The organism is Ktedonobacteraceae bacterium (genome assembly GCA_035653615.1).
In the GTDB taxonomy this organism is placed as follows: domain Bacteria; phylum Chloroflexota; class Ktedonobacteria; order Ktedonobacterales; family Ktedonobacteraceae; genus DASRBN01.
The window spans coordinates 1-115,343 of the sequence record DASRBN010000039.1 but is presented as its reverse complement, the minus strand read 5'-3'; the positions used below and the strand labels follow the sequence as shown (position 1 = coordinate 115,343).

General features: G+C 52.4%; 100 protein-coding genes (1 of these 100 running past the window's edge). 41 read left to right on the top strand and 59 right to left on the bottom strand.

Features of this window, described 5'->3' with window-relative positions; genetic code table 11:
• Window positions 1–2,339, bottom strand: partial view of a hypothetical protein gene (locus VFA09_24180; GenBank protein HZU70391.1) — the 5' portion only. 1,132 nt of this gene lie to the left of the window's left edge; the window shows 2,339 of its 3,471 coding nt (coding positions 1–2,339); it begins with the start codon at window positions 2,337–2,339; its stop codon lies off the left edge, out of view.
• A 329-nt stretch (window positions 2,340–2,668) separates the two neighbouring features.
• Between VFA09_24180 and VFA09_24175 the strand changes: the two genes are divergently transcribed.
• Window positions 2,669–3,220, top strand: coding sequence for an acyl-CoA thioesterase (locus VFA09_24175; GenBank protein ID HZU70390.1), 552 nt, complete (start codon window positions 2,669–2,671; stop codon window positions 3,218–3,220).
• A gap of 81 nt (window positions 3,221–3,301) precedes the next feature.
• Here the strand turns inward: VFA09_24175 and VFA09_24170 are convergent, their stop codons facing one another.
• The 6 genes from VFA09_24170 to VFA09_24145 form a co-directional block, all read right to left on the bottom strand.
• The gene (locus VFA09_24170) at window positions 3,302–3,514 is read right to left on the bottom strand and encodes a hypothetical protein (protein HZU70389.1); all 213 of its coding nucleotides are present in this window, start codon (window positions 3,512–3,514) and stop codon (window positions 3,302–3,304) included.
• Window positions 3,515–3,625: 111 nt separating this feature from the next.
• Window positions 3,626–4,258: a hypothetical protein gene (locus VFA09_24165; protein HZU70388.1), complete on the bottom strand. Its 633-nt coding sequence runs from the start codon at window positions 4,256–4,258 to the stop codon at window positions 3,626–3,628.
• A gap of 122 nt (window positions 4,259–4,380) precedes the next feature.
• Entirely contained in the window at window positions 4,381–4,878 is a 498-nt protein-coding gene (gene bcp / locus VFA09_24160) for a thioredoxin-dependent thiol peroxidase (protein ID HZU70387.1), read from the bottom strand.
• Between the two features lie 19 nt (window positions 4,879–4,897).
• Entirely contained in the window at window positions 4,898–5,137 is a 240-nt protein-coding gene (locus VFA09_24155; protein ID HZU70386.1) for a hypothetical protein, read from the bottom strand.
• A 13-nt stretch (window positions 5,138–5,150) separates the two neighbouring features.
• Window positions 5,151–5,822, bottom strand: coding sequence for an adenylate kinase (locus tag VFA09_24150; GenBank protein ID HZU70385.1), 672 nt, complete (start codon window positions 5,820–5,822; stop codon window positions 5,151–5,153).
• A 139-nt stretch (window positions 5,823–5,961) separates the two neighbouring features.
• Window positions 5,962–6,414, bottom strand: coding sequence for an RpiB/LacA/LacB family sugar-phosphate isomerase (locus VFA09_24145; protein HZU70384.1), 453 nt, complete (start codon window positions 6,412–6,414; stop codon window positions 5,962–5,964).
• Window positions 6,415–6,625: 211 nt separating this feature from the next.
• Here VFA09_24145 and VFA09_24140 point away from each other — a divergent pair, with 211 nt between their 5' ends.
• Window positions 6,626–6,985: a hypothetical protein gene (locus VFA09_24140; GenBank protein ID HZU70383.1), complete on the top strand. Its 360-nt coding sequence runs from the start codon at window positions 6,626–6,628 to the stop codon at window positions 6,983–6,985.
• Window positions 6,986–7,038: 53 nt separating this feature from the next.
• Window positions 7,039–7,434 carry an Hsp20/alpha crystallin family protein gene (locus VFA09_24135; GenBank protein HZU70382.1) on the top strand — a complete coding sequence of 132 codons (396 nt, stop codon included), beginning with the start codon at window positions 7,039–7,041 and terminating at the stop codon, window positions 7,432–7,434.
• Window positions 7,435–7,553: 119 nt separating this feature from the next.
• Here VFA09_24135 and VFA09_24130 read toward each other — a convergent pair whose 3' ends face one another.
• From VFA09_24130 to VFA09_24110, 5 genes are all read right to left on the bottom strand, one after another.
• Complete coding sequence (locus tag VFA09_24130; protein ID HZU70381.1) at window positions 7,554–8,426, bottom strand: bifunctional 5,10-methylenetetrahydrofolate dehydrogenase/5,10-methenyltetrahydrofolate cyclohydrolase; 873 nt, start codon at window positions 8,424–8,426, stop codon at window positions 7,554–7,556.
• Window positions 8,423–9,046: a cyclodeaminase/cyclohydrolase family protein gene (locus VFA09_24125; GenBank protein HZU70380.1), complete on the bottom strand. Its 624-nt coding sequence runs from the start codon at window positions 9,044–9,046 to the stop codon at window positions 8,423–8,425. Before VFA09_24125 ends, VFA09_24130 begins: the two co-directional genes overlap by 4 nt.
• Window positions 9,047–9,289: 243 nt before the next feature.
• The gene (locus VFA09_24120) at window positions 9,290–10,666 is read right to left on the bottom strand and encodes a hypothetical protein (protein ID HZU70379.1); all 1,377 of its coding nucleotides are present in this window, start codon (window positions 10,664–10,666) and stop codon (window positions 9,290–9,292) included.
• A gap of 259 nt (window positions 10,667–10,925) precedes the next feature.
• Entirely contained in the window at window positions 10,926–12,467 is a 1,542-nt protein-coding gene (locus VFA09_24115; GenBank protein ID HZU70378.1) for a MauE/DoxX family redox-associated membrane protein, read from the bottom strand.
• Window positions 12,468–12,592: 125 nt separating this feature from the next.
• Window positions 12,593–13,012: a twin-arginine translocation signal domain-containing protein gene (locus VFA09_24110; protein HZU70377.1), complete on the bottom strand. Its 420-nt coding sequence runs from the start codon at window positions 13,010–13,012 to the stop codon at window positions 12,593–12,595.
• Window positions 13,013–13,718: 706 nt separating this feature from the next.
• On the opposite strand from VFA09_24110, the gene nth reads away from it, so the two are divergent.
• From nth to VFA09_24085, 5 genes are all read left to right on the top strand, one after another.
• Window positions 13,719–14,438, top strand: coding sequence for an endonuclease III (nth, locus tag VFA09_24105; protein ID HZU70376.1), 720 nt, complete (start codon window positions 13,719–13,721; stop codon window positions 14,436–14,438).
• Window positions 14,439–14,461: 23 nt separating this feature from the next.
• Window positions 14,462–15,526: a GntG family PLP-dependent aldolase gene (locus tag VFA09_24100; protein HZU70375.1), complete on the top strand. Its 1,065-nt coding sequence runs from the start codon at window positions 14,462–14,464 to the stop codon at window positions 15,524–15,526.
• A 373-nt stretch (window positions 15,527–15,899) separates the two neighbouring features.
• Entirely contained in the window at window positions 15,900–16,481 is a 582-nt protein-coding gene (locus VFA09_24095; GenBank protein HZU70374.1) for a hypothetical protein, read from the top strand.
• A 376-nt stretch (window positions 16,482–16,857) separates the two neighbouring features.
• On the top strand, window positions 16,858–17,697 hold the full coding sequence (locus VFA09_24090; protein ID HZU70373.1) for an SDR family oxidoreductase: 840 nt from the start codon (window positions 16,858–16,860) through the stop codon (window positions 17,695–17,697).
• An 8-nt stretch (window positions 17,698–17,705) separates the two neighbouring features.
• Window positions 17,706–18,551, top strand: a complete 846-nt coding sequence (locus VFA09_24085; GenBank protein ID HZU70372.1) for an oxygenase MpaB family protein — start codon at window positions 17,706–17,708, stop codon at window positions 18,549–18,551.
• An 8-nt stretch (window positions 18,552–18,559) separates the two neighbouring features.
• On the opposite strand, the gene VFA09_24080 is transcribed toward VFA09_24085, so the two are convergent.
• The gene (locus VFA09_24080; protein ID HZU70371.1) at window positions 18,560–19,156 is read right to left on the bottom strand and encodes an NAD(P)H-dependent oxidoreductase; all 597 of its coding nucleotides are present in this window, start codon (window positions 19,154–19,156) and stop codon (window positions 18,560–18,562) included.
• A 157-nt stretch (window positions 19,157–19,313) separates the two neighbouring features.
• Between VFA09_24080 and VFA09_24075 the strand changes: the two genes are divergently transcribed.
• A complete protein-coding gene (locus VFA09_24075; GenBank protein HZU70370.1) occupies window positions 19,314–20,159 on the top strand; it encodes a VOC family protein in 846 nt (281 codons plus the stop codon).
• Here the strand turns inward: VFA09_24075 and VFA09_24070 are convergent.
• The 3 genes from VFA09_24070 to VFA09_24060 form a co-directional block, all read right to left on the bottom strand.
• Window positions 20,156–20,296, bottom strand: a complete 141-nt coding sequence (locus tag VFA09_24070; protein HZU70369.1) for a hypothetical protein — start codon at window positions 20,294–20,296, stop codon at window positions 20,156–20,158. The genes VFA09_24075 and VFA09_24070 overlap by 4 nt on opposite strands.
• A 196-nt stretch (window positions 20,297–20,492) precedes the next feature.
• Complete coding sequence (locus tag VFA09_24065; protein ID HZU70368.1) at window positions 20,493–20,843, bottom strand: DUF971 domain-containing protein; 351 nt, start codon at window positions 20,841–20,843, stop codon at window positions 20,493–20,495.
• 136 nt (window positions 20,844–20,979) lie between these two features.
• Window positions 20,980–22,092 carry a Gfo/Idh/MocA family oxidoreductase gene (locus tag VFA09_24060; protein HZU70367.1) on the bottom strand — a complete coding sequence of 371 codons (1,113 nt, stop codon included), beginning with the start codon at window positions 22,090–22,092 and terminating at the stop codon, window positions 20,980–20,982.
• Window positions 22,093–22,252: 160 nt separating this feature from the next.
• Here VFA09_24060 and VFA09_24055 point away from each other — a divergent pair, with 160 nt between their 5' ends.
• Window positions 22,253–22,987, top strand: a complete 735-nt coding sequence (locus tag VFA09_24055; GenBank protein ID HZU70366.1) for a sugar phosphate isomerase/epimerase — start codon at window positions 22,253–22,255, stop codon at window positions 22,985–22,987.
• Window positions 22,988–23,046: 59 nt separating this feature from the next.
• On the opposite strand, the gene VFA09_24050 is transcribed toward VFA09_24055, so the two are convergent.
• Both VFA09_24050 and VFA09_24045 read right to left on the bottom strand, forming a co-directional pair.
• The gene (locus VFA09_24050; protein HZU70365.1) at window positions 23,047–24,783 is read right to left on the bottom strand and encodes a serine hydrolase; all 1,737 of its coding nucleotides are present in this window, start codon (window positions 24,781–24,783) and stop codon (window positions 23,047–23,049) included.
• Window positions 24,784–24,938: 155 nt separating this feature from the next.
• Window positions 24,939–26,408, bottom strand: coding sequence for an MDR family MFS transporter (locus tag VFA09_24045; GenBank protein HZU70364.1), 1,470 nt, complete (start codon window positions 26,406–26,408; stop codon window positions 24,939–24,941).
• A 291-nt stretch (window positions 26,409–26,699) separates the two neighbouring features.
• Between VFA09_24045 and VFA09_24040 the strand changes: the two genes are divergently transcribed.
• The 3 genes from VFA09_24040 to VFA09_24030 all read left to right on the top strand — a co-directional run bounded on the left by VFA09_24040 (window position 26,700) and on the right by VFA09_24030 (window position 29,856).
• On the top strand, window positions 26,700–27,974 hold the full coding sequence (locus VFA09_24040) for a glycoside hydrolase family 3 N-terminal domain-containing protein (protein HZU70363.1): 1,275 nt from the start codon (window positions 26,700–26,702) through the stop codon (window positions 27,972–27,974).
• A gap of 411 nt (window positions 27,975–28,385) precedes the next feature.
• A complete protein-coding gene (locus VFA09_24035; protein HZU70362.1) occupies window positions 28,386–28,916 on the top strand; it encodes a DUF5666 domain-containing protein in 531 nt (176 codons plus the stop codon).
• A gap of 232 nt (window positions 28,917–29,148) precedes the next feature.
• Window positions 29,149–29,856 carry a YceI family protein gene (locus VFA09_24030; GenBank protein HZU70361.1) on the top strand — a complete coding sequence of 236 codons (708 nt, stop codon included), beginning with the start codon at window positions 29,149–29,151 and terminating at the stop codon, window positions 29,854–29,856.
• A gap of 34 nt (window positions 29,857–29,890) precedes the next feature.
• On the opposite strand, the gene VFA09_24025 is transcribed toward VFA09_24030, so the two are convergent.
• The gene (locus VFA09_24025; GenBank protein HZU70360.1) at window positions 29,891–30,700 is read right to left on the bottom strand and encodes an SDR family NAD(P)-dependent oxidoreductase; all 810 of its coding nucleotides are present in this window, start codon (window positions 30,698–30,700) and stop codon (window positions 29,891–29,893) included.
• 296 nt (window positions 30,701–30,996) lie between these two features.
• On the opposite strand from VFA09_24025, the gene pgsA reads away from it, so the two are divergent.
• Window positions 30,997–31,635 (top strand): CDP-diacylglycerol--glycerol-3-phosphate 3-phosphatidyltransferase, encoded by a 639-nt coding sequence (pgsA, locus tag VFA09_24020; protein HZU70359.1) that lies wholly within the window; start codon window positions 30,997–30,999, stop codon window positions 31,633–31,635.
• A gap of 4 nt (window positions 31,636–31,639) precedes the next feature.
• On the opposite strand, the gene plsY is transcribed toward pgsA, so the two are convergent.
• From plsY to VFA09_23980, 8 genes are all read right to left on the bottom strand, one after another.
• Window positions 31,640–32,329 carry a glycerol-3-phosphate 1-O-acyltransferase PlsY gene (gene plsY, locus VFA09_24015; GenBank protein HZU70358.1) on the bottom strand — a complete coding sequence of 230 codons (690 nt, stop codon included), beginning with the start codon at window positions 32,327–32,329 and terminating at the stop codon, window positions 31,640–31,642.
• Between the two features lie 136 nt (window positions 32,330–32,465).
• Complete coding sequence (gene ptsP, locus VFA09_24010) at window positions 32,466–35,099, bottom strand: phosphoenolpyruvate--protein phosphotransferase (GenBank protein ID HZU70357.1); 2,634 nt, start codon at window positions 35,097–35,099, stop codon at window positions 32,466–32,468.
• Between the two features lie 46 nt (window positions 35,100–35,145).
• Window positions 35,146–35,778, bottom strand: coding sequence for a dihydroxyacetone kinase subunit DhaL (dhaL, locus tag VFA09_24005; GenBank protein HZU70356.1), 633 nt, complete (start codon window positions 35,776–35,778; stop codon window positions 35,146–35,148).
• A gap of 40 nt (window positions 35,779–35,818) precedes the next feature.
• On the bottom strand, window positions 35,819–36,820 hold the full coding sequence (gene dhaK, locus VFA09_24000; protein ID HZU70355.1) for a dihydroxyacetone kinase subunit DhaK: 1,002 nt from the start codon (window positions 36,818–36,820) through the stop codon (window positions 35,819–35,821).
• Between the two features lie 22 nt (window positions 36,821–36,842).
• Entirely contained in the window at window positions 36,843–38,612 is a 1,770-nt protein-coding gene (locus VFA09_23995; GenBank protein ID HZU70354.1) for a glycerol-3-phosphate dehydrogenase/oxidase, read from the bottom strand.
• 83 nt (window positions 38,613–38,695) lie between these two features.
• Entirely contained in the window at window positions 38,696–39,601 is a 906-nt protein-coding gene (locus VFA09_23990; GenBank protein HZU70353.1) for an MIP family channel protein, read from the bottom strand.
• Between the two features lie 144 nt (window positions 39,602–39,745).
• A complete protein-coding gene (glpK, locus tag VFA09_23985; GenBank protein HZU70352.1) occupies window positions 39,746–41,242 on the bottom strand; it encodes a glycerol kinase GlpK in 1,497 nt (498 codons plus the stop codon).
• A 146-nt stretch (window positions 41,243–41,388) separates the two neighbouring features.
• Complete coding sequence (locus VFA09_23980; protein HZU70351.1) at window positions 41,389–41,994, bottom strand: glycerol-3-phosphate responsive antiterminator; 606 nt, start codon at window positions 41,992–41,994, stop codon at window positions 41,389–41,391.
• A gap of 340 nt (window positions 41,995–42,334) precedes the next feature.
• Between VFA09_23980 and VFA09_23975 the strand changes: the two genes are divergently transcribed.
• Window positions 42,335–42,916 carry a glycerol-3-phosphate responsive antiterminator gene (locus VFA09_23975; protein ID HZU70350.1) on the top strand — a complete coding sequence of 194 codons (582 nt, stop codon included), beginning with the start codon at window positions 42,335–42,337 and terminating at the stop codon, window positions 42,914–42,916.
• A gap of 12 nt (window positions 42,917–42,928) precedes the next feature.
• Here VFA09_23975 and VFA09_23970 read toward each other — a convergent pair whose 3' ends face one another.
• The 3 genes from VFA09_23970 to lexA all read right to left on the bottom strand — a co-directional run bounded on the left by VFA09_23970 (window position 42,929) and on the right by lexA (window position 46,074).
• A complete protein-coding gene (locus VFA09_23970) occupies window positions 42,929–43,906 on the bottom strand; it encodes a DedA family protein (GenBank protein ID HZU70349.1) in 978 nt (325 codons plus the stop codon).
• A gap of 106 nt (window positions 43,907–44,012) precedes the next feature.
• Window positions 44,013–45,152: a hypothetical protein gene (locus tag VFA09_23965; protein HZU70348.1), complete on the bottom strand. Its 1,140-nt coding sequence runs from the start codon at window positions 45,150–45,152 to the stop codon at window positions 44,013–44,015.
• Between the two features lie 298 nt (window positions 45,153–45,450).
• Window positions 45,451–46,074 (bottom strand): transcriptional repressor LexA, encoded by a 624-nt coding sequence (gene lexA, locus VFA09_23960; protein ID HZU70347.1) that lies wholly within the window; start codon window positions 46,072–46,074, stop codon window positions 45,451–45,453.
• Between the two features lie 380 nt (window positions 46,075–46,454).
• Here lexA and VFA09_23955 point away from each other — a divergent pair, with 380 nt between their 5' ends.
• Entirely contained in the window at window positions 46,455–46,982 is a 528-nt protein-coding gene (locus VFA09_23955) for a bifunctional nuclease family protein (protein ID HZU70346.1), read from the top strand.
• Window positions 46,983–47,052: 70 nt separating this feature from the next.
• Here the strand turns inward: VFA09_23955 and VFA09_23950 are convergent, their stop codons facing one another.
• Together VFA09_23950 and lysA are read right to left on the bottom strand one after the other, a co-directional pair.
• Window positions 47,053–47,697, bottom strand: coding sequence for a hypothetical protein (locus tag VFA09_23950; GenBank protein HZU70345.1), 645 nt, complete (start codon window positions 47,695–47,697; stop codon window positions 47,053–47,055).
• Between the two features lie 66 nt (window positions 47,698–47,763).
• Window positions 47,764–49,119: a diaminopimelate decarboxylase gene (lysA, locus tag VFA09_23945; protein HZU70344.1), complete on the bottom strand. Its 1,356-nt coding sequence runs from the start codon at window positions 49,117–49,119 to the stop codon at window positions 47,764–47,766.
• Between the two features lie 159 nt (window positions 49,120–49,278).
• Between lysA and gltX the strand changes: the two genes are divergently transcribed.
• The 3 genes from gltX to VFA09_23930 all read left to right on the top strand — a co-directional run bounded on the left by gltX (window position 49,279) and on the right by VFA09_23930 (window position 52,195).
• Window positions 49,279–50,802 (top strand): glutamate--tRNA ligase, encoded by a 1,524-nt coding sequence (gene gltX / locus VFA09_23940; protein HZU70343.1) that lies wholly within the window; start codon window positions 49,279–49,281, stop codon window positions 50,800–50,802.
• Window positions 50,803–50,827: 25 nt separating this feature from the next.
• Window positions 50,828–51,499, top strand: coding sequence for a DUF6483 family protein (locus tag VFA09_23935; GenBank protein ID HZU70342.1), 672 nt, complete (start codon window positions 50,828–50,830; stop codon window positions 51,497–51,499).
• A 69-nt stretch (window positions 51,500–51,568) separates the two neighbouring features.
• Window positions 51,569–52,195: a CPBP family intramembrane glutamic endopeptidase gene (locus VFA09_23930; protein ID HZU70341.1), complete on the top strand. Its 627-nt coding sequence runs from the start codon at window positions 51,569–51,571 to the stop codon at window positions 52,193–52,195.
• A 120-nt stretch (window positions 52,196–52,315) separates the two neighbouring features.
• Here the strand turns inward: VFA09_23930 and VFA09_23925 are convergent, their stop codons facing one another.
• Window positions 52,316–53,038 (bottom strand): response regulator transcription factor, encoded by a 723-nt coding sequence (locus VFA09_23925; protein HZU70340.1) that lies wholly within the window; start codon window positions 53,036–53,038, stop codon window positions 52,316–52,318.
• A 6-nt stretch (window positions 53,039–53,044) separates the two neighbouring features.
• A complete protein-coding gene (locus tag VFA09_23920; protein ID HZU70339.1) occupies window positions 53,045–54,505 on the bottom strand; it encodes an ATP-binding protein in 1,461 nt (486 codons plus the stop codon).
• Window positions 54,506–54,820: 315 nt separating this feature from the next.
• Between VFA09_23920 and VFA09_23915 the strand changes: the two genes are divergently transcribed.
• Window positions 54,821–55,528 (top strand): dienelactone hydrolase family protein, encoded by a 708-nt coding sequence (locus VFA09_23915; protein ID HZU70338.1) that lies wholly within the window; start codon window positions 54,821–54,823, stop codon window positions 55,526–55,528.
• A gap of 55 nt (window positions 55,529–55,583) precedes the next feature.
• A complete protein-coding gene (locus tag VFA09_23910; GenBank protein ID HZU70337.1) occupies window positions 55,584–55,739 on the top strand; it encodes a hypothetical protein in 156 nt (51 codons plus the stop codon).
• Window positions 55,740–55,753: 14 nt separating this feature from the next.
• On the opposite strand, the gene VFA09_23905 is transcribed toward VFA09_23910, so the two are convergent.
• The 4 genes from VFA09_23905 to VFA09_23890 all read right to left on the bottom strand — a co-directional run bounded on the left by VFA09_23905 (window position 55,754) and on the right by VFA09_23890 (window position 61,527).
• Window positions 55,754–56,533 carry a class I SAM-dependent methyltransferase gene (locus tag VFA09_23905; protein HZU70336.1) on the bottom strand — a complete coding sequence of 260 codons (780 nt, stop codon included), beginning with the start codon at window positions 56,531–56,533 and terminating at the stop codon, window positions 55,754–55,756.
• A gap of 36 nt (window positions 56,534–56,569) precedes the next feature.
• On the bottom strand, window positions 56,570–57,913 hold the full coding sequence (locus tag VFA09_23900) for an MFS transporter (protein ID HZU70335.1): 1,344 nt from the start codon (window positions 57,911–57,913) through the stop codon (window positions 56,570–56,572).
• 408 nt (window positions 57,914–58,321) lie between these two features.
• A complete protein-coding gene (locus VFA09_23895; GenBank protein HZU70334.1) occupies window positions 58,322–58,789 on the bottom strand; it encodes a hypothetical protein in 468 nt (155 codons plus the stop codon).
• Between the two features lie 170 nt (window positions 58,790–58,959).
• Entirely contained in the window at window positions 58,960–61,527 is a 2,568-nt protein-coding gene (locus VFA09_23890; protein HZU70333.1) for an NB-ARC domain-containing protein, read from the bottom strand.
• Window positions 61,528–61,893: 366 nt separating this feature from the next.
• Between VFA09_23890 and VFA09_23885 the strand changes: the two genes are divergently transcribed.
• Entirely contained in the window at window positions 61,894–62,274 is a 381-nt protein-coding gene (locus VFA09_23885) for a response regulator (GenBank protein HZU70332.1), read from the top strand.
• Window positions 62,275–62,281: 7 nt separating this feature from the next.
• On the opposite strand, the gene VFA09_23880 is transcribed toward VFA09_23885, so the two are convergent.
• A complete protein-coding gene (locus tag VFA09_23880) occupies window positions 62,282–62,887 on the bottom strand; it encodes a CDP-alcohol phosphatidyltransferase family protein (GenBank protein HZU70331.1) in 606 nt (201 codons plus the stop codon).
• Window positions 62,888–63,235: 348 nt separating this feature from the next.
• Here VFA09_23880 and VFA09_23875 point away from each other — a divergent pair, with 348 nt between their 5' ends.
• The 3 genes from VFA09_23875 to VFA09_23865 all read left to right on the top strand — a co-directional run bounded on the left by VFA09_23875 (window position 63,236) and on the right by VFA09_23865 (window position 66,912).
• Window positions 63,236–64,132 (top strand): alpha/beta hydrolase, encoded by an 897-nt coding sequence (locus tag VFA09_23875; protein HZU70330.1) that lies wholly within the window; start codon window positions 63,236–63,238, stop codon window positions 64,130–64,132.
• A 156-nt stretch (window positions 64,133–64,288) separates the two neighbouring features.
• The gene (locus VFA09_23870) at window positions 64,289–66,172 is read left to right on the top strand and encodes an ABC transporter ATP-binding protein (protein HZU70329.1); all 1,884 of its coding nucleotides are present in this window, start codon (window positions 64,289–64,291) and stop codon (window positions 66,170–66,172) included.
• Window positions 66,173–66,228: 56 nt separating this feature from the next.
• Window positions 66,229–66,912 carry a histidine phosphatase family protein gene (locus VFA09_23865; GenBank protein HZU70328.1) on the top strand — a complete coding sequence of 228 codons (684 nt, stop codon included), beginning with the start codon at window positions 66,229–66,231 and terminating at the stop codon, window positions 66,910–66,912.
• A gap of 10 nt (window positions 66,913–66,922) precedes the next feature.
• On the opposite strand, the gene VFA09_23860 is transcribed toward VFA09_23865, so the two are convergent.
• Both VFA09_23860 and VFA09_23855 read right to left on the bottom strand, forming a co-directional pair.
• Window positions 66,923–67,765 (bottom strand): SDR family NAD(P)-dependent oxidoreductase, encoded by an 843-nt coding sequence (locus VFA09_23860; protein ID HZU70327.1) that lies wholly within the window; start codon window positions 67,763–67,765, stop codon window positions 66,923–66,925.
• A gap of 11 nt (window positions 67,766–67,776) precedes the next feature.
• On the bottom strand, window positions 67,777–68,277 hold the full coding sequence (locus VFA09_23855; GenBank protein ID HZU70326.1) for an OsmC family protein: 501 nt from the start codon (window positions 68,275–68,277) through the stop codon (window positions 67,777–67,779).
• Between the two features lie 246 nt (window positions 68,278–68,523).
• Here VFA09_23855 and VFA09_23850 point away from each other — a divergent pair, with 246 nt between their 5' ends.
• Window positions 68,524–69,300, top strand: coding sequence for a hypothetical protein (locus VFA09_23850; GenBank protein ID HZU70325.1), 777 nt, complete (start codon window positions 68,524–68,526; stop codon window positions 69,298–69,300).
• A 7-nt stretch (window positions 69,301–69,307) separates the two neighbouring features.
• Here VFA09_23850 and VFA09_23845 read toward each other — a convergent pair whose 3' ends face one another.
• Window positions 69,308–70,420 (bottom strand): DSD1 family PLP-dependent enzyme, encoded by a 1,113-nt coding sequence (locus tag VFA09_23845; GenBank protein ID HZU70324.1) that lies wholly within the window; start codon window positions 70,418–70,420, stop codon window positions 69,308–69,310.
• A gap of 140 nt (window positions 70,421–70,560) precedes the next feature.
• Between VFA09_23845 and VFA09_23840 the strand changes: the two genes are divergently transcribed.
• Window positions 70,561–71,625: a maleylacetate reductase gene (locus VFA09_23840; GenBank protein HZU70323.1), complete on the top strand. Its 1,065-nt coding sequence runs from the start codon at window positions 70,561–70,563 to the stop codon at window positions 71,623–71,625.
• A 97-nt stretch (window positions 71,626–71,722) separates the two neighbouring features.
• On the opposite strand, the gene acnA is transcribed toward VFA09_23840, so the two are convergent.
• The 4 genes from acnA to VFA09_23820 form a co-directional block, all read right to left on the bottom strand.
• The gene (acnA, locus tag VFA09_23835; GenBank protein ID HZU70322.1) at window positions 71,723–76,126 is read right to left on the bottom strand and encodes an aconitate hydratase AcnA; all 4,404 of its coding nucleotides are present in this window, start codon (window positions 76,124–76,126) and stop codon (window positions 71,723–71,725) included.
• A gap of 490 nt (window positions 76,127–76,616) precedes the next feature.
• Complete coding sequence (locus tag VFA09_23830; protein ID HZU70321.1) at window positions 76,617–78,233, bottom strand: sensor histidine kinase; 1,617 nt, start codon at window positions 78,231–78,233, stop codon at window positions 76,617–76,619.
• Window positions 78,220–78,996 carry a response regulator transcription factor gene (locus VFA09_23825; GenBank protein ID HZU70320.1) on the bottom strand — a complete coding sequence of 259 codons (777 nt, stop codon included), beginning with the start codon at window positions 78,994–78,996 and terminating at the stop codon, window positions 78,220–78,222. The genes VFA09_23830 and VFA09_23825 overlap by 14 nt, the downstream gene beginning before the upstream one ends.
• Window positions 78,997–79,125: 129 nt before the next feature.
• Window positions 79,126–79,347 (bottom strand): hypothetical protein, encoded by a 222-nt coding sequence (locus VFA09_23820; GenBank protein ID HZU70319.1) that lies wholly within the window; start codon window positions 79,345–79,347, stop codon window positions 79,126–79,128.
• Between the two features lie 193 nt (window positions 79,348–79,540).
• Here VFA09_23820 and VFA09_23815 point away from each other — a divergent pair, with 193 nt between their 5' ends.
• Window positions 79,541–81,217, top strand: a complete 1,677-nt coding sequence (locus tag VFA09_23815; GenBank protein ID HZU70318.1) for a tetratricopeptide repeat protein — start codon at window positions 79,541–79,543, stop codon at window positions 81,215–81,217.
• 168 nt (window positions 81,218–81,385) lie between these two features.
• Window positions 81,386–83,062 (top strand): serine/threonine-protein kinase, encoded by a 1,677-nt coding sequence (locus VFA09_23810; GenBank protein ID HZU70317.1) that lies wholly within the window; start codon window positions 81,386–81,388, stop codon window positions 83,060–83,062.
• On the opposite strand, the gene VFA09_23805 is transcribed toward VFA09_23810, so the two are convergent.
• The 6 genes from VFA09_23805 to VFA09_23780 all read right to left on the bottom strand — a co-directional run bounded on the left by VFA09_23805 (window position 83,059) and on the right by VFA09_23780 (window position 90,281).
• Entirely contained in the window at window positions 83,059–84,165 is a 1,107-nt protein-coding gene (locus VFA09_23805; GenBank protein HZU70316.1) for an ABC transporter permease, read from the bottom strand. The two genes, VFA09_23810 and VFA09_23805, sit on opposite strands and share 4 nt — an antisense overlap.
• A gap of 16 nt (window positions 84,166–84,181) precedes the next feature.
• Window positions 84,182–85,297 carry an ABC transporter permease gene (locus VFA09_23800; GenBank protein ID HZU70315.1) on the bottom strand — a complete coding sequence of 372 codons (1,116 nt, stop codon included), beginning with the start codon at window positions 85,295–85,297 and terminating at the stop codon, window positions 84,182–84,184.
• 14 nt (window positions 85,298–85,311) lie between these two features.
• Window positions 85,312–86,316: an ATP-binding cassette domain-containing protein gene (locus tag VFA09_23795; protein HZU70314.1), complete on the bottom strand. Its 1,005-nt coding sequence runs from the start codon at window positions 86,314–86,316 to the stop codon at window positions 85,312–85,314.
• A gap of 36 nt (window positions 86,317–86,352) precedes the next feature.
• Complete coding sequence (locus VFA09_23790) at window positions 86,353–88,167, bottom strand: MDR family MFS transporter (GenBank protein HZU70313.1); 1,815 nt, start codon at window positions 88,165–88,167, stop codon at window positions 86,353–86,355.
• Window positions 88,168–88,246: 79 nt separating this feature from the next.
• On the bottom strand, window positions 88,247–88,825 hold the full coding sequence (locus tag VFA09_23785) for a PadR family transcriptional regulator (protein HZU70312.1): 579 nt from the start codon (window positions 88,823–88,825) through the stop codon (window positions 88,247–88,249).
• Window positions 88,826–89,087: 262 nt separating this feature from the next.
• Window positions 89,088–90,281, bottom strand: a complete 1,194-nt coding sequence (locus VFA09_23780; GenBank protein ID HZU70311.1) for an XdhC family protein — start codon at window positions 90,279–90,281, stop codon at window positions 89,088–89,090.
• Between the two features lie 141 nt (window positions 90,282–90,422).
• On the opposite strand from VFA09_23780, the gene VFA09_23775 reads away from it, so the two are divergent.
• The gene (locus VFA09_23775) at window positions 90,423–92,423 is read left to right on the top strand and encodes a S9 family peptidase (protein ID HZU70310.1); all 2,001 of its coding nucleotides are present in this window, start codon (window positions 90,423–90,425) and stop codon (window positions 92,421–92,423) included.
• Between the two features lie 85 nt (window positions 92,424–92,508).
• Window positions 92,509–93,099, top strand: coding sequence for a Uma2 family endonuclease (locus VFA09_23770; GenBank protein ID HZU70309.1), 591 nt, complete (start codon window positions 92,509–92,511; stop codon window positions 93,097–93,099).
• A gap of 48 nt (window positions 93,100–93,147) precedes the next feature.
• Here the strand turns inward: VFA09_23770 and VFA09_23765 are convergent, their stop codons facing one another.
• From VFA09_23765 to VFA09_23740, 6 genes are all read right to left on the bottom strand, one after another.
• Complete coding sequence (locus VFA09_23765) at window positions 93,148–93,954, bottom strand: ABC-2 family transporter protein (protein ID HZU70308.1); 807 nt, start codon at window positions 93,952–93,954, stop codon at window positions 93,148–93,150.
• A 3-nt stretch (window positions 93,955–93,957) separates the two neighbouring features.
• Window positions 93,958–94,803, bottom strand: a complete 846-nt coding sequence (locus tag VFA09_23760) for an ABC-2 family transporter protein (GenBank protein HZU70307.1) — start codon at window positions 94,801–94,803, stop codon at window positions 93,958–93,960.
• Window positions 94,804–94,807: 4 nt separating this feature from the next.
• Window positions 94,808–96,025, bottom strand: coding sequence for an ATP-binding cassette domain-containing protein (locus VFA09_23755; GenBank protein HZU70306.1), 1,218 nt, complete (start codon window positions 96,023–96,025; stop codon window positions 94,808–94,810).
• A gap of 34 nt (window positions 96,026–96,059) precedes the next feature.
• Window positions 96,060–97,640, bottom strand: coding sequence for a methionine--tRNA ligase (gene metG / locus VFA09_23750; GenBank protein HZU70305.1), 1,581 nt, complete (start codon window positions 97,638–97,640; stop codon window positions 96,060–96,062).
• Window positions 97,641–98,095: 455 nt separating this feature from the next.
• Window positions 98,096–98,986, bottom strand: a complete 891-nt coding sequence (locus tag VFA09_23745) for a glycosyltransferase family 9 protein (protein HZU70304.1) — start codon at window positions 98,984–98,986, stop codon at window positions 98,096–98,098.
• A gap of 143 nt (window positions 98,987–99,129) precedes the next feature.
• Entirely contained in the window at window positions 99,130–100,578 is a 1,449-nt protein-coding gene (locus VFA09_23740; protein HZU70303.1) for an amino acid permease, read from the bottom strand.
• A 262-nt stretch (window positions 100,579–100,840) separates the two neighbouring features.
• Between VFA09_23740 and VFA09_23735 the strand changes: the two genes are divergently transcribed.
• The 7 genes from VFA09_23735 (at window position 100,841) to VFA09_23705 (ending at window position 110,785) form a co-directional block, all read left to right on the top strand.
• Window positions 100,841–101,656 carry a class I SAM-dependent methyltransferase gene (locus VFA09_23735; protein HZU70302.1) on the top strand — a complete coding sequence of 272 codons (816 nt, stop codon included), beginning with the start codon at window positions 100,841–100,843 and terminating at the stop codon, window positions 101,654–101,656.
• Window positions 101,657–102,535: 879 nt separating this feature from the next.
• Entirely contained in the window at window positions 102,536–102,973 is a 438-nt protein-coding gene (locus VFA09_23730; protein HZU70301.1) for a hypothetical protein, read from the top strand.
• 125 nt (window positions 102,974–103,098) lie between these two features.
• On the top strand, window positions 103,099–104,619 hold the full coding sequence (locus VFA09_23725; protein HZU70300.1) for a redoxin domain-containing protein: 1,521 nt from the start codon (window positions 103,099–103,101) through the stop codon (window positions 104,617–104,619).
• A gap of 255 nt (window positions 104,620–104,874) precedes the next feature.
• Window positions 104,875–106,224, top strand: coding sequence for an alkaline phosphatase family protein (locus tag VFA09_23720; protein ID HZU70299.1), 1,350 nt, complete (start codon window positions 104,875–104,877; stop codon window positions 106,222–106,224).
• Between the two features lie 75 nt (window positions 106,225–106,299).
• Window positions 106,300–107,655, top strand: a complete 1,356-nt coding sequence (locus VFA09_23715) for an alkaline phosphatase family protein (GenBank protein HZU70298.1) — start codon at window positions 106,300–106,302, stop codon at window positions 107,653–107,655.
• A gap of 946 nt (window positions 107,656–108,601) precedes the next feature.
• Window positions 108,602–109,048, top strand: coding sequence for a hypothetical protein (locus tag VFA09_23710; protein ID HZU70297.1), 447 nt, complete (start codon window positions 108,602–108,604; stop codon window positions 109,046–109,048).
• Between the two features lie 216 nt (window positions 109,049–109,264).
• A complete protein-coding gene (locus VFA09_23705) occupies window positions 109,265–110,785 on the top strand; it encodes a redoxin domain-containing protein (GenBank protein ID HZU70296.1) in 1,521 nt (506 codons plus the stop codon).
• 64 nt (window positions 110,786–110,849) lie between these two features.
• Here VFA09_23705 and VFA09_23700 read toward each other — a convergent pair whose 3' ends face one another.
• Window positions 110,850–111,014: a hypothetical protein gene (locus VFA09_23700; protein ID HZU70295.1), complete on the bottom strand. Its 165-nt coding sequence runs from the start codon at window positions 111,012–111,014 to the stop codon at window positions 110,850–110,852.
• A 351-nt stretch (window positions 111,015–111,365) separates the two neighbouring features.
• Here VFA09_23700 and VFA09_23695 point away from each other — a divergent pair, with 351 nt between their 5' ends.
• From VFA09_23695 to VFA09_23685, 3 genes are all read left to right on the top strand, one after another.
• Window positions 111,366–112,739: an alkaline phosphatase family protein gene (locus tag VFA09_23695; GenBank protein HZU70294.1), complete on the top strand. Its 1,374-nt coding sequence runs from the start codon at window positions 111,366–111,368 to the stop codon at window positions 112,737–112,739.
• 42 nt (window positions 112,740–112,781) lie between these two features.
• Complete coding sequence (locus tag VFA09_23690) at window positions 112,782–114,131, top strand: alkaline phosphatase family protein (protein ID HZU70293.1); 1,350 nt, start codon at window positions 112,782–112,784, stop codon at window positions 114,129–114,131.
• 48 nt (window positions 114,132–114,179) lie between these two features.
• On the top strand, window positions 114,180–115,343 hold a 1,164-nt coding region (locus VFA09_23685; protein ID HZU70292.1), incomplete at its 3' end, for an alkaline phosphatase family protein.

Sequence of the window (115,343 nt, the reverse complement as noted above, 5' to 3'; positions counted from 1 at the left end):
ATTCCCATAGCGAGTAAAGCAGTCAGCGGCGTCAGCACGACCAGTGCCCAGAAAGAATTGCTGGGGATAAGTACAGCGCCGAGGGCAAAAACTATAGATGGGATGAGCCATACTTTTACCCGTGCGGCAGCGGCAGATCCATACCAGCTGAGCGCCAGGAGGGCAATCTCCACCCCGACAGGAAATGCCAGGCCCGCTACCTCCTGCACAGTACTTGTAGCAGCATATATGTCATGTATCGAGAAGACGATGCTATAGAGCAATGCTATACCCAGCAGTGGCCATTCCCACAAACCTGTCAGCCGCATATTCGAGGTTTGACCGGGCTGAGAAACATTCCTTCTTTCAGAGATGAAGCGACGAACAGCGACAGATGCGGGTGGCAGCACTACGCCCATGACCAGCATCACAATTGGACGGCTTTCAAGAGGTGGTAATGCCAGGATCGCAAAAACGAGCGGCAAGAATAGCCATTCTGAACGGCGCTGGTAGATCAGAACAGCGTATGTCAGCGCGGCAAAGAGGAGCAATAGTGTGATGATAGCGTTTTCATTCAAAGTCAGGCTAAGGATCAGGGTAAAAACCATTTCGATCAATGCGGCGACATCCAGGGGATTAGCCCATGCTGCCCCTATACGCCGGCGAACAAAGACAGTGGAAGCGACCAGAACAAGTGCCAGGCCAAAGAAAGGCCACGCTGGAGTGATATTCAGCGCGAGCACTACAATACTGTACTCACAAGTGAGCAAGAAGCCGGTCAGGAGGAGCAACCAGCACCAGGCAGCTTTGACCGGCGTTTTACGCAAGCCAGCTCGCCTGAAGGTGATGCTTACTGTAAGGAGAAGTCCACATCCTACTGCAAGCAGTTCCGCTACCGTCTGCCAGCTTGCCTTGAAAACAAAAGGCGCGTCGGTAGAGACGCCATACGCTCTAAACAGGAGTTGGAAGAGTAACCATGGTGAGGCGATAAAAGGTAGGATAAATGCCAGCACCAGCGCGAGCTGATCCAAACCAATACTCAGGAGGCCAAATGGCTGGAGTCTGCGATTCGCGAAACGACTAATGCCATGATAGAAAAGGGCAAGGCCGGTAAGAGCCAGTGTGTATCCTATTGGCTGCAAACCGAGGGCATAGCAAAAGGCTAGCACGCTTGCCAGGAACAGGTATGCAATGAGCAATGTCCATTTCGTCTGCCCGCTTAGCCAGAGCGCGAGGGAGGTCCACAACAAGAGGAGCAGCGACATGACCAGGATTGAATAGCGCACTTCGGCTGCCTGCCCTGTAGGAAAGAGATTTGCGTTGGAAAGCAGCAGAATAGAGAAAATGAAGCATACCGCGACGATAACTATCGTATACATCAAAACGCGCACTGGAATAAGCAGCACAGCGGTCCTGTCACTAAAAAGCCGGTTGTAAGAGGTAGGATGGATAGAGATGATCGTTAGAAAAGCCAGTACCATCAGGGCGCTGGGCCACCACCAGACGCCAGCATGAAAGGCATCGGCAATGGCAAGGTCTGCCAGGAGTAGAGATGCCATGCCTGGGTAAGCAAATGTCGTTGCCCGTTGATAGATTGCCAGCAGGATATAGACAACGGCGGCATAGATGGCTGCAATAGCCACTAACGTAGGCACACTGAGCGGGATCAGATTTCCCGCGGCTAATCTGTAAGCAGAGAAGCTGACCAGTGGAACCAGGAGCGCGAAGATGACGGTGTAAATGATCGCAACGACGCGGAAGGTGGGGTAACGATATGTGATAATACCGGTGCTGCCGAAAACTGCCTGGACAATAAACAGGATAAGGAAGGAACTCCAGGGGTTATTGGTAGTAACGACGAAACTGAGTGAGCCTACAAGTATCAGAAATGCGCCGAGCGAGGCAACAATATTGATGGCCTGATCCGCAAAGAACGCCCGCCAGGAAAAGACGCCGCGAGGTCTTTCGCCGGCCGGCTCTGGAACCGGTGAAGTTGAAGTTGGAGGCGAAACCGGTCCGATTGCAACCTCCTGCACGGGAGTTGCAAATGGGTTCGTCAATGGCATATTGGCCGGCCCACCTTCTACTGAAAGGATTGGAGCAGTAGTGGCTATAGCGGCTTTTGTCCCGAAAACTTGCAAGTAGTTGAGGCGGGATTGATAACGTTGTATCAGTCCGGCGACGGTGAGATTAGCTCCTCCGTACCTGGCAACACGTTGAAGATCATGTATTGCTGCCTCTAGAAATTGCTCTTCTTTTGAAGGATCGACCGGATAGCCACAGCGAGGACAATTCTCCCCCGCCTGCGGATTGATTGTCAAACCGCAACTATCACAGTGCGATACAGACATCTGGGTCATATGACACTTCCTTTGAATGAATCTGCCCCTCAAGAGAGGCAAACTCATCTTGAATAATACAAATGAATAATACACGCGTATTCTAATAGAGCTGAGAGAGTACCTCGCATAGAGCTTACGTCATGTTCAATGCAATAGATGAGTGTCATATGACCCATTTCACCACTCGCTATTAGTTTCTTGCCGCTTCCTCGTTATTGAGTTTGACGGCTTCATTGCCAGGATGCTATGCACCTAAAAATGGAGAGCTTCATTGGAAAGGTTGCTACCAGGGTGGCATAATAGAGAAAAGTTAGAGAAGCATATGTTCTTGAGGTGAAGAAAGCGGTATGAATCCATTCGAGAAACTGGCAAACAGGCAGCAGGCTTTTCCTGAAGTCGATGTGACGCAGGGGAGGAGTATCGCGTACTCGCGAAGTACCACGCGCCGGCTTATGGAGCTGATCGACGCGAATGCGCATGGTAATGTGCATGGAGGTGTGATTATGCGCATGGTTGACGAGGCGGCAGCTATTGTAGCGATCAAACACAGTCAGAATCCCACTGTGGTCACAGCACGAGTAGAGGCGTTCGATTTTCTGGCTCCCGCCTACATCGGCAACGTTGTTTCTATCAACTGCGAAATGAACTATGTCGGACGCACCAGCATGGAAGTGGGCGTAGAAGTGATGGCCGAAGACTTAATCACGGGGGATGTTCGCCATATTGCCAGCAGCTACGTCATTTATGTAGCTCTGGACGCCAATCGCAAACCAACGCCTGTACCTCCGCTTGTGCCTGCCAATGATACAGAAAAGGCGATCATAGAACGAGCCCGCAAGCGTCGTATGCAAAGGCAGAAGATCACGGAGGAATTAAAGCAGATAGATGAACAGAGTTGAACGACTCCCATTACCGGCAAGCCAGGGTGACCGCAAGGGTGCGCCCTGTCAGGAGTCGGAGTTGAAATCATTTTCGTTTTCCTAGAGTGTATCCCCTTGCAGCTTGCCCTCTTGCACCAGCCAGCGCAAGAATCTGAGCCTGCGCTCTTCTGGCCCGCACACAAACTCAGAGTATATGCTCAGGCGTTCGCGCCGCTCGCTCAATCTTCGCTTTTCCTGTGGAGTCAGGTACTCGCGTATGTAGGATGGAACTGGAGTCAACTGGTATTCTTTTTCTTTTTTCCAGAGCCACATGAAAACATACCTCCTTAAAAAATCATTCCTTCGCCACTTCCTGCTTTTATCACGATACGTTGGTTAAATCTCAGTAAATAGAGATGCCGTGACAGGGAAAGCAACTGAAACTTAGCTAAACCTGAATGATTGCAACATGGGCTGGAAGTAGGTCGTATTTGCGGCCTGGAAAATGGCCTGGCCGGTGCCATACGCAATCAGATATGATTTAGTCGAAGGGGAATTCGCCGGATGGTTATCAGCAAGAGCTACTAATTGGACGGTGGTATTTTGACCATTGACAGTCGTATTTCCAGTTTCAGCTTTCTGGCTCCATGTATCGCCCCCAACTGTTGTGGTGGCAGGGACATTCACCGGTTGAGGATTTTTCAAATTTGAGTTGCCCGCGCTCAGAGCAGCTGCAAGTTGTTGCTCTGGAGTGAGCACCCCTTCTGGATTCGGCGTAACGGCCACAGCAAATTTATAAATGCCAGAAGGGTCAGCAAATTGAATGGCATTGTTTCCCTGCGGTGTCACCTTCCATCCCTGGGGATAACCGATGGTAAAACCATTTCCGCTATAAGTTACCAGTGGAGGAGCCGTTGGGGTTGGTGAGGGGGTGGGTCTGGGAGTAGGTGTTGGGGTTGGTTTCGCTGAATTTCCGCTACTGCCGCCAAAAGTACAGGCCGCCAGCAACATTATGAGCACAAGACCGGTTGACGCGCAGAGCAACAAGCGCTGCTCGCCAGATTTCAGCTTGATCATTAGAGAGGCTCCTTTCAAATTCGTCTTTCATTTTATAGTCAATCACTATTGCTCATGAGAGCTTGCGAAAACCGTATGCAATCACTATTTACTTCACGAATTGAAGGAGCCTCTCAGCTACATCATAGTTTCAGCGCATCGACGGCTTCGAGTACTTCACCAGCATGCCCATCCGGGTTGACCTTTGGCCAGATTTTGCGCACAATGCCATCTTTATCGATCAAGAAAGTGGCACGGTTAACGCCCATGTACTTTCTACCGTACATGTTCTTTTCGCCATAAACGCCGTAGAGCTTCGAGACAGCAGTATCCGTATCGGAGAGCAATGGAAAAGGCAAATCGTATTTACCGGCAAATTTCTGATGCGAACGCACGTCATCGGTACTGACACCCAGAACAATGACGCCGCGTTTTTGCATCTCACGATTGGCATCGCGAAACGAACACGCTTCCTTTGTACAACCCGGGGTGTCATCTTTTGGATAAAAGTAAAGAACAACCGGATGTCCTCTCAGTTCCTGCAGGTGTACCTGGCCATTTTTTACAACATCCGAATTCCCAACTGCGGGAAGTATAAAATCAGGAGCAGCCTGCTGCTCCTGAACCTCTGAATTACTCATAAAATTCTCCTTGGGTGAATCAGTCCATAATCCCTTCGCCGCTTAAGACGGCGTGTACATAATCAGCGACATAGTGTCGCTCATTGACGCCATCGATAATCATGCACTCGGCGACCGAGACCATCTGGGGGATGACCTCGTGCAGAACGCTGATAATGGCACGTTCGTTTCGATGATCCGCATTATCATCGGTAATGAATGCGAATAGTTCATCGGTCAATTTTTCTTCATTGGCAAGCGCCTGAAAGATGTTGGTCATGGATGCAATCTCCTTACGCCTTCGCGTTCTCCTCCATATAGTTATTGATGATGTCTTTGAGCGACTGATTCACAAGATCGATGGACTGATCACCGTCCACCTCTCGCAGCTTATTCTTCCGACTATAGTAGTCAAGCAACTGGACGGTTTCGTTGAAGTAGATGACGAGGCGCCTGCGCATGGCTTCTCCGGCATCGTCAGCGCGCTGATAGAGCTTGCTTCCATCCAGATCACACCTGTCTGCCACTGCCGGGGGGCGAAATTTAGTGTGGTACACGTGCTGATTTGCCTTGCAGAAGAGCCTGCCGGCAAGTCGTTGGAGTAGCTCCTCGCGAGAAACCTTGAGATGGATGGCCAGGTCGATCTGCCGGTTGAGACGCGCCAGTTCTTCATCCAACTTCTGCGCCTGGGCCAGTGTGCGCGGGAAGCCATCCAACACCACACCTTGCGAACTCTCCGGTTCCTCGATGTGACGCATCACCATGGGAATAGTGATTTCATCGGGGACGAGTTCGCCCAGATCAACATAGCTACGCGCTTTTAACCCCAGTTCCGTTTGCTCTTCAAAAGCTTTCTGGAACAGGTCTCCGCTGGCGATATGGCGAAGCGAGAAGAGTTGAGAAAGCTTCTCCGCCTGTGTCCCTTTGCCGGCTCCTGGTGCTCCAATCAGCAGGATATCCATCATTTTTCCTCTTTCTCTTTGGCGAGAGATTCTTCCCTTTCGTTGCTCAGGGCTTCGGCTTCTTGCGCTCAGCATGACATGCCTCCGCGGGGGCATGTCATGCTGAGCGAAGCGAAGAATCTCTCGCTAGAAGCTAAAAACATTACTCATGACGCGCCTCTAGCTGGCTGATTCGCTCAATCTGCTGCCTGTTCCACTCATCCTCGGAATAGGGAGTGGCGAACCAGGCATCCAGTATCTCTTTAGCCATGGGTTCCGATGTAGCCCGAAGGCTAAGCGCAAGTACATTGGCATGATTCCAGATGCGCGCGCCGCGAGCGGTTTCGGCGTCGTGGCAGAGAGCGGCACGAATGCCTGGCACTTTGTTGGCAGCAATCGAAGCTCCGGTGCCCGTCCAACAGCAAACGATACCCTCGTCTGCCACCCCCTGGGCTACTGCCTTCGCCGCTTTACTGCTTGTCTGGGGCCAGTCTGCGTCGGGATCATCCGCTGCGAGCGGGCCAAAGAGGATCAGGTCATGCCCGCGTTTCTGTAGCTCTTCGATCAGCATGTCGGTCAGATGGGTGCGTTCATCGCTGCCAATCGCAATTTTCATGTTTCCTCCTGTGACCACATGAACAAAGCCTGTACTACGCGCCGCTCTTTCTATAGAAGCATAGCATATTTCTTTGCTCGGACTCAAGCCGTGATGTGATGCGAATAGATGGGAAGAAGCCAGTGGTCATGAAACTTAAAAGCAAGAAAAAACGTGAGACTTTTGTGAAACCACATCTGACTTTCTTTTAGACATACAGGAGGATAGCGTTATGTGTCTCACTTGTGGCTGTGGCAAGCCGAACGATGATCATGGGGATAGCCGCAATATTACGATGGACGACCTAAACCAGGCGGCTGAAGCTGCCGGTACCACGCGTGATAGGGTTATAGCGAATTTTTTGCAGGCGACAGGTTACCAACCAGGTGCTGCTCAGAGTTCATCGGCCTCGTCTCCTCCTGACAGGAATCAGCAACAATCGGGACAATTTATTCCCGCCGACCAACCGCAAGAACGCCCAGGGGAATATGCTCCCTCTCCGGGTCAAGAATCGGGCACTGCCTGGCAAGAGAGCATGGAAATGGGATATACAGGCCATGGTGGAGTACAAAAACCAAATGAGGGAGAGTAACTACTACCCACTCAGCTTTCACTCAATTTTTGAGCGTACAGGAGCAGAAGAACATGCAAGAAGAGGGGAAAATCCAACAGATTCCGATAAAAATGTACCGCACTCCCGATCGTTTAATGGTTGCCGCGCCGATGCCCGGTATGGAACCGGAGGATATTCTGGTCGAAATCACGCAGAACGGCGTGTTGGTTTTGCATGGAGCGCTGCGAGGGCTACTTAAGGATGTGAAAGAATTGCTCATCGATGAATGGAGCGTTGGCGACTATCACCGCGAGATCAAGCTGCCCAATACCGTCGATGGAGAACATGCCAACGTGACTTACGGCAATGGCGTACTGGTTGTGGCAATGCCACTCAGTGACACAATATACCCCGGGCGCCTGACCTTGCAGACTGTCGGTCCGGCCCACGGAGAACATATAGGCAATATAGGGCATGGCTTAGACTGATTTACGAGAAGATGAGCGAAAGTGGGTGACCTCAAGGGACTGTTTCCTGCCTGGGTATGATCCCAAACCCATTTCAAGGGGGTTTTAAACGAATCGCGGGCGACCTCAAGGGTACGCCCCTACATGTCACCTGGCTCTTGACGGGCTTGCTGCCAGGCGGCCTTTACGCATTGCTTGAGCAAGAGTATATTGGTCAATGGGCCGACGCCGCCGGGAGTTGGGGTCAGCGCCCCGGCTACTTCACGGACAGAGGTAAAATCGACATCGCCCACAATGCCACCTTGAGGCAGTTCATTAATCCCGACATCGATAACGACGGCCCCAGGACGAACCATGTCACCGGTAATCATATTGGCGTGACCGGCGGCTGCGACCAGCACATCAGCCTGCCGGGTGTACCATGAGAGATTGGTAGTGCGCGAGTGACAGACGGTCACCGTAGCATTTTTTTGTAAGAGCATCATCGCCAGCGGTTTGCCGACCACGTTGCTGCGAGAAATGATGACGGCGCGTTTGCCATTGAGCGGAGTCCTGGTGCGTTCAAGAATCTCCATAACGGATGCGGCAGTGGCAGGGAGAAAACTGGGCAGACCAAGAAACAGGTTTCCCGCGCTACGCGGGCTGATGCCGTCAATATCCTTAGTGGAAATCACCGTATCGGCGACCATATGCTGCGAAAGATGTTCAGGTAAGGGCATTTGAACAATAATGCCCTGTGTGCTTTCATCCTTATCGAGTTCAAGCAGCGTTGACCGCAACTCTTCAGACGATATGGATTCAGGTAGTTGTTCGAGCGTCGCGTGCAATCCAACCTGGTCGGCGAGGCGAAGGATGGCCCTGCTATAGACTCCTGATGCCGCATCACCTCCTACCCGCACAATGACCAATCCTGGTGGCCGTCCTCGTACCTCAACATAGCGGTGAATATCCGCCCTTAGCTCGTCTTTGATCTCCGCCCCCATCGCTCGCCCATCTATAATTTGCGCCGTCACGTTCTGCTCCCTACTATCGTCGTAACCTGCTGGCTGGCATCTGTAATCTGATCAAGAGCGGCGCTGAGGCGTTCTCCCAGGAGCGTCACCTTTTCAAGGTCTTTCATTGATTGCAAGTTGATGCGTACCATCCAGGCTGCCCCAGCTCCCGCGCTGGAGGCCAACATGGCGCCGGTAGCGATGTCACTGAGTACCCTTGTGTTGCCAATCTCGGAGATACGCAGGCAAGCCTGCATCAATTCGGCTGCGGCCTCAGTTACCTCAAGCGGTACCAGCGCGGCCTGGGCAAGTTGCTCCTGAATGGCGCGGCTGCGTGCCGCACGTTCTTCTTTTGTTTCGCGCGGCAGCTTGAAGATTTCTGAGAGCTTGCCGTAAGCCTCGATATCCTCCTGCATAAGCTGCTGAAAGCGCTGCCGTAGATTCTCGGTCCGCTCCAGTAATGTCGCGATTTCCTCGCGCACACCGGCGTATTCATCCTTATCGAGTGTGAGGCGGCACACCATACTGGCCAGCGCAGCGCCCATAGCTCCGCTTACCGCAGATGCGGAGCCACCTCCAGGTGTTGGTTTCGAGGAGCTAAGATCATCTAAAAATTGTAACAACGTTTGATCGATGTACATGTTGTCTCCCCTTTAATCAAAAAGGTATGTTCCCCTATGCCAATTACTTTATCATCTGCTGGCATTCTAACATCTTTTATGGGGAAGCGTCGAGCAGGACATAAGGGGGCTGATCAATCGTAATGCATCAGGAAAGCACCCACCCCTGTCATTCTGAGCGGAGCGAAGAATCTGATTCCTGGACGGAGAGATTCTTCGCTCCGTTCAGAATGACAGAGTGCCGGAGTGCCTTTTCACCGCATATTATTTTGTCATGTTTAACAGCTGAATTAGAATTGCCGCGGTCCAACTGAATGAGCTAAAACCCATTCCCTTCGCACCTGGTTTTGTTCCGTCATCGATTGGATCAAAATATTCCCAGAACCCGTTGTCCTCGATCATCTCGATAGTTCTGGCGGTGATGATATCCGCGCACTGTCCCAGATTCGTGTGTTTCGCTTTGTACTTTTTTAAGCCCTCGATAATAAAATAGTTAGTGATTGGCCAGGTCGGGCCTCGCCAATAGCGCTCTTTTTCGAAATACTGGCTGTTAACTGCCGTTGAGGCTACGGGATAGGCGGTAAAGAATTCTTCGGGCTGCGTGAGGCGATGAAATAAAACGTCCAGGTGATGATCTGTCACTGCTCCCGCATAGAATGGCATGAACATAGCAATAGTTGGAGCTACAATTGCGCGACGGTTGCCTTGCGTCACATCGATATCACAATACTGCTGATTTGCCGCATCCCAGGTGCCTGCGAGAGCCTGACGTGTTTCTTGAGCCCATTGCCGGTATGTGTTAGCCGCTTCCGCATTCCCATATGTGTCAAGTAAGGCGGCAAGAGCCTCGTTAGCTCTTTGCCAGATCGAATTAAAGAAAATATCCTTTACCGCAAATGGGGATTGCCGCACAATTTTTGTATAGTCCCAGTCAAGACTTTTGAAGAGTTCTATCAGGTAGATATACCTGTAATAATCTGCGTGAGTAGGTCGTTCTTGAGAATCCTGGTATCGTATATCTTTTCTATTCTGGTCAACATCCGCCTTGACCTGCGACGGAATAGCGTTCAGATCAATGTGTTTCAGTACGCTGTCCCAGCGGGGAGAGTCATCGGTTCCCGATTCCCATGGATGCACAATGGTCAGCAATCCACACACCTCTGGATCGCGGTAGCGTTTCAGGTGATCGTGGTACGCCACGAGGGATGGCAGTATCGACTTGATAAAAGCCGATTTCTTCTGCTCATTGGAACTATGATTATAAACATATTCAGCAGCTATTGCCAATAGTGGAGGATCGGTAATACCCGACGTTTTTACGCCGTTTCTAGTAAAGCTGCCGGTTTGCCATTGGGAGGCAGGAGGATAATATCTCGATTCGCCTGGATTATAAATGATGTGCGGGATTAACCCGTTGTTCCACTGCCCGGCAACTAATGAGAGCAATTCATTAAAAGCGGCCTGCTCATCTACATGCACAAGCCCCATAGCGACGCCAGCGGTATCCCAGAGCCATTGATGCACATAGTAATCTCTTGATGGAATGACTCGTTCATAGAGTTTTCCATCAACGGTAACCGTTATGGTATTCCTTTGTAAAACCGCTTTCGCCTCATCCAACAACACATGATGATTCTGCATATTATACTGTCACAGTTTCTCTCAGATAGTTTCCCTGTCTTACTAAAGACGCGAGAAGCCTATCTTTAGTAACAGGAGCCTTCGCGGGCAAACGCGCCTGCAAGGGGAACGTCGGTAATTTCACCTCATTATAATTGATGATGTTATCGTTATCTACGATTTCGCCAAAAAAGCAAAAGTGGCAACCTGCCGCTATAATGCAAGTTACCACTTCAACCGTATCCTTGTAGCAGTGATACTAATGGAAAGGCCGCAGCTCCTATACAGTTGCCAGTTTGCCCTTTCTTTTAACGGGCTTGAACAACTCCATTACCTCAATAGCGCCTTCCGCTTTGGCGAGTACGACGCCATTCTCATCGAGAAGAATGCCGCCAGGGGTCATAGGCACTTTGAACCAGCGCAGGATGCTGAAAGGACTGGGAGTATCATCCTGGATCATGAGCGAGCGGAAGCCTACATCGTTGTCCTTAGCGGTGCCACCTGTAGAGACAATGACCAGTTGCGGCGCGCCTTTGGGTGTTTTTTTCTCCCAGGCGAGCACATCCTGCTTAATCATGCCACAGAATTCACAGCCTGGATTCCAGAAGAGCAACAGGGTTGGAGAGCCACGGAAATCAGAGAGCCTGTGAAGGTTGCCTTGAAAATCCAGCATGAGCAGGTCGGGAGCAGGTTCACCGATTTCTGGCGGTGTTGGAAATGCCCTACCATCTGTCGGACGATTAGGCTCCAGAAGAGGATTGGTTTGAGGCATCGAATAATCGGTTGTCAATTCTGTCAGGAGAATTTTAATGTCACCCTCCCCCTGAGCCATTTCACCATGAATTGAACCATCGAAGCGGATTGCGACTGCCGAAGGTGTGCCACGCACTCCATATGCCTGGGCGACTTCCATATCTTGCTGTAAAAGCACGAGGGGTTTCTCATCGAATTCGGCAAATTTAGCAACATTCTCCTCAACAGTACCCTGGGTGATCATGGCCATCGTAACCTTATGGCCATATCTTTTAGTCCATTCTACGTAATCAGGGATCATGGCCTTGCAGGGACCGCAGTTGGGAGAAGAGAAAGTGAGTGCCACCGGTTTTTTACTGTTATCGCTCGGCAGCAGATCCTTGAGTGTGATTATCCGCCCGGTGAAGATATCGGGTAGAGCAAAGTCAGGCGCATCTTCACCTTCTGGTAGTCCAATAACTGGCTTCTGACCGGTCTCTCCAATACCGGCTTGCCCTTCGAGCGTTTCAATGCGGGTCAGCATAGTTCCTTGCTGCGTCATTACCTGCACCAGGAGCCAGCCTTCCAGAGCAACGACTGCCGCCAGGACAATCAAGATAATCAACACGAACACCTCGAAAGCCGAAAGCGTGGAGATCAAGGCGACCGTATCCGCACCTACATTGCCATATGCGGCTCCTTGCCAGACGACCAGTCCGGCAATCACAGCAAGGATCACGTTGCGGATCAGCGTAGACGCGCCGATTGGCTCCGAATGCAGTTGCCCGAAACAATTACAGTCCGGTGTACGGCCAAGTGAGAGATTCGCGCTGATAACTATGATGAAAAGGGCGAGCAATGCGAGGGCACCGATTGCTCCATAGAATGTAATTGGTGTCACTATCAACGCAATGGTTATAGCAAGTTCGGCGAAAGGAAGCAGTATCCCAAGTGGCGCAGCAAGAGGAGCCGGGATCCCAAAGTCACGCATAGCCTTTTGTGATCTTCTAAGGTCGGCAAGTTTTGCCAGAGCTGCCACGACAAAAACCACTGCGAGTAACCATCGAGCTACCAGGAGCAAAATGCTCATAGATGAAACCTCCTGACGGTGGCAAAAATAGCTACGCTGTTTTTGAGCAGGAGTGCGGGGTGCGTTATTGCACCCCGCACTATTACGCATTGAAGTTCAATACGTAATTGCGCAACGCCGAAAAACTAGTGGCCGGAAGCCGTCTTGCCCACATGACTCGAACTCAGTGTACAGGTCTTGTTACACTTCTGGACGCAGTCCATGGTGCCACAGCAGGTGATCGAGCAGTAATAGCCCTTAGGACACTGGGTGCCATTAATACACTGCGGGGCAGAGCCGCAAGCATAGTCGCATCCGCAGCCTGCGCTACCGTTGAGCTGAGCAAAGCAGTAGCAGTTGGTGTTCTTGTCCTTGGGGCAGTTCGTGTAGGTACCACACGCTTGCACCGAACACCCGTGTTTCTTCACCTTCGCCAGCGCGGTTTCAGGCAGATACGATGCGAGTGCCACGCCTGCTACGGTGCCCGCGATGGTCTTCATCGCTTGACGGCGGTCCAGCTTCCTGTCGGCCAGGGTTTTGGTTACTTGATCGAACCAGTTTGCCATAGTCATCTCCTTGTGTTTGTGCAACGCCAATCTTAATTGAGTGCCGAGAAACACAGACGCTGTGATCTCAATGCTACTCAAACACGCACTACGGGGACAATATCACACCTGGCTTCCCTGTCCGGCGGATGAGGAAAATGGAGAAGGGCTCCCCCCGTTGAATACGGCGCAAGCGCGGTAATTCCGTTTACCATGACGTACCCCCTGTTCCGTCAAGAGAAGCGAGGCTACACTATGAAAACAACTCTCCTCTACAGAGATGCAGGCCACAGCCATAGTAGGGCTGCCGGTAAGATCATAAAACCACGAGCCTGGAGTCCATCCAGGTTTTCAATTATGCCCGGTGAAATACATGAAAAGACAGGAATTTGAATATATACAGAGATAGCGGCTAGATAGATGCCTCAGATGGCAATGAATTACTACGTATTTGCCTGACAATGATTTTTTGAATTTGTTTACTCATCCCCTAATGGTAAACCACCAATAAGAATATAGCGTATACAAATTCCTATTGTCAAGGAAGCAACAATGCAAAACAGCCCGCTATTGCCCCTCTACAGGCTAGAGAAGCTTATTCTACCGAGCAATATCGAACTACAACTCAGTAAAATTACCTACATAATTTCAGAGGACGCCTCTTGCATCTGGAAGAGGGCAACAATAGAATAGTAGCATATCATCAACCACGTGATAAGGAAAAGGAATGCCAGCATCAATTACTCCGACGATTCACTTAGCTCGCGTCTATGAATTGCTAATCGCTACCTATGGCGAACCGAAAAACGAACCGGATTATGATCCGCTCGGCGGCCTGATCGGTACTATTCTTTCGCAGCACACCTCCGATATCAATTCAGAACGAGCCTATCAACAGCTCGTCACTACGTTTCCTACCTGGGAGGAGGTACGCGATGCCCCAACAGAGGCAGTAGCGGAGGCCATTCGCTCAGGAGGATTAGCTAACATTAAAGCGCCGCGTATTCAAGATGCTCTATTAACGTTAACTGAAAGACAGCAGGCTCAGGGCGGCGCAAAATCGCTTGCCGAATTCCTCTTCGATGAATTGACGAAGCGGACTTCAGAAGAAGCATGGTCATATTTGCGCAGCATTCCTGGTGTCGGACCCAAAACCGCAGCGTGCGTACTCATGTTTAACCTCAACCGCCCGGTTATACCAATTGACACGCACGTATTCAGGGTTTCACGCAGGCTCGGACTCATCGGGCCAAAAGTGAATGCGGAGCAGGCACATATCATCATTGGAAAAATGACCCCTCCTGAGTGGGTTTATCCTTTGCATGTCAACCTGATCCGGCATGGGCGGCAAATCTGCCATGCACAACGACCCGCGTGCAATGTGTGCCCGCTTTATAGTGAGTGCGCCTATGTGGGAAGCGTGAACGTTCAAGAAACGGCTTTATGATAAAAGAAAGTAAGGAGGCCTTTATGATGATTGATCTACGTAGCGATACAGTGACTTTGCCGACCCCGGCCATGCGTGAGGCGATGTACCGCGCCGAGTTGGGAGATGACGTATATGGAGAAGACCCTACAGTGAATCGCCTGCAAGAAATGGCGGCGGAGCGCCTGGGTAAAGAAGCCGCATTGCTCGTGCCGAGCGGTACGATGGGCAATACGGCGGCGGTAATGGCCCATACAGCTAGAGGCGAAGCGTTTATCGTTGGCGATCAATCGCATATTTATCACCATGAATTGGGCGGCGCGTCAACAATTGGCGGCTCACCCCGGCATGTTGTGGCGACCGACAAAAACGGCATGCTAGATTTGCATCAAATTCGTATTGGCATATCTGACGGCAGCGATGAGCATACAGCGGCTACCGCCCTTCTGTGTATCGAAAATACCCATAATCGTTGCGGTGGAACTGTGCTAGATGTCGCCGAGGTTGAGGCGCTGACCGGCCTGGCGCACGCGCGAGGTGTCGCGGTTCATATGGACGGCGCGCGTGTTTTCAATGCCGCCATCGCACTTGGAATACCCGTTAGCACACTTGTGCGCACGGTCGATTCGGTCATGTTTTGCCTCTCGAAAGGACTGAGCGCGCCCGTGGGTTCTATGGTAGTTGGCAGTCGAGACTTCATACGCCGCGCACACCGTATGCGCAAGCTGATGGGTGGTGGCATGAGGCAGGCTGGTATCATCGCGGCAACGGGTATTGTGGCGCTGGAGCAGATGGTAGACCGGCTGGCCGAGGATCATGCACATTGCAAGCAGCTGGCATACGGCCTGGCCGAATATCCCCAGATTGCCGTCGATGCGGAACGCGTGGTGACAAATATGGTAATCTTCTCGGTTCGTCGTAATGAGCAGGAGCCTCTGACTGAGGAGGAGACAGAACAATTTGTGGCAAAAGCGAAGGAACACGGCGTGCTGATGGGCCACATCGGCGAGGGTAGGATACGGGCCGTGACTCATTACGGTCTGGAAGCCGAGCACATCAGTGAGGCTTTAACCGGCATCCGAAAGGCGCTGATCGATTTACGATTGTAAGGGTTCTACTGCCGGACGGACGTCTGGCTCGAGATAATGCCCAACTCGCTTCCCTGGCTGCCGTCAAAGCGAGGCAATTCGGCGCGCTGTAACCCATCTCTACATCAACCATCCTCCGGCTGCCGCGTATACAAAAAGAGAAACATTGTTACGCTTCGTGCTGGATAGCGAGGCCAGCTAATTGGAACATGAGAATAACTTGCAAGAGGCGTGACTTTGGAGCTAGCAGGTCATATTCGATTACATGACAGGAATATGTCTTTAGATACATGCTTTTATGTGAGACAATCGTTTACAATAGAATTAGAAACGATTGTCTCATCCATGCTTATTGCATGAAGTCCATCTCTTTATAATCAGGAGGGATAGCGTTATGTATTACAGGCGTTACCGTGGGCCCCTAAGCGGGGCGGCAGGCGGCATTTTTCTCATTTTTCTTGCGCTTGGTTTCTTCTTTCAGAACACGTTTGGTGGCAACGGATTTCTGGCTTTCCTGTTCATTGGCCTGGCATTCAGTATTCTGATTGGTTCGATTGGTTCGCTTAACCCAAGAGCTGTTTATGGTAGCTTATATGGCTTTTTGTGGATGATTATTCTAGCATTATTCTTCATTACCGGTTCGTGGATCTGGTTTGTCGTGGGGGCAGGAATTTCCGCCATCCTGGGTTCGCTGGCCGCACCGATTCTAGCAGGATTGCTTGGAATGGGGCTTTTTGCCGCGACCCGGCCTGGCCAGCAGCCTTATCAACAACCCTACCAGCAACCTTACCAGCAGGAGCAGGCACCCTATCAATCCTACCAGCAGGGATACCAGCCGATGCAGCCACCTCCGGCTCAAGGAACATACCTGGAAGGAGGCCAGCAACATCAATACCCACAACACGGACAGCCAAAGGAGCAATATGATCTGCCCGAAGCGCAGTATCCACAACAGATGCCGCCTCAACAGCAGTAGTTACTCTCCGGCATAAGGAAAGGGACGACGGCCTGGCCAGGTCATCGTCCTTTCAGATTCTTCGCTGCGCTCAGAATGACATTGCCAGGGCGCATAAGAAAAGGGACGACGTATCCAGGTACTCGTCCCTTTTCTTATGCCAGGGAGTATCGCTCTCTTGTTCTAGAGTGCCAATTCCGCGGGTCCAGGGCTATTTAAAAGTCGAGTCAAGTGCGGTCAACTTTACAAGGGACTCCGACAAAATCAAGCTCGGTCTCTCGACTTTTAAATAGCTCTGCCGCGGGTCTCGCTCATTTGACACCATTCTTAGAGCGGGGTAAGATTCTTTTCGAGAAGATTTTATGACCCCAGACTTAACCGAGAGGAGTATATCGTAATGGCATTGACGAACTTCGAGGGCGCAGTGGCAGTAATCACGGGTGGGGCCAGCGGCATTGGGTTCGCGACGGCAAAAGCATTGCGAAGCAAGGGCGCGCATGTCGTGCTGGCGGATATAAATAGCCAGGGCCTGCAACAGGCGGAAGAGCAGTTACGTCAACAGCAACCGGCCACTACCAGGGCAGGTGGAATACTGACAATGGTGACCGATGTAACAAACGAGGAGCAGGTGGAGGAGCTGATGCGACAGACCTCCACGAATTTTGGACGCATTGACCTGGTCGTGACTTCAGCCGGTATCGGCGCGGGTGGTCCGATTGACTCGTTTTCAGTGAGTCAAATGCAGACCCTGATGAATATCAATTTCATGGGAACCTATATTTGCACGCATGCAGCGCTGCCTTATATGCGCCAGCAAGGAGCCGGGCATTTTGTCTTCCTCAGCTCGGTCGCGGGTAAACTTGGCGTGCCTTTCCTCTCGGGCTATTGCGCAAGTAAATGGGCGGTACGTGGTTTCGCCTCAGCGCTGCGGGCCGAATGGTACAATAGCGGCCTGGGTATCACGACGGTCTACCCCGATTGGGTAGATACACCGATGGTACAAAAAGAAGGAGAGGTGGCGCAGATTATGGGCGTTCAAGTCCTGCTGACCCCGGACCAGGTGGCCTCCGAGATTCTTCAGGCGGTCGCGGATGGCCGTCCAGACCTGACACTGGCTCCCACACAAGCAACCTCGCTCGGCTTGCAGCTCTATAAAGAAGACCCCGATAAGGCAGAACAACTTATGGGCGCATCATTCTACGAGCGCATAGCACGGTTATCATCAAACCAGGACTGAGCAGAAACATGGAATATCCGGCGAACAAGAAGGATTATGGCTACTACGGTCCAGGCAGTGCGACCTGGAGAATCGGCAGCGAAACGGTCGTATTACTGGGTGGCGCGCGCGCGGTCTTGATGCAGATAGCTCATCCGATGATTGCGATGGGAGTCTACGCGCATAGCAGCTACATGTCTGATCCTTTTGGCCGCACCGAGCGCACATTCACGCTGGGCCAATATCTTACCTTCGGTTCAACGGTAAGGACGCGCCGGGCCGCGCAAACCATCAATCGCTTGCATCGTCATGTGCATGGTACCCTGCCGCTCGACGTCGGAGCATATAGCAGCGGCAGTCGCTATGATGCGCGCAATCCAGAACTGCTGCTCTGGGTACATGCTACGCTGGTCGATACGGTATTGCTGACCTACAGGCTCTTCATCGGCCCACTTTCTTACGAAGAGCAGGACCGGTATTACCAGGAATCGAAAAGGGTAGCGCACCTGCTGGGCCTTCAACCCCGCGATATGCCCAGGACAGTTAACGATCTGAAACAATACGTTGACGACATGGTGCATAGCAACCGCCTGGCCGCCACACCTCAGGCCCGGCGGATCGCTCAACAGGTACTCTTTCCACCTCTGCCCCCGGTCTTTCGCCCGTTGATACACCTGAACTTTCAATTGACCTGCGCTCTGCTACCCCAACCATTACGCGATATCTATGACATGGAGTGGAGCGATATACGGCAGAGAGCCTTTGATGTATCCACGTGGGGAATGCGCACTGTTATCCCACACCTGCCTATGTCTATGCGTGTACTACCGGTCACCCGGCGAATCATCGAACGAACCATGAGTCAATCGGCTTAACCTTCGTATCACGAGGTTCGCCAGTGAGCAGCAAACATCTCGCTGGCACGTGCCACCTCTGCCCCCAATGTATGCAGGCGCACCGCCAGTGTTGGATCGTAGGGCTGGCCTTCTTCGTTAAACATCTGCCGGCTGTCCGGTACTGCCACCATTGTCGGCGCTACCCATGCCCGCATGGCACGTGCCGCCAGCAGCATGGTGGTTATGGTGTGATTTCCGGTGCCGGAAACACCAAGCTGCACGGACATCAAACCTACAACTTTTCCCTCCAGCCGCGGGGGAGTATCATCCTTCAATAGTTCCAGGTAATCGAGCGCATTTTTCAGAGAACCGCTGATTGTGTTATGGTAAGTCGGCGAGGCGAATATAAAACCCTGCGCCCTGCGTACAGCATTCAGCAAGGTCAGGATGGCATCGCGGCCCTCAGAGGTATATGCTTCGAGTGAATATGTACCATTGAACAGAGGAAGAGGCAAGGTTGCCAGGTCGAGCAACTCTGTAGATGCTCCTGCCGCTTCCGCTCCTGCTAAAGCGATGCGCAGCGCAAGGGTCGTGACCGAACCTGGCCGCAAGCTACCTCCCAGTCCAAGAATGAGTGTCGTCATATCTACTCCAATATGTAGTAAGGGCGCACCACGTGCTGGATGAATCCGCACTCTACGGTCGCCCGCCTTGCTTACCACGTACCAGCCTGGCAATGATGAAGCACCTACATCATATAATAGAAGGTGTTGACACTACAATGAAAGGATAGAGTTACACATGACCAACCAGACACAATCAACCCATGAAACCTCTCCAAAGCAACAGAAGATACACCTGACGCTGGTGGTGAACGACCAGCCGTATCCGGTAGAGGTCAATCCGCAGGAGATCTATCACGAGGCGCTTGAACATGCATTGCCGCCGGGCCTGCTGGTCGGACATCGCATTCGCATCAGCACGCCGGATGGAGATGAGGTCTTTCCAGATATGTTCATTGGCGAGAGCGTTGCCCATTTCAAGACGAACACGTTCCACATCGAGGCTATCCCATTGAGCAAGGCGACCGCAGAGGCCGGCCAGAGAACGTGGACGAACTTTGGGTTCGACCACCTCGCGATGACAATGGCGGATCGAGAAGACGCGAAGGCTTTTTTCAGCGAGGTGCTGGGGATGACGATTGTGCGCGATGACCGGCACCAGACCGTGCTGACAACCGGCAATACGGCGTTATTCCTGTTTGGAACGGAGAAAGCGCCACTTTCGGATGGACTGCCGAGTCGCTGGCACCATATCGGTTTTGTGGTGGACAACCTGGATGCGGCCTATCATCACCTGGCACATCACGCGCAATTGCGCCGCGAACGGGTGGGCAATGGTTCCGGCTCCATCTCTTCCGATTTCACCCTGCTGGAGCGCAACGAGCGCTGGTCACTGTATTGCCACTATCGCAATGGAGAGACGAACCTGATGATTCAACTCTCCGAAATCAAGCCGGAATATCGCGGGTTCATTAACCCCAATCATTTCACCGACCACATGTATGATTACCTGAGCGGTAGATATGGCGTCCGCTTTGAAGAAGAGCAGGCGCTGGAGCAAGAAGAACTCAAGCAGGAAGATTAACGCGAAACGGCCCCGGAGATAAAGAATGCCAGCACGATAATCCAGCTAATGATAAAGGCGATCAGAATGCGCAGCGCCAGGCCAGATATGACGATGCCGCGGCGGCGAGATTGAACCGGTGAACTGATTCCATTCATTCTTTCAATCCCCTATACGGGCTAAAAGTGATCCGGCCCCCGCCGCCTCTGGTTGGTGTAGTATAGCTGCCAAAACCAAAAACGTCAAGGGCAAATACACTATGCGATGAAATCCTGGACACCTGCTCCGGTATCCAGAAAATTTGTCTATTGTTGACCTACATCTCATATAACGAGAAATGTAACGTTTGTTAACTTATTGCCTGAATCTCCTACCCGCGCGGCACTCATCACATTCGCAACTGGCACGTAGCTTTTCATAGGTATAGATGCCCGTCTTATGCCCATCTTCCCATACAGGCGTCAGGCCATAACGTCCTACCGGCTCGATGTTTACCAAAGTCGTTTCTTCGCTCGTGAGGCTCTGCTTGTTCTGCAACATGCCGGGCTGTCCGCCTTCGCCCGCGCACCAGGCGCAAGGACAGGCCCAGCGCAGCGCTTCCCAGCCATGAATGCTTTCGTGTTCATCGCTCCAGGTAAGAATAAGTCGCCGGTTTTCCTCATCAAGCAAAAATGATACAGGTACGGGATGGTTATACTGGTTCATGATGTCCCTCTATATTCAATTCATATTCTATTGGTTGCATAAGTTCGCACAAAGAGCCTGGACAGAAGCCCCTATTCATGCTGACAACCTCATTATATGTTGTTCTAGTTGCCATGTCTATATGAATAGCACCCATTCAATCAGCCTGTTCCTCTTCCCATGGTAACGGCCCCGGCTTCAAAGGTTCAGGCTGCGAACAAGTACTGCTGAGCGTAATATGCCTTCCCTCGTTCGCGGATTCCATAAAGGACTCGATGATATCCAGAACATGGTAGGCCATTTCTCCGTCGGCGCGATGAGGACGACCGGTGCGCATAGCGTGTGCCATATCGGCGATACCCAGGCCGCGCGCATTGCCCGTATAGTTATGCGTGAGAGGGACTTCTCGCCATTGCTCGTCTTTTGCCAGGCGAATAAAGACCGGGCCATCGAAGCGGTTGGGATCGGGCGTGCTGAGCGTACCCTCGGTTCCATAAATTTCGATAAAGGGCAGTTTTGAATACCAGACATCGAAAGTGGTGAGTATCGTGCCAATAGCGCCGCCGGCAAACTCCATGATGCCCGCAATATGCGTAGGGGTAGTAACGGGAATTTTTGTCCCATACTTCGGCTCGCTGGTAACAGTGCGCTCAGCAAAGGTTGTCTGCATAGCGGCAGTTACGCGCTGCACGGGTCCCATCATGGCAATCAGAGCTGTGAGATAATAAGGGCCAATATCGAACATAGGTCCGGCGCCAGGTTGATAGAAGAAATGCGGGTCGGGATGCCAGTGTTCCATGCCGTGATTCAGCTTGAAAGCAGTTGCGGCTACCGGCGTTCCGATTATACCATCGTTGATCAGCTTGATGCAGGTCTGGAAGCCGGCGCCGAGAAATGTATCGGGAGCATTGCCGACACGCAAATTTCTCGCATGTGCCGACTCTAAAATGGCCCTTCCATCCGCGCGCCGAGTCGCCAGTGGTTTTTCGCCGTAGACTGGTTTTCCTGCCGCAATTGCTTGCAGGGCGACTTCAGCATGCGCGTTTGGAACAGTCAGATTGATAACGATTTCGACGTCCGGGTCTGCCAGTAACTCGGCAACGGTACAGGCCCTGGGAACGCCATATTTCTCTGCCTGACTGCGTGCCCGTTGCATATCAATATCCGCGCAGGCGACAACCCGCAAATTATCAAACAGGCGCGGCGCTGCAAGGTACACCGAACTGATATTGCCACATCCGATAATGCCGATGGAGATTTTTCTATTCATACGCGGGATGAGTCGTTCCTTCCAGATATATTGAGAGTAAAAACGATTGCCTTAGCACCCTTGCCTATTATTATGGCACAGCATGTTACCAAAAGCATGTATATGTTATAGTGATGAGGAAAGGCAAATCCCATGGAGAGCAACCACAAGGAGCTGTAAAATGAACAATCTGAAAGTTGCTTTAGAACTCTATACCGTGCGCGACGAGACAGCACGTGATTTCACCGGGACGTTGCGGCGCGTGGCACAGATTGGATATCCAGGCGTCGAATTTGCCGGGTATGGGAATCTGACGGCGCAAGAAATGTCGGCGTTATTGAAAGAGACCGCATTGTACCCGGTCGCGACGCATCTTGGGTTAGATGCATTGCAAGAATCGCGGCTTGAGGCCTCGATTCGCTATTGCCTGGACATTGGGTGCCCCATCATTGTGCTGCCCTGGCTGCCGAACGAGCAGCGCACACCGGAGGGCATGCGGGCGCTGGCTCCCCGCCTGAACGCCATCGGGCAGCGCTGCCAGGCATATGGAATTATCTTCGGCTATCATAACCATGACTTTGAATTTAGTCCTGTGAATGGCGGCTATCTCTTTGATTATCTACTTCAGGCTACAGACCCCGCGCTGGTCAAGATCGAACTGGATGTGTACTGGGTTGCCTATGCTGGAGTCGATCCCGTTGCATTTCTGCAAGCCCATGCCGACCGTATCGCCCTCATCCACTTCAAGGATATGGCAGCTGACCGTTCTATGACCGAGGTTGGCAAGGGCATTCTTGATATGCGAAGCATGTGGGAGTTTGCGCAGGCTCGCGGCCTATGGGGCATTGTCGAAAACGACCATCCCCAAATTCCTTCACTGGAGAGCGCGAGGATATCGCTGCAATATTTCAAATAGCCTGGGACAGGCGCGACTTTTCGACGACATGCCACCGGAAAGTCGCGCCTGGTCCTATGCTATTCCGCTTTCCTGGTAGCAGTTGCTACACCAAACGGTTGCTCTACAATTGCCCCGGTCACCTTACCTGTTTCATCGAGCTTGAATTCGATGCTGTAGCCGGAGAGTCCCTTGACGTGGAAGGTGTTGCCCTTGTAGGCAACCAGTTCGAACTCGGGCTGCATGGGAAGAGATACCATCAGCGAATGCTCTCCCTTGAGGGCAATCGTCATCGTCAAACCCATTACCTCGTATTCACCAACAAAGCGTTCGAGGAAGTGTTTGCCGGTCATATCTTTGGGCGGCAGGCGGTGGAAGACGATATCTTTCACGGTTTCTTCGAGCGGCGCGCTCAGAGTGTCGATATCGCCCCTGACATTAGTAAAGAAAGAGACTTTCATATGCACATCGAACTTTTCGAGAAACAGCTCGAAGGTGTCATAGTGGTAGTGCTTGAGTGGGAAGGTCATCGAATTGAATGTCCCTAGCAACCGGTCGCCTTCCAATTCGACCGCGAAGATGCCGTAGCCAGGATGCTCGTACTCGCCGGTGTAGGCATCGAGCGAATGGGATGGACGTGTGTTGGGAACCCGGTCGGCCTCGGTTTTCTCTTTCCCCTTTTCCTGGGCCTCTTTGATGTCCGTCCAGAATTTCTTCAAGCGATCGCTCCATGGCACTTCATCCAATCCCAACAGGCGATCACAGATGTTGTAGGTGAGAATGAGGGGTACAGGATTTTGATTCAGGTTGGTGAGCACGACCACCCCGATGTTCTGATCAGGCAGCAGGGTAACAAGCGAACTGAAGCCGTCGATATTGCCACCATGTTCGGCCATCATGTGTCCCCTGTACGGTTCGACAAACCAGCCAAGGCCATAGCTGGATATTGGTACTTCGGCAAATGGGAAAGTCACGGGCGCCACCATTTGCGGCATGTGCATCTGGACGACCTGATTTTCAGAAACAACCTGTGCGCCTTCGTGCTTGCCCTTGTTCAGCTGGAGCAGTATCCATTTGCTCAAATCTGCCACGTTGGATATGATCCCACCGGCAGGAGCAATCGACCATTGGCCCTCGTAAAACGGAATTTTCTTGACCTCATCCTTCTCCTCTTTATAGGGGAAAGAGAAATCGGACGTCTCCTGCGCCGCATCTGTCGAGAACAGGCTGCTGTTCATCTTCAGGCGGTCAAAGATGCGCTGCTGTACGAATTCTTCCCAGCTTTGCCCGGAAAGCTGCCCGACCAGGTAGCCCGCCACCATATACATCAGGTTCTGGTACTGTAAGACAGCTCGCAAATCCTTACTCGGCTCAAGGTATTGCAGGCGCTCGAACAGCTCTTGCCGGGTGGCAGAGGAGTTATACCACATCAGATCGTGACGCGGCAGGCCGGAGCGATGCGTCACGAGGTCACGAGGCGTCATGTGTTCGGTGGCAAACAAATCGTAGAGTTTGAACGACGGCAGATAATGCTTTACCGGCGTATCCCAATCCAGCTTTCCTTCATCCGCCAGCATTGCCATCGCGGTCGTTGTAAAGGCCTTGCTACAGGATGCGATAGGAAAGAGCGTTTGCGGCGTTACTTCGAGTCCGCCATCCACATCTCGTTTGCCGAAGCCATTTGAGAAAATAATTTCACCATCTTTGATGATAGAAATAGCCAACCCTGGCACCTTCCAATCCTGCATGATAGTGCCTACAAATTCCTCAAATCCCTGTAATCGCGTCATACCTTCTGAAGATTCTTGTGCCTGCATGAGTCATTTTTCCTTCTGCATGTATATATTTCCATTTTATTTTTCTTGCCAGCTTTCTCTGCTAAGCCGCGCTTCCTGATGGTATCATAGTCCGCCTTTTGCTATTGTTGTCAACAAATACCATCCAGGGAAGTTAGAAATCAGCGCAACTGAAATCAATCGGCCTGCACTGTACTTGATACCGGTTCAGCAATACGCTCTTTCTCGGAACGCCGAACCCTGCGTCGCATGGTGGCCGCGGCATCGCTATCATGCACAGTCAGCCCTATACAGGCACCGATGAATGCAAGCATGGCCGCGGCAATGAACGCCGCATGATACGATGTAAGGTTGGGTACAATTGTACCACTCGCACTGAGCTGCGTTATGCCCACGACGCTAATTACAGTGCTGAGGAGGGCAACACCGAGTGAGGCGCCAATCTGTCGCTGTGCATTGAAGAGCGCCGAGGCCTGGCCGGTTTCTGATGTTGAGATGGTCGCGAAAGCGGCAGCCTGCACAGATGTGAATGAGAAAGCCATGCCCGCTCCCGTCAGGAATATTAACGCGCGCATCAGCCAGAGAGTCGTATCCTGTCCGATCAGACTCATAAGCCCCATAACAATGGCCACACCGGTGAGGCCGATTGCGATAAGCCGGCGCGGTCCAACGTCAGGATAGAGGCGCGTCACGATCTGGGTAGAGATGAGGACACCTACCGCTTCTGGAAATGTCGTCAGCCCGGAGGTAAGCGCGGAAACGCCACGACCTTGTTGGAGGAACAGAGGGGCCGCAAAGAGCAGGCCAAGAAAACCTGCCGTAGAGAAGAGCGAAACCAGGTTGCAGGTACGGAATGCTCGATTGCGAAACAGGCGTAGGTCCAGTATCGGATGTGTTGAGCGCAGTTCAAGCGGGATAAAGATTATCAAACAGATCAGCCCTATGATCCCGGTTCCCATAATGGCCGGCGATGTCCAGCTATAATTCGGCCCTTCACTTAAGGCATACATGAACAGAGCGAGACCTATGCCCGCCAGCAGGAAGCCGTACAGGTCGAAAGATTTGGTATCTTGCCCTCGATACTCCTGCAAGAAGAGGATGCCGAAGAGAAACGCCAGAATACCGATAGGGACATTGACATAGAAAACCCAGCGCCACGAGAAGTTCACGATCAGCAGGCCACCAAGAACCGGGCCAGTGGCCGGCGCAAATACCGTCGGAATATTGAGGATGCGCGATACTTGAACGCGTTCCTCCGGCGGGAATGTGCGGTACAGGATTGCGGTTCCCACCGGCGTCATCGCGCCTCCTCCCATACCTTGTAAGAGGCGAAACCCGACGAGCATCGGCAGGCTCGTTGCCAACCCGCAGAGCGCTGACGACACGGTAAAGAGTGCCAGCGCAGTCAAGAAAATACGCTTCGTGCCCAGGCGATCACCTAACCAGCCCGAAGCGGGGATAATAATGGCGAGACTGACAAGATACCCCACAACGACGGCATCGATTGAAGTGCCCGGCGCGTGAAAATCACGGCTTAATGAGGGAAGAGCGACATTGACGATGGTCGAGTCCATGATGCTCATGAACATGGCGGCGACAAAAATAATACTGACACTGACTTTCTGACTGATGTTAAAACGCTGCATGTACCAGGCTCCGATGTTGCGAAAGGGATTTTTTAACGAGTCATCACATTTTACCCGCCTGGTCGATATATATCAATGAGAGCAGTTCGAACGTTCTCAGCAGCATGCACATATGCTTTTGCCGCTCTGAATTGTTGATGACTTTCTGATCATATGCAACGTTTTCTATAGTATATGCGGCACTGCAATGTTGCTCACACTGGCGACAAGCTTTATGCGCTCAATCAGACTTTGTGTGGAGAGAAGCGCAGGCAGGTGACTCGCGGCCTTATATAGAACTGAGTAAAAACTATGGAATATATACGCAATTTTTATGGGCGGCTTTTGCCCGTTCTCGCCCTGTTAGCCATTCTGGTACTTTCGGCTTCCTGTGGTCAAACCAGCGCAGGCACGCCAGGCACGGTTACAATCACCCCTCATACGGCCACACCCACCCCTACTGCTACACCCGGCTCCACTCCTACCATGATGGCCAGCCCTACTGCTACAGCATCACTAAGCCAGCGCATCGACATGTATATCAATCACCTGACTCAGACGCAGCAGATTGGCCAGTTGCTCATGCTGGCAGTTTATACGAATGGCTATACGAGCGCTCTGAACCAACCCTTGCAACAATGGGATATCGCTAACGCCATCATCTTCAACGCCTACAATGGTGGCCCACTTATGCCGACAACCTTGAGCGGGTTCACTCAACTGGTACACGACGTTCAATCGCACGCCAACCAGCCGCTGATCATCGCCACAGATGAGGAAGGGGGAATTGTTGATCGCCTCTCCCCCTATTACGGTCCAACGCCTTCACCACAGGTGCTGGCAGCCAGCGGCAATTCTCAGCAGGCATATGCGCAGGCGCAGCTTGACGCCGCCCGCCTGCTCGCCGCCGGCATCAACACCGATTTCGCGCCTTTGGCAGACATTTATCAAGGTGGCGCCATCAGCGAGAGCCGCATGTTCGGCACGACGGTCGGCCAGGTAACGACCTATGCCGGGGCATTTCTCGATGGCTTGCAGCAGCATGGCGTCGAGGGGACGTTGAAGCACTGGCCCGGGATCGGCTCCGCGCCGGCCAATCCGGATTATGGATTGCCGACGATTACCCATTCCCAGTCTGAACTCAACAACATCGACTTCGCCTCGTTCCGCAACCTGCTGTCGCACCATCCTGGAATGATTATGGTGACCCACGTCATCGTTCCGGCCTATGATGCACAGGAACCAGCCTCGCTCTCGCCCATACTGGTGAACCAGGTGTTGCGTGGTCAACTGGGATATCAAGGAGTCGTCGTCACCGATGCAATGGACGCCCAGGGCCTGATCCAGTTCATGCAGCAGCAGGGATATAGCGACCCGGCCCAGGGGATTGCCGAGGCAAGCGTGCGGGCTATTCTGGCGGGGAACGACATCGTAGAATGCCCTATTGAGCCTGATCGCCTGGCCGCGGTTGTCGCCGCCGTTACCGCTGCTGTTCAATCGGGGCGCATCTCGCACGAACGCTTACTGCAATCACTGCATCGCATTATCGCCCTCAAAGTGCAGATGGGACTGATCAAATTGCCATGATGTATTATGCCTGGGCTGCCAGGACAGCATTTTGCACCTGCCAGAGTTGCCAATACAATCCCTTCGGCCTGTTGATGCTGTTGTGTATTCTTTTCTTCGCGTTGTACAGTCGCTATCATATTCGGCAACATGAATACGCTGCCCTATAGCGCTTCACAAATCACGATCAACTACACGAATCCCTCCAGTCTACCTACATCCACCCTTTCATGAAGATTCTTACAGCGCGTTCAGAAACCTGGAGCTATGAAGAGAGAAGGATGAATGTTCTTCAAAGAACTCTACCTGGCCCGAAATGATGAGAAAAATCACATAATTATCCAATATATTTCACATGCTAGCAGCCTACACTCAGAGTGCGGCGAAATCTCTCGCTGCACCAGTCCATTTCTAGGGAAAGGAGGAAAATTTATGGAAGACCATGAGCAGTGGAGCTCGCCACACCTGAGCCAACCGGACGTACAGCATCGCGGTCGTAACTGGCTCCTGATTGGCGGGCTGGCGTTTGCTTTCATGCTTGCCCTGGCAGCCGGTACGATACTGGGCACGCTTCATGGCACGAGTACTGCCAATGCGCTCTCCCAGGGAAGCTCTAACAGCACTCAGACGCTGTCCGCATCCCAGGGTAACTTCGCCAATTCCCAGGCGCAGATTACCATACCAGGGGCTAACAATGGCCCTCAGTCGTTGTTTGCCGGACCGGGAGCAGGCGGGCAGGGTCAGTGCGAGCAACTGACTGTATCGAGCGTGAACGGCAATACGATCGTGGCTAAAACGGCAAGTGGCAGTTCCGTCACGATCCACACGACAGCCAGTACCCAGTACACACAGGCTGGCAAAACTGTCAGCGCGAGCGCTATCAAAGCTGGCTCCCAGATTAGCGTCATGGGAACGCACAACAGCGATGGAAGCATCACTGCCACAAGCATCGACATCCATTAATAGGCTGGTGCCACATACCGGTAATCCGATCAACGTGAACTACGATTGCCGGTTGTGACACCTGATCTCTAGCCGGTCCTGGACGATCCTGCTCATAGCAAGAACCAGTTCCGAGTACCATCTCTTCTCCTCCTGGGAAGAGATGGGATATTTAGGGTCAGCTTATCTGTATACAGTTCAAGAAATCTCTGTTACTATTCCGGCATGCTTACTGCACTTCAAGGAGGAACCCATGAAAAAACGCTACATCTGGTGGGCCGGAGGTGGCCTTGTCCTGGTTATTATCTTAATTATTGCAGGCTTAATTTACACATCACGTTTCGCGAGTGCCGTCAGCCAATCACAGTCCCATGTCGCACCTGGGGCCATAACGGTTACTCCTACTCCTATTCCATCAACCGGCCTGGAAACATTTCAGATCGTGCCCGGTCAGACCACGGCATCTTACAGCGTATACGAAAATCTGATCATCCAGAATAAGCCCAATAATGATGCCGTCGGTACGACCCATTCGGTACAGGGCAGTTTCAAAATACGAACCGGCAATAATCCCCTCGTTGCAGGCATGACTATTCAGGTCGACTTGAGAACGTTGCAATCAGATTCGAGTATGCGCGATAACTATATACAACGCAATACGCTGCAAACCGATATGTATCCTTATGCCACATTCGTTTCTGTCAGCACGCAGGGCCTACCGGCAAGTTATAGCGATGGGCAGGCGGTTCACTTTCAATTGATTGGGAACCTGACGATGCACGGCAAAACGAACAAAGAGACGTTCGATGTGCAGGGCAAGGTTGTGGGCAATACGATAACGGGAACGGCCACCAGCACCATCTACATGACCGATTTCGGCATGCAGCCGCCCAATCTGGCAAATATCGCTATTGCGCAAAACAAGGTCGTTATCACCATCGATTTCACGGCACAAAGTTAGCCGGTTAGACGAATAGGCAAGACCGCCCAGGTACTCACCTCAATTGTGAAGAATATCCGGGCAGGTCTGGATGATCTGCTGGCAGAGGACTCTGCAACGTCCACCCGCCATCAACTACCAGAGTTTGCCCGGTCACATGGCGTGCTTCTGGTGAGGCAAGATAGAGGGCAGCTGCCACGACATCTTCCACGTATCCGACACGCCCTGTTGGAGTCACACTGGCCCAATTCCTTTCATAATTTGGGTCATCTTTTAGCGTGCGTTCGGTGAGGATCGCTCCCGGACTGATGGCGTTAGCGGTAATGCCATATTTGCCCACTTCCTGCGCAATGATTTTCGCCATCATCCGAATGCCTGCCTTGGTGATTCCATACGCTCCCAGATTTGCATGCGCCTGGATGCCGGTTACAGAGGACATTAAAATGATGCGTCCAGGAATATGTGCCTCAATCATACTATTGGCCGCGTATTGCGCCGTAAAGAAGCTCCCGCGCAGATTCACACCCAACAATCTATCAAATGCTTCCGGACTATAAGTGAGAAATTGGCCGTAATTCGTGATACCGGCGTTGGCAATCACGATATCCAGCCGTCCGGCTACGTCAACAAAGCGTTGAAACATCTTGCCGACCGCATCTACGTCCGCAACATCACAGGCATAGGGATAGACCCGTTCGACATTGAGGTCGCTATTGATCTGCTGCGCTGCTTTCTGGCAGAGCGCGGAGTCGATATCATTCAGTCCGACAATGGCTCCCGCACCGGCAAAGGCATGGCATAGCGCATAGCCAATTCCGGCTCCAGACCCGGTGACAAGCACGGCTTTTCCAGAAAAGGTATTCATGTGTTCCCTCCATCGGCTCATAACATCTCCTCAAACATTGGCTTAAACTTCATAAGGCAGATATAATGTGGGGTAGTTGAATGTATTTGATTTCCAGGTTTTGCGAGCGGGCGACTACAAAGGTACGCCCCTAGGAAATAAAGATCAAGAAGTGTCTTTATCGCCTGTTTATATAAACAAAGATACAATGGGCGCCCGTAGCGTGCGGATTCGTGTAGAGTGCAGGTGTATCTGGCACGTTGTCGATTTCTCGCACTCGTCACCTGGTACGCCCTTATGCGAAAGAGAGGCTTGCAATGCGCAACATGCCTAATATACTCAGTTCCAGCCGGATTCTGGCTACCGTTTTCGTGTACATTCTTATCATTGCCAATCAGCAATGGGCATATATTGTCGCAACGATCATATTCGCTCTCGCCTCGGCAACCGACTACTTCGATGGTAAACTCGCCCGGCGTTATAAAACCGTTTCCCCACTGGGCATCTTTCTGGACCTGACGGCAGATAAGGTGTTCGTCTCGGCCATCCTGATTGCGCTCGTACAGATCGGACTTGTTCCGGGCTGGATCACCGTCATCATTGTGGCTCGCGAATTCCTCGTGACCGGCCTGCGTTCTATGGCAGCCGCCAGGGGAACGGTGATTCCAGCTGGTCCCTGGGGCAAACAGAAAACGTTCATCACACTGGTCGCCCTCGGCGGGATACTGTTAGCGATGGCCCTGGGAGCCGGAATGGGACCCGGCCATCTGTCGTTGTTCCCGCCATACCTTGTCTTTAACAGCCATACCTTGCAGGTCGGCCCGATCATGTTATTGGTAGCAGACGCTTTATTGCTGCTCGGAACGCTCTGGACCATCATTTCCGGCGCTGAATATATGATCGGCGCGCGTCCTCTTTTCCAGAATAAGCCAGAGACAAACCCTACGAAGGCCTGAACAGTCAGGCCTTCACGTTTGGTGTGGCATTAGTAGATGGCGAAGCCCCGGATTCTTCCACCTTCACCTTCTGCCCTATCTTGCGCTCGGTTCCTGCTAGCAAACGGCCGATGTTATCGTGATGCAGCAGGATGATCAGCAAAGGACCGGCAAGCATGAACAACAATGCAGGTATGGAAATCAAACCCAGGCTCGCAAAAACGATACCACAAACCATTGAAACCAGGCATCCTACAATAGAGCCGAGGGAAACATAGCGCGAGATAGCAATGGTGACAATAGTAAGAAAGAAGCCAATCAAAAAAGCAGGCCAATAAATTACTGCCAGAGCGCCCGCGCCAGTAGAAACCCCACGCCCCCCTTTAAAGCCTATAAAGACGGGGAAACAGTGACCGACCAGCGCCAGAAAAGCTGCCAGAGCAGGTCCCCAACCATCTGCATAAAAGAAAGGGACAAGCGTTGCCAGAAGTGTAGGCAGTATCCCTTTTGAAAGATCGAAGATGAAAACGATAATGGCCGGAACGCGTCCCAATGTCCTCAATACATTGGTCGCCCCAATCTTGTGACTGCCATAGTCGCGGATATCAAAATTCCTGCCTTTGAGTAACTTCCCCATCCAATAACCGGCGGGAATCGATCCCCACAAATAGCCGATGAGACCTATAAGCAAGAGCTGACCAACAAGTGCTGGCATAATGGCCTCCTTTTTTCACGAGTACAGTCTACCTGGAAGACCAAAATTCTGAATGTTCAGGTGAGACCTTTGCATATAACATTACCATATTCTCGTGAAAAAGAAAGCCTTCTCTCACAGGAGTTTACCTTTTGTATCATCCCCGCTCATGCTTCGCCTGAATCTCAAGGTACGCCTGCTCAACTTCAGCCACCGTTTTCGCCTGCCTGACCTTTTCGGCGATTGCGATCAGTTCGTCATCTATCCAGCTCGAAAGAGCCGACCGAACTTGCGGAATAGAGGTGGGTGACATGCTCAATTCATCCACGCCCAATCCTACCAGGATGGGAGCAAGCCGGGGATCGCCCGCCATTTCGCCGCAGACGGCTACAGGTTTGCCCGCGCGTCTGCCTGCCTCCGCGACCTGCCCAATGAGTCGCAAAACTGCCGGCTGCAGCGGATTGTACAGGCCTGAGAGCGTCGCATTCGTGCGATCACAGGCCAGGACATATTGCAACAGGTCGTTGGAGCCGATACTGAAGAAATCGGCTCGCTCGGCCAGTTCTGAGGCCATCACTGCTGCAGCCGGCACCTCGACCATAATTCCGACTGCGACGTGTTCAGGCAGCGCGGCCTGCTGCTCTTTGAGCCTGTCATAGACACGATCATAGATAGAGCGGGCGGCATTCAGTTCCTCCAAAGTCGTAATCATGGGAAACATGATTCGTAGATTCGCCCTTGTATCGGCAGCGGCCAGCAGTATTGCGGCAATCTGCTGCTCGAGCAGGAATTCATGCGCCAGGGAAATGCGAATGCCGCGCAAACCGAGAGCTGGATTCTCTTCATCCATTGTTTCAAGCACCGGCTTCAGCGCAGGCATGGGCTTATCCGCACCCGCGTCCAGGGTGCGCACGACGATAGGCCAGCGTGGGCCTTCGCCATCTCCATAGAAGGCGCGGAATACCTTCGCGTAGATTTGACGCTGTTCCTGCTCATTGGGAAGAGTTGAGGCGGTGGCAAAAAGAAATTCCGTGCGCAGTAGTCCTACTCCTTGAGCGCCCCATTGGCGGGCGGCCTCGGCTTCGGCCTCTGTGCCAATATTCGCTTCGATATGAATAGCGCGGCCTTTCAAAACAAGGGGCGTTTGAGCCTGCTGGGCGGCAGCTTTGAGGGCTGTCTGCTGGCGTTGACGCTCGGCTATGCGTTGCGTTAATTGGGCACGAACTTTCTCATCCGGCAAGTGATAAAGCAGGCCATGATCGGCATCCAATCCCAATTCATCACCCGCGTGAATAACCTCCAGTACGGCTTCGTCGAGTCCGGCGATGGCGGGTATGCCAAGGGCGCGCGCTAAAATAGCGGCATGCGCGGTTGGCCCGCCCTGGGTGGTGCAGATACCAAGAATCATGGAAGGTCGTAATTGCGCTGTGTCCGAAGGGGTCAGGTCGCGAGCGACAAGAATACTGGGCCGGGCAAGGGCATTCAAATCCAGCTTTGCCGCGGCGAAAGGTCGCAGGTGCTGCACCGCCCTGCTGACGGCATCGCGCACATCAACGGCCCGCGCCGCTAATAGGGAATTGTCCAGTCCCTCGAGAGCTGCCGCCTGCTGCTCGCCCGCTATAGCTAGCGCGCTGGCGGCATCGATATGCTGATTCTCAATCACATTGAGCGCGGATGCCTGCAATGCTGGATCATCCAGCATGAGGGCCTGGGCGTCAAAGATCGCCGCCTGAGACTCTCCAACGCTGCTTTGCAGGTCTTTCGCCAATGTTTTCAGTTCTCGAGCGGCAGCTGCCATCGCTTCACGCAGTTGTCGCTGCTCCGATTCGACCTCGCGTTCGGTAATAGTGCGCCTTTCGACGGCGCTCAACTTAAGTGCGCCTGAAGTATAAAGGAACGCGGAGCCTAAAGCCGCGCCTGCTGAGGTCATTACGCCTTTCCAGGAACCGCGAGGCGCGGCTGGTATTTCAGCATCTATACCGCCAGACTTTTGGGGAACTGGAGCCTGGGTAACAGCTTTGGACGCGCTCTCCTCCACAGGTGACTCATAGAAGTTCGCCTGTACGAGTTCGCGCAATGCTTCTATGGCATCATGGGCATCGGCGCCTTGCGCGCGAATGGTGATAGTATCGCCATTCCTGGCGCCAAGCGAGAGAACGCCAAAAATACTACTTGCGCTAACCTGCTTGCTACCTTTCCGCACTTCTACGACAGATTGAAATTTTCCCGCCGTCTGCACAAAGAGGCTTGCCGGTCGGGCATGCAAACCGGTAGGATTGGTCAAAAGCAGGCTCGCTTCTGCCATGTTCGCATCTGATTTAGCTTCCACCGGCGGCGCTGGAGTCACATTTTCAGGGGCTATGATCTCCTCTGCCTGACTCACGGGTTTTAGTTGCTGAAGCTGCGCTGGATTGGCAGCGTTTTCCGCCGCCTGCTGTACCTGAGCAAGCGAATGGCCGAGCGCGGCTTCGAGGGCAGCGGCTACGGCGCCTTCGACGAGCGGCGCGAAACTGAGACGTGTGCGATTCCTCTGTTCGTCATCCAGCATTTCCAGCGCCATCTCAGTCGAAAGAATGGCGCTGCCCAGGTCTAGCAGCACCAGTACGCCATCAGGATTACCCAGCGATTGGATGGCAGCGAGGATTTTATCCGTGGACGTTCCCAGTATGTCATCGGGACCTCCACCCGCGGCTGCGATGGGAACGTTGCCCTGAACCATCTGTCCGGCAAGTTCAGCAACTCCCGCGGCAAGTTGGGCGCTGTGGGAAACGATAACCAGGCCGACCGTCATGGGTTCATCTTCCTTGGATCAGAAATAACCAGGCACATATGCCTGGTTATTTCATGTTTTGGCAGGTCTCTGCCAGGCTACGAAGGATAAGCCAGCTCGATGTCGCTCCAGGGTCCTGGTGGCCAATACTGCGCTCGCCAAGGTAGCTGGCACGGCCTTTTGTAGCCTGAAGCGGAATGGTCGCTTTCATACCTTCTTCAGCCGCCGAAGCAGCTCGCTGTGTTATTTCCGCGAGCGATGCGCCTTCATCCAGAGCCTGCTTAGCCGCGGCTACGGCGGGCGACAAAGCATCGACCATGGTTTTCTCTCCCGGCTGCGCCTTGCCACGCGCAACGATGCCTCCGGTGAAAGCATCCAGCATGGCAACAACATCAGCCGCGGTCAGCTCCTGTTTATTCGCCGCTGCCCCGGCTGCCCTTAAGAAGGCAGTGCCATAAAGCGGGCCACTGGCACCACCTACCGTTGAGACAAGCGTCGAACCGACTGTCCGCAACTGGCCCGCCATATCCATAGATTGCATGTCGGGGAATTTGCCCCGCACGGCGGTAAATCCACGATCCATGTTGATACCATGGTCTGCATCTCCAATTGCGGAGTCAAGCTCAGTTAAATAGGTGCGATTCTCGTGCAGCACATCGGCAATACGAGTTAACCAGCGCAAAGTATCTTCGTTGGTCATTGCAATAGCTTCCTAACATTCATCAGGGATGCATTGTTACCTATTCGCCCCAGCGTAATCCTGGAGTGTGGACAGGGGCATCCCAATACTTGATCAATTCATCATCCATGCGCAGCAGTGTGATTGAGCAACCGGCCATTTCGAGCGAAGTGATGTAGCTGCCGATCAAGTTGCGCACGATTGAAATATTCTTGCCCTTCAAAATTTTGTTCAAGGCATTGTAAACAACGTACAACTCAATCAGCGGCGTTCCACCCATGCCATTGACGAAGGCCAGCACCTGATCACCGGATTTGAGGCCAAGGTCATCGATAATAGGGGTAGCGAGCATCTCGGTAATCTCATCTGCCGGGGCCAGCTTGACACGACGGCGGCCCGGTTCGCCATGAATGCCGATACCAATTTCCATCTCATCTTCGCCCAGCTCAAATGTTGGTTTGCCCGCCGAGGGCACAGTGCAAGAGGTGAGCGCCATACCCATACTTCGACCCTGGCTATTGACTTTGCGCGCTAATTCCGCCACCTGGGCTAGAGGAGCGCCCGTTTCCGCCAGCCCGCCCACGATCTTCTCGAGCAAGACGGTAACACCCACACCACGGCGGCCCGCCGTATAGAGACTATCTTGTACGGCTACGTCGTCATTGGTAACAACGCTCTCCACTTCAATGCCATCAGCCTGGGCTAACTCAGCTGCCATCTCAAAGTTGAGTACGTCGCCGGTGTAGTTCTTCACGATATGCAGCACGCCGGCACCACCGTTGACGGCCCGCGTAGCTTCAAGCATCTGATCGGGAACAGGAGAAGTAAAAACCGCGCCGGGGCAGGCTGCATCGAGCATACCGCGTCCGACAAATCCTCCGTGCATTGGCTCGTGACCGCTGCCACCACCGGAAATAACACCGACCTTTCCCTGCACAGGAGCATCTTTACGGATGATAATCTGCTGCTCGACATTCACGCGAATCAGGTCTGCGTGGGCAGCAGCCATACCCTCCAGTTCCTCTTTGACGACATCTTCAGGTTTGTTGATGAGTTTTTTCATGGTATCCTTTCTCCTCCGAATATTATTGAGAGGCCGCCTGCAAAAATGTTTCGGCAGCTAGCTGCTCTTCTATGGCAGCCCGAAAAGATTCTACCATAGATTGTTGCTGTTCGGGTGACCAGCCAAGCTCAGCCGCCATGAGAGCGGCCACGTCGTCGACCACGCCCAACCCGCGCTGCCGGTCTTCAAGGATGATCGCGGTACGACGAGCCAGCACATCGTAAGGAGTCATCGCCATTTCATTACGGCAGGCATGTACCACTTCGGCACGAATATACGGAAGGTCTCCGATGAGCAATTGTCCTAGTGAGGCATTACTCTCCACCAGGTTCACTACACTCATCGCCGCCGCTCCGTAGCTCCTGCCAAGATGTTCGAGCGTTTGCGGATTCAATCCAAGCGCTGAGCCTTTCACCTTCAGTTCATGCTGGACGGCAGGCCAGCCCGCGCTTCCATAGAGAGGCAGGTCTTGCGTGGGGTGAACCGGTATTGAGCCATCATGCTTACTTAAGACATCGACGGTATCCTGCGCCATTCGCCTGTAGGTGGTCATTTTGCCGCCCACAATTGTAACTATGCCGGTTGATCCCTCTAAAACGGCATGCGTGCGAGAGAGTTTCGCAGGAGAATGTCCAGAACCCTTGCCAGGACGTACCAGCGGGCGATAGCCTGCATACGTACTGATAATGTCCTTCTCAGTAAGATGGACGGAAAGATAACGATTGAGATGGGCAAGCAAATACGAAATATCCTGCTGTGACGCCAACGGATGATTCAGATCACCGGTTCCGGTATCGGTCGTACCAAAAATCGCCCGTGATTGCCAGGGGACAATAAAGAGAATGCGCTTGTCATCCGTTTCAGGCAAAACAATGGCGTAGTCGCCGAGCTTCACATCCTCGCGAGCAAACACCAGGTGTACGCCTTTACTCGGTTCGATGTTTACCTGTGGCTCCTCGCCTGTAAGATGCTCAACTTCCTCAGAAAAGACACCTGTTGCGTTCACAACATAGCGAGCACGCACGGTCACCTCTTTATTCTCAAGTCTATCGCACACGTGCGCGCCCCGCACTTTGCCTCCTTCGAGAACAAAGGAAGTAACTTCTGTATAATTGGTAATCACGGCGCCGTATTGCGCGGCGGTGAGAATGATTGCCATAGTCAAACGCGCATCGTTGGTTTGCCCATCGTAGTAGATGTAGCCGTCTTTCAACCCTTTCTGAAGCAGGGCTGGAGCCATTTGCAAGACTTTTGCCCGGCTTAAATGTCGATGCCTTTTGATATTGCGCCGCCCGGCCAGTATGTCGTAGAGCCAGAGGCCGATATCGAGAATGAAGCCAAGCCCAACGCCTCCCGGCGTAGTAAACGGCAGGCCGACGGGATGCCGATCACCCTCGTAAATAGGAAGAACAAAGCCAAGGGGCCGGGCCAGATATGGCGCGATTCGCATCAGAATACCACGTTCCGTCAAGGCTTCATGCACTAAGGGAAAATCGAAATTAGGCAGGTAGCGAATACCTCCATGTAATAGCTTCGTTGATTTGCTGCTGGTACCACTGGCAAAATCAGTCTTTTCAACGAGCGCTACCTTGTATCCACGCGCGACGGCATCCAGGGCAACACCGGCACCGGTGATGCCCCCCCCGACGACCAGCACATCAAAATATTCGCTACCCAGGAGAGCGAGGTTGTTTTTGCGCACAGTTGACGATAGTGGTTGCATGGTGATCTGTGATTGCGAAAATACGAAGGTATTTCTGCCTGGGATAGTAGGATCAGAAAAGACTGCCATCCAGGGTTTTCCCCTGACCCAGCTACCCGGTAGCGATTTACACCCTCGTATTTTCGCCCTTTCATTTGTTCAAGGTGTGACGGTTACTCGACTGAGGGTTCGCGTACAGCTTCACCCTTTGTTTCCGCGGTACCGGATTTCATGAGATCCCTTGCAGCAAGCACTTTGCCGACGGTGAATTCATAGATCAGACCGCCGACTGCACCTCCTGCCAGGGGTGCGATGATAGGTATCCAGAAGTAGTAATTGTCTACGGAGAAGCTGGAGAAACCACTGACGAAGCCAATCCAGAGGCGAGGGCCAAAATCACGAGCAGGATTGATGGCATACCCGGTATTGGCGCCGAAAGAGGCACCTATTGCTACGATCAGGAAGCCGATAATGAGTGGATTCAGGTTTGCCTGGACGGGCTGGTTGCGGGCATCAACAATCACCAGTATCAGGCCAACAAGCAGAGCAGTGCCTACAAACTCGTCGCAGAAGGCGCCGAACGTTCCAACGAACGCCCTATGGCCGGTGTAAAAAATCCACCCGAAACCCTTACCGCCAAAAGTCGGCCCCTGGGCAATGTCGCCAATTGACAGATGATTCGCTGCCAAAGCATTGACGAGCGCCCCCTGGTAGACGAAGTAGAGAATAAGGGCGGCCACAAACGCGCCAAGTATCTGCGCTACCCAGTAAGGAAGAACCTTATTCCAGGAGAATTTCCCGGTGACAGCGAGTCCCAATGTTACAGCCGGATTGAGGTGAGCACCGCTGATAGCTCCCGCGACATATATGCCTAACATAACGGCAAGACCCCATCCGAAGATAATGACCGGCCAGGTATTCGCACCTATACCCACATTTTGTGATGGTCCAAAGAGTCCATAGACTGCCACACAGCCATCGCCAAAGAGAATCAGCACCATCGTGCCGAAGAATTCCGCGAGCATCTCACCGGGAGTCCCAGCGAGTGCAGATGGCGTAGCTACAGATCGAGATGCCATAAATGCTCACTCCTTCTATGATACTTGAGGGAATGACGGCTAACACAACTGGCGTGTCGCCGCGCTAAAATAACGATTACAACAAGGTACGCACTACGAGTTCCTGCGGGGCGCAATCAATTCCTCGCGCCCCTGTTCCATGTGTCAGGCCTGTTCCCAACCCTGAGAGCGTTCGACCGCTCGCTTCCAACCGGCATAGAGCTTTTCGCGTTGATCGGCGCTCATTTGAGGCTCAAAGGTGCGATCGATAGCCCATTGCTCGGCTACTTCCGCCTGGCTGCTCCAGAAACCAACTGCGAGGCCCGCGAGATAGGCCGCGCCGAGGGCCGTCGTCTCAGCTACCTTTGGCCGCTGCACCGGCACGCCAAGGATATCGGCCTGGAATTGCATCAGCAGATTGTTGACGACTGCGCCGCCATCGACGCGCAGCGTCTTCAAATCGACCTTGCTATCGGCAGTCATGGCTTCCAGCACGTCGCGAGTCTGATAGCACATCGATTCAAGTGTCGCCCTGGCGATATGACCAACCGTCGAGCCGCGAGTCAGACCGATAATGGTGCCGCGAGCATAGGGGTCCCAGTATGGAGCGCCCAGGCCCACAAAAGCCGGCACCAGGTAGACACCGCCGTTATCAGGAACGGTATTCGCCAATGCCTCCACATCGACGCTCTGCTTGATGACACCGAGGCCATCACGCAGCCACTGGACAGCTGCACCGGTGATAAAGATGCTCCCTTCCAGGCAATAAATGGTTGGATTGTCATCTACCCGCCAGCCGACTGTAGTGAGCAAGCCATTCTGCGACGGCACACCCTGCGTTCCGGTGTTCATGAGCATAAAACAGCCGGTGCCGTAAGTGTTCTTCGCCATGCCTACCTCGTAACAGGCCTGTCCAAAGGTAGCCGCCTGCTGATCGCCGGCATCTCCAGCCATGGGGATAGGCGCACCGAAGAACTCAGCGTCGGTCTCGCCAAATACTCCACTGGATGGCATGACCGTGGGCAACATCGAGCGTGGAACACCCAGTTCATTGAGGATGACATCATCCCAATCGCCCTGATAGATGTTGTACAGGAGCGTGCGTGATGCGTTTGAGGGATCGGTGGCATGCACACGCCCTTTTGAGAGTCGCCACATGAGGAACGTATCGACGTTGCCGAAGAGTAATTCTCCGCGCTCTGCCTTTTCACGCGCGCCGGGAACATTGTCGAGAATCCATTTTACTTTTGTGCCGGAGAAATACGCGTCAGTCACCAACCCGGTACGATCCCGGATTTCCTTGTCGAAGCCTTTCGCTTTCAGCGCATCACAAATAGGAACCGTGAGCCGGCTCTGCCACACAATGGCATTGAAAACGGGTTTACCGGTGGATTTCTCCCAGACAATCGCCGTCTCGCGCTGGTTCGTGATGCCAATGGCTGCTATATCGGAGGCCGAGGCCCCCGCCTTTTTCAGCGCTTCCTGAGCAACCGCGAGCTGGCTTGACCAGATCGCCTCTGGATCATGTTCAACCAATCCCGGTGCCGGGTAAATCTGGGGAAACTCCTGCTGCGCTACACTGACAATCGCGCCATCATGATTGAAGACAATCGCGCGCGAACTCGTTGTACCCTGATCCAGGGCAAGCACATACTTTGCCATAAATAACCCTCTTTCTGCTAGAGTGTACCTGCGGTTCCCGCAAGTCTTTCACCGTGGAAGCCGAAGTACCCTTGACACTATATGATCTGGCACGGCAGCTACCAGTGCCATGCCGGGACCGCTTTACGGAGCCACAAGAAGATAGTTTAGCGCGCTATTCCTACGACCGGTTCTCGCCAGAGTTCTTTGCGCATGACTGCCACACCTGCTGCATTCGCACGAAGGATTCTTTGTATCTGTTGCGATGTCTGAATCAAGCCAGAGCCTATAAAGCTCAATGGTAAAGGCTCAGCTAACCGCGAAATCACATAAGGAATAACTAGCGCGGGAGAAATATCGAGCAGATCAGTATAAGACCTATCGACCGTCCCCAACGCCACTTCTAATCCGGTTGAGTCGACGGCAAAAATTCGTTGTATGGTCTCCATCCCAAAATCTTTCGCTAATGCCAACAGTTTGGGATGATTTGAAACAACACCTGCCACACGGAATTGATCGGCCAGGTAACGCAAACCGGCCGCATCGGAATGAATTCCATCGATATGATCGATATTGACATAGAGGGAGAGATCGCGCCTATATGCCTGGTCTACCAAACTCGAAAGCTCGAACAGATTACAATGACGCAGCAGAATGGCACGAATATGCGGGGAATCGAAAACTTGCATAAATTGTGCGCGGTTCTCGATGACTGGGATAGTTTTACAGTTATCTAACCGGTTAAGGAGCGACGCGCTGGACTGTCTTAGCATGCTGTACCTCACCGTACCAGTAAAAAACAACAAAGCCCTAAGCCTTATCGAAGGTTGGCTCAGGACTTTTCATCTCACTGTCCCCGGGCACATATACAATTGTCCAAACGGTCCACACCGGCACATTATGCCGATGTGTAAATATTTGTTTGTTCGATAAGCTCGTAAGATGCTGAAAGAAAACGAAACCCCAGCAGCTATACAACGGTGTAGAGTTAGCTTATAATTAATAGTACTCAGTACGCATCCTTTTGTCAAGGGTTAAGGCGTTCGTTCCATAACTATCTCAAATCGTAAGCGTAAACCTGATCATATTGTGATACACAAGTCAGATACTGATATGATGACAAAGCAAGAGTTTCTACGCCTGTCCCGCCTCTTTCCGGTGGCGGCAGCGATAAAATCGAATGAGGATATTCAGGTTGCTCTCGATTCTGATGTCCACATGCTGTTCATCCTGAAAGGAGATGCGTTTCAACTAGCGCCTTTTGTCACGCAGGCACGCGATTATGGGAAGCGGTTAGTTGTACACGTTGATCTCGTGAGCGGTGTAGGGAAAGACCGCGCGGGCATTCAGTATTTACATGATATCGGTGTCGACGCAATCATCACCAGTCGCTCGCAGCTGGTCGCGGCAGGCAAAGCAGAGGGTTTGATTACCATCCAGCGCCTGCTTTTATTGGACGATTCCGCACTAGAAACAGGCGTGCGTACCATAGCGCGGGCGGCTCCCGACATAGTAGAGGTCCTACCGGGCATTATTTTTCCTGAAATGGCCCCAACTCTGCGCCAATTACTTGCGGGTCCCTTTATTGCCGGTGGATTCATTCGCACCGCCGCCGATGTAGCGCGCATTCAGGCTGCCGGTGCATTATTAAGCAGCAGCAGCACCTACCAACTCTGGTTCAAAACTCCACGCTGAAGCCTCTCCATTTCAGCGCGAAAAGTTACTATCATCGCCGTTGCGCTGGGGCCAGGGCTGTTGAGGTGGCGGCTGCATCTGTCCCCATTGCGGAGGCTGTGATGGTGATGGAGGGGGAGATTGCCTCCATGGTGAGGGCTGCGCCGGCTGTGGCTGACCCCATGGCGAAGTCTGGGCTGGCGGTTGCCCCCAGACTTGCTGGGGCGCCTGTTGTTGAACCCATGGCGATTGTTGTGAAGCCGGCTGCTGCCATGGTTGTGACTGAAATTGCTGCATCCGAGGGGGCTGTTGAGCGATTAGCTGGGCCTGCGCAGCTTCTTTGGCCGCGTGTTCTTCACGAGCCTTGCGGTCGTTACGAATATGTCTCCATATGTAAAGAGCAACCAGAACCACGATGGCTATAAGAACAACCACGTCCAGGCCATGGAAGATTGTGCCGAGCGAGGATAAGCCGTTCGTCGCTTTTCCCAACTCATAGCCTGCGAATGCGAGAATCAGACACCACGGCAATGAACCCAGCACGGTATAGATGCAGAATTTTACAAATGGAGTCTTTGCGATACCGGCAGGCAGCGAAATGTAGGTGCGAACCACGGGTAGCAAGCGCGAGAAGAAGACGGTGGCGCTGCCCCAGCGCTGGAAGAAACGGTCTGCTGTATCCGCGTCATGCTGCGAAATGAGTACATAGCGACCATATTTGAGCATGAGGGGGCGACCACCTTTGTAACCAATCCAGTAGGCAACTATCGAGCCAAGCAGACAGCCAATAGCGCCTGCAACAGCTACCAGCAGGATACTCGCGACAGGATTCAGACCAGAGAGGATTTTATGATTGTAAATCATGATACCTGCCAGCGGCATCACAATTTCACTTGGCAATGGTATACAGCAGCTTTCGATGGCCATAGCCAATATAATACCGATCAGGCCAGTTGTAGCATACAGATTTGTTATATTTGTAGTAAGCCAGTTAGTAAGATGTGTCAACAAAGAATTAGCCTCCTTCACACACAAGCATAAGCCAAATTGCTTTTGACCTATACTAACATACTTTACGCGATGAGGCTAGCTCTTTAGTACATAGAGATTAATCTTCTTATTCTTCGTCTATGGGTTCTTGAAGTGAAGAGCGGCGCGTGATGGGGCGTTCGATATATTGCGCCAGTTGTTCCCGCAGCGGATCGTCCTCATACATGTAGGGTGCGCGACGTAGAAGAGGATTTTTCAGGCTCCCTGTGACCACATCTGGATTGCGTGGTTGTTCTTCTAACTGCGGATTACGAGCAAACTTACCGGTTTCGGGATTTCTGCGCAGAGGCTCTGTTTGCTCGAAACGGCCATGTAGCTTATCTGTGTTCGTCTCTTGCATTTCTAAAGACCCGGTCTGAGGATTGCTGTCCAGAGAACGAGCGCTATCCACCTGCCGGTAACGTCGCGCGCCGGTCTGCCGGGTAGTATTGGTATCCATAGAATGCCGCGGCCTTCTGGATAAGTTGTCTTGTTGTGGAAGCCGACGGGTAGGGCGAGGTAATCCTTCGGCATCAGATTGGACTTTCAGAGATTGAGAAGGATATCCTGGAAGACGCCTGGACATCGAAGTGGTGGTTGGAAGATCATCGCTTTCATTATATAGGTCCCGGGCCGCCTCAATCCGCGCCGCGCGTAATGCCGCCGTCCGATGCTTTGCCAGCGAACTCGCCTGGTTCCCTAAATATGGTAAACTGCCAGTAAGAGCGGGGCGCTGGGCAGGCATTCTTGCGCTATTTTGTTGAGCCGGCAAGGCTTGCGAAGGATGCTGTGTACCTTGAGGGGATCTCAATGCACGCTGATTATACATGCCATTAGCGGCGGCCCGCGCATGACTCTGTCCTGCTGCCGGCAGTCGAGGGTAATCTTGTGCGGAGACATTACGAGCTTCGGGTAATCGCCGCCGTGGTTCTACATATTGATCTTCTTCGGACGGCAGGACATAGGCATCAGCTTCATATACTTCAGCATATTCGCCGTCGTCGTCATAAACCATCTCCTCTTCTTCCTGCTGCATAAAAAAATGTTCATCATGACGGCGAGCCATGATGGTGAATAATGCCAGGGAGATGGGAATGCTAATGAGTAATGCTGCAAGCCCTCCGATTAAACCTCCAAGCACCCAGGAGCTGAGCGTATTGGCAAAAGCCAGAATCACTGCCGCACCAACAAGAAGCAAGAATGCCAGGGCCAGGGCCGCAGCTTTCATAAATTTCGTTTCCTTTCTGCTCTACCTATCGCATTCACAACACGGCTGCTGAGGCTCAGTTAGCATATTGAAGTAAAAAATCTCAGGCTGAGTAGAGTATATCAGATATTAAGCAAAACTACAAGCTATTTTGGGCGCAAAGCGGCTTTACAAGTGGCAAATCACAAAAATGGAACTGTGGTTATCATTTCGGGAGAACAATGACCATGCATGAGGTTGAGGAAAGCTGGAACAACGTGTAACCTCATCGATGTATTGACAAATATACTCGTGAAGCTACACGTTGTTGAGATAAAAACTATGCAGCGCGATACTGGCGGAAAATTGCGACGACCTTGCCCTGTACTACCCATTCGCGATCCCATTCGGAACGCGATACGAAGATGGGTTCCATTTCAGAGTTAGCAGGTTGCAAACGCACTTTATCATGTTCCTGGAAGAAGCGTTTCAGGGTAGCACGACCATTATCCTGCTTACGAGTGGCAACCACGATATCACCATTTTCACAGGTGGTCTGTGGCTTGATAACGACATAATCGCCGTCACAAATATGATCTTCGATCATCGAACGGCCCTTGACAACGAGCGCATACGTACCCTGCTGCTCGAGCTCCTGGCCAACATCAAGCCGCTGGTCCTGTTCAGAGAAAACCTCAATCGGCTCACCTGCGGCAATGCTGCCCATGACAGGAATACCGCCGGGTTGCTGGGAAAGCTTGATGCCGCGGCTCTTTTTGGACTCACGAACGATGTAGCCTTTCTTTTCGAGCATAGAAAGATGGTAATCGACATGACCGGTACTTGCTATGCTCATCGCACTGCCAATCTCGCGATTGGTCGGTGGCATGCCCTCTTTCTTCATATAACTGACGATGAAATCGTAGATGCGCTTCTGAATATCACTTGTTTGCTCAGTTGCCATTGTGCTATCTTCCTGCCTTTCTGCATAGGTTGCATACCTGTTTTAGCCATGCCACGTCAAAGTAGAACGGCTATTCAAATCATAACAAACCTGGCCCCACAAGTCAAGCGTTTATTGAACGAATTTTCCGAAAATATTTTCGTATTCGCGAACTGCGTCCTTTTTGGCAAGTTGGTGACCTTTTCAGCGCAAAGACTTGGAATAAGACACAGGTTTTGCTATACTTCATTAATAGAGAGATAGACATAAACGGGGTTGAATGTTGTGTGGCAAGTGACCGGTGATGGATAACATCCATTTGCGCACCACACTCAAAAGGGTGTACAATAGAGGCGTCGGAGACTCAACGAACCCCAGTGATGAAAGAGGGAGTCAGATAGATGATTGAGATGACAGTTGAAAGCGTGCGAATAAACTTGCAGACATCGCAGCGAGTGGTCATCTTGAAAGCTACGAAGCAAGAGCGCTACTTGTTTATCTGGATAGCGCATGCCGAAGCATATGCCATTGCTATCGAACTTCAGGGGACGAGTTCGCCTCGCCCGCTCACGCATGATTTGCTCAAGAATGTGATTGGTGATCTCGGTGCTAAAATTGAGAGTATCGTCATCTCGGACCTGATCGAAGATATATTCTATGCGCGAATCGTTCTTGATGTCGATGGCCGGCATGTTGAAATCGACTCACGCCCCAGCGATGCTATCGCTCTCGCTGTACGTGCAAAAACGCCGATCTTCGTAGAGGAGAGTGTACTGGAGCGCGCGGGAGTAGCACTGGAAACGAACGAGGAGCCACTTTCTCCAAAATCCGAGCCAAAGAAAGAAAAAGAATCCGAGCAGGATAACCTGGATGCGTACCGGGACTTTATCAATAGCCTGGACGTATTGGACGAGTTCGGCAAAGATTAAGAGCGGCAAGTAACGAGTCTAATAGAGGCAAGTAATTCTTCGGTTTTGTGCCACGTTCAGATCCACGCGCTCAGCGCGAATGCAAAAGTGCTTTCAAGAAGCGTACCAGTATGCGCGAAATGAGCCCGTACAGGAGAATGGCAACAAGGGCAAGCAAGTAGTTATACAGATCCGTACCGGCGATCAATGGGATGCTCACGTTTTGCAGGAGCAGGCGCAACGGTAACACGAACACACTACTGACGTTATAGATTAGTCCAACCCACCACACGTTGCCTGGTTGTCCTAAAAGTTGCAGTACAACACGCACGAGCAGCAATAATTGGATAAGTACGAAGAGCAATCCTACTAAAGCAGGGAAGATGCTACGTCGCGGTTGAGTACGCCTTCTTTTTCCAGGCTGCACAATGTCTGCCGGCCGCACCGGATAGGCTCCCCCAGGTGGACGACCATTACCGTTAAAGGCCGGTGCCGCGGGCAGGAATGGATACGCGGGTGATACTTTTGATCTATTGGATGAGCCTGGAACCAGGAACGCATTGGAACCCGGCAGAAAAAGCTGCTCGTCAGGCTCAGGTAGAGGATTGGTCGGCGCGCCGTATATATTCGACGAGGATGAATATGGCGTGAGAATTACCTGGGACATCGGTTCTGTCGGTTGATTATGTTCGTCGTATTCCTCAAAACGACTATCTTTGGGTTGGTTTCTTCGCATCTTCCTCATACTCCATCAACAGGAACAATTCCCATGTCTTTTTACGAGGGAACACCACCATAAGTCTCAAACTTGCTGGTAACGCGATAGAATATCATCGTATGTTTCTTGTCGCTCCATTACCTGTACCGTATGCTCATCAACGAGTAGTACGATTGGACGGGGAACAAGGTTGTAGTTACTGCTCATCGGCAGGCAATACGCACCAACGCCTGGCAATGCCAATAATTCGTTCTCGCGCATATACGGCAACATGACCTGATCAATGAGCATATCGCCCGATTCACAGTAGCGGCCAGAGATACAGACGGCTTCTCCGGCGGGCGCAAAGGCTCGTTCGACCGGAAACGCTGTATAGCGCGCTCCATAGAGAGCGGGACGAATGTTATCTGCCATGCCGCCATCTACGAACAGGTAGGTAACGCCGCCCGGTGTGGGCTTTCTGGCACCGATTCGATAAACCGCGACCCCCGCGCGACCGATGATCGAGCGGCCAGGTTCGATTATCAGCGTCGGCGCAGGAAGCGCATCCTGTCGCAAGGCGAGTTCTTGCTCCATCGTCGCCTGTAGAGCCTGCGCCAGCACTTCGATGCCGGGAACAGGCGGCTGGCCAGGTTCGTCGATTGCCCATCCACCGCCGGGACTGATTTCACGCGGCCACCATTGCGTCTCTACATAGACATCGCGCGCGAGCGCCATTAGCCTGCGCAGGCACTCGACATAAGGACGCGTCTCGCGTAACATTGTTCCGCTATGCGCGTGCAGCCCGGCTAATCGCAACTGTCCCTCTTGCAGGATACGCAGCATGGCGGCCCTGGCCTCGCCATTTGCGAGCGGGAAACCAAACTTGGAGGCGGCGTGACCTGTTTGCAAGTAGCGATGCGTATCAGTATCTACATCCGGCGCGACACGCACTAAGACCTGTGGATGATATCCACCTTCGCCTGCAAGCAAAGTGAGGCGCTCCAATTCGCTCCAGTTGTCCAGCACAATGCGTCCCACGCCTGACTTTAATGCCATACGTAACTCGTCAATGGATTTATTATTGCCATGAAACGAGATTCGCTCCATCGGGACATGGGCGCGAAGAGCAAGTGTCAATTCGCCGCCTGAGACAACGTCCAGTCCTAATCCCTGCCCGGTCACCAATCCGGCAACCAATGGCGAAAGATATGCCTTGGATGCATACAGGATTTGTACTGGAGAGGGATGGTAATACTTCCGAAAAGCCTGCTGGTAACGCTGACAGGCATTGATAATGGTTGTGCGATCAAAGATATACAGAGGTGTATTGTAGCCATAGTGCTGGATAAGTTCAGGTACAGACTTGCCGGCTATATGAAAGACACCGTCTGATGAAAATGTGGCAGTATCGGGCAGGAGATGAGATAGATTAGTGAGCGCATCAGATTGTACGGGCATATTTCATCGTGTTTCCTTCTGTTTACCTTTGCCTTAATGTACCATTTCGATGGGAAAGATTCAAGTTTTTCAGCAGCGCAACAGGGCTACACGAATGCCGGCATACTATGCTAGAATAGAACAAATTTATAGCCATGAAGAGGAGAAATTTCTAAGAGCATGACACAAACAGATCATCGTTCGCAGGAGCAGGAAACACCTACCACAGCTCGCCCGCCGCGCCTGCGTTTCGCGCCAAGTCCAACGGGCATTCAGCATATCGGCGGATTTCGTACCGCACTGTTTAGCTGGCTTTATGCGCGCCATACCGGCGGCACTTTCATTTTGCGTATCGAAGATACCGACCTTGCGCGCACGGTAGAGGGTTCGGTCGATTTCCTTTTAGGTGGTTTTGCGTGGCTCGGCATGGATATCGACGAGGGGCCTGTTGAGGGAGGTCCTTATGGCCCGTATTATCAGACGCAGCGCAAGGCCCTTTACCAGCAGTATGCTCACCAGCTGATTGCTTCGGGGCATGCCTATCGCTGTTATTGCACTCCTGAGCGGCTGGCCGAGATGCGCAAACAGCAGGAGGCACAGAAATTGCCACCCCGCTATGACCGGCGCTGTCGTTACCTGAGCGCAGAGGAGCGAGCCGCAAATGAGGCCGCCGGATTGTCATGGGTGGTGCGTTTCGCGATGCCCATCGAGGGCGAGACGATTGTACATGACGAACTGCACGGCGATATCGTTTTCAAAAATTCCGACCTTGATGATATGGTCATCCTTAAATCGGATGGTCTGCCGACCTATCACCTGGGGCACATTGTCGACGATCATTTGATGGGTATCACACATGTATTGCGTGGCGATGACTGGATTCCCAGCGCCCCACGCCACGTACAGATTTACAAGGCGCTGGGATGGGAAATGCCGCTTTTATATCATGTGCCAAATGTGCTGGGCAAAGATAAAAGGAAGCTCAGCAAGCGTCACAATGCGCCGGCCTGGACAGAGTTGAAGCAGCAGGGATACCTTCCGGAGGCCGTGTTTAACTTTCTGGCGCTACTCGGCTGGTCATATGACGATAAGACCGAGCTTTTCACACGCGAGGAACTGATCCGGGTATTCACGCTGGACCGCATTGGCATCGCCGGTGGTATCTATGATCCTGACAAGTTGACCTGGATGAACGGCGTCTATATCCGGCGGTTGCCACTGGATGAGTTGACGCGCCGCACACTGCCATACCTGGAGCGTCCAGAAATCGAGGGCGGATTACCGGATAACATTGAGCGGCCGCTCGATTTCGCCTATACAGCTCGCGTCCTGAGCCTGGAGCAGGAGCGTTTGAAAACCCTGGGTGAAGCCGCGCACGCAGTTTCATTCTTCTACACTGAAGACCTGAATTATGATACGCAGTTGCTGATTCAGAAAGGCATGGATGCGCCCAGAACGCACGATGCCTTACTACAGGCATATAATGTGCTGAGCAGAGTTGAGGAGTGGGAACATGAGATCATCGAGGCTCCCATGCGCGAGCTTGCAACCGAGCTTGAACTGAAGCCGGGGCAGCTTTTTGGCTCGATCCGCGTTGCCATCAGTGGGCGTACCGCTACCCCGCCGCTCTTCCAGATGATGGAGGTACTGGGCCGCGAGCGCACTTTGAGCCGTATCGACCAGGCAATTGCTCGCCTTGCCTGATACATTAATCCCAGGAGCGTTCTCGATGACACAGAGAGATTACATCCTTCGACTGGCGGAAGAGATTGGCCGCGCCCTGGCCCAGGTTCTTTATCACAAACAAATAAAGGATTATGCAGGGGCGTTGAACTTTATTGACGAGCAATACAGGCAGACGCTCGGCATGGGCGCCGGCTTCATTCACTCTGTTCCTGAGGAAACGCTGCTGGCGATGCTCACCTCACTAGGAACGTTGAACACCGAGAAGTGCTGGTTGCTGGCTACATTGCTGAAAGCGGAGGGGGAAATCTACGAGGAACAGAACAACCAGGATGAAAGCTATTACTGCTACCTGAAATCCTTGAATCTGTTCCTTGAAGTTCTCCTGCTCGATGGCAACATCAGCGATGTAGATTACGTTCCTGAACTGGAAGGCCTGCTCTATAAGTTACATGATTATGAGCTTCCGGTAAAAACTTCGCTGAAGCTACTACAATACTATGAGAACACCGGCAAGTTTGCGAAGGCCGAAGATATCCTTTTCGACATGCTGAACAGCAGTATGCCCGACAAAGCGATTCTTCAACGCGGCATCGCTTTTTATACACGACTGCGCAAGAAGAGCGATGCCACACTGAGCGCGGGTAACCTTTCCCGCGTTGAGGTAGAAGAGGGCCTGGCGAAACTGAAGGAGATGGGTTTGCATCCTTCAGGGTGATAAAGTATTGTCTAATCAATGTCTGCTACCCACTCGCGGAAAGTCTTTCTGCCTCGTAGAGGTAAAAACGTGTCATCTGTAAAGTCTCAAGAGGTCGCCCGGTCAACGGTTGTCGATACATGGCGCTGGCTCTGGCCAGATATATTCATGCGTATCCTTCCTATGGCTATCGTGCCTTTTCTTTATATTGCTATTCTTCACCTGTCACTCTCTTTTCTGGGGCTGACGCTCAATAACTGGCCTCAACAACTCTTGCTTGGTATCGCAATAGGCATCCCGATGTGCGTCTTTGCGATAACGTATCGCATCTGGATAGTTAGTCCCTGGTTCCGCCGACCCACTTTGAATGATCACACTCTCCAGGGCTTTTATTACCTCGTCATCAATGGTCCCGTCGAAGAACTATTTTTTCGCGGTTTCTTGCTGGCAGCGGTGACTCAGTGGACAGGTTGGATTGGCTGGGGATGGCTGGTAAGTACCGTTGTTTACACGCTCTATCACCGGCTGGGTAAGTGGAACTGGCGCAGTGTGGCGGGTGTTGGGCTAGCGGGTCTGGTATTTAGCCTTCTATACGTGGCGCAACCTGAGCCACGCTCGCTGCTGGCAGTCGTTATCGTGCATGGATTGACTACCTGGGGCTTCCTGAGCCTGGGCGACGAGGTGATGTACAGGAGATGGAAACGCAAGCAAGGATAATCCACAGAAACATAAGTCAACTCGCATATGAGGAACAGGTAAGGGAAGAGGGCGACCGCAAAGGTACGCCCTCTACAAGCCCATTCGTCAACATTCGGGATGGCTCAGGTCTTTTCTGGCTCACTTCGCGACAGCATCAAGTTGGGAAGCAAGATAATAGCCAACACCCACTTTAGTAAGAATATAACGGGGGTGAGCAGGATCGGCTTCGAGCTTGCGCCGTAGTCGATTGATATTCACCTGGAGCATATGGCTCTCACCCAGGTACTCACTGCCCCATACATGTTCAAGCAACAAATCCTGGGTCAGGACGCGTCCGGCATTTTTAGCAAGGTAGGCAAGGATATTGTACTCAGTTGGTGTGAGTGTGATCTCGCGGCCCGCTATCTTTACCAGGTGTTGGGAATAGTCAATTTCCAGTTCACCAATGGTTGCGGTTGTTTGTAGACCTTGTGCATGCTCCCTGGCGCTAAACTGTGTACGCCTCAACACGGCACGCACGCGGGCCAGAAGCTCATCTATACTGAATGGCTTGGTGAGATAGTCGTCCGCCCCCAGGTCAAGCCCTCGAACTTTGTCCTGATCCTGCCCGCGTGCAGTCACAATGATAATTGGAACGGTCGAGAATTCACGAACACGCTGGCAGACCGTGAAGCCATCCATTTTAGGCATCATTACATCGAGCAGCACAAGGTCAGGGGCCTGTTGCTCAATCTGAGTCAGAGCCTGCTGACCATCGCTGACCGCAATCACCTCGTACCCCTCCAACTGTAGATTGCGCATCACCAGTCGCAGCAACTGTGGATCATCATCCGCGGTAAGAATTGTTGTTTTAGCAGACATTGTTGATCATCCTTCTTTTTCCTGCAATGGAAGCAGCACATGGAAAATGCTGCCTCCAGGCCCAGAGCTTTCGGCCCAGATCACTCCGCCATGCATTTCGACAATACGTTTGCTGATCGCCAGACCCAATCCGAGACCGTTGACTTCACGTGTGAGACGCATATCGACGCGATGGAAACGATCGAAGATGCGCTCGATATGCTCGGCGGGAATGCCGATCCCAGTATCGATGACACAGATTTCTAGCATAGGAGACAGCTCATTTTTTGACCCGTGGGTGTCTTCCTTGTTGTCGATGTTCAGGCTACTCGCTACCTTATCCTGCGCTGCCGGGCGAATGAGTATGGTAATCGTACCGCCTGCGGGCGAATACTTGATAGCATTTTCCAGTAAGTTATCTAACACTTCTCGTAACCGCCGTTGATCACCCATAATTAGAGGAACGGTGGAAACGGGTATACCTTCGAACTTTTCGATACGCAAGCTGAAGTGAAATCGATTCGGGAATCGAGCTACTATGCGTTCTTCAGCGGCGCCAATGGCCTCTTGAGCAAGACGCGCCACATCAACCGTGGAATAGACAAGTCGTATCGCCTTTGTATCTAACTGCGACATCTCCAGCAGGCGCTCAATAATGATTTCCAGGCGGTCACATCCTTCATTGATAGCCAGCAAAAACTGATGCCGCTCCTCCTTCGCAAGGCGGCGTTCGTGACGCAAGAGCGTTGCCGCGTAGCCCTTGATGGAAGCAAGTGGGCTGCGTAATTCATGGCTAACTGTGCCTAGCAACTCGGCTTTGAGGAGTTCCATGCCCGCAAGCGCCTCCCGCATAGCGGTATGTTCCAACTCCTGCACACGTTCGGCCAGCAATATATTCCCGATGACGGCTCCCGCTGCATCAGCAATCTGTGGCAGCAACCGGTGTGCGCGCTCGATAGTCATACTACAGTCCATTTCCTCAGCATCGTCCCAACTCAAGAGTAACAAAGCCTCCAAAGGTTGAGGAGCAGCATTCGAGGATATGCACGGCAAAAGCTCTATTTGACTCGCTTGCAGGCGCCTGCTCTCGGATGCTGCATAGCCTACCGGGAGCCGGTAGGTGATGCTACATAATAAAGCTGATCCAGGCTGTTCTTTCTCATAATGTGAAGCAGAGGCATCCAGGAGAATAGACGAATCGTTCTCACCCATACGGTGCAGAGCTAAAACTCTTACATCATTTTCATATAATGAAGCAGGTGAGTATGAGCGACCGAACTCCAGGTTTCCCTGTGTATCGAGCAGTAAGGCGCCATGCCCGGCGCCAAAGAAGCAGGCCAGGCACTCAAGCAGAGCGCTAGCAATGGAGCCTGTACCCTGTCCATCTGCTACCATTCCGGTTCTTTGTCCTAACCGGGTCAGATCTTGCAATATCGTCGCCAACTCTGATGCCTCAGAACTCAACCGCGTTATATCTTGTATTCCCATATGCTTCCTGCCGCTCAGAGACTTTCTTGCCGGGCCTCTTTTGCTCCTGACAACGTAATATGGGCGCTTCCAGGTCTGGACGAGGGAGAACGCCCTAGAATGTAACAGCTTGCCAGCTTCATGCTTGTGATTTATTATAAGGGAAAAGCATTCACATTTGCATCACGGAAACGGCCATCATATCACAATCTCATCACAAGATAGACTGAAAAAAGGGACAGGCATCCTTCTGTATCTCAAGACGCGTGTCACATTTTTTCTATTTCACGCGTGCTACCTACAAGTTTCATCAGCGAAAAAGACAGGGAGTCAGCTATGGGCACAATACAGGAGTGGAACACAAGAACATACCAGGTGCCTCTTGAAGGACAGATTACGCTTGAAGGCAACCTCAATATACCGGACAATCCACGCGGCGTCGTAGTATTCGTGCATGGGAGTGGAAGCAGCAGATTTAGCCCGCGCAATCAGTTTGTTGCTCAGCAATTGTATCAGGCCGGACTGGCTACGTTCTTAATGGATCTGCTCACAGCCAATGAAGAACAAGAGGATCGTTATACCGGCCACTTACGTTTCGATATCCAGTTGCTCAGCAGGCGCGTTGTTGGCGCGACAAACTGGCTCTTGCTACAACCCGGCATCAAAAACCTCAAGATCGGCTACTTTGGCGCCAGCACGGGGGCGGCAGCTGCGCTGGTAGCGGCTGCGGAACACACTTTTGAAATTGGCGCTGTTGTCTCAAGAGGCGGCAGGCCAGATCTCGCCAGTTCAGCTCTATCTGAGGTGCGAGCGCCGACCTTGCTGCTCGTTGGATCAAAAGACACGCAGGTGATAGAGTTGAATCGCCTGGCATATTCGCTGTTGCAATGCGAAAAGCGCCTGGAAATTATTCCAGGCGCATCACACCTGTTTGAGGAACCAGGCACACTGGAGAGAGCGGCCGAGCTGGCCAGAGATTGGTTTACGGATCATTTTTCAGCTTCGCCGTCCGTGGCCTCGCATTCAGGACCTGGTTCGACATAGTTTCCACAGCCTTCGTTGTGACAACCACCGCAGTTCTCACAAAGCGGCTGCCCGCATGCCTCACACATCGTATTTCGCCTTTCTTGAAGAATTTTTATGGGGCTATTCCTGTTTGATTATTCTCGATCAACAGGCTCCGGTGATAGCGCTAGCTATCTCTATAGATTACGGAAGTGATGGGCATTTAGTAGATATTTACGCCGCCTTATAAATGACGAACTGGTTTCACACTTTGCGCAGTTTCCAGATATTTTCCATGGGCCAGTGTCTCGCCCACTCATTCTCTTCCTCAGAGCGATAGGCGGTAGTTGCTCCCCGCGGTGGCCGTGTTTCGATCAGATCCTCAATCACGAAACCGCAGCGACGGAAGAGGCGAATCCACTCACCGTAGGGTAATTGAAAATTCACCTCGTCTTCCCATTCCAGGCGGGTCATGCCGAAGTAGTCATTGATGAGAGCTTGCTCAGTCTTATCGGTCGTCATGTTGTGGCAAATGGACTGGATTGGGGCAGCATTAGAGAAGACGAAGAGCCCTCCCCGCCGGAGCAAACGAGTCGCCTCGGGAACTGTGCGCTGTGGATCGCAGAAAGTCATCGCGCCCCAATCACAGAAAACGATATCGAAACTGGCGTCTGGCAGCGGCACATCCTCAGCGCTGGACTCGACCAGTGGGAAGTCAACGCCCTCCTCTGCCATATGAAGGCGCGCATGGTGGAGTTGCCGCGGGGAGAGGTCGAGGCCAACCGGCCGTGCTCCGCATTTAGCGAGGGCAATCGACCAGCGCGCCCCGCCACAGCCAAACTCTAATATATCCTTACCGGCAACTTCACCCAGCACGTGTAATTCAGCTTCAGGAATCCGCCACAAGCCCCAGGACATGGCATTGCTCCCTGAAAGGGCTTCCTCGTGTGCTTGATCGTAGCTATCGCTGTTTGCCTCCCACAGCAACCTGTTCTTATGCGCATGATCCGTTAGCGGATTATCCGATTCTGTACTGTCGTCCATACTTGTGCATCCTGATGCATCTACGCGCCATAGCATTTATTTCTTCACGAAGAGAATACCAACCGCGGCAAGCACGAAGAAGAGCGTCGCCGCGCCAAAGACGAGCTGGTAGCCCAGCCCTGTGTTACCCGATCCGGCGGCTATGCTAATAATCATACTGCCGATGATAGGCGCGGCCACTCCTGGCAGCGTTCCTGAAGCGCTCCATACCCCCAGGTCCTTGCCGGCTTTCTCCATATTCGGCAACACATCGATGGACAATGCCCAGTCAACGCTTGAATAGGCCCCGTAGCCAAGGCCGAAGAAGATGCCTAATGGAAAGAGATACGCCATCAGTGTATCCGGGAAAATCACAAACGAGAGGGCTGCGATAGCCATGAGCAGTGTCGCGACACATACAACCGGGGCGCGTCGCTTGATGCGATCTGAGAGGAAGCCCGCGATCACCCCGCTCACTACCGCGCCCCCCAGAGCCAGCATCGCTACAATGCCTGTCACCTGCACGAAATTGGCGACATGCTGTACGCGGGCGAAATAGTACTCGATATAGGTCATGAACAGCGCCAACCCCAACATCAAAGAGGCTCGTGTCAGGAAGACCATGGTGAAATTGAAGTCGTGCCAGGGCTCAATCCAATCATGGACGAAATGGTGAGCGAACCTGCGCATCCACTCCTGCCGGCTCGCGCATGTAAGCTCCTGCTGGCCTGTGGTCGTTTCATGTTTATGCACAAGCAGGGGGATTTCACGCACGCCAAACACGGTTATTAACAGACCCACCAGCACCAGGACGGCAGTTACCACATAATAAATGCCAGCATTGGTACGAACCAGGCTGGCGCTATAGGCATGCTGGCTGACCCCGCCAAGCAGCCAGGCTGCCAGGCCAAGACCTACCACATTGCCCAGGATCGTCATACCGCCGACATACCCTGCCGTCTCACCGCGCTGGTTCTCTGAAACATGATCGGGCACCAGGCTTTGATAGGCAGGCTGTAGCACATTCTTCCCTATCAGCAGCAGGCTAAGACCTATCAGAAAAATGATAATGCTGCCGGAGTTCACCAGCAGGGGGGTACTCATCAGTAAAAGCAGGCCGCCCACAGCGATATAGGGACGGCGCCGTCCAAAGCCGCCGCGAGTGCGATCGGAAAGCGTTCCGATGGCGGGCGGCATAAATAACGAGATGACCGCCGCTCCTCCCATGAGCCAGCTGAGGAATAATACTTGCTGGGCACTTCCTACCTGGCTTGAGGAGATAAAGAGTACAATCTGGGTCGGAATAACTATGGGCAACAGAGCCGCCGTTTGTGCATTCAGACCAAACCATAGTATGTTTAAAGTTAATTGTTTACGAACAGAGAGTCGAATAGCTTTCACTCGCTAACACCATCCTCTAGAGGAATACTCAGTATTTTCTCCGGCAACGAACACGTCATACTCACCTTATCGACGCGAATTTTATTACACCATATACCAGGACTACCATGAGCAACATGAATCTTCCGGGAAGTGAGGCTACAAGGGATTTTATGGCCTCGCGTCTGCTACTGTCGTCGAGATAAAAGTACTACTTTTATCTCATCCCGTTTCCGATGGCTCAACCACTGCCTACCCATGATGGATGAAATTCAGAAATAGCCAGGACGTTCTCAACTATATCATGTCTCTAGAAGCGATGGAAGTGGTATGCTTCTGAAAAAATGATCCCATTCCTGATCTTGTTCTAATAATAAACAACCTGGCACCCCTTGCAGGTGCCAGGCATCTACCTTTAGGCTAAGAAACCTACCAATCTCCATGACTCGATGAATCTGAGAGGTCAGCCCGTGTCCAGGCGTCGACATATTGCAAGAGCTCCCCATGATGAAGAGCCAGAATATCACGCACCTCGGCTATCTGATCGTGCCTGGAAATTCGCACGGAGAGAATATAGTGTCCCCGGCGCGCCTCCTTCAGATACGCATCAGTAACATCATATTGCAATGATGAGATGAAGTGAAAGAGCGATTGGGAGAGATTATTCTCCTGCCGGTCACCCTGCGCAGCTGCCTGCACGAAGTCCTGGCCGGCCATGAAGTGGATATCGTCTGGAGTGTAACCAGCCGCCCTTAATGCTTGAATCGCTTGCGTAGCATCTTGCTCGTTTACGAATACACTATGCACATACTTGTGAGGATAAGAATCTCCCGGAAACTCCTGCTGTGGGGATACATCCAGCTGCTCGTCTTTACTTTGCCTATTGCTATCGTTCAAAACCAGTAACCTCCAATCTTGAGTGCTGAGAGGACAGGCGCCCGGCACTGTCCCTACCCGAGAAACACATGAACGATCAATTTCAATATTTCTTACACGTTCGAGGTTAAAAAATGGTTGTGAAATTGCGCTCAGCGAGCATATCTCGCCACCATGTCAATCCGAAAGCATTATGGCAAATTTGCATCGAGCGCAATCCTACTGATCTCTTCTTGAGAGAGCCGTTTGCCCTCGGCCCACCATGTTTCCCATGTAGTCTCATCGATCTGTGACTTGATACCGCTGATATAGGCAATATAGAGCGGGCGATATGCGGCAGGCAGCGCGGTATTCAAACTCTCCAGCACCGCTTCAGCGCCGCTGCACACTCGAGCAGCGAAGTATGGCCCCTGGATTGTCCCTAGCAAACAGCCAAATGCAATCAAATCGATACCGAGCATGTAACGATTGCCGGTCTGCTGGGCCAACAATAAGCCTTCGCGCAGGTAGTTGAGGCTCTGTTGTAAGTCACCCTGGATCAGCGCCAGCACACCCAGGTACACAAGCGTTACATTGAGCAGACCCGGCTCGCTATACTCACGCTGTAGAATCACAGCCTCGCTCAGCCATGTCCACGCCTGTTGAAAATTGCCCTGGAGGATTGCCATCGCTCCCAGTCTGCTGAGCGTAAAGGCATAGCCGCGCCAGTTTTCCTGCTGGCGTTGAGGCTCCAGGCTTTCTTGAAAGTACCGGGTGGCCAGCGCATATTCCCCTTGCATATGCCAGGTATCACCTATCTGGAAAATTGCTCCGGTTTTTCCAACAACGTCATCCACGATTTCATAGAGCGCCAGAGCTTGCCGGGCCAGTTCTCTCGAACGCTGGCATTCTATCTCCCACAAAGCGATGCGCGAAGCCGCCATCAACAATTTGGCACGTATGGCAGGCGAAGTCTCCCGCGTCATCTGCAGCGCGCTATCAATCCAGTGATGGGCCTCCTGAAATTGCGTGCGGGCCTCCCAGAACATTCCCAGCGCACCACACAAGCGCTGCGCAATTTCAGCCTCATTTCGTTCAATAGCCCATGTTAATGCTGCACGCAAGTTATCCTGCTCGCGAGCCAATATGGATACGGCGATAGCCTGCTTGTTACTGTACAGACCCGGTTCAACACGTTCCGCTAATGCCAGATAGTAGGTGGCGTGCGAGCGCTGCATTTCTTCCAGTTCGCCACTGGCGGCCAGTTGTTTCAGCGCATATTCGCGGATGGTTTCTAAAAAATAGAAGCGCGGCTCAGGATTCGCCTCCTCAAATATTTCTGCGAATTGGTCCGGCGAGGCGAGAGGAGAAGCCATTGATTCAGGCAGCGCGCGCTTCACAATGCTGTGGTCGATCAAGGCTTCCATCTGCAGGAGCGCATCATCGAGGGTAGTTTTTTCGTTATCGCTCACGGCAATAGCCAGAGCAGCATGCAATGACCAGCCGCCGAGAAAAACCGCCAGGCGACGAAATAATCGCTGTTGTCGCTCGTTCAGCAGGTCATAGCTCCAATCCAGAGTTTCCTGCAAAGTCTGATGCCGCTGGAGCGTGTTGTAAGTAGTAGCGTGCAGGAATGCCAGGCGCCCTCCCCTACTATCTACCAGGCGCTGCCAGATTGCAGGTAGCGATAGCACTTTGGTGCGCGCGGCGGCCAGCTCGATTGCTAGAGGTAGGCCATCCAGGCGCGCGCAAATATCGGCAATCATAGCCGCATTGTTTTCGGTTATCTGGAATGCGGAATTGACTGCCTGCGCGCGTTCAACAAAGAGGCGAGTTGCAGGAAGGTGGGAGAGGTAGTCAATATCTACTGCTTGCCCAGGTGTGCAGACCTCGAGAGGTGGAACGTCGAATTCATACTCTCCATACAGGTGCAGGACAGCACGGCTGGTGGCTATGATCTTCAGCCTCGCGGCGGCACCCAGCAGGTCGCCAATGAAAAGCCCAATATTCGGTATTTGCTCTACATTATCCAGCACAAGCAAGCATTCTTTTTCACGCAAGAAATTTTTGAGCATATCCGTATGCGATGCGGTACTCTGCCTGCCTGAATCACCTCCGGCAATCGGCTCTGCCAGGCGCAGCGCCTGCGCAATGGTTGAAGGAACAAGAGCAATATCGCTGATAGTCGCCAGGTACACAAAAAACGCGCCACCGGCAAACTCTTGTTGTACAGCATGCGCTACCTCCAACGCCAGGCGCGTCTTACCAACGCCCCCAGTCCCAAACAACGTCAGGAGACGCACCGAAGGCTGTCGTAACCGGTCAAGCAACAATTCCACGTCATGCATCCGTCCAATAAACGAAGTAGACGGTACGGGTAATGGAAGATTTGCCAATTGTACCGGTGAAGGCGAAGGAGCAATAGAACTGGCTCTATTGTCTTGAGGGACTGACTCCAGGCGATTCAGTGGAGCGGAGTTCCATTCCTCCTCTGAGAAACTCTCCCTTTTCAAGCCCATCAAAGAAAGAAGCTCAATAGCCTCGCTTTGGGTGGTAATAGCATCCCAGGCCGCCAGTTCCTTGACGATTTGCTTCACTTCTCTATGCGTTGGAAAGGTGTTCTGTTGACCATGTAGTTTGCGACTGAGTACCTCTGCATCAATTCCTAGCGCTCCGGCCAGCTCCTTTTGCAATCGCCCGGCCCTGCGCCGGGCAGAGTTCACCTTCTCTCGAAAGAGACTCAGATGAGTGGACCGCTGAGCGCCTTCTCTGGTAGCCATATATATCCTTCTCCTCGTTGGGGCGCCGGGACAGGCACAAGATACTGTCCCTACAGCTATATTTTAGTGGGCGTGTTTGTTTCTCTTTATCAATCTGGTTACCGGTAGCATTATAAATCATCCGTCCAGACCCTTTGGGAGAATTTGGCATGTTTTCATCATTTTTGAATCATTTTTGAATCATCTTTCGTCTTCTCCTTCTCTACTATTGCCTATATACTGCCGGCGGTGAAGAATGCCAAAGCAGGTAGGGGGAAGCACTATGTTCGATATGATAGTCAGTGTCGAAATAGCTGCCTGTTGCGGCAATCTTTACCAACAAGATGTTTTACTGATGCAGGTTACGTAGTGAGAGGGCATGGGACTATGCACATAGGTATTGTCGATGACAACCCGTCGGTTCTGGCAATGATCGAAGCGGCACTGAAGCTGCATGGGCATAGCAGCGAGACGTTTAGTAACTCATCATCTTTTCTCTATGCTCTGCACGTCGCCCGACGCGAGCCACCGTATGATGTAGTAATTGTTGATCTCTTCCTGGATCACCTTTCGGGCATCGATATTATCGAGGTCTTGCAGGCGCAACGCTCACAATTGATACCCACGATCTTGATTTCAGCTGCTGAAGAAACAACCCTTACCCCGATCAGGCAACGTTATCCTGTTGTGCCGATCATGCAGAAACCTTTCAGCATGCGGACGCTTCTTTCCCTCGTCGATAAAGTTACTTCCAGAGTAAACGTATAGCCGGTACTCATAAAGCGCGCCTTATTCTCCAGAAACTGATACCCAGTAGAGGTAATGCCAGGAGATAAAAGACCAGCAAATAGTTCAGCACGTCGATGTGAAAGAAAAAATAGAGGGCTATCGCAGCATAAAGCAAGAAGCGGCTGGGCCGCACGATACCGAAAGAAGAGATTGCCAGGAGACGATGCAAGAGTAGGAAAATGACAAGGGCAGTATAGATATAGACAAAGATGATCGCCAGCACAGGATGCACAAGCCCTTTCCAGGCCATCCCTGCGACGCTGAGCGCGACTACCAGTTGATCGCAGAACATATCAGTAACTGCGCCACGCATCGTTGTTGCGCCTTTCATCCTGGCCTCAACGCCATCCAGCCCATCACAAATGACAGAGGCAATCAACAGCCAGAAAGCGATCTCAAATTGAAATGGGGCAAGGAGAAAAAAACCGAGGCCAAAGAAAACAGACGCGAAAGAGAGCATATCCGCGCTTATTCCCAGGCGTAAGAGGACAATTGCGATAGGGGTAAGGAGTCGCTGGCGTATTTTTTGCCACGGACCCAGGAACCATTCTTCGACATCGCTATAAATACTCTCCAACGGAAGTTTCTTCATGCGCGCTTTCCTTACAAGGGATGTATCATACTCCCTCTATTGTATCCCATACGCGCGGCAGAAATCAGTATATATCACCTCAGCAAGCTCCTCTCGCAATTATTAAAAATAAGTAGAATAGGAAGCCAATCTAGATGTTTGTCGAGCAAAAAAAGGTATAATATGATATATTGAATATCATAATTATTCCTGAGCGGCTTTCACTAAGCCAAATCGTGAAGGCCTATAGGGCGAGGGATATTACCCGATTCGGTTGCCAAAGATGATCAGGGTATGTAGCCATGCTAGAGGTAAAAAGCAGAGCAAGAGATGTATTGATGTCCTTTAAAAACTAGAAAGAGATGTTCCATGGCGAGCTGGCAAAGCCATGCTATCAAATTTGTCCTCCGTTCTATACAACGCTACGGGCGCAAACCTACTTCAATCCAGAAGGAGCGGGCAGCACTTGAGGCCAGAGTAGCACATGTTCCTAAAAAGCGACTTGCCAAATATGAGCCATGCAAGATAGAAGAGATGCGTGCTGAGTGGGTCACGGTCTCCGGAGCAATACAAGAACACGTGATCCTGTACCTGCATGGCGGCGCTTTCGTCCTTGGTTCTGTCAATACACATCGCTCACTGGCCGTCGACCTGTCGCGAGTATCGCACGCGCGCGTTTTGCTGTTCGATTATCGCCTGGCCCCCGAATATCCTTTTCCGGCCGCATTAGAAGATGCCATGTGCGCATATCGCTGGCTGTTGGCGCGGGGAATCTCGCACCGTCACGTGGCTGTTGCAGGAGACTCCGCCGGCGGTGGTTTGACCGTTGCACTACTCTTAGCCGCGCGAGATACGGGCCTACCGATGCCTGCCGCGGCTATTTGCCTCTCGCCATTTGTAGACCTGGCTCTGGCAGGCGAGTCGATAAAGACGAAGGCCAGAGTGGATGTAATGGTACAGGCAAACCTGATGCCCTATGCAGTCGAGGCATATCTTGGGAAAGCTGATCCTCTGACACCTCTCGCTTCACCTCTGTACGCCGATTTACATGGTCTGCCACCATTACTGATACAGGTGGGAACTGACGAAGTTCTCTATGATGATGCGACGCGGCTTGCTGAACGCGCTCGCGCAGCAGGAGTCGATGTGACCTTAGAAGTCTGGGATGGGATGTTTCATACCTGGCAGGCCTGGGGTTGGCTGCTCCCAGAGGCCAAACGGTCAATTGACCACATTGGCAAATTTGTGCGCATGCACATACAATGATGCCCCTACTGGTAGGGAATAGAAGTTTTCTCGCCGCGGCAAGAATTTCTCCTGTCCATTTTACCTGTTTAAAAACTGGTCAAATGACTGGTGTGCTGTCCATAATAGAGCGGTACACTCAGAAGGTTCTGACAGAACAGGAAGGCAGGAGCATCTATGCGTCAAAACATACCCATACATCCAGGCGCCAGGGCGCGAGCAGAAAGCGAGCAAAAAGAGAAGTTCAGCATCAAACAAATCTCCGGGGCATTTGCCAGTCTGCCCCGGGTGATGCGCCTCGTCTGGTCTACCAGCGCGCTTTTCACGCTACTACTGGGCATCTTGAGCCTGCTGCAAGGGTTTACCCCGGCCCTGAGCGTCTGGATTACAGGATTGGTTATTGATAGCGTCGTAGCGGGTATTCGATTGCACAGCCCAAATCCGATCTGGTTCCCCATCGGCCTACAACTGGCGGTTCTGCTCTTTAGCAACCTGTTGAGTACGCTGAGCAATATCGTACAGCAACTCCTGCAGGAAAAAGTCTCAAACCGCGTCCAGTTGCTGATTCTGGAAAAGTCTAACACGCTTGACCTGGCTTTTTTTGAGAATCCAGAATTCTATGACAAAATGCGGCAGGCGGCGGATCAATCGACCTACCAGCCTGTTACGATGATCTCACAGACCTTCGGCCTCTTTCAAACAACAGTGACGATGTTCTCGATGATCTTCCTTTTGCTGCAACTTTCCTGGTGGCTGGCAATTGTGGCACTGGTGATACCCATCCCTGCTTTCTTCTCCAGTATCCATTATGGCTGGCGCGGCTTCCAGCGGAGACGCTGGCAATCACCGGAGCGCCGCGTGATGGACTATTTTAACCGCTTGATGACAACCGATACCTACAATAAGGAGGTCAAGCTCTTCACGCTTGGAGGGTATTTCATCCGGCAGTTCAAGCGCCTGGCAGACAAATTATACGAGGAGGACAAAGAGATACTGGTGCGCCGCTACCTGGTGAATTTCATCTGGACGGCCCTGACGGCAGTAGCGAACAGCGCCATCTACCTGTATGTCGCTTTACAGGTCGTATTGAGCCTGGGCCGCATTTCGTTGGGCAGTTTATCGCGATTTACTCAGGCGGCAGTACAGGCTGGACAAAGTTTCCAGGGTTTGCTTGGAGGTATATCTTCTACCTACGAGAACAATCTGTACATAAACATGCTTTTCGAGTTCCTTGCATATAAGCCCGAAATTGTCTCGCCACCTCGACCGCGGCCACTCGAGATGCCCGCTGGCAATAGAGGATTGGACATCGAATTTCGCAATGTCAGCTTTACTTACCCAGGCAAAGACCCGGAGACGCAAGCCGCCCTGAAGAATGTGAGCTTCGCAATCCATGCAGGTGAGGCTATCGCGCTTGTGGGACGCAATGGCGCGGGGAAGACGACCATCGTCAAGTTGCTGACACGCCTCTATGACCCTGACGAGGGCGAAATCCTGATCGGCGGCCGCAATATCAAAGAATACGACCTGCAAGAGCTGCGCGAGCAGGTAGGTGTTATCTTTCAGGATTACGTGACCTACTTCCTGACCGCACGCGAGAATATAGGCGTGGGACGCATCAACGACATCGAGAATCAAGACCTGGTCAGCAGCGCGGCACGTAAGAGCGGGGCCGACAATGTGATCGAGCGCCTGCCGGATGGCTATGATACAATGCTAGGCCGCTGGTTCAATAAGGGAACGCAGCTAAGTGGCGGTGAATGGCAAAAAGTTGCATTGGCGCGGGCTTTTATGCGCGATGCCGGCATTTTGATCCTGGATGAGCCAACCAGTTCTCTCGATGCGCGGGCAGAATACGAGGTATTCACGCACTTTCGCACGCTGACCGGAGGCAAGACGGCCATCTTCATCAGCCACCGTTTCAGCACAGTCCGGCTGGCGGATCGCATCTTCGTACTGGAAAATGGACACATTATCGAGAGCGGCTCGCATGAAGAGCTGATGACGCTAGACAGGCACTATGCCGAATTGTTCAACCTGCAAGCCGAGGCTTATCGGTAAATTTTCAGGGCTATTCCTCATAGGTGGTACAATAGGGGCGAGGAGTATCAATGGGCATGAGACACTGGCTATTTCTTATCCGGCATGGACAAACAACCTGGAATGTCGAACATAGGCTTCCCGGTCAACTTCCCGGCGTCGAATTGACTGATGCTGGCCGCGAACAGGCAAAATGCCTGGCAGAAGCATTAAAATCCGTCCCATTGACCGCTATTATCAGCAGCCCATTGGAACGCGCACTTGAGACGGCTCGATTCATTGCGGAGGGACGCGACCTGGTCATTCAACACGAGCCAGGGCTGATGGATATTGAGCTAGGGCGGTGGACGGGACAGAACCGCGATGAACTCACGCAACATGACCCGGTCTGGCAGGCCTTTTTACGCAATCCACTGGTGGGGCCGGAGGGTGTAGAGACATTCCCCGACGTCGAGCATCGTGCGGTGGCGGCGGTAGAACACTGGCTGCGACAAGAATCAACCGGCTCCTGCCCTGCCTTCGTCACACATTCCGATGTGATAAAATTGCTTATTGCTCACTACGAAGGGCTGGAAGTCAGGCTGGCACGTAGACTAGTGATCGAAAATGCTTCTGTGAGCATCATTGAACTCCAAACCAACCATCGCCCGCGCATACACGCAATGGGCTGGGCACCTCAACCGTTCTGGTTGCAGCCATCCACATTCCAGCCCCAACAACCGAAAAATGAAGAGCAGGTGGATGGGGAGCAGTATGGGTAGGGAAACGAAATCACAACGCCTTTCCCATAATTTTATTCCACCGCTCAGCAATATCTTCCGCCGTAATATCCGCTTCACCAAAATCAACCCCTGCGCTTCGCTGCCAGCTTGCAATGGCGAAATGCCCATTGCCGGCCTGCAAAATAACGCCTGAGAAATCGCATTGGGAAGAGGCGAGGAATGCTACTCCTGGCGCGACCTGTTCTGGCCGCAAAGTTCCAGGCGCGACAGAACGGCTAAACATGCGCGTGGCGGCTACGGGTGAGATCGCGTTCACGTGGATTCCATACGCTTCACCTGCTACCGCCAGCGAATTCATCAAGCCCAGCTGCGCCATTTTGCCAATGGCATAACCGCTGAGATCAGGCAAGGCATCCTCCATGAACATGGCTCTGCCTGATGTTGTAAAAATGATACGTCCATAATGCTGGCGCTGCATGATGGGAAAAGCGGTTTGCGATAGCAAAAATGGCGCGATCACCTGAATGTTGAGGATGCGCTGCAACAACTCGGGCGTCATCTCCTCCAACGGTGTAAAGGAGATCCACCCGGCATTATGAATCAGAATATTCAGGCGTCCAAAATGACTGAGCGCTGTATCGATCAAACGCTGGCAGCCATCCAGCGTTTCAATATTTTCATAACACGGTACGGCCTTTCCACCCGCAGCGGTAATCTCCTGTACCACGGCGTCCGCAATACCGGGATCAGAGCCTGCCCCATCCAGCGCAACTCCTGCATCATGCACCACAACACTGGCACCTCGCCCGGCAAGCAACGTGACATAGGCTTTACCCAGGCCTCGCCCGCTGCCGGTAACAATGGCCACCTGGTCATCAAAACGAATAGGCATATAATCCCCTCCTACTGAGGCCAATCCACTTCGATTTTTGGTGGTTTGGTTAGTGTCTGCATCACCACACAATATTGCTCGGTCTTCTCGCGTAACGCCTGCAGTTGCTCCGCCGTTGCCTGAGGCGCGTCAATCTCAAAGCGAACACGGATTGTCTCAAAACCAACCGGCGCCTCTTTCGAGATGCCAAGAGTACCGCGAAGGTCCAGGTCTCCTTCTACATTCACTTCAATGCGATTCGTTGCTATCCCCATCGCTGTAGCAACCATCTGGCAGGTGATCTGTGCGCAGGCGGCAAGGGCTCCCAGAAGCAGATCGCCTGAACAAGCGGCAGTGCCCGCTCCTCCCACTCCGCTATGAGCCTGGGCTTGATAGAGCGCCCGCCCGATATCGACTGAACAGGCAATGGGAGTCTCCGTCTGGCTGCCCTGTGCTCTGAGCGTTATTCGCGCGCTATCCGGCTCACTACGATATCTCTCTTTGAAGGGTTTTTGTATTGATCGAAGGTCCATAACTTCCTACCTCTCATGTGAAAACAGCGTCATTGACCCTATTGTAACAGATGAAAATGGCTGGTAGCACGGCTCAGGTCTTCCAGGAAGGCTTGAAAACGCTACTCGATGCCTTGCAAAGGGAATCCATAGAGTCTTAGAGTGACTTCAGAAAATGGCAGGAACGGCACGCGCGCTTCATATTTTTTGGTATAATAAACACCAGAACAGCATTTTGAAATCCCCCTGGAGCGGAGTAAAACGCGCATGTCAGATGAAGGTAAGTTGCAGAGCAGTGAAAAGGAGCAGTATTGGCGCACTATTCAGACCGTACAGCTTGAGGAAGATTTCTTGTTATTCGACATGACAAGGAATCGCACCCAGATTCGCTATTCGGACGGCGGCGCTTTTGGCGGATTGAAGTCCAGCATACGGTTGGAGGCTGGTCGACTGGGGAAGCTCAACATCTCGATTTCCGCAGCTCCCTATATTAAAGGGAGATATGCCATGGTCAATCCTTTTGAACGCGACCAGGGATATCCCATCGATGCAGACGATCTTGCGCTTCCCAGCCGGATTGCGAAATTTCAGAAGATCAAACGTGAGTCTGCGGAGTCAATACAGGGCCTCTATCTCTTCGTCTTCGCCTCGGAAGAAGATCTGTCCTTGAACGGCAGGATGCAGGCGCTGTTGCAGGAAAATGCAGTCTTGTCCGAAAATGATCCCATTTCTCTCTTCCGTCACCTGTTTCTGACGCTCAAGTTTCCAACCGGGTCGTCTTTTACCGCACGCGCTTTTTTCGATACACGCCAGCACATGCTGCTATTCCGAACATTTTTCCCGTCCGATACAGGCCCCCTACCTAATGTGGGTGCCATAACATCACCAGTGCCAAGAATAACAGGTGCGTATGCTACCGGCTCTCATAGTAATGCGGACCACGGAGAAAGCCGGAGCGAGGGCTTCGATCTGCTGCTACCATTCGACCTGGAAAAGTTAAAGACTATCCACGCAAAATTCCTTTTCCTCTCCAACGTGGATTAATGCAGGCTCATTGTACTTTCCCTCGCGCTGCGACCGGCCAGATAGCTTCCAATCTGCCATCCCGAAAGGCATAATAATAGTCGTGCAGATTGATGGTCGTATCAATATGGCTGGGGATGAAGGCGATGCGGTCGCCTACCTGTGGTTGCTGATTGGCCGGAGTGGTGTTACTATTCCAGGTCAGAATACCGTGTTCATCTCCTCCTGGATGATACATTACGCCTGGTAAGCCTCTGGGTTCGGGCATACCACTATCAATCGACAGCGACTTGAGGCCGGCATCCACCACTGCTCTATTAGAAGTTGGACGGCTGATCACTGTCGAGAGAATAGTGAGAGCGTTGGAGTAAACGGGACCGATGGCATTGCGGTAATCAGTATCCATGAAAACGAAAGAACCCGGCTGGACCTCGGTAACGCCATCGCGGCTGGCGCATATTTCAGCAGTTCCCGTTCCTCCGGTAGTCACAATTTCGATACGAAAACCGGCAGCCCTTAATTGTTCAGCAGTGCCGGTAAGCAATTGCATCGATTGGAGGCAGAGCCGCCTGCGCTCCTCTGGATCATGGATATGCTGCAAATGTCCCTCGTATCCCTGTACTCCAATGAGGTGTAGATTGCTCAATTGAGCGACGTAATGCGCTAATTGGAGAGCCTCTTCGCCGGGCAATACCCCACAGCGGTTTTGACCGACATTCAGGTCGATCAGCACATTGATATTCAATCGCGCCTCTTGCATCGCCTCGTTCAATTGTGAGGCGCCGGGCACGCTGTCCACCACTACTTTGATGCTAGGATGCAGGCGGGCGAGTTCTACCAGTCGCGCCAGCTTTGGCCTGCCCACAATTTCGGTGGTGATCAGCAAATCTTCAATGCCGCCGGCGGCCATCACTTCGGCCTCACTGACTTTGGCAACGCAACCACCAATGGCTCCTGCCTCCAGCAACTTGCGTGCCAGTTCAGGGCTTTTCACCGTTTTCAAATGCGGCCTGACCCTTACCTTTTTCCCCCGGAATTTTCCCATCAACCTGGCGATATTCTCCTCCATCAAGGTCAGGTCAACAATCATAGAGGGTGTATCGAGCGCATCCACCGTATCTCCCACCTGCGGATGATACATGTGCCGCCTCCTCCTTCGTCTTTAAGTTTAAGTCGTTGCAATCCAGGCATAAAGTTTTTTGGCATAAGATGCCGAACCCTGGAGTGATATAATCAGTGCTTGAGAGCATTGTATCACCTGCGAATAAGAGGACAGAGCAGATGGAATCTTTTACCTACGAGTCGCTGCCCGGAAGAGTTGTCTTCGGCAGAGGAGTTATCTCGCAAGTGGCAGAAGAAATCGACCGCCTGCATAAGCAGCGCGCTATCTTCATCGTAACCGGCTCGGCAGCTCGCCTGATACCGGCGTTGACTAAACAGTTAGGAAATCGCCTGGCAGGGGTCTTCAACGAGGTAGCTCAGCACGTCCCAACTGCTTTGATTGAGAAAGGGCTGGCTTTTGCTCGCCAAAACGATGCAGATTGTATCGTGACATTAGGCGGGGGTTCGGCAACCGGTCTCGGCAAGGGGCTTGCGCTGAAATTCGATGCGCCGATTATCGCTATTCCAACAACCTTTTCCGGCTCCGAAATGACTCCCATTTACGGCATGACTGATGCAGGACGCAAGCAAACCGGGCGCGATCTGCGCGTACTGCCCCGGACAGTTCTCTACGATCCTGAGCTTGTTTACAGCATGCCACCTTTTCTGGCCGCGATCAGCGGTATGAATGCTCTTGCTCACTGTGTCGAGGCCCTGTATGGTCGGCTCGCCAGTCCCATCACCAGTCTGCTGGCGGAAGAAGGGAGTCGCGCCCTCGCGCAGGGTCTTCCAGGCATCGTCCAGAATCCAGGTAATCATGAGAACTATGATCTCGCGCTCTATGGCGCTTACCTGGCCGGATCGGTGTTCGCGGTTGTAGGATCGGGACTGCACCATCGCATCTGTCACGTACTTGGGGGAAGTTTTGGCCTGCCACATGCCGAGACCCACGCGGTCATGCTTCCCTACGTCATCTGGTATAACTCCAAAGCAGCGCCCGAAGCGATGACTCGCCTGGCACGCGCTTTAGCCGTCGAAGATGCCGTGAAAGGCAGCTTTGACCTGGCCGCTCGTTTACATGCGCCGCGCTCTCTAGCTGAATTGGGGTTGGCAGAGAGCGATGTGGCAGAGGCTGCAGGGTTGGTGGTGCAGTCGCCTATCTGGAATCCACAGCCGGTCACACTACCTGATTTAGAGCATCTTTTGCAGGCAGCTTATCGAGGTTCAGGGCCTGAGTTGGAGTGATGATATCATGGAGTAGTCAAATGAGCGGAAGTAGAAGTTACTTCCGCTCATTACAAAACACCGACTTTTATAAAACGCTTAACTGCTAAGCCAGCCTCTATCCGCGCATCAACCTCCTCAACACTGCCAGCAAAATCCCCCCATTTTTGTAGTACGTCACGTCAATAGGGCTATCCAGGCGGGCAATGGTCGAGAAGGAGAATGTCGAGCCATCTTCGCGAGTTACCTTCACTGTCACTTCCTGGTGGGGCTTCAGGTCTTTTTCGATGCCCTCGATTTCGTAGACCTCGCGTCCTGTCAGGCCAAGCGATTCTTTATTCTCGCCGGGCTTGAATTGTAGTGGAAGAATGCCCATGCCGACAAGGTTGCTGCGATGAATGCGCTCGAAACTCTCGGCGATGACCGCGCGCACACCTAACAGCAATGGCCCCTTCGCGGCCCAGTCGCGCGAACTGCCGGAACCATACTCTTTGCCCGCGATTACCAGCAGTGGCACGCCCTCTTGCTGGTAGCGCATCGAAGCCTCGAAAATGGTCGTCTGTTCGCCGTCGGGCAGGTGAACGGTGTAATACCCCTCCTTGTCAGGTGTCAGGCGGTTGCGCAGGCGAATGTTGCCGAACGTGCCGCGCACCATCACCTCGTGGTTGCCACGTCGCGCGCCATAGGTGTTGAAATCGCGCTTGTCTACGCCGCGCTCGAGCAGGTATTTTCCGGCAGGGCTGTTGGCAGAGAAGCTACCGGCAGGCGAGATATGGTCGGTCGTGATCGAGTCATCAAGCATAGCCAACACGCGCGCGCCATGAATATCCTTCACCGGCTCAGGCTCGATGGGCATATTCTGGAAGAACGGCGGCTCCTGGATATAGGTTGAATTGGGGTCCCAATTGAAGAGCTCGCCCTCTGTATTCGGCAGGGAGCGCCAGTGCTCATCGCCCTCGAACACGTGCGAATAGTTCCGTGAGAATAACTCCGGTGTTACCGACTTCGACACCACATCGCGCACTTCATCCGGTGATGGCCAGATATCGCGCAGGTAGACCTTTTCGCCATTGATATCCTCACCGATTGGCTCTGTTGTCAGGTCGATATCCACGGTTCCGGCCAGCGCATAGGCCACAACCAGTGGTGGGGAAGCCAGGAAGCTGGCCCGCACCTGTGGATGAATACGCCCCTCGAAGTTGCGGTTGCCGCTGAGAACCGCCGCGACTACGAGGTCATTGTCCTGCACTGCCTCGGCAACCGGCTCGATGAGGGGGCCACTATTGCCGATGCAATTATGGACTGCGACGGTACCTGCGACGAAAGCATGGAGATCGTTTACTGCCAGATCAAACACGGCTCGTCTACCAATCGGGCGTCGGTCCACGACCTGAAGTGCCAGCGCCGGCATCGAGAGTGCATCCTTCTCGATACAGTAACGCTTTGAAGTCTCCATATCCGCGCGCGAACGCAATGGCGCAAACCACTCACGCGCGCCAATCTGGTTGAATAGTTCAACCGGAGACGGAAAGTTGCTGGCATCTCTATGCAACGGCTGGAACTTGCGCGTCATCATGTCTGGCAATCGAGAAAAGCGGTCGTAGCCTTCCAATAGTGCATAGTGGGGTGTGATTACCGGCTCGCGCTCCAATAGCTCCACTGCCGCTTTCTTACGAGCATGGGAGAACGAGAGCTTATAATTTTCCTGGTGCAGTTCCTCCAGGCGAGCCGACATCCAGAGGCGTTGCTGGTGAATCTGGCTTACCAAACGCCAGTACACAGCCGCGGCGCTAGCTCGTAGGGCTTTGTCTACGCAATAGCGGAATCCCACACGCTCCACAAACGAGAGACCGTCAGGAAGTTCCAGACGTACCTCTACACGTGGGAGACCATCCTGTGCCGCCGGATACGAGGAAGCAGCGCGGCGCGTAGGATATTCATAGACATTCGCACCATCGGTCTTCACACCACATCGCGCCAGCAGACTTATCAAATCGTACATGATCTGCTTGAGGGTCTCCACATGTTCTGGTATGGTGCTTTGGGAGTAAGCGGGCGGATTAAGCGACGCATCCTCTTCGCGCTTGCCCCAGCGATGCAAGGCAGGTGCATGTCCGTCTGCTCCAAACAGGCCACCCAGGAATTCGCGTACTACCGCTACAGGACACTTCTCGTCCAACACGAATGCCGGGAGTGCTGGCACTTGCTGAATGCGCCGTCCGGTGCGTACACCGGATAGTGAACTGATGGCATCCGTGAGCGGCTTAGGCAATACGATAGTCCATTTCCTCTCGTCGTAGCGCGCTGCCGCGAGACGAGAGCCGGTAAGCAGCTCGATATCGGCGAGAACGGCCTCGCGGTCCATCGCCTGCCCGACATGCATTCGGCCCTGCCCCGAAACGCTGATCGAACCATCGCTCAGTAGATGTCCCAGTAGGCGAGCGAACGCCAACGTGCGCTGGCGCTCATATGGCGTGTCCATTGTGAACACCAGATTGCCCACATGCAACAGATAACTGGCCTCGTCAATACCTGGCTCATCCAGGGGAGCTTCAAGGCCAACCACGACGCGATCCTGGCCTAGTAGAAGTTGGTCGGCACGTACCCAGCGCCCGTCTGCGCAAAGGATTTGATGATCAGGAGTGCAGACCAGAGTACGCCCATCTTGCAGAGTGAGCGAGATGCACTCCCGTTCGCCCTGAACCATCATCTCAGCCTGTGTTGCTCTACCCAGCCGACCGTTAGTTGTGGGAGCAAGAAGTTCTGTTCCACCGGTATATGGCATCTGTTCGATGCGCTGCGCAGTCCCGTTAGCAAGCAACACCGGTGTTCCTTCGGCAATACACGTTGTACAACCAAAACCGACCAGGTGGAAACGCAACGCCTCAAGGTAAGGCAGCAAATCGGCATTGTTCAGGTAGTCAATAACGGCGCGCGAACCGGGAGCGAGACTCGTTTTCACGGTTGGGCTAACGGTGAGGCCGCGTTCGACAGCATGCTTCGCCAGCAAGCCTGCCGCGACCATCACCGAGGGATTAGAGGTGTTGGTACAGCTTGTAATCGCTGCGATGGCAACGGAACCGTGCGTCATATATTCCTGGGAATTGCCCACGGTGACTGCCACTCCCTTACGATGCCCGTTGTGGCTTATACTACCCTTACCATCGCCCTGCTGCTTCATCTCGGCCAGTTGTTTCTCACCGTTTTCTGCCTGAGCGACAGGGTCAGGATTGGGACGCCCACCGCCTTCGCCAATATAGCGATTGACCGCATTCTCGGTTGTGACGTTTTCTTCAAGGTCTTTGAAGCGGTCTGCGTAGGCCTCGCGGAAGACCTTGCTGAGATTTTGCATAGCTACACGATCCTGCGGACGGCGTGGGCCTGCCAGGCTGGGTTCGATGGTGCCGAGATCGAGTTCGAGCAGATCATCGAACTGTGGCTCCGGCGCCTCGTCGGTGCGGAAGAGCCCCTGGGCTTTTGTATAGCGCTCGACCAGTTCAACCAGTTTTGGGTCGCGCCCGGTACTGCGTAGATAGCGCAGGGTCTCGTCATCGACGGGGAAGAGCGTAGCGGTCGCGCCAAATTCGGGCGACATATTAGAAATGGTGGCACGGTCTGCCAGGGACAGGTAGCTCAGGCCGGAGCCGGTAAATTCGACGAATTTGCCGACTACGCCGCGCTTGCGCAGCATCTGTGTTACTGTCAGTACCAGGTCGGTAGCAGTTGAGCCGCTGGGCAATGACCCGGTGAGGCGCACACCTATGACCTCCGGGGTGAGCAGGTACAGCGGTTGTCCCAGCAGTACTGCCTCCGCTTCGATTCCGCCCACACCCCAGCCGAGTACGCCAAGGCCATTGATCATCGTCGTGTGCGAATCGGTGCCAACCAGGGTATCGGGGAATGCTAGCGTCTCGCCGTTTTCCTCTTTCGTCATCACGACCGATGCCAGGTATTCCAGATTAACCTGGTGGACGATGCCGGTGCCGGGTGGCACAACTCGGAAGTTGCTAAATGCCTGCTGTCCCCAACGCAGCAGTCCATAGCGTTCGCTATTGCGCTCGTACTCGCGCTCGACGTTGCGAGCAAATGCCAGCGTGGTGCCGAACATATCCACCTGCACCGAGTGGTCGATTACCAGGTCGGCAGGCACCAGGGGATTGACCTTTTGTGGATCGCCTCCCATACGTGCCATAGCGGAGCGCATGGCCGCGAGATCGGCAACAGCTGGTACGCCCGTGAAGTCCTGCAAAAGCACGCGGGCAGGCATGAATGGATATTCAGCATCGGACTGAGCCGATTGGCCGGGCACCCAATTTGCCAGCGCTAAGACCTCTTTTTCGGTAACGATTTCTCCATCCACGTGCCTTAACGCATTCTCCAGCAAAATTTTGACGGTATAGGGCAACCGGTCAAGTCCCTGCACACCTCTCTTCGTAAGTGAATCTAACCGGTAGTAGATAACGGGGCCGCCTGCGACTTCAAGCGTTTGACGCGCGCCAAATACGTCGTTGGAAGTTGTCATGTTTGTATCCTCGAATGAAAGTAGTTGTATTTCCTGGCGAGGCTGCTTGTGGTTTTCTAGAGGGGAATGTGCCCCTGCGCCAGGTCCCTCAATAGAAAATAGAGTACTCATTCATTATATAACAGAACCTGGCAGAGTGATATGACGAGAGGATGTATGGTTTTTCACAACCAGATCAGGACATCGCGCAGGAAGTGGCAGGAAAGGGAAAATGTTGTGGGCAGGTCTCATCAACAGAAGGCATTTGATAGTCGCTTACGTTTCAAGAGAGTACACACCGCACGGAGAGACAAAGATGCTTTCCTCTCAGGCCGAAAGCAATGGCTCCTCGATATATGTAATTCTCACAGTCAGGTCCCGGTTCCATTCCGTGAATATACCGATTCATCATCGTTTCAGGCAAACGCCAACCAAATCCAACCTCTTTGAGCCCTGCCCACTATACTATGCGCCACCTGTGCCGAAAAGACAATCGGTAATTCTACTGTCTTCAGCTCTTTTCGTTTGCGTAATCCATCGAGAGAGAGGAAGTTCTACCGGTATCCGGCAATGGCAAATGCAACTCGACCGAGCAACCGGCGCCCGGTGAAGATGTAAATGTTAACGTTGCCCCTACCAGCATAGCCCGTTCGCGCATACCAACTAACCCGAGGCCACGCTGCGAAACGAGTTTGGCGTTGAGGTAACTACTCGGAGTAAAGCCTTTTCCATTGTCATGGACGGTAAGCTGCAAAGCATCAGGCAGATAGCGCAGTTCTACATGCGCCTGCGTCGCCTCCGAGTGTCGCCAGATATTTGATAATGCCTCCTGGACAATACGAAAAATGGCGATTTCAGCCTCAGGCGTTGTAGATTGTGATACACCCAGGCAGGCAAATGTGCAGGGTACTCCGCGAGAAGCCGAGGTATCACATAACCATTCTAAGGCGGCGCGCAATCCAAGATCATCGAGGACCGAAGGACGCAGGTCACGGCAGGCACGACGCACACCCTCCAGCGTATGATCTGCCAGATTTTGTAAGCTCGCCAGCCAATCGCGATCCTTCTTCGGCACATCCTGTCTGGACATAGCGCGATTCAAGCCATCCAATCCAAGCGAGAGGGCAATCAAGGCCTGGGCCGTATCATCGTGGAGCTCACGGGCGAGGCGACGACGTTCCTCTTCCTGCACGCGTGTGATTAACGAGGCGTAGCCACGCAATTCATCCTGCCTGCGCCGGGCGCTGCTCAAATCCTCTAAGGTCCGCTGCAACTCACTTGTGCGAACGCTCAAGCGAGTCGTGTTCAACGCAAGAGAATAGATGGCGAACAGGGGCACAAGAAAGAAGATCCAGGCTAATTCTCCAGCCTTGTCATCAAAGATATCGACAACCGGCAGCAGCGGGCCTACACTCAACACCAGCAATTGAAAACCCCAGATGGGTGATCGTAAATAGTCTTGCCAGCGGGAAATAAGATCGACTTTCTTACTTGAACCATGTATTTGCGCGAGTATTGGAAAGGAAACCACTAAGATCAATGCCATCATGACAAGAGCACCCAGAATTGAACCAAGAAATTCTCTCGATTCAGTGAGGGGCAAGAAGTGATAGATCGAGGTATAATTATGCGGCGGGCCTCCAATGGCGTTGTAGATGCTATCCGCGATCAAAACCAGCAGAGCTGTGGTACCGATACGATAGCTGGCCTCCTGCCAGGAGACAAATCCACGCCAGAGCGTAAATCCTTGTAAAAAGACCTGCGTCACGACCGCTGTTAATACGGCAGCCGGGACGCCAATCAGCACTCCGGCTGCCAGATAACACGGCGCGGTAACATCAATCAGAAAAAGAGACCTCCACGCGATTCGCATACGATTGGGTACGATCTCCCGATTTGCGGACTCCTGCCTTAAAAGGCGCAGTAGCAAGATGCGCCCCATCAAGGACAAGAATACCGAGAGGAATATCAGGCTATAGATAGCACGAGGGCCATACAGATTAGGAACCGGCCGGTAGTTGGTCAGAGCCCAGGCAGTTAGTCCAACCGTTACGCAGAGTGAGAATAAAGCTATGAGAGGTTTCAGGTACTCCAATATACCTGATCTTCGATCATTACTGTGAATCATAGGTATCCTGCAAAGAAATGATGCCCAGGCGCAGGGCCAGCAAGACAGCCTCTGTGCGCGAGCCTACCTGCATTTTGGTAAAAATATTGGCCAGGTGACTATGCACAGTACGAATGCTCAGACCCATCCGGCGCGCGATTTCCTTGTTCGGCAGTCCACGGGCCGCCAGGCGCAGCACATCAAACTCGCGTTCGCTTAATAGATCGGTCTGACGTTGGACAGGTTCAGCGTGCGAAGATAAGCGGCGCATCATTTTTTCGGCCAGGATGGGCTTTAAAACGGCTTCGCCGCGCGAGACAGATCGAATAGCATTCACCAGCTCCTGCCCATGCACATTCTTGAGTAGGAATCCTGCCGCTCCTGCCTCAAGCAGCGCTATCAGATACGGCTCGTCGTCATAAGCCGACAACACCAGCACGGCTGTTTCTGGGCAGCACTTTTTAATCGCGCGTGTGGCTTCGATGCCACCCATTCCCGGCATAGCAATATCCATAATCGCGACATCAGGATGCAGTTCCTGGGCAGCAGCGATGGCCTCCTCTCCGCTAGCCGCCTCCGCCACGACTTCAACGTCGCTTTCGGTCTCCAACAAACGGCGCGTTCCTTCACGTACAAGCGCATGATCGTCCGCAAGTAGAACGCGAATGAGCTGCCCCGGTTCGTTCTCCTGCTCAGTACCGGCCATACCCTGGGTCACATCCAGGGCGCTACCGGCTACATTGCCACCATTCTCTGTATCATTCAACTGCTGTTTATTTAACATTTTATTGCTTTCTGGATTTCTTTCAAACAAACGGCTACCCGGAACGCCTTTACCATCATGGAATAAGTCCTTCAGGATTCTACTATAATCCATTAAGGCAACTACTACTACGGTATTTCTGCCTATCTATTATGCTACAGTATTGCATCTACGTGTCCTCACGTGGTAGCTGCTCACAACTGCCTCGGTTTTTCGTTTAGCGCGTCTCTCTCCGTAGAGCCGTGCAGTGAAAGAATAGACGATAATCGTACCGGAAGGAGCTTGATAGCCCTTGATCGTTCCATTGCGAAACCAGTCCAGGGCCGTGCGATAACTGACGCCTTGTTGTTTGGCGTACTGACTTAACTTCATACAGAAAATATAGCACATCTGTACACGTTCGCCAACACTTGATATCATTTCTTACAAACGTTTAGCACACTGAAATCAGTAGAGAGAGTAAAGTTTTGTATTGACAAACTAACTATGTTTTCGTTAAAGTACAGGCAATGATGGCAGGTTAGTAGTGGTATTCCTTATGAATGCCATGGGGAGATACTTTAAGGTGCTATGTCTGAATGCGGATGAGTGTCATTTTCAAAATCGCGATAAAGCTCGCTTCTGCGCAAACTGTGGCATTCCCCTTCCTGGAACGCTCTTGCAAGGACGCTATGAAATACAAACATTAGCAGGAAAAGATCGCAATACTGTCACTTTAAGTGCCATTGATCGTCATGAGGGCAACCTTGTGACTATACGCGCCCTTATTCCGAATAAAACGACTGCCAGGGAGCGCGAAGACTTCTTGCAGGATGCGGAGATGGCGGTGGCGTTCTCCCGCAATGTTCATGAGCCAGGTAGCATCCGTGTGACTGATTTTGGGAAGGATGGGCCGCTGGTATTTCTTGTAAAGTCTGAGATACCTGGAAACAAGAGCGAAGCACCGGTATCACGGCCCCGCATGACTGTGCGCGTAAGCAACGGTGTACCTCAATCCTCTCCCAGTGTTGCTCCTGTCCAGGACTTCGATTTCGATGATAGTATGCTCACCCAGGTACGCCCGGCAATTTCGAAAGCAACCATCTCAAAACGACCCGTACCGCCTGAGCAACCACGTAACTGGCTGGCAGAAGCTGATCGAGCCTATGAACTGAGCAACTACAACGACGCGCTCGCAGCATACGAGGCAGCATTGAGCCTCGATCCAGTTTCCGTAGAGGCATGGAGCGGCAAAGGGGCGGCGTTGCTTTACCTGGGGCAGTTCGAAGAGGCACTCCTCGCCTACGATCATGCGCTTTCACTGCGTCCAAATGATCCTGATCTGTGGTGCTCGCGCGCAAACGTGCTGCACGAACTGCGTCGTTTTGATGAAGAGATGTATTGTTACGAGCAGGCCCTCGCTTATGATCAAAACTATGTTTTCGCATGGAGCGGGCGCGGTATGACCCTGGTTGAACTCAACCGGCCCGAAGAGGCATTACTGGCATTTGACCACGCGCTTGTTCTCGATCCAACTCAGAGCGTAATCTGGCAAGCCATGGGTGACACACTGTACAGCCTGCAGCGCTACGATGAAGCGCTGATTGCCATTGACCATGCCATTCAACTGGCACCGGACAATGCTGCCCTATGGGATACAAAGGGCAATATTTTACGCCGCATGAAAAATCCTGAGCAGGCTTTCATACTGCACGAACGCGCTACACACCTCAACCCCAACAATGCCACAGCATGGTTTGACAAGGCCAATGATCTACGCGATATGAAACGTTATGCCGAGGCCCTGGCAGATTACGACCGGGCGCTCGAACTTGACCCAACACTGGCCGGCGCATGGTATAATCGAGGGAACGTGCTGGCCGCCATGCGCATGTACGAGGACGCGCTGGAGTCCTACAATTCCGCTTTGCGCTATGATAACGGACTGATTTCGGCCTGGTACAATAAAGGTAGTCTGCTGCACGAATTGAGACGTGATGAAGAGGCGATCACCGCTTTTGATCGCGCGCTCGCTCTGGATGCAGGCTATACTGCTGCCTGGAATAACAAGGGACTGGCACTCTACGCGTCAGGGTATCTGAATGAGGCATACGCCGCTTTTGATAGGGCTACACAATTGGCGCCAGATGAACCTGATGCCTGGTATAATAAAGCTATCGCGCTTGAAAGGCTGGGCCGGAGAGACGAGGCTATCGCCTGCCAGGAACGAGCACGTTCCTTAGAACAACTGTCTGCCAGGTAGATAGACAGTTAGAAGCCCTACCCGCTTCCATTTGGGCACAATGGAGTCGGGAACGATAGATCTCGCCCCTGAAGAAGAGGAGAAGGAATGCGACGCTGCGCCGATAAAGCTGACTGTGGATATGAAAATCGGGACAGCGATTTGTTTTGCAGAGGATGTGCATTGCCTTTGCTCAATACCGCACTGGCGGGGCGCTATGTCGTTGAGGCACTGATTAGCAAAGGGGGATATGCGGCAGTATTTCGCGGAGTTGACCAGAATCTCTCGCGTCGCATCGCCATCAAGGTATTGCTGCCCAGCAAGACAACTCCCGCGGAACAGGAGCACTTTTTGCGCGAGGCTCGCATTGCCGCTACGCTCGATCATCCCAATATTGCCCCTATCCTGGACTATGGCAAGCATGGGCCTAGCGTTTTCCTGATCATGCCGCTCTATACAGCAGGCTCGCTGCGCACGCGCATGGCTGTCGTGAACGGGCCATTGCCCGCGTCTGAGGCTATGACCAGCTTTCACCAACTGGTCAGCGCCCTCTACTACGCGCATACGCGCCCGCGCCCGGTTATTCACCGCGACATCAAGCCGGAAAATATTCTGATTCACCAGGAAGATCACCGCCTGGTGATTACCGATTTCGGCATTGCGCGCGCCCTGGAACCAGGTGCGCGTATCGGTAAAACGATTACGGTACGCGGTACCGTTGGATATATGGCTCCCGAACAGACGAGTGGAGTGGTAGACCCGCGTAGCGACCAGTTCGGCTGCGCCGTAGTATTGTACGAGATGCTGACCGGCTACCATCCTTTCGATGCAGTGGGCAATCTGATACATCCTCCCTCGGCGCTCAACCAGGAGCTTCCCGCGGCACTGGATACAGTCGTGCTACGCGCGCTCTCGACGCGGCCGGAAGACCGCTATGACAGTATGCTGGAGTTCATGCACATGTTCGACGCGGCCTGTCGTCCGAGCGCTCCGCTTCGCGCCTATACTCCTCAAGGATCGCTCGACTCCCACAAAGCACCGGCTGTACGCGGCGCCACCAACCCATCTACTCCCGCCATTGCTTTAGATGCGGAAAAGAACGATTCATCGGCGCGCCAGCAGGCAGTGAGACCAAATACCAGTGGCAGCGTGCGCGAGAAATGCATGGAGGGTGACACGCTGCTCAAGCAGCAGCATTACTCGCAGGCCCTGCATGCCTATGAGGAAGCGTTACGGATGGAACCGCGAAATTTCCATGCCTGGAACGGCAAGGGGACGGCGCTCTATAGCCAGGGAAATTATCGCAAGGCCTACGAAGCCTACCAGCGGGCAACGGAGATACAACCGGATAACCCGGTAGTCTGGGTGAGCGCGGGGCTGGCCTTAAACCGCTTGCAGCGCTATTCGCAGGCGCTGGTACACTTCGAGCGGGCGCTGGCTATCGACCCGGCCTACGTTCCTGCCTGGAATGGCAAAGCCGACGCGCAACTCGACATGAATATGCCGGACGAAGCGATTGATTCCTATGTACAGGCGCTTACCTATGATGCAAATAGCTTTCAGGCCTGGAATGGCCTTGGCAACGCCCGCTCGTTCATGCGCGACTTCGCCGGGGCAGTAGAGGCATATAGCCGCGCACTGTTGATAAATCCGCGCAGCGCGGTGGCCTGGTGCAACAAGGCTGAAGCGCTCATTCGCCAGGGGCATAACCGCGCTGCCCTTGATGCCCTCAACGAGGCCACAGAGCTGGACCGCAGTTACGCGCGCGCCTGGACGCTCAAAGCAGATGTCTACGACGCGCTGGGCAACTACCAGGAAGCGCAGAAGGCTCGTAAACGTGCTAAGCCCTGGGGCTTGATGAATTAGCGCGCAATCCCTCTTCGTATTGCAAGAATGCCCAGAATTACTGCTGCTAGAGCCGAAAAACCGAGAATGGTAATATCGCGCCCTAGCTGGTCGGCAGAGTTATAGAACACTGCCATCTGCAGAGCATGGTCGCCGTAGGTAAGAGGGACAAAGGCGGCGATGTTCTGAAGCCAGTTCGGCTCGAAGGCAAGCACCCCCGTTCCTCCTGCCAGGAAGAAGAGGTAAAGCGCCATATTGATGGAGATAGCAATTACAGCCTGGACGCGCTGGGTCAAGGCTCCAATTGCGACTCCTAACCCTGAACTCAACAGCGCAACCAGCGCAATCACGAGCAGGGTACTGAGCCAGTAGATTCCTTCGGGCTGCGTCCACCCAAGGACATAGCCCAGGCATAGCACCAGAATCCCCAGTGTAAAGGTAGTGATAAAGCCTGCCAGGACTTTCCCTGTAATTATAGCGCTGCCCGTCGCAGGAGAGAGCAGCAATTCCTTGACGGTGCGGGTCTCCCACTCGCCTGCCGTTGAGAGACCACCGGTAACCAGGCCGCCAATCATCAGCAGCAGGACGATGGTGGGCAATACGCTGAATTGGAACAATTGCACGTCCTGGGCGCGTAAATCTTGCTCCTGCATAGTCACTTTTATCGGGCTCGCGCTTCCCTGAGCAGCGTAAAACTGCGTAATTGCGTCGGGTACAGAACGGCGAATATCGTTAGTAAAGTCGAGGTTTAGATTATTTACCGTCACATCGACATTTGCGTTTTCATGCGCGTCGACTCGCCGGGTAAAATCGGGTGGAATGGTTATGATTGCTACCACGGTCAGGTTTTTCAGTAGCACCTGGGCCTGCTGAGCACTGGCATCGGTAACGCGGAATATATCGGCCTGATGAATGATACTCGCCATCTGTACCGCCTTTGGGCCGCTATCCTGCACGACAAGCGCTACCGGGCTGCGTCCAACAGCTGCTGCTCCCAGGGCCTGAACCAGCAAAAATGCCAGCGGCGGTATCACAGTAGCCGCGATATTGGCGGGACGATGCAGCCAGATAGCAAGATCTTTTCTGAATATTGCCAGCGTGGTTCTGCAAAATATGAATAACATGGCTTCCCTCTTTCATTTAATGCGCTATAGTATTGCGCCGCAACGCCAGTGTCGTCAGTAGCAACAGGACCAGCGCATAGGCACAGAGAATCAACACATTGACGCCTGTCCCCAGCGTGTTCAGTGTGAAATTATGGAAGGCATGCTGCATCAATACAATGGCGTAGTAGACGGGGAAAATCTGGGCGATAACCTGGATAGCCTGTGTATTAAAGGTTATCGGCCCAAATGCTCCACTCAAAAAGAACAAAGGGATTGCCACGCCGAAGGAGAGTGCGACGACCGGCTGGCGGTGCTTCAGCAAAGTGCCAAGCAATGTCCCGAAAGCGATGAAGATGACGAGCGTCAGCAGCGAAAAACCTGCTACTTCAGCCCAGTTGTCGGGTCGAATGCCAATTCCGAAGATAAGCACCACGAGTAGTACAACTACCGACATGAGGCTGAGCAGCGTTGCGCCCAATAGCTTGCCGAGGATCATCGCCCAACGAGCAGCGGGAGAAAGCAATAGTTCTTTCATTGTCTCGTTCTCCCACTCACGGGCCGAGGCGGTTCCCGCTTGCAACAATCCACCGATCATCAATCCAATGACGATAATGGAGACGGTGAGATATGGGATGTAATCAGTATCCTGCGGCTGCAAGTCCTGTTCCTTCGGTGTAATCGTGACCACATCAGGAAATGCTCTAGCATAAAAAGCGGTAATGGAGAGCGGCACTGCTCGCCGGATATCGTTGGTGAAATCGGTATTGAGGTTGTTGATTTTTACGCTTACCTGCACGGGCTGATTGTGAGCAACTCGAGTGTCAAAATCAGATGGTATCGTGACAACTGCCACTATGCGGCCGGCGGCAATCAGATTATTGGCCTCACTCGCGCTGGACTTTTGTAGCTGGAACGAATGCGCGTTGTTCATGGCATTGTAAAACTGCTGCGCATACGGGCCAGTATCATTCATAACTACGGCTGTAGGCGCATGGCTGCCGGCCAGAACAAACAGGCTCAGCAAAATGAGAACATTCACAGGCACAAATACGCTGATTATGGTAAAGACGCGCTCCGTCAATGCACTCTTGACATCTTTCTTCGCACAAGCCCAGATAACGCGCAGGGTGTACCAGGGTTCTTGCAGCATAATAACCTTGCTTCCTAATCACGCAGCGCTGTACCGGTCAGGCGTAGGAATATTTCGTCGAGATTCGGTTCGCGCACCGCGATATCCTTTAACTCTCCATCACGCGAGATTACATTGATGATCTGAGGCACGATATTACTGGCTCCCCGCGTGCTTATCTTGAGATGCGTGCCATCCTGGATTACTTCCTGTACTCCTGGCAAAGCACGTAGCTCTGCAACGACGTTGCCCGGCTGCGTCGTTTCCAGCTCGATAACGCTGCCACCGTAGTTTCGTTTGAGGTCTTCAGGTGTATCTACGGCGATGAGCTTGCCGTGATCGATAATTGCCAGCCGGTCGCATAGTACCTGCGCCTCTTCCAGGTAGTTCGTCGTAATCAATACAGTCTTGCCCTGTTCACGCAAGGAGAGGATATAGTCCCAGATAGCGCGTCGTGATTGCACGTCTACGCCCAGCGTTGGCTCGTCGAGATAGATCAGCTGCGGGTCTTGTAGCAGGGCACGCGCAAGCGCAAGACGACGCTTCATTCCACCAGAGAACGTACTCACGCGGGAGTTCTTGCGATCCAGGAGTTGCACCAGTTCCAGCATCTTCGTGATGCGCTCCCGCTTTTCTTTGCGTGGAATGCCGAAGAGGTCCGCGTGAAAATCCATATTGCTCCACGCGCTCAATTCCTCGTAGAGCGCTGTCTCCTGCGGAACCGAGCCGAGGAGTTGATGAACGCGCCTTGCATCGTGGCGTACATTATAGCCCATCACTTTGACCTGCCCGCTGGTCGGCGTACTCAGCCCGCTGATCATATTGATAGTGGTTGTCTTTCCCGATCCATTCGGTCCGAGCAAGCCAAATATCTCGCCCTGCTGTACCGTGAGCGAGAGATGATCAACAGCTTTCAGCGAGCCGAAAGTCTTGCAAAGGTCTATCATTTCGATCGCTGGAACATTCTCGGAATGTTCCAGCGATCTTTCGCTCTGGCCGGACGTAATGGACTGCGTACCTCTAATGTTACGTTCGCTCATGATAGTGCTCCTCTGGCTTACCGGCTTTACCTGCTATCAATGCGTCACCGGAACGTCTTTCTTCTCTTGCGATGGAGCGCCTGCCTCCGGTGCTGCCTGGCGAAACTCTTTGGCCAGCGGCACATCTTTCAGGAAGAATGCGGCAATAACGGTGGCAAAGCAAAAGAAAAGGATGGTCACAAAACCATGCTGGACAGCCACGGCAAGCGAGAGCTTGAGGGCTTCGAAGACCTGGTTGAGCAGGTGCTGAACTTGCTGCATTGCCTGAGCCGCCACCGCTGCCACTGCCTGATTATGGCCTGGACCAGGAGGAATATGCGCCGTGGCCTGCGCTACCGCGTACTTCTGAGCCGTCTGCACCACTGTATCGCGATAGGTGGGATCGACCAGGATTTGCGGATTGGTCGCGAACTTCAATCCTTGCGGGGTAAGCTGCTTCACAGTGCTGGCAGGAATGCGCGTGAGAATATCGCTGGCAATGGTATTGTTCACGACGGTACCGACAATGGCCACACCTAACGTCGAGCCAAGCTGGCTGACATAGCGAACGGCGCCGGTGCCAACGCCGAGCTGCGTGCGCGGCAAGGCATTTTGTACCGCAAGCGTTAAGATCGAGAAAAAGATGCCGATTCCGACGCCTGTTACAACCATATAGATGGCAGCAGTCCCAATACCGGTCGTGGCCGTCATCCGCGTCATCAGGTAGACGCCAATGGTCATAATAACTGCTCCCGCGATGGTGATTGCCTGATAACGTTTGAGCATAGCCACGACAAATCCAGACAGGCCCGCGCCGACTACCAGGCTCACCGTGAGCGGGGTGATTACCACACCAGAATTGGTGGCCGATTGCCCAAGCACGCCTTGCAGGTAGAGCGGCAGGTAAATGACCAGGCCGAGCAATATCATGCCTTGCAAGAGCGAAAGGGTCGTGCCTGCCGAGAAAATCTGGTTGCGGAACAGGCTGAGCGGCAGGACGGGTTCCGCTGCGAAACGTTCGACGGCGAAGAAGGCGATATACAGGATACCGGCGCCCACGAGCATACCAACGACCTGCGCGGAACCCCAATCATAGGTCTGGTCGCCCCCCCAGGTGAGCCCCAGCAGCAAGCAGATGGTGGCAGCCGAGGCCAGAGCAGCGCCCAGGAAGTCGATGCGCCGCACAGCTGCCCAGCCGCTATAGCGACTGCTGCGCTCGGAAATGTTGTTGGGCAGATAGATGAGCAGCGCTACTAACGCAATGATTCCTATTGGAATGTTGATATAAAACACCCAGCGCCAGCGTGTGGCATCAGTGATAAGGCTACCGAGCAAGGGACCATGATCTGTCAGCCATCCACCAACGGTGGGACCAACGACGCTAGAAAAGCCGTAGACTGCCGAAAAAATGCCCTGCCACCTGGCACGCTCGGCAGGCGGGAAGATGTCGCCAACCACGGTGAAGACCAGCGCGATGCCGGTGCCCGCGCCTAACCCTTGCAAAGCGCGGAAAGCGATGAGCTGGTTCATCGTCTGCGAAGCGCCGGAGAGCGCGGAACCCAGCAAGAAGACCACCACTCCGGCGATGAAGAACCACTTGCGCCCAAACTGGTCAGAGAGCTTGCCAACAATCGGCACCATGGTAGTAGAACCAAGCAGATAAGCCGTGACGACCCAGGTATAGCGGTCGAAGCCCTGCAAAGAAGCAACGATTCTGGGCAGTGCCGTGCCAACGACAGTCTGATCCAGCGCCTCAAGCAAGAGGGTGAGCATCAGCGCAACCAGAATACTGACAAGCGCGAAGCCATGTATACGCCGCCCGCCTCCAGTTGCCGGCGCGAATTGCAGCGTCGAGGGTTTTTCTTTAGCCATGTTTTATATTCCTCCTGAACATACGTTTTTGTTTATCAATACAAATCAAGGCGATGAGGACAGGCAGCAGGTGCCGTCCCTATAGAACTTCCTGGCCTTCTGCCTGCAGGACTTCTTTCTTGCGCAGGTTTCTGGCCCATTCCAGCTCCAGCCTCCACTGCTCAATCATATGATGCATAACGTTCACAATAGCCTCAAGTTGAGAGGCCTTCATATATTCCCTGTCATTCACATCGCTCACCAGGTGCTCCGCTTCGGCTGTGAGATGCAACACATGGGCCTGGCAGTAGTTGATATAGTGATCGATCAGGTACAGGCGCTCGGCAGGATTCAGCAATTCGAGCACTGTCACCTTTTGCAAGAACAACTTCTGGTAATCACCTGGATTCGAGGTAGTATCAAGCATCAAATCGTGAAAGCGCTTGCGTCCAGCCTCTGTTATTGCATAGCTGCGATGTTGCCGGTCACCATGAGAGGCCCTTTCGCTTTCTACAAACGCCTCGATCAGTCCCTGCTCTTCCAGTTTAGCCAGTAAGGGATAAAGCCGCCCATTACTCATCTTGGCGTATGGGCCGATGATATCATTTATGACACTGGCAATGAGATAGCCATGGGCATTCCAGCGCATCAGCAGCGAAAGAATGATCAGTTCGTACATTTTCATCCTTTCATTTCACCTGGTTTTGTATCGTAAAGCCGCATAATAGGTCACAGTGACATGTCACTGTGACCTATTATGCGGCATAAATTTCTATTTGTCAAGGGGTTTTGGGACTAACTTTGATATTTTTCTCCATTCTTATGGTGATTTTTTGTATTTTTAACAGTTCTAATATCATACTTTTAAATTACTCTATCTTTATCCGCAAGGATGTGCCATCAAAATAGAAAAAAATTGTCTGGCTTCTCGTATGCTTTCCTCATTCCTCTTCGTCCAGACGTCTCAAGCGCTCCATAAAGCGGTCGCGCAAAGGTTCGGACATCGCACGGCCAGAACCACCATGACGCAGCATGATGATTTCAGCCATGATGCTGAGCGCAATTTCTTCGGGCGCGGCACCACCTAAGTCGAGGCCGATTGGCGCGCGCACGCGCGCAAGTTTCCCGGCAGGCACGCCTTCCTGGTGCAGAAGTTTGAAGACCGCCCAGACACGGCGCTGGCTGCCGATCATGCCGATATAGGCGGCGGGCGAATCGATGATGGCGCGCAGTCCCTGCACATCATGAGCATGCGCGCGCGTAACGAGGACGATATGAGTACGCGGCGTGATTGGATAGTTGCGCAGAATAGACTCGATGTCGCCCTGCAATAATTGTTTGGCCGAGGGAAAACGCTCGCGATTGACGAAAGACGCGCGATCGTCAGTCACACTGACTGAGAAGTTCACCTGGTGCGCAAGCGCAGCAAGCGGCACCGCTATGTGCCCCGCGCCGGCAATCAGCAGCACCGGACGCGGGACGAATGGTTCGATAAAAATCTCTGCCCAGGTTCCCTGACGAGTCATTTTATGCCGCCCGCCATCAAGGGTAGTCTCGATATTTTCCATGTGGGGTTTGCCTGTCGCGATAGCATTTTGAGCCGCCTGTACCAGATGGGCCGTCAATCCGGCAGGAGCCTCATCCGCTATCAAATTGCCACTTGTTTCGCCATTTTCATACACTAACATCTGCCGGCCAATATAAGCACGCCACGAACCGCCGGCAGCGATGACGGTGGCCAGCACTATGGCATGTTCACCCTCTAAGGCATCGCTTATGATACGAGCAATTTCTTGCATTGCCGGCTGGCCAGGAAGTGGGTTGTTATGCCAGGGCTGGACGAACACGTCGAAAATGCCCCCGCAGACACCCTGACTTTCCATCGCAATCTCTTCGGTCAAATCAACCTGTACCATATTTGGGCGCAATGTGTCAATGACATTGAGCGCGCTGCGCCATACTTCGGCCTCGCCACAGCCTCCGCCGACGGTACCGCTGATTTTGCCCCCAGGCCGCACAACCATTTTCGCTCCCACCTCGCGTGGCACCGAGCCTTTACGCTTGACGATAGTCGCCATGGCAGCCGTTTCGCCGGACTGTAGAATATCGAAGATTTCTTGAAAAAGCTCTCGCACGTTCGTATTTTCCCTGTTTCTTAAACCCGACTATTTGTTCCTTCGCTGTTCTCTATTGTATAATAGCAGACATCACCGTGCCGATAAATCTTTTCCCACTCAGCGGAAGAGCAATTATGATTTCGTCTGGAGCATTTTGTAATGAGTGAGACACACAACACCACGCCTGAAGCTGTATTTCCTGATAATAGCCAGTCAAACGCACGAGTTCCGATTACTCCTGGAATGTTGGAAAAGCTCCGCCTCGCCAGCGACGCAAACCTTTCTCCAGATGGCCGGCATGTCGCCTTTGTCGTTTCAGAATGGATTCCTGAACAGCCTAAAAAACGAAGACGCATCTGGTTGGCTGAGATTGCCGGTAATGAGCCCCGCCCTATAACACGCAGCCAGCACGATGATAGTTGCCCGCGCTGGTCGCCCGATGGCAAGCAACTGGCATTTATCTCCAAAGAGATGGGCGAAGGGGGTAAAGCAGATGAAAAGGGCCAGGAGAAACAAAGGTCCAAAGCCCAGCCTCATGTCATGTCATTCCCGGGAGGTGAGCCTGAGCAAATCTGCACGATGCCAAATGGGGTAAGCGACCTGGAATGGTCGCCCGACGGTCACTATATTTCCTTCCTCTCCCTGGAGGGCAAGGAACCCGGCACCGACCCGCGTGTCATCATGCCGGGGCGCCATAAGCGGCTCTGGAAGGTGCATGTGCATGGCGATGTTCCCGAACCCCTCACCCCCGATAACCTCACGATCTGGGAATACGCCTGGTCGCCCGATGGCAAGCAAATCGCTATTTACTACTCGAGCGGACCGGATGCGACAGATTGGTACCGCGGTCAGATTGGCATCGTTTCTGCCGGGGGAGGGGCTATCCGGCAGATTACACACTTAACCCGTCAGGCCAGCGCTCTTAGCTGGTCGCCCGATGGCTCGCGTCTTGCGTACATCTCAGGTGAATGGAGCGACCCTTGCAAGGGGGGCGGAGACATTTTCGTCATTGAGACTGGAAATGGAGCGCATGAACCACGTAATCTGACGCCCGGCATTCAGTGTAGCCCGGCCTGGTGCCGCTGGTTTCCCGATGGTCAGCGCCTGCTTTTTACCGCGTGGCAAGGAGTTACGCAGCAAATCGGCATGTTGGATGAAGCCACCGGCACAATAACGCTGCTCGACGAAAATTTTGTGATGGACACTGCCTGGCCCCATCTCTCGCTCACCCCTGATATGCAATCTTTCGTAACCACGCACGCAAACGAGCAACATCCACCCGATATCTATTTCGGCACTCTTAGCAAAGAGGGAACAAAAACAACCGGCATTCGTTGGAAGCGCCTTTCACAGTTAAACCCTCTTGCCGAGGAAACCTTCGCCATTGCCCCCAGCCAGGCAATCAAGTATGAAAGCATTGATGGCTGGCGCATCGACGCGCTCTTTACGCCGCCGCTTTCGCACAAAGGTAACACTCTCCCTCCGCTTGTTGTGGATGTGCATGGTGGCCCATCATTCGCCTGGACTGATGATTTTGGCTATACATACTTTAGCGCCCAGGAACTGGCCTCCGCCGGTTATGCTGTGTTGCGCGCCAATATACGCGGAAGCTGGGGACGTGGGGTAGCCTTCGCCGATGCGGTCGTGGGCGATATGGGCGGCAAGGATCTCCAGGATTTGCTCTGTGGCATCGACTACCTGGTCGAGCGCGGTATGGTCGATGGCAATCGCGTTGCTATTGCCGGTGGCAGCTACGGCGGTTTCATGGCAGCATGGGCAATAACACAGACGACGCGCTTTTCGGTGGCGGTTATGGCATCCGGTATCTCCGACTTTCACAGTTTCCATGCCCAATCAATCATATTCGATTGGGATACGCGCTTTATCGGCGTTGATCCACTTGAACATCCCGAAGCTTATCGAGCCCGTTCCGCCATCACATTTGCTGCTCGCGTGCAGACTCCAACCCTCATCGTCCATGGAGAAGAAGATTACATTGTTCCCGTCAACCAGGCCTACGCATTCTACCGCGCCTTGAAGGAACGGGGCGTTCCTACGGAGTTGGTCATCTATCCACGTGAGGGCCACGGCAACCTTGAGTATGACCACAGGTGTGATGAGGAGGAGCGGATACTAAAATGGCTGGAGAAATATTTGTAACAGGGCTATTGCCAGATCATCTACACGCTGCTATACTAGGATAAACGTAAGTGAGGCTTCTTCACAGGCAGATTGAGGTATCCTGATGGCCTATTACACGATTACAATACAGCCTGGTACGCTCATGACAGCAGAGGAGTTTATCCGCCTGCCCAGGGAAGACGGTTGGCACTACGAATTGGCAGAAGGGAGACTGGTCAGGATGCCTCTGGCTGGCTACAACCATGATGTAGTTGCAGCGCGCCTGGCTGCTCGTCTCTTACCTTATGTCGAGGAGCATAACCTCGGAGAATGCACACTTTCACAGGCAGGCTATCTCCTGAGCCAGCGAGGTGAGCCCGATACCGTTCGTAGCCCTGACCTGGCTTTTGTAGCTGCCGCCCGTATTCCTCGTCCAAACACGCCTGAGAGCCTTTCATTCCCGCGCCTGGCACCAGACCTGATAGTAGAGGTGGTATCCCCCAGCCAGTATCGACCGGAGATGATCGAGCGAGCAAGAATGTGGCTTAGCGCAGGAGTAAGACTGGTCTGGATCATCTGGCCCCAGGCAAAAGAGGCTGAGGTATGGCAGCAGGGCAGCGATACTCCTACAGCGATACTGAATATCAATGACTCCCTGGACGGATTGGATGTAGTGCCAGGCTTTACCTGTCCTCTTGCGCGCCTTTTCAAATAAAATATGAGCGGCATTTTTGTCCCGCTCATATTTTGCCTCTAATGCCTATCAATTCTGCATCCCTAACAGATTCCCGCTCTCATACCTGCGCAGCCCTAACCGGAACACGATCATCGCCACACTTACAAACAAGGCGGTAAATCCGGCCATCGCTCCCAACAGCGGCCAGGTGAACTGGTGCAGCAACTGAAGAGGCACAAACGAGATGAAGCCCGCCGGAACGATGGTGAAGAGCAGCAGGCGCACGACTCCCGTAAAGATGTTCATAGGGTAGGTGCTGAATGTGATCAGCGCCCCAAAAACTTGCTGCGTCATACCCTCTGTATTGCCGACAAAGAACGCCATCGAGCCGAGAATCACAAGAAAGGCCACGAAGATCAGGGCGCTTTGTACGGCCAGCAATACGAATAGCCCGAAATGCAATACGTCGGGATGCAGGAACAGGACAAAGGCTCCCACACTAAAAATGACATCGCCCCAGGCCGATGGATCTGTCGCCGAAATGCAGACGTGCAGCAGCACATTGCGAGGCATGCCCAGGTATGCATCCAGCCCGCCGTTCATAATCAGAGCAGCCAGTTTGGGAGCGTTGCCAAAGACGCACATCGCAATGCCGAAAGCGCAGGCAGAGACGGCCCAGAGTATGACGATATCTGTGTTCTGCCAGCCATGCACCAGTGGGAACTGGCGGAAGTAGGTCCACCAGAAAAAGAGCCACAGACTATCATTAGCTACCATCGTGAGAATCTGCGTCCAGAAAGCCGCGCGATACTCCATTGCCGCCTGCAGGTTGGCGACGAAGTACGCCTTCATAAAACTCAGCGTTCGCGTACCGATTTTGACAATGGCCATCATTTTCTAGCCTCCATTGATACTCACTCGTCGAATTGCGACCGAGTAGATGGCAAACAGAATCGCGCCGCCTACCGCCAGGGTGATCAATTGCTGTTCTAGTAATCCCAGGAACGGATAGAACTCAAAATGCACCAGCGTGCGGGCAGGGCCGTACAGGATGGCGCTGAAAGGCAGCGCCTGGGCAATGCTGCGCAGCGGCTGTGGAAAAATCTCTAATGGCGCCAGCACACCGCCCAGCACCAACGTCAGGCGACTGAACACGAAACTGAACGAATTGGTATCTTCAGTCCAGAATGCCAGCAATCCGATGCTGAAGTAGGCCACGAAGTCGATGCACATCGCCAGCAAGGTGACGAACGGCCAGACAACTACTCCCATCCAGGTGAGATGCGGCGGCCCCACGAAGATCAGCGCGACCGAGGCGGCCACGATGCCATTGATGATGAAGCGTACCACCCGCTCGCCCAGGTATTGCGCAAAGTTATAGAAAACATAACTGCATGGCCGTACCAACAGGTAAGCGAGTTGCCCCGAACGTACCTCCTGGTCGATACGGCGCGTCAATGCCGGCATGGAAGTCGCGATCATCTCGGCAGCTGCCAGGTACCAGATCATATCGCTGATGCTGAACCCGCTCAGCAGCGTTGCTCCCCGCGCCGAATACGTCGTTTTCCATAACTGTCCCAGCACGAAGATCAGCACAACGAGGAACAACCCGCGAAAGAAGACTTCCATCATATAGGCCAGGTTGCTGGCAATGCTCACGCGCATCACAGCCAGGTACTTTCTCAGCACGAGTACAAGCCTCTGGCCAGGAGTGCGCTTTTGAACACGTATCAATGCACCCATATCCTTAATCTCCTTCCGCGAATGGTATCAAGGACTCCGGCTCAATTTCGGGCTTTGTATCCGTTGATACCATGTATTCTGTACTGCCATTTTCTCGTGATTCTGATTCGTTGGTTTGAAGAAGCTCTATTTCAGCATTAGATGGCGGGGTCATGAATGGCGTCTCCCCATCTTTCTGCCCGTAAATGGTCGCGATGATCTCCTCCATCGGTGGGTCGGAGATGGTCATGTCGAGGATATGGCAATGCTGCATGATCGCGGCAATCACCGGTTCAAGCGGACTGCGCGACGTATCGATTGCCAGCTTCAGACCATGCTCCTTCGCCTTCAATACCTGGATACTCACTGTATCCTGTATCTCCTCATGGATTGATCCTGGCAGTTGTATGCTCAAGCGCTGCCTGCCACTGCGCTCGTCAATTTTTAACAATGTTGCGGCAGGCTCCTCCAGCAGCAGATCGACCGTTTTCACCTTCAGGTAGTCACGTTTCAGCCTGGCAACGGGCGCGTCGAGGATGATCTCCCCGTGATTGATGACAATCGCGCGCCGGCAGACCTGCTCGATATCCCCCGCGTCATGCGAAGTCAGAAAAATGGTGACACCCTCCTGTGTATTCAAATGACCGATCAGGTCGCGGATGCGCTGTTTGGCGATGACATCCAACCCGATAGTCGGCTCGTCTAAGAAGACGACCGAGGGCCTGTGCAGCAGAGCCGCCGCCAGCTCGCAACGCATCCGCTCTCCCAGGCTCAGCTTGCGCGCCGGAGTCTGCATGTATTCTGCGATATCGAACACATCGACCAGGAAGTCGCGGCGCTTTCGATACTCCTCCATATCCAGTTCATAAATGCGCGCAAGCAGGTTGAAAGTATCCTGCGGCGGCAGATGATACCACAATTGAGATTTCTGCCCATATACACTGGCTATATGAAATGCCAGTTTGCGCCTCTGTTGCCAGGGTATCATGCCCAGGACGTGAGCCTTGCCCGCGGAAGGATACAGGATGCCCGTCAGCATTTTAATGGTGGTAGATTTGCCTGCACCGTTCGGCCCGATAAAGGCAAGCACCTCTCCTTGCTCAAGCGAGAAACTGGTGGGCTTCACGGCCTCACGCTCGCGATATTTAGGCGCGACAAACGACCGCAAGCTGCTTGCCAAACCAGCTTCACGCTGGCGCGTTCTGAACGTTTTTGCTAATCCCTCAACCTCGATGATGGGCATCTGTTTCCTCCTTTACAGTGATGTGATAACGCCCCTATCCCTCAATCCGTGGGAATAATTGTGATCCCGGCGCTACATGCGACAAAGCACGACTTCCCCAGATTCCCTCCTGAATCCATGCTGACCCCCTCACAGGCAGCAATCCCAGCTGGCTCAGGATACGGTTAGATGCCGAGGGAATAAAGGGAGCCAGGTAGATCGCCAGCAGGCGCAACGCCTCTGTCGCCGAATACAGCACATTATCAAGTTGCTGCTGTTTATCAGGCTGGCGAGCCAGTTTCCACGGCTCGCTTTGCTCGATGTATTGATTGGCGCGCCTCACCAGGCTCCAGATGATACCCAGGGCATTTCCTATTTCCCATGCTTCCAACGCCGTTTCTGCTCCAATGCGTGTCTCCGTCGCCACACGTTGCAAGTCTTCCTCAAGGACCCCTGCCGGTCCTGGCGCGGGAATGACTCCATCCCGATAACGCTGCGTCATCGTCACGACGCGGTTCAAGAGGTTGCCCAGGTCATTAGCAAGCTCGTCATTATAATGACGTATCAACCCGGCGCGCGAGAAATCGCCATCGGACGCGAAAGACAGGTTGCGCAGCAGGTAGTAACGCACTGCATCGACCCCGAACTCATCCACAAGTTCCACCGGCTCGACTATGTTACCGGTCGTCTTTGAGATGCGCTGCCCCTCCAGGGTAATGAAACCATGCACTGCTACCTGTCGCGGCAGTGCCAGACCTGCTGACATCAACATGGCGGGCCAGTACAGGCAGTGGAAGCGCGTGATATCCTTGCCGATGACATGCGCATCGGCAGGCCAGTAATGCCTAAATCTCGTTTTATCGTCTGGAAAACCGGCCACGGTAATGTAATTGGTTAAGGCATCGAACCAGACGTAGAGGACATGGCCAGGATCGCCTGGAACCGGCACGCCCCAGGGCTGCCGAGCCGGATTCACTACGCGCGAGACAGAAAAATCGCGCAGCCCTTGCCGGATCATGCCTAGCACCTCGGCCTGCCGCACAGGCGGTACAATGAATTCTGGATGCGTCTGAATATGCTCCAGCAAGCGGTCACTGTATCTGGAGAGCGCGAAAAAGTAATTCTCCTCCTCTAACCATTCAGGCACGATTGATGGATGGTCAGGGCACCGGCCATTCACCAGTTCCTCGTCAGTATAAAAGTTGTTGCAGTTCGGGCAGTACCAGCCGGAATAGATGGACTTATAGATGTCTCCTCGTTCCTGCGCGCGGCGAAACAGTTCCTGCGAGGCCCGAAAATGCTGCTCGTCTGTTGTGCGCATCCAGGCATCGTAGGATACATCGAGCTTCGCCCATGCCAGGCGGAAAGCTTGATTCATACGCTCGATCCACGCGCGAATATCAACATGGTTAGCCTCGGATGCTTTCACCACATGCTGGCTATTCTCGTCAAGCCCCATGCTGAAAAATGTGTCGTGTCCTTGCAGGCGATGATAGCGGGCAAGGACATCAGCTGCCACCTTCTCCAGCGAATGCCCGATATGCGGCGGAGCGTTCGGATAATCAATGGCGGTCGTGATAAAGTAGCGTTTGCCGTCTCCTGCATCTTCCTGGGATGCCTCTTCAGAATTGGTCATTTGATACCTCTCTTCCTTCGATAAATGGATTTTGATACAAAAAAGAAAGGGGCGCAGGTCTGTCGCCTGCACCCCTTCGCCTGAAGAACTTTGTTACGGTCAAGTAAGCACTATGTCTATGCTCGCAGAGGACAGCGACGACCCGTGGGATACGGTAAGCATCCCATAAACCATGCACATAGGCATTGCAAAAATGAAGGTCGTCGAATGATGTTCCATCTGCTCCAATAATCCTTTTTCTATTGTTTTCGCGATGAGAAATGCGTGTGGTAATTTCACCCATCACGGCATTTCCGCAGAAGCTATTCTGTACTCACGAATATACCTGTAACTTTGTTACTTGTCAAGGCATTATCGCCTGGGGATTCTTCTGAAAATCCCCAGGCGATTTTCATCGATGAAGGTGCGACGGAGGCGCATGGCGTTTACCAGAGTATCGAAATGCACCTGCTGATTCACATGTATTTCTGTATGCTTGCAAGCACTCTATCCACAGATAAACGCTCCAGCCGCTCCTTTATCAACTCCACCCGTGGCCCTAAAGGGGGCAAAGGGTAGACCGGGCCGAAAAGCGCGACGACAGGCACCCCGGTCAATGCCGCCATATGCGTCATTCCGCAGTCGGTTCCTATATAGCATTTGCTCTTTTCCATCACTTTCGCCACCTCCAGAAGCGGCACGTTCTTCATAACCGATACCATGCCTGATGGCAGCGAAGATGGAAGGCGCTTCAGCACTTCTTTGAGTTGATCCTGATCAACTGGTCCGGCCAGCACAATCACAGACTGCCCATCGCGTACAAGTCGCGTTATCAACGTGGCATAGGAGGCGGCTTTCCAGCATCTCGCATCCTCTTTGCCCCGGCCTGGATGAATCGTGATCGGGCGCCTGGCAGGATTGAAATCATTCTCTTTCAAGCGAAAAGGGGGAACATTGCTAGCATCGAGATTGTTTATGCCAATTGATTCGGCTAGCTTCTGCAACACATGTTTGGAGGAGGAGCCCGCCTGAAATTCATCAGCAGCGATGACTTCTCTGGCACCGGCCCTGCGCAAATTCTGTACCAGTTCGTCAGTCTTATTGCGCATCAGGGAAATGGCCAGATCGGTCTGTTGAAATACACGCAACCAGTGAGGAGCGGAAAGGCCCTCATTCGAGTACAGTTCAATCGATAGGTTCCCATCCTGTGCCATGGCCTCATCAGCAAGTCCCCAGGCGTCAGCGAGCGGTAATGTAATCGGATTGCCTATATACGTGATATGATCGTTGCGATATTTCGCGCGCAACGCGCGCAGCAGAGGAAAAGCAATCATCGTGTCACCGATGTAGGCTATACGAAAAATCACAATGCGCAAGATGGTTGGATCTCCCCTTTCATCTTTCTTCCCACCACTTTACCATGCCATTTGAAAAGGTATCGGCTTCTCAACCTTCTCAAATGGCACGTTTCTCTTACGCTGATCAGTATAGCACAAAGCTTGCGTCTGCTCTAAGCCCCTTTTTCAACCATACTATCTCCTGCATAGTTCCCTGCCCCCTCTTGCAAGCGGCTGTTGCGCCTGCTATAGAGGAAGTAAATGACCAGTCCGATTACCAGCCAGACAACGAATCTCACAAGCGTTACCCACGGCAGGCTAACAATCAGCACAATCGAACCAATGACGGAGAGGATGGGAATCAAGGGTACTAGAGGCACGCGGAATCCACGCCGCAGGTTGGGCTGCGTGCGCCGCAGGATCAGGACGGCGATGGAAACCAGTACGAATGCGGCCAATGTCCCAATATTGGTCAATTCAGCCACCACGTCAATCGGTGTAAGACCAGCAACCAGCGCCACGACGATTCCAACAAGCAGGCTCGACAGGTATGGTGTGCGGAAACGCGGGTGAATGATTGAGAAGAAACGCGGCAGAAGGCCATCGCGCGCCATCGAGAAGAAGATGCGGCTCTGACCAAAAAGCAGCACGATCAAGACCGTCGTCAAGCCACAAAGGGCACCCACCGAGATGATTGATCCAGCAGCGTTCAGACCGAGCAAGATGAGCGCATGCGATACAGGCGATGCCACATTCAACTGCGTGTACCGCACTACCCCGGTCAGTACCGCTGTTACCAGGATATAGAGAACGGTACAGATCAACAGACTCATGAAGATACCGATTGGCAAATCGCGAGCAGGATTGCGCGCCTCCTCCGCCGAGGTTGAAATCTGGTCAAAGCCAATGTAGGCGAAGAAGATGATGCTGGCGCCACGGAAAATACCCCCAACGCCGAAAGGCAGGAATGGATTCCAATTTCCTGCATTGATATGGCCAAAGCCTATCACAAGAAAGAACAAAATCACCGCGAGCTTGATGACCACGATGGTATTATTGACTTTGGTGCTTTCAGACGTACCCAGAATCAGCAGACCTGTGATAACGAGAATGATGAGAAAGGCAGGCAGGTTGATGATGCCGCCCGAAAAAGGAGATGCAGTGAGCGCCCTGGGCAGGGTTACACCGAAAGCACCCTTAAGCAGGTCAACCAGGTACCCAGACCAGCCAATACTGACAGCCGCTGCACCCACTGCATATTCCAGGATCAGGTCCCAGCCAATAATCCAGGCAATCAGCTCACCGAGCGTCGCATAAGAGTAGGTGTAGGCGCTGCCTGCTATGGGTACGGTACTTGCGAATTCAGCATAGCAGATTGCCGCCAGGCCGCTCACAATGCCTGCCAGGACAAATGAAAGGATCAGTCCCGGCCCGGCATACTTCGCTGCCGCAACACCGGTTAATACGAAAATACCGGTACCGACAATAGCGCCAATACCCAGCAGCGTGATACTGAAAGAACCCAATACCCGCTTGAGTCCATGCTCATGCTCGTCACTTTGTTTCAGAATAAGATCAACCGGTTTGACTCGCCACAATGAGTTCTTTTGTGTCGTTGCCATGTATAACTCCTGTTCTTGTTCTACGCGCCAGTTACTAAGGAACGCTGCCTACAAACCCACCTTACAAAAGGATCAGCGAACAAACGAGGAGAAGACAAAAAGAATCTACCTGGTTGCATTATACAAGGATTTTTGCCATGTTGTTTACACGTGTCGCAACTGATATCAGTTCCAGTGAAATCCTCAGATGACGAGCGCTGAGTACCAGGAGCAAATTGTTATGATATTCTATATAAAGAAAAACAGAACAGGAGATTTGAACATGAACGAATATATGCAGTCCAACCTGGAATGGTGGAACGAAGCTGCTCAGATACATGTCCGGGGAGATGCATACGAACTGGCAGCATTTAAGGCAGGTAAATCGAAGCTCAAACCACTCGAGCTGACTGAAGTTGGGGACGTAGCGGGCAAATCGCTGCTGCACCTGCAATGCCACTTTGGACTCGATACGCTATCATGGGCAAGATTGGGAGCAACGGTAACAGGCGTCGATTTTTCCGACCAGGCCATTCAGCTGGCAAAGGCCATCAGCAGGGATGTCGGAATAGGCGCAAATTTTATCTGCTCCAATATTTACGATTTACGCAGCAACTTTCCTCCCGCTGCCCAATTCGATATCGTCTTTACTTCCTACGGGGCTATCGGTTGGCTCCCTGATCTGCAAGCCTGGGGACAACTTATCGCCGACTACCTCAAACCGGGAGGATTTTTCTATATAGCCGAAGGGCATCCTTTTATGTGGACTATTGACGAAAAGGGACCGGAGCTGAAAGTTGGGTACCCTTATTTTTCGTCAGAACCCATAAAAGATGAATCGCAAGGCACCTATGCCGAGAAAGAAGCAGAGATGGAGCATCATACGACCTATGGATGGAATCATTCCTTTAGCGAGATTTTCAGCTCGCTGCTCGCAGCTGGCTTGCGCATTGATTTTCTACACGAACACCCGTTTTGCGCCTGGGATCCTTTCCCAGAAATGGAAGAGGACGAGAATAAATTCTGGCGCTTCAAAGATCCACAAAAGCGGAAGCTGTTGCCGCTGATGTTCTCGCTAAAAGCCACAAAGCCGATCTAATAGCAAACTATTGAGCGTCTTACTCTTTGCCAAAAGCGATCAAAGGGAGAGGCGATGATGATCGTAAAATAAACAGCGGTTATATTTAGGTATAATTACCTAAAGGAAACAATTTGCCTGCCTGTTCGTTTGTTAGTCGAATATATCCTTATTACCATCTTCGTTTAATGGAACGGCTTCTCATCTTCCTCCATATCGAATCTGGCGAGTTTAGGGTGCAATGAATTAATAGGCTTGTAGAACAAAAATTGCCTCTATTTTATTCCCATTATTACTACTTTATGAGATTGTGGCTATGAAGAATCCTTGACAAAAAAGAAGAGTATGTGCTACACTTTTTCAATGAAGGCACGTTGAAATACGACAATGAAGCGTACGTCAGGGAGGGACGGAACGTTAATTCATCAGATGCTGGCGAATTCCCATCAAAATTTATTAATTTCACCCGTTGCTCGTACAACAGCTATGTTTATGGCTTGTTTGTATAAACAGTAGAAAACAAACGCGCTCCTGATTCCCTAATCAACTGGTTTACCAGCTTGGTTTGCACTCTCCCGTGTAACCAGAGTTACTTTGCGAGCGGTTTGTAAATTCTACTCGTTTGCGTTTGATAATCCTTGTAGTGTGGCCCATGTCCTCTAGTATACCAGGAGCTAAGGCTCGTTTGGAGGTTAGAGGTAACAGAGCTGCTACTGTCTACAAGCAGATAAGCTGCGAAGCATACCTCTATATCTACCTGGAGTAAGAGCCTGCTATCTGTTCCTGTGAATAGAGGCCACCAGTTGATCATTGTCCCATTTGTATTGTTGAGTTGATTTCCGCCATAGGCGGAACATCAGACGCGAGGCATTCTGGTCTTGCGTCAAAAAGGAGATGATGATGGCAAACTGGTTTGAAGATCTGTCAAGGACTGTGGCAGATGAGAAGATCGGGCGCCGTACTGCGATCCGCCGCATTACTGCCGGTGTAGCTGGCATAGCGGTGGCCGCGGGCATTCCCGGCATAGCCCTGGCCAAAAGCAAGGCCTGTCCCGGAGGTGGTGGTGTATGCGGCACATATGTGAACTGTGCCAACAACTCCAACACCAACTGCTTCTGCTTTACCAACGCCAGTAACAAAGCGTTCTGCGGATGCTCCCAGTTCTGTTCGCAGTTGCAGGCCTGTAGCTCCAACCATGATTGCCCAAAGGGGAGCTTCTGCGCAATCAACACCTGCTGCGCCTCACCTTCACCCAACGTATGCACCGTGAAGTGTAAGGGCAAGAACAAGAACTGCCAGCTCGGTAGCGGCCATGGCACGACCAGCGCTCATCGCTAATTCCCCACGGAATGTAGCTCACTGAGCTAAGTTCTTGGGTGTGGGGGCGTGCTATATCGCCCCTGCACCTTCTACAGTTATCACTTCAAGTTTTTTTCATTATTTCAGTTGGGAGGCTTCGTATTATGAGTGTCCTACTCCTGCTGGCACGTCTGGTGCTTGTTGTGGTGTTCATCGTGGCTGGTGTTGGCAAGCTCTTCGATCTCAAAGGTTCGCAGCAGGCCATGCGAGACTTCGGTTTGCCCAATCTTCTCGCGGCCCCACTCGGAGTCCTGCTGCCATTTGCGGAGCTTGCTGTAGCAGTAGCGCTTGTAGTTTCAGCCTCGGCCTGGTGGGGAGCTATTGGCGCGGCAATCTTGCTACTACTGTTTGTCGCAGGCATCGGCTATAATCTCACTTCCGGTCGCAGGCCAGATTGTCACTGCTTTGGCGTATTCTACTCCTCTACTATTAGCAGCGCGACACTGATCCGCAATGTGATTCTTGCTGTCGTAGCCGGTATCGTTATTGCGCTCGGACGAGTGGATGCCGGACCAGGCATGGTAGCATGGATTGGTGCTCTGTCTATTGCGCAAGACATCGAGCTGGTGGTTGCGATCATCTTCGCTATCTTGCTGCTGGCAGAGGGTTGGGTACTCGTTGAGGCAGTGCGCTCGATTGGACGCATACTGGGACGGCTAGACGCGTTAGAGACACGTCTGGAGCAGGTTCCTGAAATGTCAAGCGAGAAACCAGGATTAGAGGTGGACTCTGATGCTCCAACATTTGAACTCCCCGACCTGGATGGGAACCTTGTCTCGCTTGAAAGCCTCTGCGCTCGTGGTAAACCGGTCCTGCTCGTATTCATCTCTCCAACTTGCGGGCCCTGCTCTGCTATGCTGCCAGATCTCGCGGAGTGGCAAAGTAAACACACAGACCGGCTCACTTTTGCGGTCATCAGCCAGGGTAGTGCCGAGGACAACCGTGCCAAGATTGGAAATTACGACATTCATCCCGTGCTTTTGCAGAAGGACGCCGAGGTGGCCCAGGCTTACCTGATACGAGGCACCCCCACAGGAGTCATTGTTAAAGCGGATGGAGGGATTAGCAGTCCTCTTGCCGAGGGTGAAGACGAGATTCGTGAACTTGTTGAAGAGGCGACCGTCATCCTCCCATCCAGACCTGGACAGTTGCCCATATTGCATCCTACTATACCCAATACCTCCGCACCTGAGCCTCCGAAAGTTGGCGAACTTGCTCCCGATATCACCATGCCGGACCTTGATGGAAACCTGATCAATCTGGGTGATTTCCTGGGGAAGCCGACCCTGGTTCTCTTCTGGAGTACAAGCTGCGGCTACTGTCAGGCCATGTTGCGGGATCTGAAAGCCTGGGAAGCAAAGCCACCAAAGGATGCGCCACAGTTGCTGGTCATTTCCAGTGGCAATCCAAAAGAAAACAGGGCGCAGGGTATCCGCGCTCCAATCATGCTTGATGATAGCCATTACGCACAGCGCATGTTTGGGGTAAATGGCACTCCAATCGCAGTACTGCTTGATGAAAATGGTTATGTTATCTCCGAACCGGCCGTTGGAGCAAACGAGGTTCTGGCCCTGGCTAAAAAACCCATTCGTAGCAAGGCTAAACCTAAACCGGCAGCAGTCTAGCAGGCTAATCAATGCGAGGCTAGATTATGGACCTTTGACAAAATAACCCGGCAAAAATGCGGTCAATCAAGCCCCACAGCTGTGCCGTAGGGGCCGATTGATCGGCCCCGTTGGATGGCCGAAATATTTGGTCAAAGAGCATAATCTGGCCCCTCCGCCCCATTGGCTCCCGCTTGCTGATAGAATACCTGTCAAACGTCATTGACAGTAAAGGGCTTTAGCCTGAGCGGAGTGTCACTAGATCGAAGGTGTAGTATGAAGCAGTTCTCAGCCTGGCAACGTTTGACTATAGCCACCATCATTCGTATTGCCGGTACTCTTGGACTTCTGCTGTTGCTGGTTTGCTTTGACCGGGTACCAAAGCCTCAGGTAGTGGCAGCCGTTACTTCCCATTCGTATCCTATTCAGCATATCGTGATTATGGTCAAAGAGAACCACACCTTCGACAATCTGTTTGGCACCTTCCCTGGAGCCGATGGAGCCACAACCTATAAAGACCCAAATGGCAAGGTTCATCCCCTCAATCATGAACCTGATATGCTGTTTTTCGATGTCGCCCATGACCACGCGGCATTTCTTACCGCTTACGACCATGGCAAGATGGATGGCTTCTCCCTCCTCCCAGGTGCAATTGAGATTTACGGAGTGCTTAAACTCGACGTTGCCGATGCTCAATTCTACCAATCGGATATTCCCAATTACTGGCAATACGCGCAGACCTTTGCGCTGCCTGACCACTTCTTCTACACCATTCAGGGACCCAGCTTCCCCGGCCACCTCTTCTCAATCGCCGCAACCGACGATGACGTTGATGCCAATCCCATATTGAAAGGGAAATATGTCAATAACTGGGGATGTGATTCAAGCAAAGGTACGACAGTAGAAGAGCTTCATTCCAACGGCAAAGTATCACATGTATTTCCCTGCTTCACCTTTCCTACGCTTGGAGATCTCTTAACAGCGCGAGGCATTTCCTGGAAATCCTACGCGCCCGGCTTCAACCAGACTGGATACGAATGGGATGCCTTCGACTCGATTCAAGATATCCGCGATAGTAACCAGTGGAAACAGCATAATGCCGATTACAGCCAGTTCGTCAAGGATGCCACAGCCGGAACCTTACCTACCGTAAGCTGGCTCGTGCAGCCCACCAGTGTGAGCGACCACCCGGGGGAGAGCATGTGCGCCGGCGAGAACTGGACGGTGCAACAGATCAATGCTATTATGCAAAACAAAACGCTGTGGAATACAACCGCTATCTTCCTCACCTGGGATGATTTTGGCGGACTCTATGATCATGTAGTGCCACCCGTTGGTCCTAACCCTCAAATTGAGTTTGGATTCCGCGCTCCCCTCATTGTCATCTCTCCCTATGCCAGGCCCCACTACATTGACTCTACCCAGTACAATTTTGCGTCGATGCTCAAGTTCGTGGAAACAGTTTTGGACCTGCCTTCTCTTGGTGAGATGGATAAGCAGGCCCATAACCTGATCAATGTATTCAACTTTAGCCAGCAGGCTTTACCGCCGCTCGTCTTAAAGCAGCGCAAGTGTCCGCCTCCACCGGCAGGCAGGCCGATGAATCCAATTACCGATATATCGTGATTCTGTTCTTTTTAACACCTGTTAACATCTGGGCGGAGCTCGCCCAGATATATCTTATGCCATGGAGAGCAGAGTATGAGTGGAAAACACCGGCATTGCCGATCAACAAGTTACTTCACCCGCTATATTTGCCCCGGCTGTCTCTTCGCGCTCTTCCTGCTGCTCCTGATCTTTTATGCTCCGTTGAGTCCACAATCGACAGAGATAGCACACGCTGCTTCTTATCCAATCAAGCATATCGTGATTATGGTCAAAGAGAACCGCACCTTCGATAGTATGTTTGGCACCTTCCCCGGCGCCGATGGAGCCACGACGTACAAGGACCCGAAAGGCAAGATACACCCTTTAAATCATCAACCCGATACTCTTGCTTTCGATATTGCCCACAGCCGCCTGGCCTTTCTGATTGGATACGATCACGGCAAAATGGATGGCTTCTCAAAGATTCCGGGCGCGGTACAGCAGATTGGGGGAAAGTCTATCGATGTTTCGGACTCCCAGTTCTACCAGTCGGACATTCCCAATTACTGGCAATACGCTCAAACTTTTGCTCTTCCCGATCACTTTTTCTACACGGTTGACGCCGATAGTTTCCCGAATCATCTCTTCTCCATCGCTGCCACAAACGATGATGTGGATCTAAACCCCCAGGGTCTCGGCAAATACATAGACAGATGGGGATGCGATGATCCGAAAGGCACCACCGTTGAAGAGCGCCACCCCAACGGTAAAGTCACCTATGCCTTCCCATGTTTTACGTTTCAGACGCTTGGCGACCTCCTGAACGCTCATGGACTCTCCTGGAAGGTCTACTCCCCCGGCCAGGACCAGAATGGCTATGAATGGAACACATACGACGCGATTCAGGATATTCGCGAGACATCTCAATGGAAGTTGCATACCGCCGACTACACGCAGTTCGTCAAGGATGCCGCGGCTGGAACGCTGCCAACAGTAAGCTGGTTGGTGCAGCCGGGCAATGTAAGCGATCATCCACCTGAGAGCATTTGCGCTGGAGAAAACTGGACGGTGCAACAGATCAACGCGGTGATGCAGAATACAGCGTTATGGAATAGTACAGCCATCTTCCTGACCTGGGATGATTTTGGCGGCTTCTATGATCACATCAAGCCCTCGAAAGGACCTAACCCCAAGATCGAATATGGCCTTCGCGCTCCGCTGCTGGTCATTTCGCCATATACGAAGCCACACTATATTGACCACACCTTCTACTCCTTCCCATCGATACTGAAATTTACCGAGTCAATACTGGACCTTCCCTCATTAGGTGGGCTGGATATGAACGCCAACAACCTGATACATGTCTTCAATTTTCAACAGCAACCATTGCCGCCACTTGTGCTGCAGCAAAGAACGTGTCCGAAATCGTCTTTCAATCCGCCTACGGACGCCTTTTACGATCCAGCTTAGGCATCCTTACTTAGAAAGAAAAGCTCTTTTGGACATCAAACTCAGTATGCGTGCCCTGGTCCAGAAAAGCAATTAGGTAAGATTACGTACGCTCTCTTGCTCGTCTGCTAATGCAAACCAGGCTTATTTCCAGGCTCAAATTTGATATGGCTTCTCATGAGGATTTGTATGGCATTAAGAGAAAACTTGTATAACACGATTTGAAACAATTTGATACAGATGGTACAAGAAATCTGACTCAATTGTACTTTCATATGGCGATTCACTGATATTAAGACCCTGTAAAGGCTTGACAAAAATCACTTGTACATGCTACAATTTCTCAATAGAAGAAACTGATGACCTGAAAAATTCAGTGCGTTGCTTGTCACGCGGCTGGTAAACAGTTGGTTCGTGCTGATACGTACGTTTGGGGGGAACGGAACGTCATTCATCTGGTGCCTGGGGTTCCCAAATACGATTGTCTGGTGTTACACACGAATCTCTGTGAATCATACCATTTGTATACAACAGCCATTCTATGGGCTGTTTGTATAAAGGTGGAACGAAAATTGCCCGATACTTTTCCAGGGAATCTGGTCAATGCGATTCGTATCATTTCATACGGATGAGCTTATTTTGTGCGGGCAGTCCTGAGTTCTATTCGTTTGTGTTCTGTCGTCCCTGTAGTGCGACCCATGCCCTCTAATATTCAAGGAGCTTAAGGTTACTGAGGGAAAACTGGTAGCAGACGAAGCTATTTCTGAATGGCAGGGATGCTGCCTTATTCCTTTCATATGGAAGAGAGACAATTCTCTTCATCTGCCTGTTACAAGTTCCTGTTTCTAGGGGTCACGAGTGATCTGTTGTTTTTGTATTGATGAGGCAAGTTCCGTACATTGCGGGACAAGGTGCTGAAGGACAGCACGTATGCCTCCAACACAATCCAATCCATAAGGAGATGACGATGGCAAACTGGTTCGAAACTGTAACCAAAACCCTGGCCGATGACAAAATCAGCCGCCGTACAGCCCTCCGCCGCGTTGGCGGCACCGTCGCCGGTGTAGCAGCCGCTTCTGCGCTCCCCGGTCTGGCTCTGGCCAAGAAGAACTCCTGCGCCGGAGGCGGTGGCACCTGCAGCAACCCGTCCCGCTTCACCAACTGTCAGGGCAACCCCAACACCAACTGCTACTGCTTCACCGAGTTGGGTGGCAAAGCTGTTTGTGGATGTAATTCCTACTGCTCGCAGGTACCAACCTGCTCCAGCTCGCAGAAGTGTCCCAAGGGCAGCGTTTGTATCGTATCGACGGGCTGTAACTGCTCCAGCTCCCAGGGCGTCTGTGTACCGGCTTGTAAGAAAAAGAACAAGAACTGCCAGCTTGGCAGCGGGCATGGCTCAACTGCAGCTCGCTAGTTCTATGTTCTAGCACGAGAACCGCTAACGTTCTTGGTGCGGGGGTGCCGGATGGCACCCCCGCATAGCTTGTAAGAACCATATTTAGCTTGTCTGGTAAGTCGAATAATCTCCCCTGGTTGTATTTGACGGGTCCGTTTGTGCATCCCGTCGATTTGTTGCTATCTAGTTGGTTAGCTTCTGGGAAGTTCATCGCCATAATCTGGAGGTTTTGTTATGAGTATTGTGCTCCTTCTAGCACGCCTGGTACTCGCTGTAGTGTTCCTCGTGGCCGGAGTTGGTAAACTTCTCGACCTCAAAGGGTCGCGACAGGCTATGCGGGATTTTAGCTTGCCAGATTTCCTTGCCGCCCCGCTCGGAACTATTCTACCGTTTGCTGAAATCGCTGTGACAGTAGCCCTCATTCCTACTGCTTCAGCCTGGTGGGGAGCACTGGGAGCACTGGTTTTGCTGCTGCTCTTTGTTGCCGGGATAACCTACAATCTGACGCTTGGGCGCAAACCGGACTGCCACTGTTTTGGTGTGTTCTATTCCTCAGCTATAGGCAGGAGTACGCTTATCCGCAACCTCGTCCTGGCAGTGATCGCGGCCCTCATCGTAGGGTTTGGACTGACTACCCAGGAACTCAGCATGGTGGCCTGGATCGGAAAACTGAATCCCGCTGAAGGCATAGGATTGATTTTTGGCATCATCGTACTTGCGCTGCTTGCCGCCGAAAGCTGGCTCCTGATGGAAATGCTGCGCCAGATTGGCAAATTGACCATGCGCTTAGAGGCAGTGGAATCAGGAAAGACCGTGTCTGATACCCCTGATTGGGTAGGCCTACCTGAGGGAGAGGATGCCCCAGATTTTGCACTTCCCGACCTGAACGGCGAGATTGTTACGCTCCAATCGCTGCTTAGCCGCGGAGAAGGGGTTATGCTTGTATTTACAAGCCCCACCTGCGGTCCTTGCGAGGCGATGATGCCGGAACTTGGCCAATGGATACGCGATTACAGCGATAGAATGACGTTCGCAGTCATCAGCCAGGGCAGTCCCGAACATAATCGTGCCAAGACTGCCGAATACGGTGTCGCTCCTGTACTGCTGCAGGAAAACCGCGAGGTCGCTGACGCTTACCTGGTAAATGCTACTCCCTCCGCGGTAATAATTCGTAGTGATGGCTCGATACATAGTTCCGTAGCCATTGGAGAGGATGAGATTCGTGACCTGATCATGTCCGAGACCAGGAACATCCTCGAAGAAAGGCCAAAAAATCTACCGACCCTGAACGTCCTGGGCCAGCCGAACGAAACTATATATGCAGCAGTTGATTTACCGGCTCCCAATGTAACGCTACCGGACCTGAACGGAAATATGGTCCAGCTTTCCGACCTCCTGGGTAGTCCCACGCTCATGATCTTCTGGAGTACCAGCTGCGGCTATTGCCAGGAGATGCTGCCACGGTTGAAAGCATGGGAAGCGAGACCGCCAAAGGGTGCGCCAAAACTGCTCATCGTTTCAAACGGCACTCCTACTGAGAATAGGAAGCAAGGATTGCGATCTACCGTTGTGATCGACGACGATTTCGCAATCGCTCCTCTCTTTGGAGCATCGGGCACTCCAATGGCAGTACTCATCGACGAAAATGGCACGCTCATGACTAAACCGGCAACCGGTGCCGAAGAAATCTTCGAGCTGGCAAACAGCACCGCCCGTAAATACGCCAAAGGGAATCCCAAACCGGCAACAGTATAGAAGTAATCAGTAACGAAAACCACTACCTGTAATGGCAAATTCAGGTAGTGGCTTTCGTTCTGCTTTAGATCGATAAGGAGTTGACAATGGCTAACTGGTTCGATGAGATTACCAGGACAATGGCAGATGATAAACTTTCCCGGCGCCAGGCGTTGGGGCGTGTTGCCGGTTCGCTGGCAGGAGTGGCGCTGGCCTCCTGGATACCTGGACAGGCACTGGCAAAGTCCACTTCCGCTGCAAAATCAGGCGCCTGTCACAATCCTGCAACCTGCGGCGGCACTTTCTCCCCTTGTGGACACAATAAAAACTGTTTCTGCTTTCTGAACAGCAAAGGTTCGGGTACCTGCGGCTGCATCGTCAATATCTGCAACAACAAAGAGAAGACGTGTAAATCGGACTCCGATTGTCCCAGTGGCTCTTTTTGCGCAATGAAAACCTGTTGCCCGCATAAGAACGTATGCCTCCCGAAATGCGGAAAAACATGCAAGTAATTTATGTGTAGGTCGCGCCTGGCATTTTGCAAAATGCCAGGTCACCTTGTTTTTGCCTCAGAAACTTCTATTTGGGGAAAGGTTGCAGTATGAACCGGCAACTGAAGTATCATTATGATTTCCTTTGGGACAGGCTGAGAACCTCAAAAATTGTGCGGGTCGGATTCGCTATCACAATTCTGTCGTTTGTACTTAGCTTTAGTCCAATCTTGATCCCGCGAACTATAGCTGATGCTGCTCCCAAAACAACTTATCCCATCAAACACATTGTCTTTATGGTCAAAGAGAACCGTACCTTCGATAGTATGTTCGGCACCTTTCCTGGCGCTGACGGCGCTACTACTTACAAGGATCCTCACGGCAAAATCCATCCCCTGAACCATCAACCTGATCAACTTATTTTGGATATAGGTCACGACCATTACTCCTTCCTCCTTGGCTATGACCATGGCAAAATGGATGGCTTCTCGAAAATCCCTGGGGCTATTCAAAATGTCCACGGGAAACAAACTGATGAAGCCGATTCGCAGTTCTACCAAACAGATATTCCCAACTATTGGCAATATGCGCAAACATTTGCTTTGCCGGATGAATTTTTTTATACCATCCAATCGGATAGCTTCCCCAACCATCTTTTCTCTATTGCCGGAACCGATGATGATGTTTCAGGAATTCCTAACTTCCATGGTCAGGGAATCAGTCCCTATACATGGGGATGTGATGCTCCAAAGAAGACAACGGCATTAGAGATTCACTCAAATGGCAAAAAATCAAATGTCTTTCCATGTTTTACTTTTAAATCACTGGGTGATCTCCTGACGGCCCAAAATATTTCCTGGAAGACTTACTCACCTCCACAAAAGCAAAATGGCTATCAATGGAATGCATATGACGCAATTAAGGATATTCGTGAGACATCACAATGGAATATTCATTTTGCTAATTACGATCAATTTGTAAAGGATGCCGCATCAGGCTCCTTGCCTACAGTCAGCTGGTTAGTTCAACCTGAGAATGTAAGCGATCATCCAGGGACAAGCGTCTGTGCTGGTGAGAACTGGACGGTACAGCAGATCAACGCCATCATGAGTAACAAGTCGTTGTGGAACAGTACTGCAATCTTCCTGACCTGGGATGACTTTGGTGGCTTCTATGATCATGTTGTGCCACCGGTTGGTCCAAACAAATATCTTGAGTACGGCTTTCGCGCGCCCTTGATCGTAATCTCTCCTTATGCGAAGCCGCACTACATCGATAACACCCAGTATACTTTCCCTTCCATGCTGAAGTTCGCGGAAACAGTTCTGGGCTTACCCTCTCTGGGGGGATTGGATAAGCAAGTCAACAATTTGATCAATGCTTTTGATTTCTCCCAGAATCCTTTGCCACCGCTTATCTTGCAAACTCGCACTTGCCCCAAATTATTATCTGGCGCAACTCCACAGGTAAGTGATTGGTCATGAACACGTAAAACATGTCCAAAGAGAGAATTGGAGAGACAAACAATGAATCCACAAGTTTCTCGATTCAAGGGATACCTGGCATCAAAACAAGTCTATCTCTGGAACGCTTTTGTAATTCTGCTTGTGCTTGTGGGTATGCGACCCCTGGTAGCAGCTTCTGCGGCAAAAGCAGCTCCTCAGGCATCCAATCCTATTAAGCACATCGTGATTATGGTGAAGGAGAATCGCAGTTTTGATAGCATGTTCGGCACCTTTCCAGGCGCCGACGGGGCTACGACCTATAAGGATAAGAAAGGGAAGATACATCCTCTGAATCACCAGCCTGATCATCTGACCTTTGACCTGGCTCATAATTATCCGGCGTTTCTCACGGCCTACGACCATGGAAAAATGGATGGCTTTTCCAAAATTGCCGGAGCAATTCAGATTATCAACGGCAAGAAGATGGATGTGGCCGATTCGCAGTTCTACCAGGCAGATATCCCCAATTACTGGCAATACGCACAAACCTTCGCTCTGCCCGATGAGTTCTTCTACACGATACGCTCGGAGAGTTTCCCCAACCATCTCTTCTCCATTGCCGCCACCGATAATGATGTCGATGAGAATCCCCAAATTTCTAACCTGAAATACATCAATACCTGGGGCTGCGACGATCCAAAAGGAACAACCGTTGAAGAGCGACACTCAAATGGCAAGGTAGAGAACGTCTTCCCATGCTTTACGTTTCAGACCCTGGGCGACCTCTTGAGCGCGCAAAATATCTCCTGGAAATCTTACTCGCCCAGCTTCAATAAGGATGGGTACGAATGGAATGCCTACGATGCCATTCAAGGCATCCGCAATACGAATCAATGGAAACAGCACTTCTCCGATTATACGAATTTTGTCAAAGATGCAGCCTCCGGCAACCTTCCGACAGTGAGCTGGCTGGTTCAGCCAAGCGGCGTAAGCGACCATCCACCTGAGAGCGTCTGCGCAGGTGAGAACTGGACGGTGCAGCAGATCAATGCCATCATGCAGAATCAATCGTTATGGAACAGCACGGCCATCTTCCTGACCTGGGACGACTTCGGCGGCTTCTACGATCACGTCAAGCCCTCCAACGGCCCCAATCAGAAGATTGAATATGGCTTTCGCGCTCCGCTGATCATCATCTCGCCCTATGCCAAACCCCATTATGTCGACAACACGTTCTATAGCTTCCCCTCGATGCTCAAATTCGCGGAGAAGATTCTGGGTTTGCCATCTCTGGGAGGACTTGATCAGGGTGCCAGCGATATGTTCAACTCGTTCAACTTCAAACAGCAGCCCTTGCCGCCATTGATCCTGCAACAACGTACCTGTCCCTCATATACGCAAAGCGGCCCATCGAACATAGATTGGTCATAGCACAGCATAGAAAGCATGAGAGAATTTATTGAAATGGAGAGACAGAGCATGAACCAGCAGTTCTCACTTTCAGAACGGTTCAGGATATCAAGAAAGGCTTATCTCGGGAGCCTTTTCACCATCCTGCTTCTATTGATAGGTATTGTCCCACAGGCAACTCCTCATAACGCAGATGCCGCTCCTCTGGCATCCAATCCTATCAAACATATTGTGATCATAGTCAAGGAGAATCGCACCTTCGACAGTATGTTCGGTACTTTCCAAGGAGCTGATGGGGCGACAACCTACAAAGATCCCAAAGGCAAAATCCATCCCTTAAATCATCAACCCGATCAACTTGTATTCGATATCGATCATGAACATGCTTCCTATCTGACGGCCTATGATCACGGTAAGATGGATGGCTTCTCCAAAATTCTCGGAGCAATTCAGAATATCAATGGGAAGAAAATGGATGTGGCCGATTCGCAATTCTACCAATCGGATATCCCCAACTATTGGCAGTATGCTCAGACCTTCGCCTTGCCCGACCACTTCTTTTATCCGATCCAGGGACCGAGTTTCCCGAACCATCTCTTCTCCATAGCAGCTAGCAATGATAATGTTGATGATAATCCTTACGGCGTGGGAGATATCAACAAATGGGGGTGCGACGATTCGCAAGGCACTACCGTTGAGGAGCGAGCTCCAGATGGCAAAGTAACGCATGTCTTTCCTTGCTTCAGCGATTTCCAAACACTGGGAGACCTGCTCAGCGCCCAGAACCTCTCCTGGAAAACCTACTCGCCCGCAGTAAATACCGATGGATTCGAGTGGAATGCCTATGATGCTATTCAGGATATCCGCGAGACACAACAATGGAAACAGCATTTCTCCGATTATAAGCAGTTCGTAAAGGATGCCGCAGCCGGAACATTGCCTACCGTCAGCTGGCTGGTGCAGCCCGGAAATGTAAGCGATCATCCACCCGTTAGTATCTGCATAGGTGAAAACTTTACCGTCTCGCAGATCAATGCCGTTATGCAAAATAAAGCCGTATGGAACAGCACCGCTATCTTCCTGACGTGGGATGACTTCGGCGGCTTCTACGATCATGTCGTTCCTCCAAAGGGTCCCAACGCGAAGATCGAATATGCTTTCCGGGCGCCGCTGATCATCATCTCGCCCTATGCCAAACCCCATTATGTCGATCACACCCAGTACAGCTTCCCC

Bases quoted from the DNA above. Each gene is read 5' to 3' on its own strand.
- VFA09_24175 (HZU70390.1), top strand. From the start codon at position 2,669: ATGAATCCATTCGAGAAACTGGCAAACAGGCAGCAGGCTTTTCCTGAA.
- VFA09_24170 (HZU70389.1), bottom strand. From the start codon at position 3,514: ATGTGGCTCTGGAAAAAAGAAAAAGAATACCAGTTGACTCCAGTTCCA.
- VFA09_24165 (HZU70388.1), bottom strand. From the start codon at position 4,258: ATGATCAAGCTGAAATCTGGCGAGCAGCGCTTGTTGCTCTGCGCGTCA.
- bcp (HZU70387.1), bottom strand. From the start codon at position 4,878: ATGAGTAATTCAGAGGTTCAGGAGCAGCAGGCTGCTCCTGATTTTATA.
- VFA09_24155 (HZU70386.1), bottom strand. From the start codon at position 5,137: ATGACCAACATCTTTCAGGCGCTTGCCAATGAAGAAAAATTGACCGAT.
- VFA09_24150 (HZU70385.1), bottom strand. From the start codon at position 5,822: ATGATGGATATCCTGCTGATTGGAGCACCAGGAGCCGGCAAAGGGACA.
- VFA09_24145 (HZU70384.1), bottom strand. From the start codon at position 6,414: ATGAAAATTGCGATTGGCAGCGATGAACGCACCCATCTGACCGACATG.
- VFA09_24140 (HZU70383.1), top strand. From the start codon at position 6,626: ATGTGTCTCACTTGTGGCTGTGGCAAGCCGAACGATGATCATGGGGAT.
- VFA09_24135 (HZU70382.1), top strand. From the start codon at position 7,039: ATGCAAGAAGAGGGGAAAATCCAACAGATTCCGATAAAAATGTACCGC.
- VFA09_24125 (HZU70380.1), bottom strand. From the start codon at position 9,046: ATGTACATCGATCAAACGTTGTTACAATTTTTAGATGATCTTAGCTCC.
- VFA09_24120 (HZU70379.1), bottom strand. From the start codon at position 10,666: ATGCAGAATCATCATGTGTTGTTGGATGAGGCGAAAGCGGTTTTACAA.
- VFA09_24115 (HZU70378.1), bottom strand. From the start codon at position 12,467: ATGAGCATTTTGCTCCTGGTAGCTCGATGGTTACTCGCAGTGGTTTTT.
- VFA09_24110 (HZU70377.1), bottom strand. From the start codon at position 13,012: ATGGCAAACTGGTTCGATCAAGTAACCAAAACCCTGGCCGACAGGAAG.
- nth (HZU70376.1), top strand. From the start codon at position 13,719: ATGCCAGCATCAATTACTCCGACGATTCACTTAGCTCGCGTCTATGAA.
- VFA09_24100 (HZU70375.1), top strand. From the start codon at position 14,462: ATGATGATTGATCTACGTAGCGATACAGTGACTTTGCCGACCCCGGCC.
- VFA09_24095 (HZU70374.1), top strand. From the start codon at position 15,900: ATGTATTACAGGCGTTACCGTGGGCCCCTAAGCGGGGCGGCAGGCGGC.
- VFA09_24090 (HZU70373.1), top strand. From the start codon at position 16,858: ATGGCATTGACGAACTTCGAGGGCGCAGTGGCAGTAATCACGGGTGGG.
- VFA09_24085 (HZU70372.1), top strand. From the start codon at position 17,706: ATGGAATATCCGGCGAACAAGAAGGATTATGGCTACTACGGTCCAGGC.
- VFA09_24080 (HZU70371.1), bottom strand. From the start codon at position 19,156: ATGACGACACTCATTCTTGGACTGGGAGGTAGCTTGCGGCCAGGTTCG.
- VFA09_24075 (HZU70370.1), top strand. From the start codon at position 19,314: ATGACCAACCAGACACAATCAACCCATGAAACCTCTCCAAAGCAACAG.
- VFA09_24070 (HZU70369.1), bottom strand. From the start codon at position 20,296: ATGAATGGAATCAGTTCACCGGTTCAATCTCGCCGCCGCGGCATCGTC.
- VFA09_24065 (HZU70368.1), bottom strand. From the start codon at position 20,843: ATGAACCAGTATAACCATCCCGTACCTGTATCATTTTTGCTTGATGAG.
- VFA09_24060 (HZU70367.1), bottom strand. From the start codon at position 22,092: ATGAATAGAAAAATCTCCATCGGCATTATCGGATGTGGCAATATCAGT.
- VFA09_24055 (HZU70366.1), top strand. From the start codon at position 22,253: ATGAACAATCTGAAAGTTGCTTTAGAACTCTATACCGTGCGCGACGAG.
- VFA09_24050 (HZU70365.1), bottom strand. From the start codon at position 24,783: ATGCAGGCACAAGAATCTTCAGAAGGTATGACGCGATTACAGGGATTT.
- VFA09_24045 (HZU70364.1), bottom strand. From the start codon at position 26,408: ATGCAGCGTTTTAACATCAGTCAGAAAGTCAGTGTCAGTATTATTTTT.
- VFA09_24040 (HZU70363.1), top strand. From the start codon at position 26,700: ATGGAATATATACGCAATTTTTATGGGCGGCTTTTGCCCGTTCTCGCC.
- VFA09_24035 (HZU70362.1), top strand. From the start codon at position 28,386: ATGGAAGACCATGAGCAGTGGAGCTCGCCACACCTGAGCCAACCGGAC.
- VFA09_24030 (HZU70361.1), top strand. From the start codon at position 29,149: ATGAAAAAACGCTACATCTGGTGGGCCGGAGGTGGCCTTGTCCTGGTT.
- VFA09_24025 (HZU70360.1), bottom strand. From the start codon at position 30,700: ATGAATACCTTTTCTGGAAAAGCCGTGCTTGTCACCGGGTCTGGAGCC.
- pgsA (HZU70359.1), top strand. From the start codon at position 30,997: ATGCGCAACATGCCTAATATACTCAGTTCCAGCCGGATTCTGGCTACC.
- plsY (HZU70358.1), bottom strand. From the start codon at position 32,329: ATGCCAGCACTTGTTGGTCAGCTCTTGCTTATAGGTCTCATCGGCTAT.
- ptsP (HZU70357.1), bottom strand. From the start codon at position 35,099: ATGACGGTCGGCCTGGTTATCGTTTCCCACAGCGCCCAACTTGCCGCG.
- dhaL (HZU70356.1), bottom strand. From the start codon at position 35,778: ATGACCAACGAAGATACTTTGCGCTGGTTAACTCGTATTGCCGATGTG.
- dhaK (HZU70355.1), bottom strand. From the start codon at position 36,820: ATGAAAAAACTCATCAACAAACCTGAAGATGTCGTCAAAGAGGAACTG.
- VFA09_23995 (HZU70354.1), bottom strand. From the start codon at position 38,612: ATGGCAGTCTTTTCTGATCCTACTATCCCAGGCAGAAATACCTTCGTA.
- VFA09_23990 (HZU70353.1), bottom strand. From the start codon at position 39,601: ATGGCATCTCGATCTGTAGCTACGCCATCTGCACTCGCTGGGACTCCC.
- glpK (HZU70352.1), bottom strand. From the start codon at position 41,242: ATGGCAAAGTATGTGCTTGCCCTGGATCAGGGTACAACGAGTTCGCGC.
- VFA09_23980 (HZU70351.1), bottom strand. From the start codon at position 41,994: ATGCTAAGACAGTCCAGCGCGTCGCTCCTTAACCGGTTAGATAACTGT.
- VFA09_23975 (HZU70350.1), top strand. From the start codon at position 42,335: ATGATGACAAAGCAAGAGTTTCTACGCCTGTCCCGCCTCTTTCCGGTG.
- VFA09_23965 (HZU70348.1), bottom strand. From the start codon at position 45,152: ATGAAAGCTGCGGCCCTGGCCCTGGCATTCTTGCTTCTTGTTGGTGCG.
- lexA (HZU70347.1), bottom strand. From the start codon at position 46,074: ATGGCAACTGAGCAAACAAGTGATATTCAGAAGCGCATCTACGATTTC.
- VFA09_23955 (HZU70346.1), top strand. From the start codon at position 46,455: ATGATTGAGATGACAGTTGAAAGCGTGCGAATAAACTTGCAGACATCG.
- VFA09_23950 (HZU70345.1), bottom strand. From the start codon at position 47,697: ATGCGAAGAAACCAACCCAAAGATAGTCGTTTTGAGGAATACGACGAA.
- lysA (HZU70344.1), bottom strand. From the start codon at position 49,119: ATGCCCGTACAATCTGATGCGCTCACTAATCTATCTCATCTCCTGCCC.
- gltX (HZU70343.1), top strand. From the start codon at position 49,279: ATGACACAAACAGATCATCGTTCGCAGGAGCAGGAAACACCTACCACA.
- VFA09_23935 (HZU70342.1), top strand. From the start codon at position 50,828: ATGACACAGAGAGATTACATCCTTCGACTGGCGGAAGAGATTGGCCGC.
- VFA09_23925 (HZU70340.1), bottom strand. From the start codon at position 53,038: ATGTCTGCTAAAACAACAATTCTTACCGCGGATGATGATCCACAGTTG.
- VFA09_23920 (HZU70339.1), bottom strand. From the start codon at position 54,505: ATGGGAATACAAGATATAACGCGGTTGAGTTCTGAGGCATCAGAGTTG.
- VFA09_23915 (HZU70338.1), top strand. From the start codon at position 54,821: ATGGGCACAATACAGGAGTGGAACACAAGAACATACCAGGTGCCTCTT.
- VFA09_23910 (HZU70337.1), top strand. From the start codon at position 55,584: ATGCCTCACACATCGTATTTCGCCTTTCTTGAAGAATTTTTATGGGGC.
- VFA09_23905 (HZU70336.1), bottom strand. From the start codon at position 56,533: ATGGACGACAGTACAGAATCGGATAATCCGCTAACGGATCATGCGCAT.
- VFA09_23890 (HZU70333.1), bottom strand. From the start codon at position 61,527: ATGGCTACCAGAGAAGGCGCTCAGCGGTCCACTCATCTGAGTCTCTTT.
- VFA09_23885 (HZU70332.1), top strand. From the start codon at position 61,894: ATGCACATAGGTATTGTCGATGACAACCCGTCGGTTCTGGCAATGATC.
- VFA09_23880 (HZU70331.1), bottom strand. From the start codon at position 62,887: ATGAAGAAACTTCCGTTGGAGAGTATTTATAGCGATGTCGAAGAATGG.
- VFA09_23875 (HZU70330.1), top strand. From the start codon at position 63,236: ATGGCGAGCTGGCAAAGCCATGCTATCAAATTTGTCCTCCGTTCTATA.
- VFA09_23870 (HZU70329.1), top strand. From the start codon at position 64,289: ATGCGTCAAAACATACCCATACATCCAGGCGCCAGGGCGCGAGCAGAA.
- VFA09_23865 (HZU70328.1), top strand. From the start codon at position 66,229: ATGAGACACTGGCTATTTCTTATCCGGCATGGACAAACAACCTGGAAT.
- VFA09_23860 (HZU70327.1), bottom strand. From the start codon at position 67,765: ATGCCTATTCGTTTTGATGACCAGGTGGCCATTGTTACCGGCAGCGGG.
- VFA09_23855 (HZU70326.1), bottom strand. From the start codon at position 68,277: ATGGACCTTCGATCAATACAAAAACCCTTCAAAGAGAGATATCGTAGT.
- VFA09_23850 (HZU70325.1), top strand. From the start codon at position 68,524: ATGTCAGATGAAGGTAAGTTGCAGAGCAGTGAAAAGGAGCAGTATTGG.
- VFA09_23845 (HZU70324.1), bottom strand. From the start codon at position 70,420: ATGTATCATCCGCAGGTGGGAGATACGGTGGATGCGCTCGATACACCC.
- VFA09_23840 (HZU70323.1), top strand. From the start codon at position 70,561: ATGGAATCTTTTACCTACGAGTCGCTGCCCGGAAGAGTTGTCTTCGGC.
- acnA (HZU70322.1), bottom strand. From the start codon at position 76,126: ATGACAACTTCCAACGACGTATTTGGCGCGCGTCAAACGCTTGAAGTC.
- VFA09_23830 (HZU70321.1), bottom strand. From the start codon at position 78,233: ATGATTCACAGTAATGATCGAAGATCAGGTATATTGGAGTACCTGAAA.
- VFA09_23825 (HZU70320.1), bottom strand. From the start codon at position 78,996: ATGTTAAATAAACAGCAGTTGAATGATACAGAGAATGGTGGCAATGTA.
- VFA09_23820 (HZU70319.1), bottom strand. From the start codon at position 79,347: ATGAAGTTAAGTCAGTACGCCAAACAACAAGGCGTCAGTTATCGCACG.
- VFA09_23805 (HZU70316.1), bottom strand. From the start codon at position 84,165: ATGTTATTCATATTTTGCAGAACCACGCTGGCAATATTCAGAAAAGAT.
- VFA09_23800 (HZU70315.1), bottom strand. From the start codon at position 85,297: ATGCTGCAAGAACCCTGGTACACCCTGCGCGTTATCTGGGCTTGTGCG.
- VFA09_23795 (HZU70314.1), bottom strand. From the start codon at position 86,316: ATGAGCGAACGTAACATTAGAGGTACGCAGTCCATTACGTCCGGCCAG.
- VFA09_23790 (HZU70313.1), bottom strand. From the start codon at position 88,167: ATGGCTAAAGAAAAACCCTCGACGCTGCAATTCGCGCCGGCAACTGGA.
- VFA09_23785 (HZU70312.1), bottom strand. From the start codon at position 88,825: ATGTACGAACTGATCATTCTTTCGCTGCTGATGCGCTGGAATGCCCAT.
- VFA09_23775 (HZU70310.1), top strand. From the start codon at position 90,423: ATGAGTGAGACACACAACACCACGCCTGAAGCTGTATTTCCTGATAAT.
- VFA09_23770 (HZU70309.1), top strand. From the start codon at position 92,509: ATGGCCTATTACACGATTACAATACAGCCTGGTACGCTCATGACAGCA.
- VFA09_23765 (HZU70308.1), bottom strand. From the start codon at position 93,954: ATGATGGCCATTGTCAAAATCGGTACGCGAACGCTGAGTTTTATGAAG.
- VFA09_23760 (HZU70307.1), bottom strand. From the start codon at position 94,803: ATGGGTGCATTGATACGTGTTCAAAAGCGCACTCCTGGCCAGAGGCTT.
- VFA09_23755 (HZU70306.1), bottom strand. From the start codon at position 96,025: ATGCCCATCATCGAGGTTGAGGGATTAGCAAAAACGTTCAGAACGCGC.
- metG (HZU70305.1), bottom strand. From the start codon at position 97,640: ATGACCAATTCTGAAGAGGCATCCCAGGAAGATGCAGGAGACGGCAAA.
- VFA09_23740 (HZU70303.1), bottom strand. From the start codon at position 100,578: ATGGCAACGACACAAAAGAACTCATTGTGGCGAGTCAAACCGGTTGAT.
- VFA09_23735 (HZU70302.1), top strand. From the start codon at position 100,841: ATGAACGAATATATGCAGTCCAACCTGGAATGGTGGAACGAAGCTGCT.
- VFA09_23730 (HZU70301.1), top strand. From the start codon at position 102,536: ATGGCAAACTGGTTTGAAGATCTGTCAAGGACTGTGGCAGATGAGAAG.
- VFA09_23725 (HZU70300.1), top strand. From the start codon at position 103,099: ATGAGTGTCCTACTCCTGCTGGCACGTCTGGTGCTTGTTGTGGTGTTC.
- VFA09_23720 (HZU70299.1), top strand. From the start codon at position 104,875: ATGAAGCAGTTCTCAGCCTGGCAACGTTTGACTATAGCCACCATCATT.
- VFA09_23715 (HZU70298.1), top strand. From the start codon at position 106,300: ATGAGTGGAAAACACCGGCATTGCCGATCAACAAGTTACTTCACCCGC.
- VFA09_23710 (HZU70297.1), top strand. From the start codon at position 108,602: ATGGCAAACTGGTTCGAAACTGTAACCAAAACCCTGGCCGATGACAAA.
- VFA09_23705 (HZU70296.1), top strand. From the start codon at position 109,265: ATGAGTATTGTGCTCCTTCTAGCACGCCTGGTACTCGCTGTAGTGTTC.
- VFA09_23695 (HZU70294.1), top strand. From the start codon at position 111,366: ATGAACCGGCAACTGAAGTATCATTATGATTTCCTTTGGGACAGGCTG.
- VFA09_23690 (HZU70293.1), top strand. From the start codon at position 112,782: ATGAATCCACAAGTTTCTCGATTCAAGGGATACCTGGCATCAAAACAA.